Genomic DNA, 83,607 nt, shown 5'->3' with positions numbered 1-83,607 from the left:
GACAGGGGCTTGTTTCGATGCTGGACACCCAGCAACGCCTCCAGCGTTCTTGATGAACCGCCGTATGCGGAACCGCACGTACGGTGGTGTGGGAGGGCTGAGGGGGTGACCCCTCACCCTACCCGATTCCGGTGAGGCGGCTCGTTTTTATCCAATATATTTCTTGTGCGGCATGCTCGGTCAGAACGCCGCCGGCCTCGCTTGAGCCGGGATGCTTGACGAGCTGCAATGGGGCACACTATACCTTTCGCATAGCCTCGCCTGCTTGGGACAACCTGGGATTCAATCGTGAATCGGCGTGCGGCCATGAACTGTCGCTCGCTCATACAAACGTTTAAAACTCCAGCGGCTTTTCTTTACGGCAAAGTGTCTTGGCGAACACAGCCATGCGGATTTTTTCTCCGCATTCGACGCATCTTGCCTGGGGTGTCTAGATTTGGACCGGGAATATTCCACGCAGAGGAGACTGACATGGGTATTGAGAAAACCGAATCAAACGGGCAGATCCAGATTGGCGGATTGGGTGTTCGGTACCTGCATGACGGGACTGCGGCGGGCGGCATGGGTGTGTTCGAGTTGAGCGTACTCCCAGGCGCACGCGTGCCACCGCCCCATAGCCATACGCTCAACGAAGAGTATGTTTATGTGCTGCAGGGGGTACTTCGGTACTCCGTTGACGGCATGGCCCGTGATCTTGCGCCGGGGGAGTCGATGCATTCCCCGCGTGGCTCAGTCCATCACTTCAGCAACCCGCACGATGTCCCCGCGCTCGCGCTGATTGTCCTGACACCGGATATCGGGGCGCAGTACTTTCGCGATGTCGCCGCGATATTCAATGCCGGTGATCCGCCGGATCGCGCCATGCTCATGGATGTCATGTCCCGATACGGACTGGTGCCGGCGGCGCCGCCACAATGAACTCGAGCTGCAATAGGGCGTAGGGCGGCTGGGCGCAGCATGCCTGTGCGCCATCGTTCCGCGTTCCGTTACGTTACATGCGCTCGTAGCACGGCGCTGTTTCTCGACACATCGCGGCCACCGGGCATGGAGGCGGCGTGAATTAGAGTTTCAGGCCATTGTTTTATAAGGGTTTTTCGTCTCGAGAGCTTACATCCGACGAAAGGCACGGGCCTTGCAGTTAGCTCCCCCGATTATTCAATCACAGGGGAGCAAACATGAATAACAGTTTCAAGAAGACGACGATCGCTATGTGCGTTTCGTCGATGATCATCCTGACAGGATGCGGATCCACATTGACCACGCCGGGTCTCCCGAATGGAGCGGGAAGTGGTGCAGGAAGTGGTTCGGGCTCCGGCGCGGGGGGAAGCGGCTCGGGAGGCGGCACTCATACGCCTACACCGACTCCGACGCCTACGCCTACGCCTACGCCTACGCCTACGCCGACGCCGACGCCTACACCGACGCCGACGCCTACACCGACGCCGACGCCTACACCGACGCCTACACCGACGCCGACACCGACACCGACACCGACGCCGACACCCACGCCAACGCCGACGCCGACCACGGGCGCCAATGCCCTCGGTGTGGTCGTGCAGAACGCTGGCAACGTTGTCACCGCGACCGGCCAAACCGTATCGGCGCTCGGCAATCAAGTCGGCCTCACGCCGATCCCTGGCGGCAACTCCGCGACCGGCAGCGCGCTCGGCAACGTTCTGTCGAACCTCGGCAACGGCGTCACCGCAGTCGGCATGGGCGCTACCAATGGTCTCGGCCAATTGGGGAATTCGACCGATCCGCTCGGCGTCACGCTGTCGAGTACCGGTGGCCTCGTTTATTACGCGGGCCAGGCGGTCAACAGCGCGGGGCAGCTCGTGACCACTCTGGGCAGCGGCCCAACGGCGGCCCTCAGTCCGCTGACCACGCCGCTCGGCAACACCGTGTCGACGATCGGCACCGCCGTCAGCGGCCTCGGACTGCCGAACGGTCCGGTCCAGCAGATCACGCAGACCGTGAGCACCGCCATCACGCCGATTACGAACACGGTCTCGCAAACGACCCAAACCATCGGCGATGCCACGGGCCTTGGATCGCCTCTCAACGGCCTGCTGTCGACCCTCGGCCATGGTGTGAGTAGCGCCGGCAACACGATCAGCGTCGCGACCGGGAACCCGGTCGGCCAGAACCTGGGCAACGTCGTCACCAAACTGGGTGACACCGTCACGTCAGTCGGCGGTTTGCTGACTAGCGGCGCAGGCAGCGGCAACCCGCTGGGCGGCACGCCGCTCGCGCCGCTCACCGGCATCCTGACGTCGCTGCCGGGTACGCTCAGCGGCGGACTGACGGGCAGCAGTTCCGGCAATCCGCTCGCACCCATCACCACGATGGTGAACGGCCTGACATCGACGTTGACGGGCGGTCTTGGTGGCGCCACCGGCGGCGCCGGCAATCCGCTCGCGCCAGTCACCGGCTTGGTGAACGGCCTGACATCGACGTTGACCGGCGGTCTTGGCGGCGCCACCGGCGGCAGCGGCAATCCGCTCGCGCCGGTCACCGGCTTGGTGAACGGCGTGACATCGACGTTGACCGGCGGCCTTGGCGGTGCGACTGGCGGTTCCGGCAATCCGTTGGCGCCGGTTACTTCCATAGTCTCGTCGCTCACTGGCGCGCTGGGTTCGGTGGGAGGAGGGACCGGCTCGGGGACGGGATCCGGCTCCGCCGGTGGCAGTAACCCGCTCGCGCCGGTCACTGGCCTTGTCAGTTCGCTGACAAGCGGACTGACCGGCGCCACCGCGGGCAGCAGCACCACTGCGGGTAACTCTGGCGGTTTGCTTGGCGGGCTGAGTGGGTTGGCCGCGAAAAAGTAGCGAACCGGAGAAGTGCGAGAAAGGCGGACCGGGAAACCGGTCTGCCGTTTACCACCGCTGATCACCGTTGCGTGACCTGACACTCATCTATTTACAGTTGTCCTTATCCGCAAGCTCGAGAACAATCCCAATGAAAAGGCACTTCGACAGCGTTACAACGAGTTCATTATCGGCACGTGCAAGTCTCTTGATAATCTGACCTTCATCGACGTGAATACCGTCACCAGTATTGACTGGCTTTTTGATGACGGCTTTCATATGCGCCGCGAGGGCTACTATCAACTGGCTCAGGCAGTGACCGGAGTTTTGGTGCAGTCGAACGAGGAATGTGAAGCGGACGCTGATCTGGCTAGCGTCGGTTGAGCCTACTCCCTAGGTGGTTCGTTTCGTATCACCAGTTCCATGAACCCCGAACTTAGGTCGTACTCCCGGGAGAAGCGATGTTCGGGAAGAAGCGCCAGCAATATCTCCGCTGTTGTGCGGACCACGCAACCGCGCGCCACATGACCACCAAGCACTCGACCGCGCGAGTCGGCAACGGACATGTGCAGGTGCGCTCCATCAGACGATAAGGACCCGGCGAGCGACAGGATCTCCAGATCATCGCATAGCTCAGTCGGATGGTCGTTTCCGGCAAATCGCAATTGGGCAACGCTGAGGCTGCCAATGCCCTGGATCACGAAGGCCGCCTGCACCTTGAACTGGCGCAGCACGTCGTCGAGCGCGACACGCAGATCGTCGCCAGGAGAGAGTCGCAAAGGATGTGCTTGCATCGCGTGGTTTCGGGTTGGGGACGTGGTGATAGGTTACGGCGGATTGAGGTTGGCGACAATTGCGCGCTATCATCGACGCAGCCAATTCGTTTGGATCCTTGTCGCCGTGCGCTCTAAAGGCAGAGATTCGACAAGCACAAGAAGATGGGATGCGATTCAAGCGGGCCCTCTGGAACCACCAGACCACCTCCGAACCTCAAATGCCGTAACGGTGATCCGTACGTTGCAACAGCGTACCGGTGTCATTAAATGTGCCAATAGTTCACGACTTTCGGCCATGCCAGTTTGGGCACGTCGTCAATCGGCTAACCTCCCCACAGTACTACGCAGCTAGGAGTGTGCGGGAAGAGCCTGCGCAACCGTTCTGGCCAACGTGCACCGCAGGCGGTTGCCGCTCGTAACCAGCCGCCGTTGCCGGATACACCATTAGCGAGCAGGGAGTATTCCAATGAGCACACCGAAAGAAGTGCAGGGGCGAACTCGTCCGTATGAAGGCCCGCTATTCTCAGGACTGAAAGGGAACGCCCCGGTAAAAACGGGTAGCCAGGAATCGTCACATGCCGCAAGTGCGTCGATTTTCGGGAATAGGGCCGCGGCTATTCGAGCCCGCTTGCTTCATGGCGTGAAGCGCTTTCTCCCCGACTACGTGTTTCTGCTTCTATCGCATCGTCGAAGAGTGGGGCGCTTGCCCAATTTGAAACGACCGACGACATTCAACGAAATCATATTGGACCGTTGCCTGCATCCCGATCCGGTGTGGAGCACGCTGGCCGATAAACTGGCCGTCCGGGAATATGTGAAAAGCAGGGTGGGGGAGAAATACCTGGTTCCATTGCTGGCAACGCCTGATGCCCTTACACGGGAAGTCTTCGATGCGCTTCCTGCTTCATTCGTCATGAAGGCGAACCACGGTTGTGCATTCGTCAAAGTGGTTTGGGACAAGACTCGGGTGTCGTTTGAACAACTACGCCAGCTTGCCGACGAATGGCAGTCGACCAACTTCTATCTCGCTTCGCGCGAACGGCATTATCGAACCATCGAGCCGCGAATTTACTTCGAGAAGTTGTTGCTTGACCGAAGCGGAAAAGTGCCGCCCGACTTCAAGATCAATATTTTCGAGCGCGTCGGCGGGGATCCCGTCGTCATAACTGGCGTAGTGTCGGACCGCTTCGGCAGTCCAAGGCATGATTTCTACGACACGCAGTGGAATCGGATGGACATTGTCGTAGGTGACTATCCGCTAAGCGCCGTTCCGGCTCCGCGCTTGCCCAATTGGGACGAGGTCATCAGCATTGCCTCGCGGCTGGTTGAGGGGCTCGGTTATGTGCGCGTGGATCTTTATGTGTTCGACGAGGAGATTTTCTTTGGCGAACTGACCTTCACGCCCGGCGCAGGCGTGTCGCCGCTTTCACCCGAACGCTACGACTACGAGTGGGGGAAGCTGATCAACGAAATACCCTCGCCGCAAGAGGCGCGGGTGACCAGCCACGCTACCGAGTGAGGTTAAGCATGGCAATGCGCCCGACGCAGTCAGAGCCTCTGTCTTTTGAGGAAGCATCGGTCAGTAAAGACCTTGCCAAAGTCATAAGCTGGATTGAACATTTCCTCAGCAATCCCCACGCCGATCTCGGAAGGGCGGGTGATGTGTGCCCATTCGCAAGAACGGCAATGCTCAAGCAATCCTTCGAGTTCTACCTGAATCATTCGGAAAGTGTGCAAGACCTGTCGCGCGACATAGAGATGCACATGGAGCAATTTCATCGGAGCGACACAGACCATGACATCTACCGCTGCAGGATTGTTGTTCCGACCCATCTCGAGGAGGCGGCAAGCGCAGTAGAATACGTGCAGAAGCGGCTCAAACCAGGGTTTGTTGAACGGCGGCTAATGGTTGGTCAGTTTTACCGCGGGTGTGAGGAGCCCGGCCTGTGGAACAGGCACTTCAGGCCTCTGCAGTCTCCGGTACCGTTGATTGCCATTCGACATATGGTGCCCACGGATATCGCATTCCTGTACAACAACGAACGTTACACGCGTACATATCTCGAAGAATTCGGAAGGCGCGGACATATCGCGCTTCAGCAATTCGAAGCTGCGATGGAGACAAGCAAATGAGTTCAGCGAAAGTCGACGTTTATTCCGGTGGTATCTACAGACATAGTCTTTTTGTTGAAAAGCTGAACCTGAGCTTCTGCCAGTTTTTCATCAAGGCACCATCTGGCGCGGTTCTATGTATCGAAACCGGAATGAGAGGCGATTTTCCATCGCTGAAGTCGAACCTGTCGTCCGCGGGAATCGAGGTGGATGCTATTGGCAGTGTGATCGTGCCGCATTTTGAGGCCGATGAAATGGGCGCGCTTCCGGAGTTTGCCGCGCACAACAAGGCCGTTGTGGCTTACGCGCATCCGATCTGTTCGCATGCGCTCGCCGACGTGTTTTCCGTCAAGAGCAAACCGTTGAAGGACGAAGTGCCGGTCACGATCAACGAGGAAACGATCGTCCCTGTTTTTACGAAGCACGTGCATCAGTGGGATTCTCTGGTCGTTTACGTTCCGCGCCTCAAGGCTCTGTTCTCGTCCGACGTATTCATGAGATTTGGTCCCGTCGAAGGCGGCTCGGCAGACCCATTGCCTCAGATTATCGCCTCGATAGAAAAGTCCGGCTACCTTCCTTCCCTTGACCATCTGCAGGTTGCCTTGCAGAAAATCAGCAAATACGACGTCGAAACGATCTTCCCGATGCACGGTCCGGCGATCTCCGGTGATGCTGTTGCGGCGACGGTCAACGGACTCATTGAGTACTGCATGGAGAAAAGGACGACAGCTGACGGCAAGCTGGATAGCGAGGAATGGCGCACATCGAAAGTTTGATCTTTCGGGAAAGAGGCGCGTGTCATTGACGCTGTGGTGGGCCCGTGCACAGGCTTCAGGTTTCCTGTGCAACTCTATATTCGACGGATAAAAGAGAAAGCAAAAGAGCTGCTGTCTACTCCAGAGCCCTTATAGCGATGCCCCCTCCAGAAACGTCCTGATCTCGAGAGAGTAGGCGCCAGGGTGCGAGAACCTGAACATGTGACCAGTGCGCGGCATGATGACTTCCCGCGAACCCTTTATGCCTTTCAGGAGGATCGCCGCGGCTTCTTCGCCGATCAGCTTGTCTTCCTCGGGAGTCAGGATCAGCGTGGGGACGTCGATCTTCTTCAGCAGGGTCGTATAGTCCGTTTTCTCGATCGAGCGAATGCGGTTGATATAGGCCCTGTGCGGCGTACTCCTGATGAACAAGGCACGACTCTTTCCGGTTGACCAGGGTATCTCCCCTTCCTTGTCAAACGACGAAGCCAACTTTGCTGCGTGGAACGACAGGGTCAAATATCGGTAAAAGGGCCCTGGGAAGAACGGAGCAAGTGCCGCCAGAAACTTGAGCAAGGGCGAGGTGATCGGGCTTTTGGCAAAACCGCCTGAAAGCACCAGACCCTTGAGCCCCTTCGGCTGCCGCGTCGCAACCGCGATCGACGCGACCGCACCGTACGAGTCGCCAACTAGCACATAGCTGTCGAAGTCCTTCACCTGATCCGCGATGAAGTCGGCCAATGTTTCCAGGTCGCGGACGTCGTCCGGCAAACGAGGGGTATGCATGGGGCGATCTTGCAAGTGGGTCAACTGATTGAGCTGCCACGGAGCACCGGCGAAGCAAGGGATCATCACCAAGGTGGGCTCTTTATTCATGGGGGATTCCTGGCAGGTCGAATAAACAACTATCGCACTCTAGGAAACCCAAGGCATTCGATCCAATGGCATTTACACACCATGTCGATGCACGAAATTCATCACCCTTTGGTTGTCTCAGCTGCAACCGGCCCCTGCCGAGGTTTAACTAGCGACCATCATATTCGTAATCCACTGAACGGCAGGTTCATTGGCACGCCCTCGGGCTCGAATAACGAGCACCTCCCAAGCTGGTAACACCACGGGCAGCTCAAAAAGGCTCAGCTGCGCGGTCTCCTGCATCCGCAGTGCAACGCGCTCGGCGATAACTGCAATTGATTGCGAAGCGCCGACCATGAACGGAACAGCCAGAAAGCTGGGGCAGGTGACGGTCACCTTGCGGGTACGATCCAGGGTCTCAAGCGCATCGTCGACAGCACCCCGCGTATCACCGCGCGGCGAGACCAGAATGTGGGGAAGCCGGACGAAATCCTCCAATTCCATGTGCAGCTTCTTGCCTCGCTTGACTAGCGCTGGATGCCCCTTGCGCGCGATGCCGACGAAGCGCTCCTTGTGAACAAGCTGGCAATCAAAACGCTGCGGGGCCTGAGCGAATGAGCCAGATCCCAGCACGATGTCGAGATCGCCGTTGTCTAACATGCGCAGTGCGGATTCCGTATCGGCCGGCCTGAGCTTCAGTACGACACCCGGCGCAACGGCCTGGATCTTGGCCAGAACAGGGGCGACGACGGTCAATATGGCGTGATCGGTGGCCGCCACGGAGAGCGTCGCTTGCAGACGACCTGGATCGAACGGCCCACGTGGACTGGCGACGAGCCTGACAGACTCGAGCACCTCCGCCACTCGCGGCATTAACTCGATTGCCAGCGGTGTCGGTTCAATCCCGCGGGGGTGACGAATGAAAAGCTGATCGGCAAAAGCGGTACGCAGCCTCGATAGAGCGTGGCTGGTAGCCGACTGAGACAAATGCAATCTTTGGGCGGCGCGGCCGACATGCCTTTCGGTCCACAGCGCCTCGAGTACAACCAGAAGGTTGAGATCGAAACGCGTTAGATCCAGGGGCTTCATGGGGGATCGATCACCACACGATTCGCGTCTTTGGAAGCGCCGCTTTGAGATCGTCGACGTTCCTGGCCTGAGTGCCATACAGAACGAGCTCGCGCAGACCAGTGAGCCCTTTCAGCGCGTCGACGTTTTCGACGGGGGTGTTCGCAAGGTAGAGTTCCTGCAAACCGGTCAAACCGCGCAGTGGATCGATGTTTCGAACCCTGGTGCGAAAGAGATTGAGCATTCGCAGGCTTTTCAGGTCCGCCAGCGCCTCGACGTTCTCGACCCGGGTGTCGGCGAGATTGAGCCTTTGCAGACGGGTGAGCCCCTTCAATGCATCGATATTCGTCACTTGCGTGCGAGCGAGCACCAGCGTGTCCAGTTGGAGCATGCCCTGCACCGCGTCAATATCATCGACCTTTGATCCGTCCAGCACGAGCGTCCTGAGTGAGGACATTCCTTTTAGTGCGTCGATGTCTTGCAGCGGTGTGTTCGCCAAATAGAGCGCTTGCAGACCGCGGAGCTTGTTCAACTCACTGATGCTGCCGACCTGGGTTTCGTTGAGGTCGAGCGTCTGCAAGGAGGAGATCTGGCTGAGCGCGTCGACCTTCCGGACGTTCCTCGCTCCCCCGAGTTTGAGCGTTTCCAGATGCGGCAAATCTTCGAGCGGATTGAGATCGCGAACCTGTGTGTCCCGCAGGTCGAGATCTCGCAGATCGTGCAGGTTCTTGAGCGCGTCGAGATTCGAGACGCGGGTATCCCAGAGGTTCAGCGATTGCAGTCCGGTCAGCCCTTGCAGCGCGGCGATGTTTTCGACTTCGGTGCGATGGAGCACGAGCCTTTTTAGCGAGCGCATTTCCTTCAGGGCGTCAATGTTCCAGACGGGCGTGCCCGTAAGGTCAAGCGATTCCAGATCGTCCAGTTCCTTCAGCGAGTCAAGGTTATCGATCTGGGTGCCGCTCAGATTCAGTTCGATCTTGCGGTCGGAATTCTTTAGATGTGGCACAGCGGCCGCGACCTGAGATGCCGTCATTGTCGGTTTCGCTCGCAACGCCAGGCATGCCGAGTCAGGCGTGGCTGTCGACGCGTCGCTGTCGTTGCAGGTGCCTTTGAGGAATCCCAGTTCGCTCAGCGCCCGTTCATCCGGACTCTTGTGGAAAGGGTTGAAGATCAGCAGCAAAATGCCGAGCAACAGCACGAACGCGACGCCGATGGCCCACGGCTTGATGGTTCGCGGTGAGGACGGGGGCGGACTTTCAGCGGTTGAGTTCGCGTTTGACGGCGGGGTGTTGGGCACGGCGGGCTCCCTTAGTACAGGCCTCCTCCTTTATACACGAAGAGCGGAGTGCATTCCGCACAGGTAGCGTCGCTCTTCGCGCTAGGCGTGAGAGCCCGCAACACGTGCTGCCAGCCTGGCGTCGTAGCCCGAATGATGTGCACGTGATTCGTGTCCGGGAACATTTCGCTGTAGGCTTGGCGACTCATATCACGTTGTGTCGACTGCCTGTTTCAGACAATCTCGAACGACCCTCCGGGTCGACAGTACGCATTCGTTGAACTCAATAATCATCGACGTGACCGTAGCACTCCACAAAGGGAATGGCATGGCAACTGGACGTGAGCGAGCGTTGGTCCTCCATGGTGGTGGCTCAGCCGGCAATGCGTGGGAGATCGGCGTAATCGCCGGTCTTTTCGATGCGGGGCTGGATGTGACAGAGGCCGATCTGATCATCGGGACGTCGGCTGGATCGACGGCGGCGGCCCAGATCACCAGCGCGAGCGCGACCGAACTGCTTGCCGCCATCCTTTCCGCCGCACCCCAGCAACGGACTGGTCCAGACGGCCCCGAGGGTGGACGCGTTCCCATGGGGCCGGCGACGAACCACATGGAGATCACGAGCCGAATCATCGCCGCGGCTGCGGATGCGGCCGATATGCGCCGCAGAATGGGGGCGGCGGCGCTCGAGATGGACGCGGCGTCGGACGGCTCCGGGCAAGCGCGGTGGCGCGCTGTCGTCGCCGCCCGCTTGCCCAGTCAGCGCTGGCCGGAACGGCCGTTGTTCATCACGGCGGTCGATGCCCATACCGGTGAACCGGTCGTGTTCGACCGCCACAGCGGAGTCGACCTAGTGGACGCCGTCGCCGCCAGCACTTCCAACGGCTTCGGTGTCCCTCCCTACAGCATCGGCGAGAAGCGATACATCGACGGCGGCTACCGACGCAACGAGAATGCCGATCTGGCGGCTGGATATGCACGGGTGCTGGTGCTGTCACCGTTCGGTGGCAGATCGCGGCATCCGTTGGAATGGGGCATGCAGCTTGCCGCACAGGTCGACGAACTCCGCGCAGGTGGCAGCGAAGTCGAGACGATCTTCCCGGACAGCGACTCGCTCAACGCGTTCGGCGCCAACATGATGGATCTGTCGACGCGTCCGCCTGCCGCTCAAGCCGGTTACAACTAGGGCAAAGCCCTTGCCGGGCGGCTTATCGAGTTCTGGCGCTGATGCCAGGCATCAGCTAGCGACCCACAAGCGACGGTCGTCGCTCCCAACAACGGACCTTCGCCAAGGGCAATATGGGTTCCAGGCATAGCGTCCCAGGCCCACTCGCCTGGTGGCGAGGAAGCCTCAACCGCGGACCGCCGCAGTAACCACAATGAGAGCCGAGAAGATCAGCGCCGGGGCGATATGCCCGAACGGCTCCCGATTCCGTACCAACGTAAAGAGCGCGCCGATCATGATCGCACCGGCCAGCGTCAGACCTAAGACTCTGGTTTGTTGTCCAAGAAGAAGTGCCGCACTGAGCAGCTCGAGTGCGCCACAGAGCAATTGAAACCATGCCGGATAACCCCAGCGCGCGAAGTCGCGCTTCACCGCACTGGGTCTTGCGAGATTGACCACCCCAGCAACCGCGAACAGAACCGCTGCGATCATCGTGAGGATCGATTCGAAAGACGCACTGTTCCACGCCATCATCATGCTCCGTTGATCTGCTGAAAGTGTTTTTGTGCAGAGAGGTCCGCAATCAGGCCGGGGCCGTGAGGTTCCCACGCAAGAACTTGCCGGGCAAGCTGGCCGCTTACCGTCTGGTCGAGCGCCAGTGCGTCGGCAAATGGCCCAAGCGATTTGCGAGCGTCGTCGAGCGGCCAGAATTCGACGCGGTCGGCGCCGATCGAGGTGCGAATCGCTTCACCCATTTCGGCAACTGCAACGGCATCTTCCGCGATCACGTTGAACGTCTTTCCGGTGACTCGAACGTCCCCGCTTGCCAACCGCTCCACCGCGCTCAGATAGGCCGTGGCGAGATCATCGACGTGCACGGCAGGCCAGTGATTGCGACCATCGCCGACGACTCTCACACTGCCGGTCTGACGGGCCATGCCGGCAAGCATGCCGAAAACGCCGCCGCCGTAGCCGTGCACCATCGCCGGCCTGAGGATCACTGCAGCAATCGAGCGGCGTGCTGCTAGCGCCTGCACGTGTTGCTCCACCGCGGGCCGCCAGGCGACGAGCGGTGTCGGGTTCAGCGCCGATGCTTCTGTTGCGGGCTTCCCCTCCGTATTGCCGTAGACCCATGTGCCCGACGTATAGACGAACGCCGCGCCCGGATGCAAATGAGCAAGCATCGCCTCGACCGCGGCCTCGTCAGCACCGGGGGCGGAAGCATCGTTGGTCGACGCCATGTGCATCACGCCATTAGCGGCACCGGCAGCCGCAGCAAATGACTGCGGCTCACGCAAGTCGCCGCCATGCAGTTTCACGCCGAGACGTGCTAGTGCGCTCACGGCCGCCGACGTGTCTTCGCGCACCAGCGCCGTCACCTGATGGCCAAGGCTGATTGCCTTGCGCGCGACCGCTTGCCCGATATAGCCGGTACCACCTGTAATGAACAGTTCCATCGTGTTTCCCTCAATCTCAATGATTGCCCGCGAAGTTGACGGGGTGCGAAAACGAGACTGATCGGTCTCGTTTCGATGAATGTAAACGAGACTGGTCAGTCTTGTCAACTGCTTGGCGATCTGTTATTTATCGGGCATGAACACGTCTTCTCTCCCCGACCTGAGCCCGCTACAACGCCGTAAGCGGTCCGCCATCCTCGACGGTGCAAAAACCGTTTTTCTAAGCCAGGGTTTCGGCCTGGCAACAATGGACGACGTCGCCACGGCCGCCGGCGTCGGCAAACAGACGGTCTACCGCCACTTCAAGTCGAAGGAGGCGCTCTTCGTTGGTCTGGTGAGTTCGATGTGCGCTCAGGTGGGTGAATTTCTTGCCAGCGCTCAGGACGAGCAATCCGATGGATCACCCGAAGTCCAGTTGCGCGAGTTGGGATGGGCGTTGGCACACATCCTTACCACGCCGGATAATCTGCGGCTTTACCGGGCCATCGTTGCTGAGGCCGAGCGTCTTCCGGAGCTCGGCCAGGTGTTTTACGAAAATGGTGCAAAGGTCGTGCGTGCCTTCGCCGCAACATTTCTGCGAAAGCGATTTGACGAATCGACTGCTGCATTGCGGGCAGCGACATTCATTAATTTGGTGCTAGGCGACGCGTACCTGGAACTGTCAATTGGCTACACGGTGCCCAATGTTGAGGCGCGCTTTGCGCTGCAGATCGACGAGGCGGTGGCGGCTGCAACTCGATAAGGAGTACAGCATAAGATGCAGAGCCACTGAATTCAGCATGCGTTTTCACCCAGCCCCGGCCGCACTGAGACGAAGTGGCTCCATGCTCATGGAAGCGAGGGAGTTTATGGTGGTCGCCCGGTGGCGGTATTCAGCACGCCACGGAAACGGCGGTGTGGATTTGGGGCCAAGGTGACAATTTCCATCCGCGGCACTCTGTGCCACTTAGTATGGAGGACTTCACGAATTATCGAGTGGTTGTGGACCAGCTGTCTGCTGATTAGAACGTCTCGTGACGTTGACTGTCACGATTTCGTATCCGGGGTCGGCGTGCTCGTTCGCCACTTTATTCGCTTCTTCATACGAGAGAAAGGACGTCGCTTCCTTAATCTCCGGTGCCAAGCCGATATCGCCGTCCTCTGCGGTGCAGAGGAACTTCTCGCCGGTCTTCACGACGTAGACGGTTGTCATGTCTCCCTCCAAGGATTGCAGGGGAACTTCCAGTCTAGCAGGCCGGAAGGGTTGCACACGATTCGCTGTGCTGTTTCCGTAACACCCTCGCGGGAGGCGTTCTGCCCTCCGATTTTCTGCGGGTCATTCCATGATTCTGTTCGCAATGCAACCGGCCATTCCCGAGTAACGATGCGCGGCTCGTCCAGGAAGTGCTCCACATAGCCCTCGTCAACGTCCTTCTGCGGGTCGCCCGTCAGTGCTTTGTGGGCAGCCGGGTACGAAGCTCCACCTCGATCATCGCGTGAATGGACGACGCTTTAGAGGTTTGCATGACCACGTCTCTTTCGCGTCGAGCTCCCCATCATCGGTTGATTCAACGCAGAACCGACTGCCGGAACAACTGGTCAGCATCGAGCCAATCGTTCGGACGGCTGCGTCTTCCTGTCTGCTCCTTCGAACGCATTGCCGGGAACGCGTGATGCTGGTTCTCCAGTGCGGGATCTACTAAACCCTTCACGGGAGGACACACAATGCCTTACTTACTTGGTTGGCTACTTGGCGTACCACTGGTCGTTCTGGTCATTCTGTACCTCATTTTCCATTGATCAGCGATAGTACGGCTGCGCAACGTCGCGGCCGGCTTCGCGGTCGGCCGTTAAACCGTCAGAAGTACCAACATTGCCGCTACCGCTACACCCATCACACCGGTCGCAAGCCAGCCCACAATCCGGACACTACCTGCGATGGTGAATTCCCCCATAACGCCGGGATGCGCCGCCATCTTCATCACGAGTACCATGATCGGGACCGACGTCACGCCGTTGATGACGGCACTCCAGAACAGCGCCTTGATCGGGTCGATAGACGTGAAGCCGAGCGCAAGGCCTACGACGGTCGCCAGCACGATGATCCCGTAGAACCGCTTCGCGAGACGCGGTTCCAGTTCCAGACTGTTTTTCCATCTGAAGGCCCCGGCTATCGCATAGGCGGCCGAGCCGGCGAGAACTGGCAACGCAAGCAATCCCGTGCCGATGATGCCGAGGCTGAAAAGCAGGAATGCAAACTGTCCAGCGATCGGTTTGAGTGCCGTCGCGGCCTGTGCGGAGGTCTGAATATCGGTCACGTTGTGGGCGTGGAGGGTCGCGGCCGTCGTAAGTATGATGAAGAACGCAATCAGGTTCGAGAAGCCCATGCCGATCCAGGTATCGGAACCAATGCGTCTCAGGTTCCTCAGGGCCAGCCAGGGCGCCTTCTTCAGCGCGTGTTGCCCGGCGGCTGCTTCCAGGTCCTCTACCTCCTGGGAGGCCTGCCAGAAAAACAGATACGGGCTGATGGTTGTGCCGAACACCGCGACGATGGTTGTCAGATAGGCGCTACTCCATATCGGGTGGGGAATCGCGGTTCGAGCCGCCACAGTCATCCACGGAATCTTTACGGCAAACACGACGCCTACGTACGCAAACAGCGCGAGCGTGAGCCATTTGAGCACCTTTACGTAGCTTTTGTAGGGGACGAAAACCTGCAGGACAAGTGAAAACAGGGCGAGCCCGACCGTGTAAACGCGGGTGGGTCCGCCCACGACCAGATTGACGGCTGCGCCCATAGCGGTCAGGTCGGCGGCAATGTTGATCGTATTGGCGACAAGCAGAAGCACCACTGCGCCGTAGAGAAGCGAGACCGGGTAGTGGTGGCGAATATTTGTTGCCAGCCCATGGCCGCTGACCCGCCCGATACGCGCACTGATGATCTGGATGGCGACCATCAGCGGATACGTGAGCGGGATCGTCCACAGGATGTTATAGCCGAATGCCGCGCCAGCCTGCGAGTAGGTGGCAATGCCGCTCGGGTCGTCGTCGGCTGCACCGGTAATTACCCCTGGGCCGAGCTTCTCATGCCACGGGCTGGTCGGACGCTCCTGCGTTGATGAGGAGGTGACGTTGGATCGCATGCGAACTCCGTTACCCGGGCCGGGCGGCAATGTACATCAATCGGTGTACCATCCGCACCGTCGCTGGTGCCGGCTGATCGTCGCGACATTGACCCGCGGTTACGGCGTCCCTGTTGCCAATGGTAGTGCGCAACGCGCGTGCCCGACCCGGCGATTGATGAGTGCGGGGCCGGTTGTTCCTTCATGGCCAGACGGGCCTAAAATGTGGAGGGACGTGTCAAAATGCGCGTTTGCTTCTGAGCCGAGACCAGCTCCTGATGAAAACTGAAATGGCGGGAGAAGAGCCAGCTCTTCCAGCTTTTCCGATTGTAGGTATCGGCGCGTCTGCGGGTGGCCTTGAGGCAATTTTTGAGCTCATCGCAGCCGTCGCTCCCGCGAGCGGACTGGCGCTCCTCATCGTGCAGCACCTCGACCCGTCCCGACCGAGCATGCTGCCAGAAATCCTGGCCACGCGGACCCTCATGCCTGTTCTGGAAGGGGCCGAGGGGATGGTCATTGAGGCTGGCCACATCTATGTCATTCCGCCCAATACCCGGATGCTGGTTGACGGACTGCGCATCCGACTGCGCCCACGCACCGGAGTCCTCGGGCCGCCCATGCCGATCGATGATCTGCTGCAGTCGCTAGCTATTCACCAGGGCGCCAACGCGATCGGGGTCATTCTGTCGGGCAGTGGTTCCGATGGGGCACTTGGCCTGCAGGCGATCCAGGACGCAGGGGGCATCACGTTTGCACAGGACGAGGCGTCGGCCCGTTTTGGCAGCATGCCTCACGCGGCCATCAGCATCGGATGCGTTGACCGTGTGCTGTCACCGCGACAGATCGCCGAAGAAATCGCGCAAATCGCGACCCTGCCTCAGCCGCCACTCGATGAGACCATGGCGACTCAGGGCGAGCGGGGCCTGCGACCGGTATTCAGGCTGTTGCAAAAGGTCTGCAATATCGACTTTGCCCACTACAAGCGCGGAACGATCGAACGCAGGCTGTCCAGACGGATGGCGTTGCGTCAGCTCTCGTCGGTCGCGGACTATATTGCAGTCCTGGAATCCGATCAGGCTGAAGTCGTCGCGCTGGGACGGGATCTGCTGATCCGCGTTACCGAGTTTTTCCGCGACCCCGAGACCTTCGACGCGCTTCGCCAGACGGTCTTTCCGCGCCTGCTTGCCGATCGTGATATCGGTGTGCCGATCCGCATCTGGGTTCCCGGTTGCGCGACTGGCGAGGAGGTTTACTCGATCGCCATCTGCCTGATGGAGTATCTGGGCGAACGCGCAGCGGACACGTCGATCCAGATCTTTGGCACCGACGTGAGCGTCGATGCGCTGGACACGGCCCGTGCCGGACGCTATATCGAGAACATCGCGCGCAACGTTTCGTCCGAACGGCTGGAGCACTTCTTTACCCGGGACGGTGAGTACTATCGCGTCGGCAAGCGGATCCGCGATATCTGTACCTTCGCCCGCCACAACGTTGCCACCGATCCGCCGTTTTCGCGTATGGATCTCGTCAGTTGCCGCAATCTGCTGATTTACCTGGATCCGGTCCTGCAGCGCAGCGTCATGCCGCTTTTTCATTACGCGCTGAATCCCGACGGCGTGCTGATGCTCGGACCTTCGGAGACCGTCGGCGCCTTTTCCGAACTGTTCGGGGTGATTGAAAACCGGCGGACAAAGCTCTATAGCAAGAAACCCCGTCCCGGGCGATCGGGGAGCCGCCCCCTTGGCCTGACGTCCGCGCCCTCCCTGCCGGTTCGATCCCCTGGTTCATCGGAAAACCATGGCGAGCCGCCCAACGCCGAACGTCTGCGACGGGAGGCGGAACTCAAGGCGCTCGCGCGATATTCGCCGCCCTATGTGTTGTGCGACGACGAACTGAACATCATCGAGTTCCGCGGCGACACTGGCGCGTATCTGGTCAACCCGGACGGGCCGCCGAGCACCAACCTGCAGCGACTGGCGCGGCCGGAAGTTTATCTGGCAGTCAGTGATGCGGTCAGGCAGGCCCGCCGGGATGGCATTGCCGTGCGCCGGGAGGGCCTGCGTGTCGACACGGTTGAGGGGACCAGGGAGGCGGGTCTTGAGGTCCATCCGGTACACGTTGCCGGCATCGACGGCCGCTGGTTCATGGTGTTCTTTGAAGATCCGGCGCAACGTTCAGCCAGGCGCCAGACCGGCAATGGCGCGATCGGAACTCTCCTGCTCCGAACCATAGAGCGCAGCCGTGAGTGGCGCAGTTCGCAGGCCAATCGCGACAGTGCAGCCGAAATTGCCCGTCTGAACACCGAACTGGATGCCACGCGTGCGCAGCTTCGAGCGACGATCGAGGAGCATGCGAGCGCGCGTGAAGAGCTTAAGTCGAACGAGGAAGAGCTGCTTTCGAGCAACGAGGAATTCCAGAGTACCAACGAGGAACTCGAAACCGCGAAGGAGGAACTCCAGTCGATCAACGAAGAGCTCTCCACCACGAACGACGAGTTGCGCTATCGTGTCCGCGAATTGAAGGAGCTGCACGACGAGGTCGCGCAGGCGCGCGATTACGCCGAGGCTATCGTCGAGACAATCTCGGAGCCGCTCCTGGTGCTGGAGCCGGATCTGCGCATTACTCGCGCCAACCACGCCTTTTATGAGGTATTCGCGACCACTCCCGAGGCAACGCTCGGCATCCGGCTGTATGACGTTGGCAATCAGCAGTGGAACATTCCGGCACTGCGCGAGTTACTGGACGAGATCCTTCCCGAGAAGACCATCGTCCGGGACTACCAGATCACCCATGAATTCCCGGTTATCGGGTTGCGCACGATGCGGCTGAACGCGGCGCGCGTAGCATGGCCCAGTAAAGCGCTGATCCTGCTCACTATCGAGGATATGACGCGACAGCACGAGGCGGTCGAGCGCCTGCACGCGGCCGATCATCAGAAAGACGAGTTTCTCGCGATGCTGGCGCACGAGCTGCGCAATCCGCTGGCGGCGATCCGCAACGGCTTGCAGATCTGGCAGCGCGACGACGCGGACGCGGACTCGGTCAGGAACGCACAGGCCGCGGTTCAGCGACAGCTCGACCATGAGATTGGCCTGGTCGATGACCTGCTCGATGTCTCCCGTATCACGCGCGGCATCATCACGCTCAAGCCGAAACGCGTCGATCTAGTCACCGCGGTCCGCCATGCAGCCGAAACATTGCGCGAAGAGATTCGCATGCGGCGGCACGAGGTGACGCTCAATTTGCCCGAGCAAAGCGTGACGATGGATGGGGACGCAATGCGGCTTGAACAGGTCGTCACCAACCTGCTGGGTAACGCGGTGAAGTACACGCCAGACGGCGGCCACATACGGGTTTCACTTGAACGAAGCGGGGACGCCGCTGTACTGACTGTCACCGATGACGGTATCGGCATGACGGCGGACCTGCTGCCGGAGATCTTCAATGTGTTTGTACAGGCGGACCGGTCGCTCGATCGCAAGTCGGCGGGGCTTGGACTGGGTCTGGCGCTGGTGCGACGTCTGGTCGAACTCCATCATGGATCCGTGCGCGCCTTCAGCGGCGGCCTGGATCGCGGCAGCACGTTTGTCGTCGAGCTTCCGGTGCTGCCGCTGGGCACCGCACCGGAGCCTGCGGCTCGATCCGATGCACCTGCCGCGACCCGGGCTGGTCACTACCGGATTCTCGTCGTTGACGACAACGTCGACGCGGCCGAGAGCAGCGCCGCACTGTTGCGGCTCGACGGCCACGACGTGCAGGTTGCCAGCGATGGGGAGTCTGCATTACGGGGCGCCGAGGCTTTCCGCCCGGACGTGGTGCTGCTCGATATCGGCCTGCCGGGAATGAACGGCTATGAGGTCGCGCGCCGGTTGCGGGCAATGCAAGATCTTACCGGTGCATTGCTGATCGCGATCAGCGGATATTCAGGTGAGGAGCACCTGCAGCGTTGCCTCGAGGCCGGTTTCGATTGTCATCTGGTCAAACCTGCCGATCTTGGCCAGTTGGATGCGCTGATCGCGTCGCATCGCAGCAGGCGGACGGATGCAAACAACGCCTTGTAGATAGACAGACATCTCCCCGCGAGGCATAGCCCTTGCTGCGTAATTGGAGAACAGCGTCAACAGTAACGCCCGAGTAGTGGTGACCACTTCGTTCGGCAACACCGACGATAGAAGCCGAGGTCGTGCGCGCGTGATGCCGGCGCGGGTTCGCTTGACCGGCCAGGGAGGAGAGTGATGAAACAGCAATCCAGACAAAGCGCGGGCAAACAGGCGCTGATCGTGGCAGCGATAGTGTTATTGAGCGCGACTACGGGCTGCAAACGCTCCGCTAACGACAGCGGGGATACGTCCACCGCCGCCAGTTCCGTAATGGCCAGCAGCGGAGTGATGAATGGCAACGCGGCAACCGGCAGCACTGCGGATACGAGCTATGGCGCGGCGGCGGCCGCCGCCAGCATGGCAAGTATGTCTGGTGCGACCGCAGCGGCCTCCGGTGCTAGCCAATAAATCAGCTCGGCGATCCAGGTGATCGCGCGCGCATTTGCATTTCGCGTCGCGCGACACCGCCGAGCATCGGCAATCCACAGCACGATCTTATCCGGGCGGACACAAGAGACAACTGCGCCTCGTCGGCACTTGAACACGCACCTACGTTACCGCAGTGGGTCGCGGCGACGTAGGTCTGCAGCAACGGACTGGCCGTCCGCGTGGCATTGCTTACTTGTCGAGGTTCTCAGTGCTCGCTCGGCCCGGGTCGCTTTCCACCACGCCACGGGTCGCTGACCAGTACGGCTGCCGGTTGTAATAGCTATACGTCGACTCGCCCCACTTCGCGTCGGCCATCATCGGCCAGTGGTCCTTGTCAAATCCCGGGTCGTCCTTGAGGCGCTGTGCCGTGATGTCGACGACGAAGCACTTCTCGTCCGTATCGAGGGTCAGCGCACTCCACGGGATAGCATGAAGGTTAGAACCCATTCCGAGAAAACCTCCCGCTGAAAGTACTGCGTAGGCAATGCGTCCATTCCCGACGTCGAGCATGATGTCTGAGATCTTCCCCACGTGTTCGCCGTCAGAGGACATGACCTTGTCCCCATCGAGCGTTGCGCGGCCATGATGTCAGGCCCCGGTCCTTCACCCATACCACTGCCGACGATGCCGGCTCCGCGGCGGATGCCACCTTGCGGGTTGATTGAGCCCATGATTCACCTCCTTTAAAAAAGGTACTCCGCTGGCGCGCAAGCGGTGTTCCCGAGCCAGACGCGGGGGACGCGCGGCCGTTGTGGCTCACCTCACGCCGCGCGCTGATGAGACGCTATCGCAACAGCCGTCTGACGACAGTCGCGGCAGTAGCGGGTGCCGTCGCCGTGCTGATTCTGAACCTGATCCTGCTGCTACAGATCACGGGTGTTTCTAGTTAACCCGCTCGACGAGGCGCGCGAAGTTCTGCTGGCGCCGCCTCGCCGCCAATGCGCCGGAAACGCTTTAACGTGACAGCGCCGTGGAAAGTACTATGATCCGAAACAGGCGTCGGGCGCTCTTCGCGCGACACGCCTGCCTTGGCATCCGGGTAGAAGCACATGGCTGAGCTTATGAAGGCACTCCTCGGGACTCAACGCGGCCACCAACGCACTGAAGTCGCGTGGGTCTACGCGTTACTACTTACATTCAATATCGCTGCGTGGGCGGCAGCCTTCGTGGCGTTTCGCAACTACCCGCTGCTGATGGGTTCGTGCCTGCTTGCGTACTCGTTTGGCCTGAGACATGCAGTGGACGCGGACCACATCGCGGCCATCGACAACGTCACGCGCAAGATGATGCAGTCCGGCCAGCGTCCGGTGACAGTAGGGCTGATGTTCTCGCTCGGGCATTCCACTATCGTGGTACTGGCGACGCTCGGCATTGCCGCAACAGCCATGGCCCTGCAAAGCCGGATGGAGAGTATGAAAGAAGTCGGCGGAGTGATCGGCACGCTGGTATCGACCTTCTTCCTGTTTGCCATTGCGCTCCTGAACCTGATCGTGCTGCGCTCGGTGCTGTGCGCATTTCAGCGCGTGCGCCGGGGCGAAGCTTATGTCGATGAAGATCTCGACATGCTGCTCGCCAATCGCGGTTTTCTCGCGCGGATTTTCCGGCCGCTGTTTCGCCTCATCACTCGAAGCTGGCACATGTACCCGTTAGGCTTCCTTTTCGGGCTGGGTTTCGATACCGCAACGGAAGTCGGGCTGCTCGGCATATCCGCCGCCGGTGCCGCGCAAGGCATGTCGATCTGGTCGATTCTGGTGTTTCCGGTGCTGTTCACGGCCGGCATGACCCTGATCGACACCACCGACGGCATCCTGATGTTGGGCGCCTATGGCTGGGCCTTCGTGAGGCCGGTCCGCAAGCTCTATTACAACATCACGATCACCACGATCTCGGCACTGGTGGCGGTGATTGTCGGCGGTATTGAAGGCCTCGGCCTGCTTGGCGACCAACTGCATCTAAGCGGCGCATTCTGGCAGGCAATGGGAAAGCTGAACGACAATTTCGGCATGCTCGGCTACGTAATCATCGGCGTGTTTCTGGCGGGCTGGCTATTGTCGGTTGCGTTCTACAAATGGATGAGATTCGAGGAACTCGAGATTCGCTCGTGATCGTCGTAACAATTCAATGATTGCGATTTATGGCGCTTACGGGGGCAAGGGCGTAAACCCTTAAGAGCCATCTCGTCTGAGAATTACAAAAGGCATGCTTGCCGGATCGTTACGCCGGCAATGTTTAGTGAGTTATTTACCGAAATTGGGTTATTTCGCATCGCTGAACTATACTCGAAGACGTTTCTCGGGCTCATCACGGTGAGCACCCATACCCAGTAATACATGCAGCAAATCCGATCCAATTGACCGCATCATGCGGAGTTTTTGCCGATCGATTGCTGGACACGTGACTGCCGTGCGGCACTCGCCACGTATCTTTGCCTGGACTGAAAAGAACGTGGTTCGCAGTGGAGACACACATCATGGCAGAAGCAGATAACGTCCCCTATGGGCGCAAGACTCAGCACGCGCCGGCTCTCAAGGAAGTGCACATCATCTGGATTACCGCGGGCCTCGGCTGCGACGGTGATTCGGTATCGATTACCGCGGCGGCTCAGCCCAGCATCGAGGACGTTATTCTCGGTGCGATTCCCGGTCTGCCGAAAGTGCACTTGCATAACCCCGTACTAGCGTATGAAAACGGCGACGAGTTTCTCAAGCCGTTTCATCAGGCCGCGCGTGGCGAGCTCGAGAACTTCGTGCTGGTCATGGAAGGCTCTATTCCAAACGAGCGTATTAATCGCGAGGGATATTGGGCCGCGTTGGGCACCGACCCCGATACGCACGAACCGATCACGATTCCGCAATGGCTCGACCGTCTTGCGCCACGCGCACTGGCGGTGGTGGGCGCGGGCACCTGCGCGACTTATGGTGGTATCCATGCAATGGAAGGCAATCCGACCGGCTGCATGGGCCTCGCCGATTATCTCGGCTGGGACTGGAAGTCGAAAGCGGGACTGCCGATCGTCAATGTGCCTGGCTGTCCGGTGCAGCCGGATAACTTCATGGAGACGTTGCTCTACTTGCTCTATCAGTTGGCGGGTCTTGCGCCGATGATTCCGCTGGACGACGCGTTGCGGCCGAGGTGGCTGTTTACGCGCACGGTCCACGACGGTTGCGACCGCGCGGGCTCCTACGAACAGGCGATCTTCGCCACTGAATACGGCAGCCCGAACTGCATCGTCAAGCTGGGTTGCTGGGGGCCGGTCGTGCAGTGCAATGTGCCCAAGCGCGGCTGGATGGCGGGCATTGGCGGCTGTCCGAATGTGGGCGGCATCTGCATCGGCTGCACGATGCCGGGCTTTCCGGACAAGTTCATGCCGTTCATGGATCAGCCACCGGGATCGGTGCTGTCGTCGAATCTCATCAAGAGCTATGGGCCGCTGATTCGCAGCTTGCGAAAGCTGACCAAAAACACGCTCAACGACGAGCCGAAATGGCGTCACAACCGTTCGGAACTCACCACCGGTTACCGTCGCTGATCTGGCGGCGTAGTGAGTGGAATTCGACTTGTCAGCAGGGAGAAGGTCATGGCCGTTAGTACCGCACCTGAAGCGACTGCAAGCACCCAGGCAACGCCGGGCAAGCTGATCGAAATGAATTGGGATCCGATTACGCGGATCGTCGGCAGTCTGGGCATTTACACCAAGATTGATTTTGCGAACCGCCGCGTGGCGGAGTGCTATAGCACATCGTCGATCTTTCGTGGCTACAGCATTTTCATGAAGGGCAAGGATCCACGCGACGCGCACTTCATCACAAGCCGCATCTGCGGCATCTGCGGCGACAATCACGCGACCTGTTCCGTCTACGCGCAGAACATGGCGTACGGCGTGAAACCGCCGGCGATTGCCGAGTGGATCGTCAATTTGGGCGAAGCGGCCGAGTATATGTTCGACCACAACATCTTCCAGGACAACCTGGTGGGCGTGGATTTCTGCGAGCAGATGGTCAAGGAGACCAACCCTGGCGTATGGGCCAAGGCACAGAAAGCACCCGCACCGCACGCGGACAAGCACGGGTATAAAACGATCGCCGACATCATGACGGCGCTCAATCCGTTTACCGGCGAGTTCTATCGCGAGACCTTGATGGTCAGCCGCTACACGCGCGAAATGTTCTGTCTGATGGAAGGGCGCCACGTGCATCCATCGACGCTTTATCCCGGCGGCGTGGGCACCGTGCCGACTATCCAGTTGTTCACGGATTACATCACGCGTCTGATGAAGTACGTCGAGTTCATGAAGAAGGTCGTGCCGCTGCATGACGATCTGTTCGACTTCTTCTACGAAGCATTGCCCGGTTATGAAGAGGTCGGCCGGCGCCGCGTTCTGCTGGGCTGTTGGGGTTCGTTCCAGGACCCGAACGTGTGCGACTACAGCTACAACTCCATGACGCAATGGGGCCGTGGCATGTTCGTCACGCCGGGCGTGGTGGTCGACGGCGAACTGGTGACGACCGATCTGGTCGACATCAACCTGAACATTCGCATTCTGCTGGGCAGCTCCTATTACGACGACTGGGATCATGAAGAGACTTTCGTCAAGAACGATCCGCTCGGCAATCCCGTCGACCGCAAGCATCCGTGGAATCAGACCACGCTGCCGCATCCGCAAAAGCGCAAATTCGACGGTAACTACACGTGGGTAATGTCGCCGCGCTGGCTCGACAAGCGCACGGGCGACCACCTTGCTCTCGACACGGGCGGCGGCCCGATTGCACGGCTGTGGGCGACTGCGCTGGCAGGTCTCGTCGATATCGGCTACATCAAGGCGACCGGTCACAGTGTGAAGATCTATTTGCCGAAGACCGCGCTGAAGCCCGAAGTCGAATTCGAATGGAAGATTCCGAAATGGAGCAATGCGATTGAACGCGATCGCGCCCGCACCTATTTTCAGGCCTATTCGGCGGCGGCTGCCCTGTACTTCGCGGAACAGGCGCTGGCTGAATTGCATGCGGGCCGCACCCACACGTTCAGCGCATTCACGGTGCCGGAAGAGGCGATCGGTTGCGGCTTCCATGAAGCGGTGCGCGGCGTGCTCTCGCATCATCTGGTGATTCGTGAGGGCAAGATCGCCAACTATCACCCGTATCCGCCAACCCCGTGGAATGCCAATCCACGCGATATTTACGGCACGCCTGGACCGTATGAAGACGCGGTACAGAACACACCGATCTTCGAAGAGAACGGCCCGGACAAATTCAAGGGCATCGACATCATGCGCGCGGTGCGCAGTTTCGATCCGTGTCTGCCGTGCGGTGTGCATATGTACGTCGGCAATGGCAAGACGATCGATACATCGCACTCGCCGACCTTCGGCGTGATGCAGGGAGCGCACACGTGAGCAACGAGAGTGCGGTCGCCGCCCAGCAACACCGCATCGAGGAACTGATTGCCGCGCTGGAAGCGCTCGACGACCCGCGCGCGCGTGAGCCTGCCAAAGAACTACTTCAGGTCGTGCTCGATCTGCATACGAACGGACTCGCGCGTCTGATGGAAATCGTTTCGGCGGCGGGCGTGCTGGACGACGCCATGGTCGAGGCATTCGAGCGCGACGCCGGAGTATCGGCGTTGCTGCTTCTGCATGGTCTGCATCCACGCGATCTGTCGGCACGCGTGTCGCGCGCGGTCGAGAAAATGCGGCCGCTGCTCGGTGCGCAGGGCATTCAGATCGAACTGCTGGATGCGGCGCAAGACGCTGTGCGCGTGCAAGTGACCGGCCGCTTGCAGGGCAAGCACAACTCGGTCGGCGAATTGCAGCGGGAAATAGAGCGCGCGATTTTCGACGCGGCGCCCGAAGCGATGCGCGTCGAGATCGCTGGCCTGCCGGAAGTCAACGTGCATGAACTGCGCTTTGTGCCGAACCACACCGAGGTGACGAGCCGGACCGAGGCCGGCGCGCGATGACTGCCGCCGCCACCACGACACGCGGTTGGGTCGCGCGCGTGCGCCATTTCGTCCGCAAAGCCGACGATGTGCAATGCGAGTTGTGCGGCGCGCCGCTTCTATCCGATCATCCGCATCTGTTCGAAACCACCAAACGCCGGTTGTACTGCTGTTGCCGCGCCTGCGCGCTGCTCTTCGGCAATCAGCAGAATGCGCGTTACCGTCCTGTGCCGCGCGACGCGCATTATCTCGACGGCTTCCGCATGAGCGACGCGCAGTGGGACGCGTTGGCGATTCCCATCGATATCGCTTTCTTCTTTCACGACAGTCAGGCACAGCGCGTCGTCGCGCTCTATCCCGGGCCGGCCGGCGGCACCCAATCGCTACTGGAATTGTCCGCGTGGGACGAACTGGTTGCCGACAATCCGTTGCTCGCGCAACTGGAGCCCGACGTCGAAGCGCTGCTGGTCAACCGCAGCGAAGGCGTGCGCGATTACTACCGCGTGCCGATCGACCAATGCTACGCGCTGACCGGCGTGATCCGCGCGCGTTGGCGCGGCCTCTCGGGCGGCAGGGAGGCGTGGGACGCGATTCATCGTTTCTTTGCCGCGCTCAAGACCGACGGCCGTGTGCCGGAGGGCCTCCTCCGTGCCTGACCTCGCGTTCACTGTCGAGTCGGCCGAAGTCGTCCCATTCGCGACGGCGCCGCTCCTGACGTTCAGGCTGCGGGTCGTGAGCACGCCGCCGCAGGAAGACATCGCCAGCATTACCTTGCAATGCCAGATCCAGATCGAGGCAACCAGGCGCCGCTACACGCCCGTCGAGCAGTACGGGCTCAAGGACCTATTCGGCGTGCCGCCGCGTTGGGGCGAGACGCTGCGCACGCTGCTTTGGACGCATACGACGGTGATAGCACCGCCCTTCACCGGCGAGTGCACGCTCGATTTGCCGGTGCCATGCAGCTACGACTTCAACGTCGCCGCAACGAAATATTTTCATGGTCTGGAAAACGGCGAAATTCCGCTGATGCTGCAATTCAGCGGCACCGTGTTCTATCGCGAAGACAATGGCGCCCTGCAAGCCGCACCGATTCCGTGGCACAAGGAAGCGGCGTTCCGTCTGCCGGTCTCGCTATGGCGCGACATGATGAGCCGCTACTACCCGAACGGCGCCTGGCTGTGCCTGCACCGGGATGTGTTCGATCGCCTTTCGCGCTACAAGAGCCGGCGTGGTCTCACGAGTTGGGAGCAGGCCGTAGCGGGCCTGCTCGACGGTCTCGAGGAGGACATATCGTGAACGCGGTCGAGAGCGTGGTGCAGGCGGTGCTGTACGAAGGCTACATGCTGTATCCGTACCGGCCGACCTCGGTGAAGAACCGGCAACGCTGGACGTTCGGCGGCGTGTATCCCCGTGCCTACGCCGAGGCGTCCGGCAGCGATCCATGGGTGACGCAGACCGAGTGCCTGCTGCGCGGCGATGAGCGCACCCGGGTCGCGGTGCGGCCCGGCTTTCTGCAAGTGATCGAGAGGGTGGTGCTGGATGTGGATGACGCGCCGAACGCGCGGCCGGCGCAGGACCGGCCGGCCTGGCGCATGGTGCAGCGGCTCGATATCGACGAACGGCGCTACTCCCCCTGGCAGGAAGCGGCCGAGCGGCATATTGCCGTGCCGGCTCTCATGCTTGGGGAACTGCTGCACGAAGGGCGCGAGATCCCGTTTTTATTCGAAGCGGCCTGCGATCTCGAACCGCTTGCCGACCGGCACGGCACGCTGCGCGGGGCGCTGCGCCGCACGCGCGCATCGCTGGAAGGCCGCGTCGAAGTGAGTGCGGCGAGCGTGGCGGCCGACGCTTTTCGTTTGAGAGTGCGCATCATCAACGAGACGCCCCTTGCGGATGCCGGCACGTTGAAACGTGACGCGGCGTCGCTGTACGCACTGGTGTCGTGTCATACGGTGCTGACTATCATGGGCGGCGAATGGGTCTCGTCAATCGATCCGCCCACCGAGCTTGCCGCGGCGGCCGCCGCATGCCGCAATATCGGCGTGTGGCCGGTGCTGGTCGGCAATGAACAACAGCCCGACACGATGCTCGCATCGCCGATCATTCTCTACGATTTCCCGCAGATTGCGCCCGAAAGCACCGGCGATCTGTTCGACGCCACCGAGATCGACGAGATCCTCACGCTGCGCATTCTCACGATGACGGACGACGAAAAGCGCGAAATGATCGCCACTGACGAGCGCGCGCGTGAATTGCTCGCACGCACCGAGAGTCTTGGCGCCGAGCAGATGCAAAAGCTGCACGGCACCTTGCGACAACTGCGTACGATCGATGCGGCGAGCGTGGGTGCGGTCACTCCGCCGGAAGAACCTCACGTGCCGGTCTCGCCGTGGGCCGAGCTGGATGCGCGGCCGCATCTCGCTTGCGTGCGCGTGGCGGGCGTCGAGATCAGGGTGAGCGACCAGGTCCGGTTGCGTCCACACGGCCGTGCAGACATCTTCGATATTGCATTGAGCGGCATGGTGGCGACGATCGAATCGATCGAACGCGATTTCGACGGTCACGTGCACGTTGCCGTGACGATCGACGACGACCCCGGTAAAGATTTCGGCATGCAGCGCATGCCGGGTCATCGCTTCTTTTTCGCCCCGGACGAAATCGAGCCGCTCGTGGGGCGATCCGGCCGTGATGGGAACGGAAGCGGGAATGAACGCGGAAACGGGAGCCACGCATGAGCGCCATTCTGGTCGCCGGCATCGGCAACGTGTTTTTCGGCGACGACGGCTTCGGCGTCGAAGTGGCGCGCCGTCTTCAGGAAAAGCTTGCGGCGGGTGAACTGCCGGCGTTCGGTGCTGGTGTGAGCGTCGCCGACTTCGGCATTCGCGGCATCGACCTTTGCTATGCGCTGCTGGACGGCGTGGACAGTGCGATTTTGATCGACGCCACCCAGCGCGGTGGCGTGCCGGGCACGCTGTATGTGATTGAACCATCGCATGAGGAGGCGAGCGCTGAGGACAGCGATCCCTATGCGGTGCCGATGCTGATGTCGCCGCACGAAATGGATCCGGCCAAGGTGCTGCAATCGGTGAGGATGCTCGGCGGTGGCTGCGAGGACATCGTCGTGCTCGGCTGCGAGCCGAATGACTTCGGTTTCGAGCAGGGTGAAGAAGGACGGATGGGTTTGAGCACGGCGGTGGCGGCAGCGGTCGGGCAGGCGGTAGAACTGGTCGTGAAGCTGGTGACGGCAAGGATGGAACGGCTGTCCGCGCGCGCGGCTTGAGCGGCGGTCGGGCAGCGATACGGCGTGAAATATCCCTGAGGTGGGAGGGCGTGATGAAAGGATTCTTGAAGTACCTCGTATTACCGGCGCTGGTGGCCGGTCTGCTGGCGAATATGAAAGACATCAAGCGTTATTTGCGGATCCGCAACATGTAAGCGGCATCGGTCCGTGGAGTGGGCGATGAGCACTCAAGCGCAACCTTCTGGACACCGTCCGACCGTCACGCAGCCGGTCGGCGAGGAAATCCGTGTGCGCGGATTGGTGCAAGGCGTCGGCTTCAGACCGACGGTATGGCGGCTTGCGCATGCTTGCGGCGTTGTCGGCGACGTGCGCAACGATAGCGACGGCGTGCTGATTCATGCGTGGGGCGATGCATGGACGATCGAGCGATTTATCAGGAGCCTGAGCGCAGAATGCCCGCCGCTTGCGCGGATCGACGCGATCGAGCGGCATGAATTGACTGAGACGGCGGACGTCAGTGATTTCCGTATCGTCGCGAGCGTAGCCGGCCATGTGCAGACCGCCGTCACACCCGACGCGGTGATCTGCGCCGCATGCGCCGCGGAGATCGCCGACCCTGCGAACCGACGTTATCGCTATCCGTTTACGAATTGCACGCATTGCGGACCGCGTCTGTCGATCGTCGAGGCGATTCCCTACGATCGCGCCAACACGACGATGGCCGCCTTCGCGATGTGCGACGCCTGCCGCGCTGAGTACGACGATCCGGGTGACCGTCGTTTTCATGCGCAGCCGGTTGCCTGTCCGGTATGCGGGCCGCGCGTCTGGCTGGAAAGCAGGGACGGCGAGCGCGCCGATGCCGACGATCCCTGTCGCGCGGCTAGTCTGCTGTTGCGGCACGGCTCGATCGTCGCGATCACGGGGCTGGGTGGTTTCCAGCTCGCCTGCGACGCCTGCGATGAAACGGCGGTTGCGCGTTTGCGCCGGCTCAAACGGCGCGAGCGCAAGCCGTTCGCGCTGATGGCGCGCGATCTGCAAGCGGTGCGCCGCTACGGCACGGCCGGCGAGACGGAGTGCGCGTTGCTGCATAGCGCGGGCGGTCCCATCGTGATTCTGCGTGCGGACGGCGCCGAGCGTGTTGCGGCGAGCGTCGCGCCCGGTGTCGGCACGCTCGGTTTCATGCTGCCGTCCACGCCGTTGCATCGGTTGCTGATGGAGTCGATCGATACCGCCCTCGTGATGACGAGCGGCAACACCAGCGAAGAGCCGCCGTGCATCGACAACGCGGATGCGCGCGCGCGCCTCGGCCGCATCGCCGATGTTTTCCTGATGCACGATCGCGACATCGCGCGCCGCGTCGACGATTCGGTGACGCGCGTGGTGCTGGGCGAAACGCGCATGCTGCGGCGCGCGCGGGGCTACGCGCCGGCGCCGCTGCTGTTGCCCGACGGTTTCGCCGCTACGCCTGCGGTGCTGGCGATGGGCGGCGAGCTCAAGAACACCTTTTGTCTGACGCGCAACGCCCAGGCGATCGTTTCGCACCATATCGGCGATCTGGAAGACGCGCTGACTTACGCGGACTATCGCCGCTCCGTTATGCAATACCTGCGGCTCTTCGAACACGAACCGCATGCCATTGCGGTCGACTTTCATCCCGAGTATCTGTCGCGCAAAATCGGCTGCAACCTCGCGCAAGCGTGGCAAATACCGGTTGTCGAGGTGCAGCATCATCACGCGCATCTTGCCGCGTGCATGGCCGAAAACGGAGTCGCGCTCGATGCGCCGCCCATGCTCGGTGTTGCGCTCGACGGTCTTGGTCTGGGCGACGACGGCACGCTATGGGGCGGCGAATTCATGCTGGCGGACTACCGCGGCTTCACTCGGCTAGGTCTGTTCAAACCGGTGGCCATGCCCGGCGGAACGCGCGCCATCGACGAGCCATGGCGCAATGCTTACGCGCATCTGCACGCGGCATTCGATTGGGCCGGCTTTACGCGGCAATACGCCGGGCTCGACATCGAGCGGTTTCTGAGCAGTCGTCCGCGCGCCGTCCTCGATACGATGATTGCGCAGCGCGTCAACAGCCCGCTCGCGAGTTCCGCGGGCCGTTTGTTCGATGCGGTGGCCGCGACCCTCGGCGTGTGTCGCGAGCGCGTGCTTTACGAAGGACAGGCGGCCGTTGAACTGGAGGCGCTGGTCGATATGGGCGCGCTGCGCGACGAGCGCGACGCTTGCGCCTATCAGTTCGAAATCACCAGCACCGTACCGCACGGTTTGCGTTGCATCGAACCGTGGCCGATGTGGGAAGCCTTGCTCGACGACCTGCGCAGCGGCACGCCCGTGCCGGTCATCGCCGCGCGTTTTCATAAGGGGCTGGCGATCGCGATCGTGCGGATGGTCGAGGGCCTGGCCGACTTGTTGGCAGAACCGGTCGACGCCCGCAGTGTCGCGCTGTCGGGCGGCGTTTTCCAGAATCGCGTCCTGTTCGAACAGGTGGCCGGGCGATTGGGCGTGGCGGGTTTTCGCGTGCTGACGCATCGGCAGGTGCCCGCCAACGACGGCGGCCTGGCGCTCGGACAGGCGGTAGTGGCAGGAGCACAGCGGCGTCTGGCGTAGCCGTGCAGAAGCAGGTTAGCGGAGAGCGACATGTGTTTGGGCATCCCGGGGCAGATTGTTGAAGTGACCGATGCGGCGAACGACCTTGCGCTCGTCAATGTGGGCGGCGTGCGGCGCGTGATCAATATCGCCTTTGTCATCGACGAAGCGCGACCGGCAAGCGCCTGCGTCGGCGACTGGGTGTTGGTGCACGTCGGCTTCGCGATGAGCCGGCTCGACGAGCAGGAAGCGGCGCGCACGCTTGCTTTGCTGCACGAACTGGGCGTCGCGCAGGCCGAATTCGACGAGCTGCGCGGCGCGGCCTGAGCGCGACCGGAAGCAACGGAGACCCAGCATGCCCGAACATGAAACTTTGCAGACGCTTTATCCCTTCCTGCACGGCACCCGTCAGGATGCGGACAAGCTCGACGCGGCGCTGCTCGAGTCGGTGCGTCAGAAAGCGTGGGACAGCGTCGATACCAAACGGCGCTTTTTCGATGAAAACGGCCCGGCAGTGGTTCAGGTCGCCCATGCGATTGCCGAGATGTACCGGCGTGACGGCCGGCTCTTCGCGATGGGTAACGGTGGTTCGAGCTGCGATGCCGCCCATATTGCCGTCGAATTCCTGCATCCGATTACCACGGGCCGTCCGGCGCTGACCGCGATCAATCTGGTGGCGGACACGGCCATGATGACGGCGGTTGGTAACGACGTTGGCTTTAGCCATATTTTCGTGCGGCAACTGGTTGCGCAGGCCCGGCGCGGCGACGCGCTGATCGGCGTGTCGACCAGCGGCAATTCGGAGAACCTGCTCGCCGCATTTGCGAAAGCGAAAGAGATGGGGCTCCTGACCATCGGCCTGTCGGGGCACGACGGCGGACGGATGGCCACGAGTGCCGCCGTCGATCATTGCCTCGTGGTGCCAAGCGACAGCATTCATCGCGTGCAGGAGACCCACGTCGCGATTTATCACATTCTGTGGGACCTGGTGCATACGCTGCTCGCCGACGATCGCGGCGGCATGGCCGGCGTGGCGGAGGGAGGCGTGCGATGAAATACGTCGACGAGTTTCGCGATCCGCTCAAGGCGCGCGCGCTGGAGAAGGAAATCCGCGCGCTGCTGCCGCGCATCGAGCGTGCGAAGCAGCGGCCGCTGCAGATCATGGAAGTGTGCGGAGGTCATACCCATACCATTTTCCGCTACGGCATCCAGCAGTTGCTGCCCGATGCGGTGGAGTTCGTTCACGGCCCAGGTTGCCCGGTGTGCGTGCTGCCTATGGGCCGCGTCGACGATTGCGTCGCGCTGGCCGAGCGTCCGGAAGTGATTTTCACGACCTTTGGCGATGCGATGCGCGTGCCCGGCTCGAAGAAGAGTTTGCTGAAAGCGAAAGCTGATGGCGCCGACGTACGGATGGTTTACTCCCCGCTCGACGCGCTGAAGATCGCGCGGCTCAATCCCGACCGGGAAGTGATCTTCTTCGGCCTCGGCTTCGAAACGACCATGCCGAGCACCGCGATGACGGTCTTGCAAGCGCATGCGCAAAAGGTCAAGAATTTTTCGCTGTTCTGCAATCACATCACGATCATCCCGACCATCAAGGCGATTCTCGATTCGCCGGATCTGCATCTCGACGGCTTCCTCGGCCCGGGACACGTCAGCATGGTGATCGGCACGCGGCCCTATGAATTCATTGCGCGGCACTACGGCAAGCCGATTACGGTGGCGGGCTTCGAACCGCTCGACGTGCTGCAATCGATGTGGATGGTGCTGCGGCAGATCGCCGATGGCCGCTGCGAGGTCGAGAACCAGTACGGCCGGGTCGTGCCGGAGGACGGCAATGCGCAGGCCTTGTCGGCGCTTGCGCGGGTGTTCGAACCGCGCGAGTTCTTCGAATGGCGCGGACTCGGCTCAATCGATCATTCCGGCGTCAGGGTGCGTGAGGCGTTTGCAGGATTCGACGCGGAGCGCAAGTTCGCCGTGCCGAACCTGAAAATCGCCGACCCGAAGGCATGCCAATGCGGCGAGGTGCTGAAGGGCGTGATCAAGCCGCATCAATGCAAGGTATTCGGCACCGCCTGCACACCGGAGTCGCCACTAGGGTCGCTGATGGTGTCGAGCGAAGGCGCGTGCGCGGCGTACTACAACTACGGGCGCATCGATACGTCGCGGCTCGAACAGCGGCGCGGCGCACGGCAAGCGGTGCATTCAGGTGATACGGGCGATGCGGGCGCGTCTGGTGGTCTGGGAGCAAGCGGCGTTGCCGGCGAGACTCTGCTTTCACCGGCATTCACGGGCAGCGCCACCTCCGATACCGTTTCCAGGCCCGTCACGCCCGCCACGCGAGTTCCGTCATGAACGACCGTGCGTCCGCTCCAATTGATCCCGGGCCACCGCGCCGCGTCGCCAGTGTTCGCGACGTATCGGTCAATTTGGCGCATGGAAGCGGCGGCCGCGCGATGCGCGACCTGATCGAGGATGTGTTCGTCTCGACCTTCGACAATCCCACCTTGTCGGCGCTCGAAGACCAGGCCGTGTTCGCACTCGCCGGTCTCGCCACGCACGGCGACCGGCTCGCCTTTACGACCGATAGCTACGTGGTCGATCCGCTGTTCTTTCCCGGCGGCGACATCGGCACATTGGCCGTGTCCGGCACGGTTAACGATCTGGCGGTGTGCGGCGCGACGCCCCTGTATCTGTCGTGCGCGGTAGTGATCGAGGAGGGGCTCGCCGTCGACATCTTGCGGCGCGTCGCGGCCAGCATGCAGCGTGTCGCGCTTGAAGCGGGCGTCGCTATCGTGACGGGCGATACCAAGGTGGTCGAACGCGGTTGTGCGGACAAGCTCTTTATCAACACCGCGGGCATTGGCGTGGTACGCGGGGATGTGTCGATTTCGGCGCGCAACGCGCGTCCTGGCGACGTCGTGATCGTCAATGGCTATCTCGGCGACCACGGCGCGGCGATTCTGGTGGCGCGTCAGCAACTGGCGCTGGAAGCCGATGTGCAAAGCGATTGCTGTCCGCTCAACGGGCTGATTGCGGTAATGCTCGATATATGTCCGCAGATTCACTGCTTGCGCGACGCGACACGCGGTGGAGCGGCGACCGTGCTCAACGAGTTTGCGCAGAGTTCGAACGTGACGATACGGATTCGCGAAACCGATGTTCCGGTGCGCGAACCGGTGCAGGGCGCTTGCGAAATCCTCGGTCTCGATCCGCTGTATCTGGCCAACGAAGGAAAACTCGTAGCGGTCGTTCCAGCCGACGCGGCCGAACGGGTGCTTGCGGCCATGCGAGCGCATCCGGCAGGGCGTGAGGCGGCGGCGATCGGCGAGGTCGAGGCGGGCGAGGGTGGTCTCGTCGTCATGCAGACGACGTTCGGCGGACAGCGCATCGTCGATATGCTGGTGGGCGAGCAGTTGCCGCGCATCTGCTAACGCGCTGTCGAGGAACGCGCCATGCATGAGTTGAGTATTGCAAACAGCGTCGTCGAGATTTGCGTGGAGCAGGCCAACGGCGCGCGCGTGACGCGTGTGACGCTGGAGATCGGGCAATTGTCGGCGGTGATGCCGGACGCGATCCGTTTCTGCTTCGACGTCTGCGCGAAGGACACAGCGGCGGAAGGCGCGACGCTGGAAATCGTCGAGATGCCCGGGCAGGCGCGCTGCCTCGCGTGCGGAGCGACGCTCGCCATCGCGGTGCCGTACGGGCAGTGTGACTGCGGGAGTGAGAATCTCGAACTGATTTCCGGCCAGCAGTTGAAGATCAGGCAGATGGAGGTGGTGTGATGTGCACGACATGCGGCTGTTCGAATAAGCAGAGCGCGGCGGTGACCGATCTGGATGCGCAGGAAGCGGCGCAAGCACAGCCGCGGGAGGAGAGCGGTTCGCCACAACAGCCGCAAAGTGCTGCGGTTGCCGCGCACGAGCATCTCTATCGGCGCGTCGATGGGCATGGACATACGCATCCGCACCCGCATCCGCATCCGCATCCGCACGATCAAGCTCGTCCGCACAGTCACGAACACGAACACGAACATGAAAATGAACATGAGCACGATCAGGTACATGTTCACGCGCATGAGCATGGCACGTCGATCACGCTGGAACAGGAGATTCTGGCTAAGAACCAGTTGTTGGCCGAGCGTAATCGCGGCTGGCTGGCCGGACGTTCGATCCTCGCGGTGAATCTGATGAGTTCGCCGGGCGCGGGCAAGACGACGCTGCTCGAACGCACTATTCGCGAGACGGGAGGCACGATGCCGCTGACGGTGATCGAGGGGGATCAGGCGACACTGAACGATGCCGAGAGGATTCGAGCGACCGGTTGCCGCGTCGTCCAGATCAATACCGGTACCGGGTGTCACCTTGACGCGGAGATGATCTTCCGTGGTCTGAAGCAACTCGAGCCACCGCTGCGTTCGGTCGTAATGATCGAGAATGTCGGCAATCTGGTATGTCCGGCGTTATTCGATCTGGGTGAGCTGGCAAAGGTGCTGATACTGTCGGTAACGGAGGGAGAAGACAAGCCGATCAAGTATCCACATATGTTTCGGGCCAGTTCGCTGATGCTGTTGAACAAGATCGATTTGCTGCCGTATTTGCGTTTCGATGTGGCGCGCTGCATCGACTACGCGCGGCGCGTCAATCCCGCGATCGACATTCTGCAGATTTCCGCGGAGACCGGTGCAGGCATGGAGGCATGGTATGCGTGGTTGAGGGATCATCGGGACACTTTGTTACGGTAACGATGGATAGGGAAAGCGCTTAATCCAAAGACCTGCACATCGGCTCAGCCTTGGCGGCCTGTGGCGCGGTCACTCCTGGTCGCAGTGCACCTCGAAGTGGGTTAGTACGGCGGGCCCGAAAGCGTTGCTGATCGCGACATCGGCGGCGTCGCGACCGTACGCCATCAGTACGCGCCCGATGCGCGGCCGTACCGAGTGTCCTGTCAAAGGAACAATCGAAGAAGGCGCAATGGAAGCACGCGGCTCAAGCCAGATATCGCGCATAGAACGCTCACTCGTCCTTCTGAATGTGCGTGGCGAGGTAGTCGATCAGGAGCCGCACGGCCGGCAGCAGGCCTCTGCGTGAGGGAAAGACGGCATGAGCCAGTCCGCCCTTGGGCGCCCAGCCCGGCACCACATCAACCAGAGTGCCTTTTTTGAGCTCGTTTTCGACGACCATGTAGGGCAGCTGCACGACACCCACGCCTTTCAGGGCGGCCTGGCGAAGTACGGTCATGTCGTCGGTGATGTAGCGCGGCGCGTGAGGCAAGCGCGCCTCGGCTCCGTCTGGGCCCACCAAAGCCCAGGCGTGATCGCGCTGCGGTCCCCAATCGAGGCTGGGCATGCCGGCGAGATCCGCCGGATGCGCGATCTTGGTGTGCTGTTTCAGCAGCGCCGGAGCGGCAACGAGGCGCTGCGGACTTCCGGAGAGCACACGCATGACGAGCCCGCTGTCTTCGAGCGGGGGAAAGCGCACGCGCAGCGCAAGATCGAGCCCTTCGCTGAGGACATCGACCCGGCGATTGGTTGCATCGAGAAGGATCCGCACCTTCGGATATTGCATCATGAAGTCAGCCATGAGACCTCCGATGCGGTATTCGAGCAGCGTCGTAGGGCAACTCATGCGCACGACGCCCTGGGGTTCCGAAACCCTGCGCTCCATGACCTCGCGGGCCGCATCGGCTTCCACGAGCACCGCGACGCAGCGCTCGTAGAACTCTTGTCCTGTCTCCGTTACCGAGAAATGCCGCGTGGAGCGATTGAGCAGGCGAACGCCGTATTTGGCTTCGAGTTCGGCGACGCGGCGGCTCAGCTTGGACTTGGGCATGTTGAGCGCCCGGCCTGCCTGCGTGAAACCGTGGTTTTCGACCACTTTCACGAAGTAGAAGAGGTCGTTCAGGTCGTCCATTACTGTTCCTCTGGCAGAACAATCAAGACATCTTAAGGCACGATGCCAGCGATCGTCATTGTTCCTCCCATAGAACACAGTCGGCATTATTCGGGCCTTTAAGCCGGTGTGTCGCCGACATAGGATTGATGGTGCATGCAGATCCGATGCGCCACGCCTCGATCCTCAGGATCCCACTTCCCCTTCCTGCACTGTTTCTGGAGACAACCATGGCAAGCGAACCCATTCGCGACCCCGCGAACGATCATCTGCTCACCCCGCAGAACTCGGCATTCATCGTCATCGATTACCAGCCGGTCCAGGTGAATTCCATCGCGTCGATGGACCGCCAACTGCTGGTCAACAACATTGTGGGCGCCGCCAAGGCCGCAGTCGCCTACAAGCTGCCGATCATCCATTCGACGGTCAACGTGAAGACGGGACTGAACAAGCCGCCTATCCCGCAACTGCGCGCCGCGCTTGGCGACTATCCGACGTACGACCGCACCAGCATCAACTCGTGGGAAGACGTCGAATTCCGCAAGGCCGTCGAGGCAACCGGCCGCAAGAAGCTGATCATGACGGCGCTCTGGACGGAAGCCTGCCTGACGTTCCCGGCGCTCGACGCGCTGAAGGCCGGCTACGAGGTCTATGTGGTCGTCGATGCGGTCGGCGGCACGTCCGTCGCGGCGCACGAAGCCGCGTTGCGCCGTATCGAACAGGCAGGCGGCAAGATGATCAGTGTTGCCCAGCTGTTCTGCGAGTTGCAACGCGACTGGGCGCGCAGCGACACCGTCCCGGCATTCATCAGCCTGTTCATCGAAACCGGCGGCACGGCCGGCATCCAGTTCTCGTACGACAAAAACTGATGTTTCATGCGCGCGGCCGGTTGCGGCACCCGTCCGCGCGCATACGCGATGTCCGACGAATGTCGAGGCATCGCTTTGCAGACGAAATTCTGACCGGCGCGGTGTGGACGAGTGTGCCGGCTGTCAGTTCGTCACGCATCAACACAACCGTGAACGCGACCCATTGTTCTATCAATGAGACACAGAGGACCGCTCCCATCTCTACCGCCGTCATCGTCGCGCGACTACCCTGTATTCACACAACCACGGCCGCGGGCCGTTGAACAGGAACATACGATGATGAAAAAGATTCTCGGCGCATACAGTAACGCTAACGCGCATTGGGTCGGCGACGGTTTTCCCGTGCGCACGCTGTTCTCGCATCACACCATGGGCCGCCACTTGAGCCCGTTTCTGATGCTCGACTACGCTGGACCGAAAAGCTTCTCGCCGACAGGCCGCCGACTGGGCGTTGGGCAGCATCCGCATCGTGGCTTCGAAACCGTGACCATCGTGTACGAGGGTGAACTGGAGCACCTCGACTCAACGGGTAGCGGTGGCCAGATCGGCCCCGGCGACGTGCAGTGGATGACGGCGGGCGCCGGCATTCTGCATGAGGAGTTCCACTCGCGAGCGTTTGCGAAAACAGGCGGGACGCTCGAGATGGTCCAACTCTGGGTGAATCTTCCAGCGCGGCACAAGATGGCGGCCCCCGGTTATCAGAGCATCGTGGCCAGCCAGATTCCGTCGGTCGACTTGCCGGCAGGCGCAGGACATGTGCGGGTGATCGCAGGCAACTTCGCAGGCAAGGCGGGGCCAGCGCACACCTTCACGCCGATGGACGTCTGGGATGTGCGGCTCAACGCAGGACGCGGTGCAACGCTGACGCTGCCGGGGGGCCGGACGCTCGCGCTCGTTGTGCTGCGCGGTCAGGTCCGTGTCAACGGCGACGAGCGAGTCATCAGTGATGCGCAACTTGTTTTGCTTGCGCAAGAGGGCAACGACGTTCAGCTTGACGCCATCAGCGATGCAGTCGTCCTGGTGTTGAGTGGCGAGCCCATCGACGAACCCGTTGCGGCGCATGGCCCGTTTGTCATGAACACGTTCGAAGAAATTCGCGAGGCGGTAGAGGATTTCAACAGTGGGTGTTTTGGAAGTATGGCGGCGACGGAACAGCACACCATGGCGCAGTAAGCGTCGCCGAAGCATCGGAAGTGCTCCCATTTCCGACGCCGAACGGCGCATGAAGAAATTGGGCGGGCGGTGCAGTGTCGAGAGGCTGCCCGTTGTGAAAAACATACTTTTTTCGAGCGCCGAACCGTCAATTGCAATGATATGAGTCGCCCGGATGTCGGCCGAAGCGGGCTCCATCACGGAGCCCGCGTACTTCATAAATTGAGGAACCGGCTCAAGTCTGGTTACCCCACAGATCGTCAATCGCGCGGATCGCTAGCAGATATCCGTTTGCTCCTGCCCCGCAGATCACCGCCGTAGCCGCTACCGAGATCGTCGAGTGACGATATTCTTCCGAGCGCGCGTGTATGTTGGTGATATGCAATTCCACTACCGGCCGACGGACGAGCTTGACTGCGTCGAGCACCGGAATCCGACCAAACGAAAAGCCGGCCGGATTGATGATCAGCGCGGCGTCCTGCAGGAACGCTTCCTGGATCCAGTCGATCAGCTCGCTTTCGCTGTTGGTCTGACGGAATGCGCAGTCGAACTTGAGCGCATCGGCGAGTATCAGGCAATTCTGTTCGATGTCCTTCAGGGTGGTGCTGCCGTAAATGTGAGGCTCCCTTACGCCTAGCATGTTCAGGTTGGAGCCATTGAGGATGTAGAGTTTGCGAGTCATGGTTTCAATGTGTAGAGGAGCGTTCGAGGGCGGTGCCTCTGGTTTCCCGGGATACAGCAATCATGAGAAAGGAAAGCAGATTCAGCGAGGCGCACACAGCGACGATGGCCCAGGGGGAACCGTGAAAGACATTCAGCAGCGCCACAGCGACAATCGGCATCGGACCGCCGGTGAGCAGGTTGGCGCCCGAGTACGACAGTGCGGACCCCGTGTATCGTGCCTCGGTCGGAAAGGACTCGGCGAACCATACCGGCTGGATGCCACTCTGGAACTGTGTGAAGCCGAGGAAGGCGCCCATCACGGCCATTGTCATGGCGATCGAGTTCTGGTTGAGAATCGGAAAATAGATCAGGCAGCAGATTAGTGTGCAGAACGAGCCGATCATCAGTGCGCGTTTGCGTCCAATCCGATCGCTGAGATAGCCGCCTGCCAGCGCGCCCACGATGGCGCAGACATTTGCAATCATCAACAGCATGAAACCTGTCTGCTTGGGCACACCGAGGTGCTTTGTCAGATAGCTGAGAGAGAAAACCACGATTAGATAAAACAGCGCAGCCGGCCCGCAAAAGAACAGCGTCAGGCGAAGCGCGGTGCGCCAGTGGTACTTGAACACGATGCCGAGCGGATTGACGGCGCGTGTGGGAGCGCTGGCCTTCTTGAGCGCCTCGAAGGCGGGTGTCTCGCTAACCTTCCTGCGGATATAGATGCCCAGCAACACCAGGACAAAGCTTGCGAGGAACGGGACTCGCCATCCCCAGGAATCGAAGTCGTCCGATGAAAGCAGGGCGGCCAGCGTAAACAGCGAGAAGTTGGCGAGAATCTGGCTGAGTGGCGAGCAGATGCCAAGCAGGCCCGAATACCAACCGCGTCGGTTAGCAGACGCATGCTCCACCGCCATCAGTTGCGCGCCCGTCGATTCCCCGCCAAGCGCGAAGCCCTGGATGATCCGCAGCGAGACCAGCAACGTAGGCGCGAGAATGCCGACCTGGTGGTAAGTCGGCAGCAATCCCATCAGGAACGACGACGCGCCCATCACCGAGACAGTGACCAGCATCAGTTTGCGGCGTCCCCAACGGTCGCCGAGCATCCCACAGATCACTGCGCCCAGTGGGCGTGCGGCGAGCCCGGCCCAGAAACTCGCTAGCGACGCGAGCAGCGAGGCGGTCGGGTCGAGGGACGGGAAAAACAGCTTCGGAAAGATCGTGGCCGCGACCACGCCATACAACGCGAAGTCGAACCATTCGAGCGCTGTACCGACGGTTGCGCCGGCCACCGCGCGACGCGCCATCAAGTGGGCCTGCGCGGACTGTTCTTCCGCGGCGAGGTCTGAGTCCGCAAAAAATGACATGTTGTCTCCTGAATTCTCGGTACATGAAACGTTCGTTTCTGGCGACGAACAAGTGCTATTGTTTGCGCTGCAAAGGCGGGGCGTTCCGCACCGGAACTGTATTTCACATCGTGGTAAATGGCGAGAAATGTCGCTCAAGAACGGCCTAAGAATTCTCGATTTGCTGGCGTCGCAAGGCGAAGGCGCAGGCCTCGTGGCCATTGCCGACGCCTTGTCTCTGCCACGCAGCACGTGCCACCGCGTGCTCACCGAACTCGTTGAAGGCGGGTATGTCAGGCAACTGGTCGACCACAGCCGCTACATTCTGACAATGCGCATGACGTCGAACGGGCTCGAATTCCTCAGCCTGACGGGCATCGCAGATATCGCACAGCCAATCATCGAACGCGTCGCCGCGCAGACCGGCGAACTGGCGCGGCTGTCGCTGGTGGACGGCGAGGCAATTATTTGGGTGGGTAAGGCAGACGGACAGCGCATCGGCTTTCGCTACGATCCCGACATGGGGCAGGCAGCACGACTTTCATGCACGTCGACGGGACACGCATGGCTTATGACGATGACCGACGAACAGGCGATGGCACTCGTTTTGAAGCAGGGCTTCGGACAGCCTAATGAGTTCGGACCCAATGCGCCGACGACGCTCAAAGCACTGTTGGGTTACCTGCACGCTGCGCGCGTGCGCGGTTACGCGATGATCGACGAGGTGTTTGCTCCGCGCATGTCAGCGGTAGCCGTACCCGTGGTAAGCGGCTCGCGCTGCGTCGGCGTTATCAGTTTGGCCGGTCCGCGGGTGCGGCTGACCGCCGAGAAGATTCACGAGTACTCCGTACTGCTGCGCGAGGCGGCGAATGAGCTTGCCCAGTTGAGCAATATGGCGGGATTCCCCAGTCGGCCGCCACTCGGCAAGGGATGAGGAGGAACGGGACTAACGTCCTGCGGTCGGCGAACTTGGTCCACTTCGGCCGAACTGCTGCCGCCGATACTTTGGTGTGGATGACCGAACGTCTCTGTTAGCGGCCCCTGATTGGCCGACTGTGCGGCTGGCGCCAACGGGTCGTGAGTGTGAGTTCGCTAGTGCGGGACGCCGCCGCTCAACTTCAAGCGGCGCAGCGGTCAGCAATCCGCCGCATTGGTGACGTAGACCCGAGATCGTCCTAACGTCTGCAATGGCCGACGACTCGTCGTTGAGTTCCTCGCCGATCACTGGCTCTTGATCGGCCATTGATGACATTGAGCCGGGATGCGTCCTATGTCCGCAATGGGACGGACTGCCGACGGTGACGGCGTCGAGCAGCCGGGCTACAGCTTTCTGCGTCGCGAATTCACACTCCCGACCCTCCGCCTTCTTTCGAGCGAGCACGACCTCAACGACCGCTCTCCAGGGGGCAATAGTCATTTCCGCTCGCGAATCATCAAGTCGGTCACTAAGCACTTGGGGACGCCGACTTTCATGCCTTAGAGGCCGCTTCGTCCATTACTGACGGTCACAGGTCGAGTTTCCGCGTGGCCCGAAAGGGCTAGACGGCGCATCCCGGCTTGCCGGTTCGAGACAGGTCCCCGTCCCTGACTTCGCGACCAAATAACAACGGTTCGATATTGATGTTGCCAGCCGTCTCGCCGAGCGGGCAGACTTCGCTCACGGGGCAACCGTTGTTCGGCATCGGTACGCAGAGCAATAATGGCTTGGGCAACGCGCAGGTGATCGGGCTCAGTCCGTCCAGCGGCACGTTCACGACGGCACTAAATGGAACGAACTACTCGAGGAGTATCGTGGACAGTGGGTCGAATGGACTATTCTTTCAAACTAGAGTGCTCCCTGTCTGCGCGAGCAGAAACAACCTGTATTACTGCCCCGCATCAACTCAGCAGTTGAGCGCCATGATTGAGGGTGTGAACGGTACGAACAGTGCCGTCTCGATTGACGTCGGCAATGGCGCGGAACCCGAGCAGAACCGCGGCGGCAATTCAGTGGTGCCGCTGCTAGCCGGTCCGGCTTGCGTCTCCTCGGCGATCTTCGTCTGGGGCATGCCGTTCTTCTATGGGCGTAACGTCTATGCCGCCGTCGAGCAGCAATCGACGCCTGGCGGAGCCGGGCCCTATATTGCGTACTGAGGTACGTTGCATTAATCCGCCATCTTTGCGGCGGATGCTTTATCGAATACGGAAACTCGGCTGGCCTAATGAAATGGTGCTAGAGCTACAGAACCGTCCGCTAGCATGCTACCGTTCATCTGGAAAGATTGCCATGACGCACAAAAAGCATGAATGTGCGCAAGCGACTGCGCGCTGCCGAGTGGCTTCTGGAGGCAGATGTTCGCGCCGCCCTTCAGTCCTGCGGCAACCACTTGCTGCGACGTTCGCGACGTTACGCACAAGACAACGGGAATCACGGATCCATGACTGCACAGGCCGCGCAGCGTATCGTAGCGGAGTGGATCCGGCGCCACCCAATCGAGTAACACCAGATCGACGACCACCTGGTTGACCAGCGTGCGTAATGTTTGGTCGCAGAGTGCGCCAAAGCAGAGATGCCCAGCGGATGACAGGGTTTCGAGCGCGCGGTCAAGTGCCACGGCATCGGACTCAAGGATGGCGATTCTCATGTGAACAGTTGCGCTTGCGGAGTGCCGCGACGTGAGTGATCGGTGGCGAGCAGGTCGACGAATTGGTAGGCAACACCTGTATGGGTGCATGCACTTCGACGCGCGAGTCTACGCGAAAGTACACGAGAAAATTGTCAAGAAATGTCAACTGCGGGAAAGAGACTACGATGTGTCGTGCCGGTCGGGCGGTCGTCAATCGACATTATTCGGATTCTTTAAGTTTTCACTCGACCGTATTATCGACACACATCGCGCGCACTCCGCAGTCCTAGTCTGCAACACCCATGTCACGTAGCGCCCGGCCTGTTGGGGAAGTCTAGCTGACCAGGGAGATTCGCCGCGCAGATGACGAAGATCTCGACCACTGCCGAAGACCGTAAGTCGAGGCGCAAGCTGCCGAAAAACATGGGTACCACGGTTCTCGCGTCGTACTTTCTTTGGGAGGACCGTGCTATTTTCTCCGCCAGAGATTGCGCACGGCAGGCCAGCGTCGTGCGCTGCAGCCAGTCAGCCTGGTGACCGTTTAAACGCAGCCAGAGATGTGTGCACTCGACGAGGTGCTCGACCTTGAGCCATCGCCCGGTCCTCTGACGCATGACCAATTGTGAAACAACGAGATAGGTCAACAGTTCCGTGCGCGCAAGCAGGTCGAAATCTAGCAGCCGAGTCATGATGGATGGGCTGTGCAGGTGGAGGCAAGCAGCAATTGGTTATGGACGCGGCTTTGCCTAGCATGAGCGCAAAAGAAGGGTAGCCATCCTTATCGTGCAGGCGGCTGCATCCAGGTGACGCCACACGAGGCTAAGAACCCAAGACCGATAGTCTCCGGTCGGATCTAACCTGGTCCGCCGAAACATTGACAGATTCCGCCGAAACTCACTGGGCGGCGCTCCGTGCGTTGCGCGGTTCAGCGCCCACACCCCAAACCTATGTATTTGAATAGCATACCGTCAGAGTTTTCCTCTTATTTGGTCCCGTACAGCCAACGTTTTGGCATCTTCAGTCATTCTTGCCGGCAAAGCCTTAAATTGGCCTACTCTTTGCGTTGGCACTTCGAGGGGGGACCGAGCTGGTCCTCGCACCCTTCGGAGTTTCGGCCTGCCGCTCCCCGTGCGAGCAGGCTTTTTTTTGCGTGCCTTCGACACTCGCGCGAAGACCGGTGTCGCCAGTTTCATTCCGTCAACGCGGGCATTCATCGCTACATGGATCGGGACACGATAGAGCGCTGATTTATTTAGCACGAGGCGTTCTTCGATATCTGATCGAGATTATCCGGAAGCGCTTCAAATACCACTGGCAACGCTTCGTCACGTCGACCAGGGAAACCATTGATGCTGAACTCGCTGAACTGTTCGGCGGAGAGGCACAAGATTTCGCGTTGATTTCCCACGAACAGTTAAGTGTAGTAATCCGCCAACATGTTAGCTTTTTCCGTCAGCCGCCATTTTCGATGCGGTGGACTATGTATGATGCACCGCAACGAGAAGGTATTTATATACTCGGCTGTTGTTGAGAGCGCTCTTTAGCATGACTTGGTGTGCGGTTATTTCTGTTCATATATATAGGATATCTACTCAATTTTATATTTAAGGCCTCTCTATAGGTCGACTTACTTGAATGTCGCATTGCAGCCGTGAGTTGTGATGGTGATTGACAAGGGCTCCATTCAACGCCGTGCCTTTTTATACCTAAAACTATAGACATGAGCGGAAACTCGTTTGGACTGGAACCGATAGGAAGCCGTAGGACCTTGGCGTTGGCCGCTATCCTGACGTTTTCGACTTCGGCGCATGCCGTCGATCCGGCGTTGAACGCACTAGGCCAGGCTGGCGGTCTGGTTATTCCGTATGGATTTGCATTGCCTGAAGGTGTCGGTGAGGTGCAATACAACGATTTCATCGATCCTCGGTATGCGAAGACAGCGACTGGATCCCAGGTCTACTGGGGCGCTGTTGGCTTGTTTCCGTATGTTGAGCTGGCAGGTGGACTGGCAAATTATCCGGCGAACGTATCGGTCCCGCTTGCACATGAAGAGCATTTCGTCGTTCGTCACCTGATGGCGGATATCAAGCTCGAAGTGCCGAAGTTCTTCAAGTATCAGCCGGACATCGCCTTTGGTGTGACTGACATTGGCGGGCAGACGCATTTCTTCCGCTCGAAATACGGCGTTGTGTCGCAAGCATTTGGACCGGTGACGTTGACTGCTGGTTATGGACAAGGCGATCGCCTTGATGGTTTATTCGGCGGTGCGCAACTCTCGCTATGGAACACGGGGCTGTCGCTGCTCGCAGAAGACGATTCGAAAACACCTTATGCCGGCGTGCGCTATCAGTCCCCGCGGATAAGCTGGCTAGCCGATGCGAACGTGATTGGTACGTTCATGCGGTCGATCGGGTCGACGAACGGCGCTTCACCGCGCACCTCGTTCTCGGTGGGGATTCAGATTCCGCTGGGCAAACGCTTCAGCAGTGCGCGTTGTGCAAGCGGCTTGTGCGAGGGTCCACAGGTGCCGGTCGCCCACGCCGCCGATGCCGACAATGACGGTCCAATCCGTCTCGCCAGCCTGCAACCGGTGGACACGCACGCGACCACCAGTACCAACAACGCGCTGACCGCGGCGCCGATTACGTTTGTGCCACCGCTGCAGTCATATGCGTCCGTGATGCTGAGTGACGTGACGGCTGACAAATTGACAGATGCGCAGTCTCCCGCCATTCCGGAAGCGCTGGATACCTCCTCGCTCGATGAAATCGCTGCGCAACTTTTTGCCGCCGGCCTTGAGCGTGTGCGCGTCGGGATGAGCGGTCGCGATCTGGTGGTCGAGTACGAGAACCATCGTTACAACCAGAACGAAGCGGATGCGCTCGGCATCGTGCTCGGCGTGGCGAGCGTGAATGCGCCGCGCGGCACGGACAAGATTCACGTGGTCATCAAGAAGGCCAACGAGCCGTTGGGCGAGGTCATTGTCGATCGAGACGCATTTGCGCAGTTTGTTGAGGGTGGTGCGCCGACGGCTGCTGGCGCATCGATGACGATGCGCACGCGTCCGACTTACGACGCGGATTCGATCGCGTGGCATGGCAACGAGCACACGCATGGGCTCACGCGCATCCAGATCGAGCCGGTCCTCAGTTACCTGTACGGCACTGAGTACGGCAACTTCGACGTCTCCGTTGGCGCCAACATTGAAGGGTTCGTACCGCTGTGGCGGGGTGCGGAGTTGTATGCGAGCTATATCGCACCGCTCTACAACACGAAGAACATGGATGACGGCCGCGTATTCAGCAACTACCGCCTGCGTGGCGGCCTGAATTCGGTCGCGTTGGCGCAAAGCTTCTGGATCGTGCCGCAGGTGTTCAACGTGGCATCGGTCGGCAAGTTCGATTACTCGTATGTCGGCGTGCAAAACGAAACAACGGTGTTCGTGCCGGGGCGCCCCGACCTGATTCGCCTGCGACTTGCCTATTTGCACCATGAACCGGGCCATGACCAATTGCCGAGTGAGAAGAATGCCGAGTTGACTTACCGCTGGGTGCAGCCGTCCTGGAAGCTGTGGATTGAAGCGGGCGTAGCGCGCTTTGTCGGTGGAGACAAGGGACCGGTCGCAACGCTGACGCGCTGGTTCGACGACGTTTCGGTGAGCGTGCATGGCGAGCATAGCGGGCAGGGCACGTTCGTGGGCGCCGCAATCAGCTTCCCGCTGACGTTGCGCCAGGGCATGAAGCCCGGGATCAGTCAGGTATACGGATCGGAACAGTTCGGGCTCGACTTCCGCACCAAGGTTGGTTCGACGAATTACCTGACGACCAGTGCGGCAGAGAACATGACCTTTCCGTATAGCACGCAGCAGTTCCTGCTGAATCAGGGGCGCTTTAGCGGCGAGTACTTCTCGACCCAGCTTTACCGGATGCGTGATGCGTACCTGCGTTACGGGCGACCCGATAGCAACGAAACGAAGCCGAAGCCGCAGGCGAGTGTGCCTGCTATATCAACGGGTGCCGCACTTTCACATGGCGTCTGCGGAAAAGATTTGCAGGGCGTAAGCGACGGACAGGCGCTGGTGCCGGTCAATTGTTAATGACTTTCTTGGGAGATAGGCGATGAAGCTTCTAAACGGCGCCACGCTGCGCACGCTGCAGTTCGGATCGATAGTGCTGGCGACAAGTGCGCTGGTCGCATGCGGTGGCAGCGGCGATTCGCCGGGCGCGACGGTGAGCGGGACGGCCGCTGTGGGCGCGGCAATGGCAAACGCAAGCATTGTACTGACTTGCAAGAACGGTGCGGGGAGTGCGACGGCTAATGCAAACGGCGCGTATTCAGCAACCTTTAAGTTCGACGGACCGTGTTCGATCACTGCGTCGAGCGGCGCCACCGCGCTCCATTCGTTCGCTGCCGGCGCGGGCACTTACAACGTGACGCCGCTGACGGAATTGTTGCTGGACTATATCGCGGCGCAATTGGGCACGACCGTTAGCGGATTGCTCGCTGGCATCACTTCTAACGTGTCGTACCAGAACGCACTGTCGAATAGCACGGTGATTGCGAATGCCGAGGCGGCGGTGGCGGCGCTCATCAAGAAGACGTATGGGATCACGCTTTCTTCGTCGTCGTTCCTGACAGTTTCGTTTACCCCGGGGCAGCCCGGCGCGGATGCGGATCTGGACACTCTGCTGGCTGCTGGCGCGATTACCTCGAATGGTCAACCAGTCGCGTCGTTAACAGCCGCTGCCACTGCGGCCGGGGCGGCGGCGCCCAGCTCCTCCGGGGGAACCGGCGGTGGAGCAACCGGCGGAACGGGCGGCACTGGTGGCACAGGAACTACAGCGAAATAGCTTTCGCTTACGGAAGTAGGAAGTCGGGCCGCCGGACCAGGTTCAAATTCCCAACGGAGCTTGACTGGTGGCCCATTGAAGAATCGCTGTCCGATAGGAAATCACTCAAATGGGTTAAGAAGTATTTGAGCGTTGGCGTGGCAATGATCGGGATTTGGCGACAATGGTCTTCGCGATTTATTCGCGAGATCTACGAGCGGAACAACAACGGCTTGAGACGCTAAGCGCAACTATTCGTAGCCGAGCTTATGACTGAGAATAGGTGCCAAGAAGAGTGCAATCGCAGACCCCGCCGCCTTGCCCTCGAGTTCCGCGGCGGCAGCTGCGGCTCGCATTCCATACAAATGCACGAGCAGATCGAAAAGCTGGGGCAGGCAGTACAGTCCCGCTGTCGCTATGCAACAAGCTTGCGTGACGGATATGCGCCAGCCCTTCTCGAAGGCAACGGCAGCAGCGACAACGCGCAGAATGGCGAACAACACGAGCGCACCCACGGCTGCCTGTTCTCGAATCAGATACTCCGGAATAAACTCGCCCATAACTCCTTGCACACCCGCTACGTTAAATCGCCGGAAATTGAATGCGGTTTGATATTACCGAAGCCGTACTGGAGTAATGAAAGGGTGGCTGAATGAACCACAATCTTGGCTGATTTGGTTAAGCGAATCAGACCGTGATGCGTTCGACGCCCCTCAATCGTCTGTTGTCCATATCTACGACGACCAGACAGTCAGCCCCCGAGTACTGGCGAGCGTGTAAGTAGGTACTCTCCAAAGTTGGCAGCCACCTCGGGGTGACGTAGCGCGAACTCGACCGTCGCCTTCAGGTATCCCAGCTTGCTGCCGCAGTCGAATCGCGTGCCGTGGTACTTGTACGCCAGCACCTGCTCGTCTGCGAGCAGCGACTGAATCGCGTCGGTGAGTTGCAATTCGCCGCCGGCACCTGGCTTCAGTGCTCGAAGATGTTCGAAAATCCGGGGCTTCAACACATAGCGGCCCACCACGCCGAGATTCGACGGGGCGACATCCGGCTCAGGCTTTTCGATGATGGCGGACATCTTGATGATCGCGTCTTCCCACTTCTTGCCGTCCACAATGCCGTACGACTTGGTGTCCTGCGGCGGAATCTCTTCGACCCCGATTACCGAGCTGTGATAGTGATCGAATACCTCGATCATCTGCGTCATGACGGGCGGCGTGCCGTACAGCAAGTCGTCCGCGAGAATCACAGCGAATGGCTTGTCGCCCACCAGCTTCTCAGCGCACAGCACCGCGTGGCCGAGACCGAGCGCTTCCGGCTGACGTACGTAGAAGCAGTCCACATGGCTCGGCTTGATGCTGCGCACCAGCTCCAGCAGCTTGTCCTTGCCGCGCGCTTCGAGTTCGACCTCGACTTCATAGGACTTGTCGAAATGATCCTCGATGGCGCGCTTGCTGCGGCCCGTGACAAAAATCATTTCCGTGATTCCCGCCGCCATTGCCTCTTCAACCGCGTATTGAATCAACGGCTTGTCGACGATCGGCAGCATCTCCTTCGGGCTGGCCTTCGTGGCCGGGAGGAACCGGGTACCAAGACCCGCAACCGGAAATACTGCCTTGGTAACTTTAAGCATGAGTTGTTCGGCTGTATGTGATGGCTAGACAAAAAAGAGCCTGCGCTCTGGAAGAGGCAGGCTTAATTCCGAGGCGGCAGGCCACGCTCGCGCGAGCCTGTCAGATCATCTTGCGGATGACCCGGGTTAAGCATAGGTGTGGCGAATCGTGCGAGGAACGCGCTGGCGGAAGAAGCCCCAATTTTGGCTAATGCGAGTAAAAGCTGACTCATCGTAGGCGATGAGGCGTGTAAGGTCCCCCGCTCGTTATAAGTGCAGCCTCCCTCGACGCAGAGGCTATAGTGGTTCGGAGGGCAGACTTTGCGATATACGGAAATTATGTTGGCGAAATCCGCCAGATAAATCAACCCAGCGAATGGTTCGTGAAGAATGGGTGCCGATCGAGTATTAACCATCGTGGCGCATACAGCCGTACTTGTCGATGCCATGCCGCCTATTCTCACTCCTGCTACCCGGATCAATGAAAGTCACCATTATCGGAACCGGATACGTCGGCCTCGTTACGGGCGCGTGTCTGGCAGAACTGGGCAATGACGTGCTCTGCCTTGACGTCGATGAAGCAAAAATTGCAATGCTTAACAATGGTCGGATCCCGATTTACGAGCCGGGGTTGGCGAACGTGATCGACCGCAATCGCGAAGCAGGGCGCCTTGCGTTCTCGACCGATGTGGCGCAAGCAGCCACGCACGGCGATATACAGTTCATCGCCGTGGGTACACCGCCGGACGAGGACGGATCTGCCGATCTGCAATATGTGATCGCTGCCGCGAAGAACATCGGCAAATACATGAACGGGTTCAAGATCATCGTCGACAAATCGACGGTGCCCGTCGGTACCGCCGGCAAGGTGCAAGCGGCAATTGCAGAAGAGCTGGCGTTGCGCAAGGTGGACTTGCCGTTTGCGGTCGTATCGAACCCCGAGTTCCTCAAGGAAGGGGCAGCGATCGAGGATTTTATGCGGCCTGATCGCATCGTGATCGGATGCGACGATGACGTGTCGGGACTTCGCGCCCGAAGTTTGCTCGAGCAGCTCTACGCACCGTTCAATCGCAACCACCAGCGCACGCTGTTCATGGATGTGCGTTCGGCCGAATTCACCAAGTATGCCGCGAACGCCATGCTGGCCACGCGCATCTCGTTCATGAACGAGATGGCCAACCTGGCCGACTGCGTCGGGGCCGACATCGAGAATGTTCGCCGCGGCATTGGCTCCGATCCGCGCATCGGCTACAGCTTCCTGTATGCGGGCTGCGGGTACGGTGGCTCGTGTTTTCCAAAGGACGTACAGGCGCTAATGCGAACCGCTGGAGAATACGACATGGAGTTGAACATCCTCGCCTCTGCCGAATTCGTCAATGAGCGCCAGAAGACCGTGCTGTTCAACAAAATCCGCAGGCATTTCGGCGACGCACTGCGCGGCGCACGCCTCGCCGTGTGGGGGTTGTCGTTCAAACCAAACACGGACGATATGCGGGAGGCGACAAGCCGCCGTCTGATCGCGGATCTGCTGCGCCACGGCGCCACGTTGTGCGTCTACGACCCTGTTGCCCTCGAGGAGGCTAGGCGTTGCCTGAGGGATGACCTCGACGCTAACAGTTTCGCGCGCATCGAATTCTCGCAAGACCGCGATCAGGCGCTTCTCGGCGCGGACGCTCTCGTCATCCTCACGGAATGGAAGGAATTCCGCAGCCCCGACTTCGAACAGATGAAGGTGGCGCTCAAAGACACATTGATTTTCGATGGACGCAATCTGTATGACCCGCACGCTATGAAATCGGCAGGCTGGGTCTATTACACGATCGGCCGCGATGCTGCTCGTGCCGCGGCCTGAGCACGAAGAGCAAGGTGTCTAACGTGCGCGCTGGTCACTTCAGGTTGCCGGCGCGCAATTTTGTATGGCGACGCGATGTTGAAAGAGATTGTCAACCGGGTACTGATGCGTGTTCGGCCCGGTAAGCAGATCGCCGGTGAAGTGGGCGGCCTTGATCTGATGCTCTATCTCGCGGAACAGAGTTGGAATGGGCTGCGAGGCACGGTGCTGTCGTTACGCTCCAAACGCACCGAGCTGTGCTTTGTGGGGCGGAATGTGCGGATGCGTTTCGCGAGGAATATCGAACTCGGACGCTACACCACTATTGGCGACGGTGCAATTCTTAGCGGCCTGGGTCTAAACGGCTTGCGGCTCGGTACACGGGTCAACGTCGGTGCGTATTCGAGGCTTATCGTCGGCACGGACGTCGCCCGTCCCGGCAGCCACATTCATATCGGTGACGGTTGTGGCATTGGCGAGTACTCGAGTATAGGTGGCTCGGGGGGTGTTTCTATCGGAAGGAACACGATCATTGGTCAGTACTTCAGCGCGCATCCGGAGAATCACAACTTCAAGGATCTGTCACGGCCGATTCGGGAGCAGGGCACAACACGCATGGCGATCTACATTGAAGAAGACTGCTGGCTGGGCGCGCGCGTCACGGTACTCGGCGGCGTGAGGATCGGTAAGGGCAGTGTGATCGCCGCGGGTTCAGTGGTCACCCGCGATGTGCCGCCGTACTCCATTGTCGCTGGCGTTCCAGGACGTGTCGTGGGTAGCCGGCGCGGAGGCGACGATGGCGGAGCTTGATATCTTCGTTGTACTGTACCGGCGCGATCCCGAAGCGGCCGAAACGCTCGTGACGTTGAGCCGTATAGATTTCGCGGCGCTCGGCATCGATGTCGAGGTGCACATCTGGGACAACGGGCGAGCGATCCCCACACCACCGAATCCGCATTTTTTGCCGTTCCGTTGGCGCTATCTGGCCTCTCCGGAAAATGAACCACTCTCCAAGGTGTACAACGTGCTGGTGAACGAATCGACGCGCCAGCACGTGATCATCTTCGATCAGGACTCGAGCGTCGATGCGGCGTTCTTTGAAAAGCTGGCGGACAGTCTCGGCAAGGCCGAACTCGGGGCCGATGTATTCGTCCCCGTCATCCGCCACGACGGGCATCTGATTAGTCCCGGACGCCTGCGATGGATCAAGGGCCAGGCACTGCGCAGTGTCACCACGAATGCCATGTTGCCGACTGACTTTACCGCGATGATGAGCGGGATGTGCATCAGCCGGAGCCTCCTCTCGCAACTGGCACCACAGCCATTCGACGAGCGGCTGCGCTTCTACGGCGTCGACACCCGCTTCTGCCGCGATCTTGGGCGGCATGGCGCGCGGGCTTATCTCCATGGGGCGGTGCTCGGCCACGATTCGGCGCTGCGCAGCACGATCGACCCGCGAGCGGCACTGCAGCGCCAGATATGGCTTTGGCAGTCGTGGTTGCGCGTATTCGACCGCAATCTGTTCGAGGCCTTGGCAATCCGCTGCTATGTGTTGTGGAAAGCCTTGAGCGTGTCAATCGGCGCGCGCGCGCGGGGAAATTTCTTTGACGTGCTTGCGGAGGTGTTTCGTTGAGTACATCGCTTGCAATCGTGATGGTCCATCAGGGCGCGGAACTCTATGGGTCCGATCGCAGCTTCGTGTCAGCACTGTGTGCTTTGCGCGAGCGACATCCGCACGCGACGATCGACGTTGTGTTGCCGGAGCCGGGTCCAATTGTCGATCACGTCGCGCGCTACGCGAGCCGAATTCTTTACAACGGCTATGGTGTGCTGCGCAAGAAGGAACTAAAGGCACGGCCCTGGCAAACATGCCGGCGCATGATCGCGGCGTGGCTGGACTATCGGCGCATGTTTCGCTCGTACCAGATCTGCTATGTGAATACGGTTGTGTGCGTGGCCGCGATAGCGGCGCTGCGCGGACAGCGTGCGGGCACCTACGTGCATGTGCGGGAGATTCCGTCCTCGTTCGCCCTTGGATGTTTCAGGACCTTGCTGAAGGTCTCGCGTGCCTCGCTAATCTATAACTCGCGTGCGACGGCGGAGGCATTCGCGTTGCCGGGTGTCGTGATCCACAACGGGGTCGACGTCGCCGGCCCTGTTGCCCGTATCGACGCGATGCAGAACCGTACGCTGAGGCTCGCGATCATCGGCCGTATCAATCCATGGAAAGGACAGCAATTCGTACTCGATGCGCTGTCCACGCTTGGGCGACGGTTGCCGGTGCAGGTGCGCATTGTGGGGGATGTCTTCCCGGGGTACGAGGCCTTGCTGGATACGCTTCATGAGACCGCGAAAAAGTGCGCGCAGACAGTGGAAATCGAAGGCTTTACGAGCGATCCCGCTGCGCATTTCGCTTGGGCCGACTTCGTCGTGGTGCCTTCGGTTCTGCCCGAACCTTTCGGACGGGTGGCGATCGAAAGTTTCGCGTCGGGGCGGCCGGTGATCGCCGCGGCCGCTGGCGGCTTGCAGGAGATCGTGACCGACGGTGTCGACGGTTTTCTGTTCGTACCTGGCGATATGACGGATTTTATAAGAGTGGTGGAACGGGCGCTGGCGACAACGCATGAGGCGTTTGCCGAGATGGCGGAAGCCGCGCAGCAGAAGTATCTCGGCGCATTCACTGTCCAGACATACATGCGCTCGGTTGCCGACACGGTGCAGCCATTGCCCGATAACGCAAGGCGGTCGGGCCTGGCTGCTGTATTTCAGCGCAGAACACGCTAAAGACGATAGTCGTAAATCGATGAAAATTACGTTTATTCTTCCGAAGCTCACACGGCATCCGACTGGTGGCGGCAAGATCGTGTATCAGTATGCAAATGCCATGGCGAATGCTGGTCATTCGGTTGAAGTCCTGCATCCTGAGACGCTCTTTCTCTGGAACCTGCGCAAGAACCCGTTCCTCATGTTGCTCTCGCTTGCGGCCGACTGTGCGAGGCTGCTGAGAGGGTGGATGGGGCGGAGCGCATCGATCGTATCGTGGATGACTATTGATCCAGCGGTGAAGATCCGCGTCGTGCCCGCGCTGTTCCCCCGATACATCCCACACGCGGATGTGGTCGTTGCTTCGCTCTGGCGTACCGCAGAGTATGTCGAGAACTACCCTGCAAGCAAGGGCGCCAAGTTCTATTTCATTCAGCACCATGAGACGTGGTCGGGGCCCGAGCGGCGGGTCAACCAGACGCTCATGTCGAGCATGAACAAGATCGTCATTTCCGGGTGGCTCAGGGACGTCGTGAAAGATCTGTCCGGCGACGACGCTTATCAGGTTCCCAATCCCGTCGACCATGACGAGTTCTTTCCGACTGCGCCGATCGCGAATCGACGCCACTTGGTCAGCATGCTGTACTCGCCGCATATCTGGAAAGGGGCTGCCGACGGCCTTGCGGCACTTGCTCTCGCGAAGCGCAAGTTTCCCGACATGGAAGCGATTTTGTTTGGTATTTCGCCCCGACCGGACGCGTTGCCCAGCTGGATAAAGTACGTCCAGAATCCGGCAAAGCGCGTGCTGCGCGAGGAGATTTATAACGCGTCGTCGATTTATATGTGTCCAAGCTGGACGGAAGGATGGGGGCTTCCGGTGCTGGAGGCAATGGCATGCGGTTGTGCAATCGTCACATCGGACAACGGCGGCACGCGAGATTTCGTCGTGAATGAGGAGAACGGCCTCGTGGTCGCGCCTAAGTCACCAGACGCGTTGGGTCAGGCGCTGATGTCCTTGCTCGCCGACGCTGAGCGGTGCACGATCTTTGCCGTGCGCTCGGTCGAGATGGCGAAGGAGTTTACCTTGCAGGCGTCGGTCTCGAAGCTCGTCGCTGCTTTAGAAGACAGGCCCGTTGCGGAAATGCGATGCTGAGCCGCGTCTCGCGGAGTCCTCGCCTGCACAAAGTCTGGTCAACCTATGTGCCCTACGCGCTTGGCATTGCCAGCAACGCGGGACTTAACATCGTGTTGATTTCGCTGTTGACGCATCGACTTGCGCCGTCCGAGTACGGGACATACTCGGTGGCGGTCACGGTGATCGTTCTGGCGAGCTCGATTGTGGGACAGTGGCTGCAGCAGGCAACCGGGCGCTATCTGGCCGGCTCGTCGGCGGTCGCGTCGAACTACACCAAGGCCGCGGTATTGCTGGGTGCGGGTGGTATCACATTGGTGCTTCTAGTTCTCTATGCGTTGGTCGCGCTATTCCTTCTGTTCGATAGCAGGCAAGGCGTCGGCCTCTGGCTTGCCTGTCTGTTCGGCATTGCGGCGCAAACCCTCTTCACGTTGGTGGGAACCTCGCTGCAGTCTGAACAGCGAGCCTGGCCTTATTCGGTCCAGCAGTCTTGCTCAGGCGGTCTGAAAATCGGCTTTTCCGTGTTGGTGTGCCGCGCATCGCAGCAGAACGTCGACGGATTACTGTATGCCGGAGCTACGGCGCAACTGATCGGCATTGCATTTGGCGCATGGCGAGCCCGCTTTTTCGACGCTAGCGTGCTAAGCAAGCTCGGATCACCGCGTACGCGACTCATCTTGCACAAGCTGCGTGTCTATGGCGGCGCGATGACACTCTGGTTCATCTTCATGAATCTGGCCATGTATTGCGACCGGTTGCTGGTACGCGCATTGGTGGGCCCGGCGCAAGCCGGTCTCTACGGTGCGGCGTCTACGCTGGTGGTCGGTTCGGTCAGCCTGGTGATGGCGCCGATCCTCGCGGCAACGTGGCCACAGCTCATGGCGACCTGGAACATGAAGAACGAGCGCGCGGCTTCGCGTCTGCTGGGCGATCTCTTGACCTATCTGTTGTGCGCGGGCGTTGCGCTGGTCGCGGTTGTCAATGCGGTTGCGGAGCCGGCTACGCGACTGTTCCTGGGCGCGAAATTTAGCGGCGCATCCACGCTGCTTCCTCTATTGACGGCGTCCGCCTTCAGTTTTTCGCTTGGACCGTTTTTCCACAAGCCGCTCGAGTTCAAGGAGATGAAGGTCACGATGTGTGTCTTTGCCGCGATCGTGCTGCTGGTGAACGGTCTTCTTAGCGCGGTGCTTACCCCGCGTCTGGGCGGTATCGGAGCAGGCGCGGCGGCGTTGGCTTCGGGCGCGCTCTATTGCCTGTTAAGCACTGTGCGCGGCCGGAAGATCGTGAAGTGGCGGATCCGCCTCGACCGGCTGGCTACGGTGTCGGTACTCGCCATCGCTGCGTCTATTTTGTCCAGACGCGTTTCTTCCTCGTGGCATTTCGACGGCAATTTTTGGGGGTTTATGGCGGCGAGCGCCACGTTCTCCGTGTTGTTCGGAGTGGCAATCGGTGGGGCCTGGGTCATGAGTTCGACCTGTCGGCGGTTGAAGATAATGGGTGGTTAGGTGAACATGAAGAATCAGACGAAGAAAGAACTTAGCGCGACAGGGGAGAAGGTTTATCTGTTCGACAAGATCCTGTTCTGTATCTGGCTGCTTGTGCCTGCCTATCAGTACTCCGATCTCCATGTGGAGAATTCCCGCATCGGATTCTGGGGTATAGCGGCAGTGCTGATTTTTCGTATGTTCATGCGAGATCTTCAGCGCAGGAGATTCGTCATCCCGTCGAGAGGCTTGATGGGACCGTTCTTGCTCGTGTTCGGTTGGAAATTTGTCGAATTGATGAGAGCGCCAGGTCAGATCGGTACAGCCACGCTCTTCTTTGTGGATTTTTTGATCACTTACACCTGTTGCCTCGCCATTGCGCCGCGCATTTTCTCCGTGCGATCGTGGCTCATCGACTTTCGCCGCGTTATGGTATTTGCGCTCGCACTTTCTATGGTCGCTCACCCATTCATTCCCCCCCGAACGGACATGGCTGGCTGGGATAAAGGAGCCAGTTGGGCGTTCGCGCATCCGAACATTGCTGCGATGTACCCGCTTGCGATCTATATGCTTACTATTGTCATGTTCGGCACAGGGGTGAAGCGTGGCTTCAGGTGGTTCGATGTGTTCTGCGTCGTGTTCAGCCTCGTCGCGCTCGCTATGACCAACTCTCGCACTACGTTGGCCGTGGCGGTTGTCACGACTGTACTCGCGCTGTCCAATGTCTTTGCGCTGACCTATTTGAAAGACGACGTTAACCGCGAATCAGGTGCCGTCAAGGGTGCCCTCAAGCTTTGCACAATAATTGCCGTTTGCGGGTGTACCTACGCCATCTATTCCGATCTGGGTCGTCAAGCGGTCGATGCATTGTTTAGCGGTCGCCTCTCTTTCGCCGCGGACGTTCTGTTCTCGGCGAAAGATCTGATCCTGGGAGTCGGCTTGATGCCGCCAGGCGCCAATCTCCTTGCCGATACCACCACGCGGGGCGCCGGAATTGATGGTCTCTACATCAACCTGATATATGGCGAAGGCTATGTCGGGTTTCTGATCTTCGTCATCGCTATGCTCGGCATGCGGCGCATGGCCAGCGTTAATCAACGTTGCCGCGGATTCTTCAGCGTGACGCTGATCAGCTGCCTTTTATTTGGTGTGACGGAAACGCATTTCTGGCTGTTGGCCAGTCCTTTGACCGCATTGGTAGCGGTACTGGCTGCTACACTCGGCACGCAGGCAGGGAGCTATATGACGATTTACATCACGAAGCCGTTGCCACAACTCGTGAGCCGGTAATTGGCTACGGTTTAAGGGCGTAAGGAAAGGCCGGCACTTTCTGACATAGCGCCGGTCGCTGTCGTGGTGTTGCGCGCAACGTGTACGTTGTCCCCCGGTGTGGTCGATCATCGGCCGCGTCGGTAATCACGCACATCTCCATTCGAAAGGACTACCGCTCTAACGTGATCTCGTAGTTTGCTGCCCAAGGCTGTCCTTCGCGATTGATGTCGAAAGTGATGCGCTGACCATCGGTTTTGGACGTGACAGGCTGAACCCTGCGTCCCTGGATGTCAAGAGCGAATACGGAAGCTCGGGCGGTCGAAAGCTGAAGGGCGACGGTGGCAGGAATGCGTTCCATCTGTGCGGGCCCTGCGACCTTGTAAAGACTGGCGGAAGGCTGATCGCCTTCTCTGGGCAGTATTGTTCGCCATTGTCCCCGCAAGTCGGCTGCTGCGAGTTGCTGCGTTTCACGGTTGTCAGTCCCCATGGTGAACCCGGGTATTGAAAGCAGCAGGCGGTGCGAGGTGGAGAGCGGCTTGCCATCCAGACTAGTGAGGAATGCCGTTGCAAATCCACGGCTTCCCGGAGCTAGCGTCAATTCGAGCAATGAGGAGGCCACGCGATGACCGACCGGAATAAAGCCAGAGATTCCGGCAGCGTACGCGGATCCGAATATGAATTGACGCGCTGCCTTGTCATAGGAGAAATAAGACGACGTCTCCATGGTAGCGGCCGAGCGCACACCGAAGTTGGGTGCATTTTCGAGCGCAATCTGGCGCGTCATTGCGACACTTGGAGGAATGCCGAAGTGCTTCGAGAGATAAGATGCGAGGTTGCCCGTTATGCCCTTACCATCGGCCACCGCACGATCGTCGGGTGAGAGGGCAATAAATGACTGCGCTAACGCAGTGCCGGGATACAGGGCACGAAAGTAAGCCGCGCATTGCGCGAATTGAGCGAGTTTTGTGAGATCCCCACGCAAGCTGAAATCGGAAGGCGTAAAGGCGTTCCATTCGCGATCGTGCGCGTAATCGTAAAGGATCAGTCCATCCCAATCTTGCGCGACGGCAAACTGCGTCACAACCGGAAGCAGGTCGGAGGCCTGCTGGTTTGGCCACGCCTGATTGAACTCGCTGATCACAAATGGGCGACCAGCAGCGCGCGCAAAGGCGGTGTTGAGCAAGGTCTGTTCAGGGGCGTCACCTAACCAGCCATTCGAAATGCGCCAGTCAGTCCAGTCCCATTGCCGATGCGGGAAAAGATAGTGGTCGACGTAGAAATGTGCGTCCGTGAAGCTCGCGGCGCTATTTACGTCGAAGTTCGCAAAGCCTCCATGATTCCAGCGCCCGGAATGAATGATTTGAGTGCCGGATATCGGTACGTCGTCGCCAAGCTCGTCCCTGACTGTGCCAACCATTCGCCTGATGTAGCTTGCGTCCAGGTCAATGAAGAAGCTGGCGGCAACGCGCGCATCGTCAGTAGATAACCCCGAGCGCTCAAGCGGTAGAGGCGTGGCATTCAACTGCCGATTTTTGCGATAGACAAGCCATTTCTCACGCAATGCATCGAGGAACCCGCCAGTAACAAGTGAAGCCAGGTTCCCTTCCTGCCATGTATCAACAAGACTGGCTTCATTGTTGATCTCGACCATCGCAAGGTTTGGGCGGTCGCGCAGTTGAAGTGCCGAAAGCAGGTTCTTTGTATAAGTTGCCTGCCAGACCATCATATCCGCGTCGATAATGGACAAGGGCTTGCTTTGCGGAGGAATGCGATCGCCGGTCTGTTTGACCGGAAAGGTGTGATTCGCGTGAAGATTCAGATCAACGTAGATGCCATGGCGTCCCAGCTGGGTAATGAATCTCGATAGCACGGCGACGGCTTGCGGATCGAGTTGCGGACTCGCAGCATCTCGTAACATGCCGACGGGGCCGTCGGCAGAATTTTGTGCGGGTTGATCGATTGCATGGAGCCTGACGATATTGACGCCGAGCGCTGCGAGACGTTGTGCGAGTACTTCGCCGTCATTTTCAGAAGGAAAATTCGCCGCGAGCGCTAGCGATACACCGAAAAATCGCACGCGCCTGCTACTGCCTGGCGTGCCCGGTGTGCCGACTGTGAAGAAATGACCGTTGCGTATGACAACGCGATCTGCACTTCCGAGCGGCGCGCGCTGCTGTTTCGCATCAAGCACGAGACCCGGTGATGTCCCCGCGATGCTGACCGGCTCGTATCGCAAGACGTCGGAACCTTGAGATTCGCAGCAGCAGAGAATCGACGCGATTGCCGTAACAGAGATTTTCTTGCCGGCACTGGTAAGAAAACGTCGAGACATGAAGAGCGATGAGCCTTGGTTTGATGGGACATTAAGTATAGACAAAGCATTCAAAGAGCGATGCTGCCGAGTGCGTACTCTCAGGTCTTTCGAGAGTGAATGACGCCACACGTCTATTCCACCTCGCTCCCAAGATGCTCCACACGTACCGCATTCGCGACTCCCGAACCTGCATTGGGAATTCGAGCGAGCGTGTCGATTGCTGGTTTGCGATCCGGGACACGATGTGCCGGACGTGAAGCGGGCACCACATTGCGTTTGCCCCCGCCCGTATGACGATGCAGCAACGCCTCATACTGCGCTAGCACGCTGTCCCAGCGAAACGCGCTCTCGAAGCGTTGAAGGCTCGCATCGCCCATGGCTCGCGCGGTAGCAGGATCGCCGAGCAGCGCCGAGATGTGCATATCGCAGTCGACTTCCGTCGCGAAGAATCGCGCCTCCGGTCCCGCTACCCATCGATTGAACACATTGTCGTGCGCGATCACTGCGCTGCCAGCACCGAGTGCTTCGACGAGTGACGGGTTGGTGCCACCCACTCGATGACCATGCAGATAGAAATGTGCATGGCGTCGTAGTGCACGCACGGCCGATTGATCGTAGATGGCGCCGGGAAAAACGACTTCGTCGCTTGCCGCCTCGATCACTTCGCGGTGGTATGTGTGAGCCTCGGCGTCGTATTTGCCCAGCACGACGAGCTTCGCGCCGCGCGGCCGGCGCGAGAATGCGGTCACAATCTCCAGCACCGAATTCTCCGGCTCCGGGCGTGCGATCACGAGCCCATAGAACGTGTCCTCGATTCCAAGCTCCTTGAGCGGCTCGAGGCTTGCGGCGCCGACGGGGTCCGCCCCGTAAGGAATCGTTGTGATCTTGCGGCGATTGACGCGTGTGGCGAGGTGTGATGCGATCTCCGGGTGATCGGCGATCAGGTGATTGCCCGTCCAGCAACCAACTCGCTCGTTGAGCCAGAGCCACACGCGCTCATGGAACTTCCACTTCTCGCGACGCCACTCGAGTCCGTCCATGTTGATCAGATTCGTAATGCCGTGCCAGCGCAAATACGTGCAGAAAACAGCCGTGTTGTAGCCGAGCGTCAGGACCAGCGCAGGCTTGCGCGCAACCGTGTCGCGCACCGACTTCCAGTCGAACTCCATCGTACCCAGAGCACCGTCGCGCGCGACGGGAATGGTGATCCGGTGTACGCCACGCCACGTGTCTTCGACGGTCTCCGTTTCACCGGTCTCGCCCTGGCAATACACCGTGACTTTCCAGTCGCGTTGGGTGAGATAAAGCGCAAGTCTCTCCGCAAACGTCTCGAAACCACCGTGGCGCGCAGGGATCCCTCGCGTGCCCAAAATGAAAAGTTGACCGACTGGCATATCGCTTGATTCCGTCGTTGATTCGCGCACCGATGTTGCGCTGAACAAAAGCTACCCAGACGTTAGGGTAGGGCAAAGAGCGTGGCGAATTCGGTCACTGTTGTTATCGATTCCGCCAAACTAACCGGTGGACCCGCATCGCCCGCAGATTTCGCACCGACGTTATTAAGGCATGCAGACTCGTTTGCCGACGATGTCGGAATGCGCCAACGAATTGGCCGAATCGGCTACTTCGCCACTCCTAACATAGCCATCCTCCAGCCGTGAAATTCGTGCGGTGCGTCACGGTTGCATTTGATTCAATGAGCGTGGCGGATTAGGACCAGGTGGTCGAGATATTTCCAACAATATAACGAGGGCTCAACATGATCCTTGTGACTGGCGGGGCCGGTTTCATCGGAGCGAATTTCGTCATCGACTGGCTGGCCTGCAATGCCGAACCCGTCCTCAACGTCGATAAGCTCACTTACGCGGGTAACTACACGACATTGCATGAGTTGCAAGGTGACGCCCGGCACACATTTGCGCACGTGGATATCGTCGACCGCGAATCGCTGGACACGCTTTTCAGGCGCTACCAGCCGCGTGCCGTCGTGCATTTTGCTGCGGAGAGCCACGTAGACCGCTCGATCGATCAGCCGCACGAGTTCATCGAAACCAACGTGGTCGGCACGGCGACGTTGCTGGATGCTGCGCGCGCCTATTGGGGCACGTTGCCGCTGCCGCAGCAGAGCGCATTCCGGTTTCTGCACGTGTCCACCGATGAAGTGTACGGCTCCCTCGAGCCAGACGATCATCCGTTTTCAGAAATGACGCCTTATGCGCCGAATAGCCCGTACGCAGCTTCGAAGGCCTCCTCCGATCATCTGGTGCGTGCCTATCACCACACCTACGGTCTGCCAACGCTGACAACGAACTGTTCGAACAACTACGGTCCTTACCAGTTTCCCGAGAAGCTCATTCCACTGATGATCCAGCGCGCGCTGCATGGTCAGCCGATGCCGGTATACGGCGACGGGCGCAATGTGCGCGACTGGCTCTACGCTGGCGACCACTGCGATGCGATCCGCACAGTACTGGCAAAGGGGCGGCCCGGCGAGACGTACAACATCGGCGGGCGCAACGAACACACCAACGTCGATGTGGTGAACCGCATCTGCTCCCTGCTCGATGAAGTGCGTCCGCGCCGAAACGGCAGCTATCGCGATCAGATCGCTTACGTGGCTGATCGCAAAGGTCACGACCGTCGGTACGCAATCGACGCGAGCAAGATCGAGAGGGAACTCGACTGGAAGCCGAGCCAGACTTTCGACAGCGGTCTTGCACGGACCGTGCAATGGTACGTCGACAACGAGGCGTGGACGGACGCCATTCACTCCGGCGCTTATCGCCGGGCATTCCTTTCCAATGAACTGACAGGAACCTGAGCGATGAGATCGACACGGAAGGGCATCATTCTGGCGGGCGGGTCCGGCACCCGTCTTTACCCGATCACGCGCGTGATCTCGAAGCAGCTCCTGCCGGTGTACGACAAGCCGATGATCTACTACGCGCTATCGACCTTGATGATGGCGGGCATCAGCGAGATCCTCCTTATCTCGACACCTGACGACACGCCGCGCTTCACTTCTATGCTGGGTGACGGAAGCCAGTGGGGCATGAGTATCAGCTACGCGGTCCAGCCTTCGCCGGACGGCCTTGCACAAGCGTTCCTGCTCGGCCGCGATTTCATCGGCAACAAGCCTTCTGCCCTGGTTCTCGGAGACAACATCTTCTATGGCGCGGATCTTGGCACGCACCTGCGCGAAGCGGATGCTCGTACAGTGGGCGCGACGGTGTTCGGGTATCACGTGCATGATCCGCAGCGCTACGGCGTAGTGGAGTTCGACGCTCAGGGCAAGGTTGTCTCGATCGAGGAGAAACCGATCAAACCGCGCTCGAACTATGCGGTGACCGGCCTGTACTTCTATGACAACGACGTGTGCGATATCGCCGCCGATATCGCTCCGTCCGTGCGCGGCGAACTTGAGATCACCGACGTCAATCGTCGCTATCTCGAGCGTGACGACCTGCATCTGGAAAAGCTCGGCCGCGGGTTTGCCTGGTTCGATACAGGCACGCATCAATCGCTGATCGAGGCCGCAACCTTCATTTCAACCGTGCAGCAGCGGCAAGCGCTACTCGTTTCGAGTCCGGAAGAGGTGGCGTTCCGCAACCGCTGGATCAATGCGGAGCAACTCGACATATTGGCCGAACCGCTTCGCAAGACTGACTACGGCCGTTACCTGTCTTCCCTTCTGCATGCTGTCGCGCCATGACTATTAATGTAAAACATACGGCCATTCACGACGTGAAGCTGATTGAGCCAAAAATTTTCAGCGACGCCCGCGGCGCGTTCTTCGAGAGCTTCAACCAGAACGAGTTCGAAGAGAAGGTTGCGCGTGGCTTCCGGTTCGTGCAGGACAACCACTCGGTGTCGACACGTCATGTGCTGCGCGGACTGCACTACCAGATCGAACGTCCGCAAGGCAAGCTGGTGCGTGTCGTGGTGGGCGAGGTGTTCGATGTCGCCGTCGATCTGCGCCGCTGGTCGCCTACGTTCGGCCGCTGGGTCGGTGCACGTCTGTCGGCTGCGAATGGCCATCAGCTATGGATTCCGCCGGGTTTCGCGCATGGCTTCGTGGTGTTGTCCGATGTTGCCGAGTTTCTCTATAAGGCAACCGACTTCTGGTTCCCCGAGCACGAACGCACGCTGCTGTGGAACGACCCGGATATCGGCATCGACTGGGGCATCGACGGGTTGCCGTTGATCGCAGCGAAGGACGCCGCGGGTGCCAGTTTCAGCTCAGCGGAAATTTATTGACGCACGCCGATGCCGGACGGGCGCGCGCCTGGCATCGGGACTCGTGGTGCGCTCACCGGCCGTCATTGCAACGGCTCAAGCAGTCAAGGATCGACAATTGATTAAAGACCTCTTCATTCACGGACCCTTCAGAGTTCGCCTGCCGCAACAGGCCATGGTCGTGCGCGGTTTGTCACTGGCGTTACTGACTGCGCTCAGCGGGTGTGTGTTGGCCCCTGGTCCCTATATGGGGGTGCCGCCCTCGCAGGACACGCGCGCGCAGACCGGCGGTGAACCGCAGCCGACGGAACTGGTCCAGGACGGCATTACGTTTCGTCTGCATCCGGTAAACGGCGACCTGGTCGCGCACCTGTCGTCGCGGCCGGGTTCTGCCGAACAGGTATCGTCACGCCTGCCTCCGAGCGTTGCTTCGGCCTACCGGGTGCGCAATGGCGATACGCTGCGTGTGATCGTATGGGATCGGCCAGAACTGAATAATCCTGGGTTCTCCGCATTGACCACGTCGATCGTTTCGATCGGCGGGACGGAGAGCAGCAGCGTGCCTTCGGCTACTGCGGGCGGCAACCTGGACCCCGTGGGACGCGTCGTGCAGCCCGATGGTTCGATCTACTTTCCATATGTCGGCAAGGTGAAGGTGGCCGGCCAGACGACGGACGCGATTCGCATCGATCTCACGAATCGCCTCAACAAGTTCGTGAAGGATCCGCAACTCGACGTCACGATCTCGTCCTATCGCAGCCAGAAGGTCTACGTGTCGGGCGCGGTCAAGGCGCCGGGCTCGCTTGCCGTGACCGATACGCCGGAAACGGTGGCGGATGTCATTTCCGGGGCGGGTGGCTATAGCGAAGGTGCGGACCTGGCGGCGGCGACGCTCAATCGGGGTGGTCAAGTGTTCCCGCTCGACCTGTACGCGTTTTTCTATAACGGCGACCTCTCGCAGAATGTGCTGCTCAAGGACGGCGACGTGATCAACGTGCCGGAGCGCCGTCTGAAGAAAGTGTTTGTACTCGGGGAAGTGACCAAGCCCGTATCGCAGGTGATGCCGGTGGGTCCGTTCAGCCTGTCAGAAGCGATAGCCGATGCAGGTGGCCTCAATCCGTTGTCGGCGAATGCATCGCAGGTCTACGTATTCCGCCAGGGGCCTAATCGCACTGTCGACGTGTTTCAACTCGATGCGACTTCGCCGGGCATGCTGGTGCTGGCGGATCAGTTTCCGTTGCAACCCCGTGATGTGGTCTTCGTCGACGCGGCGCACGTGACCCGTTTCTATCGCGTGGTCTCGCAGATCTTACCGTTCGCTAGCTCCCTGTACCTCGGCGCCTCGGCATTCAAATAAGGCGCGCGATGACTTTTATCGACACACGGAGCTAACTTTGAATTTGCTGCTGATCTGCCGTGCGAACGTGTTTCGCAGCCGTATCGCCGAATGCGTGTTTCGGCATGTCCTGTCCGACGCGGCGAACGTCTCCGTGTTGTCAGCGGGTCTCGAGGCGTTGAGCGGGGTGCCGGTTCCGCCGATCGTGCACAACCTGCTCGTCGCGAAGGGCTATGCGGTCCCAGCCGACTCGTCGGCGATGCGCCTGACGATGCCGATGTTGCATTGGGCGGACCTTGTCCTCGTCATGGAGATGGCCCAACGCGGGGAAGTGCTCAGACGCTATCCGTTCGCAACCGGCAAGGTATGGACGCTGGGGCACTGGCTTGGAAGGGAAATCGACGACCCGGTTGGCGGTGACCAGGCCCTGTTCGAGGCGTCGCTGGCGCTGATCGAGCGCAGCGCAGACAGCTGGTTGCCCACACTCAATATGCATCCTGCCCTATGAAGGCGACACTCAACATGAAGTCAGAATCGACGTTGCATAAGATGCCGATCCCTAACCTGGCGTCAGCCGGTGCCGAAGAAGACATTAGTCTTCTGACTCTCTGGCACAACGTTCAGAGCCATGCCCGTCTGTTTGCAGGCGTAGCCGCAGGAATTGCCACCTTGGCGCTGCTCTATGTGCTGGTCGCATCGCCTGTGTACAAGGCCGAGGCGCTGATCCAGGTGGACGAGCAGCAAGGCTCCGCGCTCGGGGCATTGTCGGACGTAGCCAGTGCGCTTAGCCTCAACAAGCCGATCGATGGCGAGCTCGACATCGTTGCTTCACGCGCTGTACTCGAGCAGGCTATCAACGCCACCCAGGCGCGCACGGCGATATCCGTGGCGAACCGTATTCCTGTATTGGGGCGGCTCTATGGCCGCTACGCCACGCCGCCGGGCGGCCTCGCCGACCCGCCGCTTGGACTCTCGGGATTCGCCTGGGGCGGTGAGCGGCTTGAGTTGGCTGCCTTCGACGTACCCAGAGCACTCTTTGGCGAGAAATTCCGACTGCACGTGCAGCCCGGCAATCGCTGGACACTCGTCGATCGCGACGACATGACGGTGGCGTCGGGAGGCGTTGGCCAGCGCGTGGACTTTACTGTGCAGACGGACTACGGCCCGGGCAAAGGTTCGATTGAGGTGCGTATGCTGCGCGGACGTCCGGGCACATCGTTCAAGCTCGTCGAAGCGTCGTTGCAAGACACGATTGAGGGGATCAGCAAGCGCCTGAAAGTCGAGGAGACGACAAAGGATTCGTCGATGATCGCACTGTCTTTTAAAAATACGGACCCGGAACTGGCCGCCAGCTTTACCAACGAGGTTGCACGCGCCTATGTGGCGCTGAACATTCGCCATCGCGCCGAACAATCGCGCCTGAGCCTGCAATTCCTCAGTCGCAAGCTGCCCGCGTTTCGCCAGGAGCTCGAGCAGTCCGAAGACCGCTTGAACGCGTATCGCATCCGCACGAAAACGATCGATGTGGAAGCACAAACAGAGGCGCTGCTCACGCGCGCCGTGGATCTGACGAAACAGAAGACGCTAGTCGATCTGAATCTGCAGGCGACGCGCGAGCAGTTCCGAGCCGGGCACCCGGCCGTGCAGACCCTGCAGGCGCAGGATGCGGCGCTCGACCAGGCGCTGCACGGGATCGACAAGGAGGTACAGGCACTCCCTTCGACACAGCAGGACTACCTGCGCCTTGCGCGTGACGTAGCGGTGGACACTCAGCTCTATACGGCGCTGGTGGCCAATGCGCAGCAACTCGAGGTCGCTGAGGCGGGGACGACGGGTAACGTATCCATCATCGATTTCGCGGTCCCGCCGGAGTCGGCTGACTGGCCAAAGGTCCCGATCGTGATCGCCGGCGGCGTGCTTGGCGGATTGTTGATCGCATTCGTCGTGGTGCAGGCGTTGGCAGCGATGAAAGATGCACTGAGTGATCCTCTGGAGGTGGAGCGCGTGGCGCAGGTGCCGATCTATGCGGTCGTGCCGTCCAGCCCTGCCGAGCTGGAGATCGCGAGAGACAGGAGCAAGACTGGCAAACGTGTGATGGCGCTTTTGGCCGGTACGGATGCGTCCGACCCTAGCGTCGAAGCCTTACGCTCGTTGAGAACCACACTCAAATTCGCTTTGCTTGGCAAGGAAGGCGGCTCGATCCTGTTCACTGGTCCGACGCAGGGTGTCGGCAAGACCTTCGTCGCCGCGAACTTCGCTTATCTCCTCGCGATGAAAGGGCTGCGCGTGCTCCTGATCGACGCCGACATGCGGCGTTCGGGACTCAAACGGTATTTCTCGCTGGCACCGGCACATCTCGGGCTCGCGAACGTCCTTGCTGATAACACGGCACTCGACAAGGCAGTCATCAAGACTGGATTCGACGGGCTTGAATTTTTACCTGCCGGTGGCAATTTGCCGCCGAATCCAGGTGAGTTGCTGGAGAGGCCTGCGTTCGCAGCGTTGCTAAAGGACGCGGAAGCCCACTACGACTATGTGATTGTCGACTCGCCTCCGGTTCTGCCGGTTAGCGACGCGGTGACTGTCTCGCAGGTCTGCAGCGCCGTCTTCGTGGTCTCGCGAGCCGAAGTGACGAGCCGGCACCAGTTGATTGAAACCATGAATCGTTTCAATCAATTTGGCATCAAGGTCGCGGGGCAGGTGTTCAACGGCTTCCACGCGACGCGCTATGACTACGGCTATGGCTACCGGTACGCCCGTCAAGGCTGATTGAATATGGCACCGTGACAGGATGTGGGGCCGCGGGGTGTTCTCTTTAAAGCACCCCGGGCATTGACGGTGAGGACGGAGCACACGGACCTTGGTCTGAGCGACGTTCATGGTAGCTGCTAAAAGTCAAGAAACCCGCAAGTCTTATCAAGCCTTACTTGCATTGAATATGTATCGGATACCTAATTTAAGATCCATGTCCGCGAACGGTCAAGATGTGGCCTGATTCGGCCAGCCCGGTCGTTTCGAACGGAGTGTTTCGTAACATGGGCTCGTTTGAAGGACGGCGTGGTTGGCGAGCATCGCGGTGTTCGTGCCTCTAAATTGCCGCAGCGGATATGGCCGGCGCACCTTACACAGCAATGACACAGTGAAAACAATAGGCATCGCATTATTCGATGGCTTTGCGCTTCCTGAGATCGCTTGCATTATGGAAGCTTTCCAATGCGCGAACGAAATCACCAGGTCGGGTGAGAGCAGTTCGGCACGCTTTAACGTTTGTCTGCTATCGACAATCGGCGGCCGTATCGCAAGTTCGTCATCGGTCTTCGTCTGGACGGAAAGCATCGAGACACGACGGCATCCGGACCGTTTTCATGCGCTCTTTATCGCGGGAGGGGCGGATGTCAATCATGCATTGCGGGACGAAGAACTGCTCGCGTGGCTGCGCCGCACGTGCCCCATGACCGAGAACGTATATCCGGTTGGTGAAGGACGGTTGCTGCTTGAAGCCGCGGGCTACCGGCGTTATTTCGAGGCCGAGTCGGCAGGCGAAAAAACAACCTATCGCGCCGCTGGAGAGCGGGACGCGTGGGATATGACTCGCGGCAGCGTGTCAAGTCCGCTGCGTTCGGCTCTGACGTTGATCCACGATGAGCTGGGGCCGCAGGCAGTCCGCCATATCACGGATGTCGTGTCGCCTCCCGCCGCGACCCAGTTCACCGATATCGTGCGCCGGAATGCGACGCACGGCGTTAGCGAAAAAATCCGGGCATCGGCACGTTGGCTCGAGGAGAACGGCCATCGTCAGGTGGGTATTGACGAAGCAGCGGTGGTCGCCGCGATGAGCGAGCGCAATTTTCTGCGGCGCTTCAAGGCAGAGCTCGGCGTGACGCCTTCCGACTACCTGCTTTATGTCCGGCTCGACATGTCTTGCCGGTTATTGGCGGAGACCACGTTGCCGGTCGATAAGATCGCGCGACGCTGCGGCATCGGGAGCGGTGGTCGGCTCGCGAAGCTGTTCCGCAAGCATCTAGGCAAGACACCGACCGACTATCGTGCCAACCTTCGGCAGGTCTTTCGATCCAGTTAGGACAATGTTTTTGGGGGCTTATTCATGTTCTCCGCTATGCTCAACCTGACCTATCTCGTGCTCGCTGTGATCGGAGCGTCGCTGGTGGCCAAGGCCGCACTCAGTCAAGTGGCCAGGTTCGGCGGACGTGCGCCGCGCGATAGTTCGCCGGTCGCGATCGCGATTGGCCCGGCGTCGGGTGCCTTGCTCGACCACGTCCTCGCTTCTACCTCCGGACCGTTCTCACCGGAGCTCGTGTTCGATGAGCATGCGCAGGAAGCGGGCAACGTCGCGGGCCTGCCGCTTGTCAACTCGCTGGAAACACTGGGTGCCTTGGTGCGCCTGCGTGGAATCAGGGAGCTCTGGCTTCTCGGCTATCCCATGCGCCAACCATCGATCGAGCATTACGTTCGCGAGTTCCGGCACGACTTCGTCAATATCCGGCTGATACCGGATTTACGCGACTTTGCACTTGCGAAGCCGGCTTTCGTCAATGTGCATGGATTGCCCGCAATCAATCTTGTGGCCTCGCCGTTGACGCCGAACGTCGAGTGGCCCAAGCGCCTTTTCGATTGTCTGTTCGCAGCGTTCGTGCTGTTGTCGATCTCGCCGCTTCTCGTGATGATTGCGATTGCCGTGCGGTTCTCCTCGCCAGGGCCGATTCTGTTCAGGCAGATGCGCAAAGGCGTCGACGGACGAGAGTTTGCGATCTACAAGTTTCGCACGATGCACCAGCATGTCGAGGAGGCGGGCCGGTTGACCCAGGCCCGTCGCGGCGACAAGCGCATTACCCGAGTCGGTGCATTCCTGCGCAAGTCGAGTCTCGACGAATTGCCGCAGTTCTTCAATGTGCTCAAAGGGCAGATGTCAGTGGTTGGGCCTCGCCCCCACGCAGTCGAACATGATGAGTTGTACAAGGACCTGGTCGACGACTATATGTACCGGTATCGCATCAAGCCAGGTATCACGGGTTGGGCGCAGATCAACGGATTGCGTGGTGAAACGGACCGCGTCGAGAAGATGGCGGCTCGCGTGATGTTCGATCTCTACTACATTCAGAACTGGAGTTTCTGGTTGGATATCAAGATTATCGGGATGACGTTTTTCAAAGGCTTCATCGCCAAAGCCGCGTATTGATCCCACGGTTGCGCATACCGTTTGCCGTTTCTATTCCAGGTTCACATGAAATCTTTCGCGAAGTATCTTGCCCACGGTCTGGTTGCCTCCGCAATGATTTCTGCGCTCGGTTTTCCAGTCGCACAGGCACAGATGGTAGGCGACTCCGGCCTGCGATCAGCGTTGACTTCGTCGCTTCTGCAAACGACTCAGCAAAAGCATCGTCGGCGGATATCGAACGATCCGTATATGGCGCTCATTGCACAGAGCGATCCGGACCGGCGTTTGCGGGAACTCACGTCCAACACCGATCCGCTGTCGCCGACAGCGCAGATCACAACGTCCCGGACCTTGCTGGCGGGCCAGATGGCTCTTGCGAGTGGCATGGGTGGTGCGGGTGCGCTGGCCGGCGCGATGTCGATGAAGAACAGTGCGTTGCTGAGTCTGCCTGGCATGCGCAAAGCGGGCGGCGGGGTGGTCCTGCCATCGATGGTGCCAGGAATGAATGCGGCTTCGTTACCGCCCGCATCGATGTTGAACATGTCTGGCATTGCCTGTTCGATGCCGCTATCAGGCATGACGACCGAGCTCCATGGAGCGAGCTCGTGCCGTTGAACTGGAGCCTGTTCGAGCCGTCTACGGTGCTACCTGGTTGCGCACGCGATAGTCCGTCGGTGTCGTCGCCAGATATTTTCTGAACAGCTTCGACAACTGCCCGCCACTGCCGATACCGCAGCGGCGCGCGATCTTGTCGACCGGCAGACGTGAATCAACGAGCATCCGGCAACTCATCTTTAGACGCGCACGGAGCAGATAGTCAGAAGGCGTCATGCCGATCTCGCTCTTGAAGCGGCGCAGGAAGTTGCGCTCGCTCATTGCCGCGACCTGAGCGGCATCGTCGATCGAGATGGGGCGATCGACGTTCGCTTCCAGCCACCGTGCCGACGCCAAGATTTTCTCGCTGACCTGCGGCGTGATGCCAATCGTAACCGATGAGCAGAACGAAGGCGTGGGTTGCGGCGCGATCGACTCAGCAACCTGTTGCGCCAGATCGGCCCCGAGATCCTCTTCGACGATGCGCAGCGCCGTCATTACGGCGCCTGGCGCTTCTGTCAGCGAGCGCGCCGGTTGCAGGCCGTTTGCTTCGTTGCCTCCTGAAACAAGCGGGTAATAGCGACTAGGTAGCCCGGCTGCCTAGAGCAGCAGTTGGCCTTCCGCGATAGGGTGCACGATCTCGCTGAACGGATGCCTGCGTCGAATCCAGGTGCTCAACCGCTCGTCGCGGCATGCTTGCTGTACGCCCGCACCACCGGCAATAAACAAGAGGTGTGTCTCGTTCGTGCCTCGATGCGACTGCACGTCATCCGTCCAGACAAATACTGACGACGAACTGGCAATGCGTCCACCCGCAGCCGAAAGCAATGAGACATCGTAGCGGGCACGGCCCGGTCGCTGCGCCGCGACAAGCGAGTTTGCCTTCTGAAATATCTCGATGATTGCTGCGACTGTAGGTAGTGCGAATCCGTTAAACAGCGCAATATCAACGCGAGTCAACGCGTTCATTTGTATCGGCGCGGCACTTTGCCGCGAGCTGCGCGGCAGAGTTTCTACCAAGTCCATTTATTTTTCCCCGGAATGTTTGGTCTGCAAAGTCTTCTCTCCAAGACCCTGTATTTTTCTTATTTGAGCATGCTATACGTTTGATTCCCTTAGCAATATTTCATGTCGGAATTAGCCAACACATTGGCCGTTGACGACACTGGGTCGCGAGGTCGCCAACAGCCCTGCTGGGCTTGTGATTCGGCCTCTGCATCCGGTATCCCGGCGTCAAGAGAACGTAAGATTAGCAAAATTCAAATGAATTTACGAGCCCACTTAGTGCATATCGCATACAAAAATGAGACAGAATGTCTAGTGCATATATTTATTACTTATATAGGGAATCGAATTATTGTTGCCCAATATTGGTGATTTAAGCAACGCAGGGAAATATATCGTAAGGCATTCATTTTGCGTTACGTTGACTTACTTTGATGCGTTCGCTAAGCAGCGTGGTACGTTGTCACGAATGTCGCGCGCTGGCGCCGGGAAAGCGGGTGCCTCGGGTGATTCGGAAGGCGGTGTTCACGAGTTTGGTCTTCTAAGACAGAAGCTTTCCGAAAACCGCCGCAAAGTGGTGCGGCGCACCGCAACAGTTAGAATTACGTTCGGTTACTCAGGATGGGCGCTTGCAGACACATACCACGCGTATCGTTGCCCGCCTATGCCGTAATCCGGTGGCCTCGACTCTATTTCGAGGACTCGGCAACGAGATAGGTCTGCGGACACGGCTCTTCCACATTCATTCACTGTGACACTTCGTACGTCGACTCTCCTTTCATAGCGGAATCGGGCGATCACGCTTCGGAGACCCGGAGTCGTTCCGGGCGGCAAGCTTTAAACGTGTCGAGCACCCTCCGGATTATCCAGTGCTATGGAGCCGCGCCAGCCGCTGAATGGTGGCTTTTCCGGCGTGTGCCCGCTGCTGTGATCTACAGGTGTTTGCGTGCGACTCGCCCCGGGTTTTCAAGTAAGGAGTTTACTGCGTGCTTGCGCACAGCGCAGGCTTGTATCATAGGAAGCGCTATGTTCAGCTCGTCCACCGCACAGCCGGGGGAGAGGTGGATAAAAATTTTGGCAAACGATTGCGCGTGGGGCTAAAAAAGTTTCGCGCGCGACCGTTAACGGGTTCATGCACAAACAAGACATTCAGACAATTGTTTCCGCAGCTCGCGAAACGGCCGATTCTATCGTCGGTGCGCGCGAGTGGAAGACGACCGAAGATGCATGCGCGATGCACGCTGTGATCTTCTGGGACATGCTTGCCAAGCGGCTGCCTAACACGGACATTGCCGATTTGCTCTCAATGTTCGAATAGCTGGCGCCGCATGGTTCACGTGCGGCGTGGGCCTGAACTTGCAAGCATCACGTGACTTCCCTGTGCGCCGGTATCTCTGGAATTGCGCGAAGCTCCATGCAAGTAGTCTGCGGCGTCATCCATACCGCTTGGTATTAAATAGATCGACGAAAAAGAACCTGCCGCCCGAGGGAGCGGCAGGCTAAAAATCGAGGGGTGGGGTTTGCTTGAGAGAAGCTCCCCTCGAAAGACCGGAGCTGAGTTTAGTCGTTCAAAGCAGGCAAGCGAGTCAAGCGGCGGATGGGGTCCCGTTCTTGACCGAACACGACATGAAAAAGGACTCCCCAAGCTGGTTTGCCACTGCTGACCTGACCTTGCGAGTCAATCGCGGTGCTGGGTTTCAGGTCATTGCATCGACACGTGAATGTCTCGAGCGCGGTGTCGTGGGGATTGATGAAGGCCACGCAGGCGTAGCCTTCTTTCTTCGTTTGACCTTCTTCAGTCAAAACATTGGCGCAAATCGCCGCTAGCACTCGCCGCGAAAATTGCAGGACTACACTGCGCGCTGGTCGTTCGAGGTAGTCGGCTAGACGAACTCCACCCCTCGAATTTTCAGACTGCCATATCAAGACTGCATGCTTATCTTTGATACATTGCAGACGCTCAGCAGCTTGAGTGGGGAGCCCCTTGTCCGAAATATGAACACTACATTGCCCACTCCCGTTGCATGCTTTGAGGAGACGCTTGACCGCGAGCTTGGTCGAGAGAGCTCGAGCGTGCAAAGCAAGCCGCTTACCTTTCTGCCACGGCATGGTGAAACGAAACACCATCATGCTCTGATGGGCACGCCAGACACAAAGGTAACGCGGAAGGTACCCCGCATCCTCGTAACGGGCAAGGACGGTCAGCTCGGCTTCGAACTGTCGCGCAGTTTGCAAACGGTGGGGCAGGTCATCGCCGTCGGCCGCGATGCGCTCGATATGACGGACGGTCAGAAAATCCGCAACCTGATCGCGCAGGAGTGCCCGGACTTCATCGTTAACGCAGCAGCATATACCGCTGTGGACAAGGCTGAGTCGGACAGAGAGACCTGCCGGCTCGTGAACGCTGTCGCACCGCAGATGATGGCCGAAGCGGCGCTTGCATGCGGTGCGACGCTGCTCCATTACTCCACCGACTATGTCTTCGATGGCAGATCGCTCGCGCCGTACAAGGAAACCGACGCTTGCGCGCCAGAGTCCGTTTACGGTGCGACGAAGTACGCCGGCGAAGAAGGGATCGCCGCAAGTGGCGCTGCCCACTTCATCTTCCGTACCAGTTGGGTAGTCGGCGCATATGGCAGCAACTTCGCGAAGACGGTGCTTCGATTGGCACGCGAACGCGAGGAGATCCGCATCGTGGCCGATCAGAAAGGTGCCCCCACACCGGCTTGGCTGCTCGCGGACCTTGCGGCTTTCATGATCCGCTCGGCACAATTCGACCGCGATTTTGTCGACCGTCACGCGGGGGTGTATCACGTCAGCCCGCAGGGCGAGACTACGTGGCACGGCTATGCGCAGCACGTGGTACGCCGGCTCACCGCGCTCGGCGTGAAGCTGCGTGCCGATGAGCTGCGCGTCGTGCCGATCTCGACTTCCGAGTACCCTGTTTTGGCTAAGCGTCCTGCCAACTCGATGCTCGACACGACGAAGCTGCGTGCGATTCCAGGTGTCGTGCTACCCGACTGGCAGTCGACGTTAGAGCCTGTGCTGCGGCTGATTGCGCAAGATGCACGGTTGGTTTCGTGAATGGGGTTTGTACGCGAGAAGGCCGGACTCGGTACGGGCGGTACCGGCCAACATATTCGCAAGCGTCGGGCGTGACATTCTTGATGTTGAAACACTCGTCTTTCGCAGTGACCTCGGACACGCATATGAGCTGGATCGCGCAATGCTCGCTCGTCCTGCTGAATGTCTGAAGCGTCGACGGACTTTGGCATCGACACGGGTTTCGGGTAAAAGTCGTTCGCCTCACGGTACATGTCAGCTTTCGGGCGACGAACGTTGACATGACATACATGCATGATTTCAGTATGTGTGCCGTGTCGCTAAATCGCGGCTGGAGAAATTCAGCTTCACCTTCTCGGTTCCGTGTCGAGAGGTCATCCAGAGATAGAAGGATCGTTATACAGTGGCGCGTATGTAGCCGCACTTACTGCACCCGAGCGGTCCGTGGATCAGCGTTGCGGGCGATATCATCGGGGCTCGATTTGGCCAAGCCGCTCCGTCAGCGATTGCGGGTGGCCATCAAACAGCGCCGCGTAGTAAACCGTGTTCGACAATACATTCTTGACGTAGTCGCGGGTTTCGTTAAACGGAATTGTCTCCGCGAAAATCGCGCCTTCCACCGGTCGCGGCAGGTTGGCCTGCCACTTACGCGGGCGCCCAGGGCCGGCGTTGTAGCCGGCGGTCGCGAGCACAGCAGAACGGTCAAGCTGGTTGTAAATCATCGATAGATAGTACGTGCCAAGCAGGATGTTCGTGTCAATGTCGTTCATCTTAGCCCGCGAGATCGTACCGAGCCCGATCTTCCTCGCGACCATCTCAGCGGTGTTCGGCATCACCTGCATCAGGCCGCCCGCGCCAACCTCCGAGCGCGCATTGATTATGAAGCGCGACTCCTGGCGAATGAGGCCATACGCCCACCCGACGTCGAACCCGGTGGACCGCGTATCGCGCTCGACAATCGTGCGGAATGGCGCCAGGTAGCGCAGCGAAAAATCATGTTCCGTTTGCGTCCTGTCGGCAGTGCTCACAGCCCGGTCATAAAGCTCGATGCGACGCGCGTACTCGGCGACTGCGAGCAGTTGTCGGTCAGTCATGCCGCGCAGCTGCCAGTTCCACTCACGGTTGCCTTCCGTGCGCAGGTGCAGCGCATAAAAACGTTTTGCCAGCTCGAAGCCCGGTGTCTGGCCGGCCCTCTCAACTTCCTCGTCGGTCACTTTTGTCTGTGGCGGAATTACGATCTGCTGCCCGAGCGCTTCGGAGGCCAACTGGCCATAGAAGGTGTAGGTTCCCGCGATCTTTCCGAATTCCTGGTCGGCTGCCGCCACCTCGCCGCTCTGCTTCAAGGCGCGCGCGTACCAGTAGACCCATGCTGGCTGTGCGCGCAGCGCGGCCGGCATCTGCTCGATCGACCAGCGCACCATTGTCCAATCCCCGGTCAGCAGCGCGCTGCGCGTGCGCCACTCGTAGGCCTGACTCGACAGGGGCGCGTTCGCCGACAGCCGGTACCAGTTCACCGCGCCCGGTAGCTGCCTGATCACCGCCTGATAGGCTATTGTGCCCCAACCGATAGCCCGTTCTGCCAGGGTGAGCGACGGTGCGATTACGGTGAAGGTGGCCTGGGCGGCCTCCGGATCGCCGACCGCCAACTGTGTGATGGCGAGCAGCGCGAGTTGATGGGACGCCGCATCCATCTGGACGCCTTTCGAGAGCAGCAGACGCGGCTGGTTCGTCGCCTGATCGAGGAGCAGCGGATCCGGGCGCGCCGCGCCCAGCGCATCGACCAGTCTGCCGCCCGTCGTCGTCGCACCCTGTTCGTAGGCCTGGCGAATCTGCTGCCAGACATCCTCCGAAGTGAACTGCTGGTTACGGTCGAGCGCGGTGATCAGATCGACGCAGCCGTCGCCGTACCACTTCGGCTCGACGAGCAGCGCGCGCGCCGCGTCGGCCACGTTCTCACCCCGCGCGGCGCGCGACTCGAGCGCATAGCACTTCACCTGCGTGTCGTCGTCCAGGACGAACTGTGAATATTGCAAATCGAAATCGTGCCAGTCGTGGCGCGCCCCCAGCACGCGCAGGTAGTCGTTGCGTAGACGGTCGGCAATCGCCTGTCCGTCATAGCGTTGCAGAAACGACAGCACCGGTGCGTCCGGCGCGTCGAGATTCGCATGCCCCGCGCCGTTGAACAGACGCGGCTTGATCTGGAAATAGCTGAGATAAGCCGGCGCCGGATAATTCGGGATCAGGCTCGCCAGTTGCGCGGCACGCGCGGGATCGTTGTCGCGGGCAGCGTCATGCAACTTGATGAAAATTTGATCGTCGGCGGATAACGAGGTGAGCGGGGTGGGATGTCTGGCTAGCACCGTGCCAGGCATGACCAATGTCACGGCGGCAAGGGCAAGGCCGACCGTGCGACACACCCGGTGAAGTCGTGTGGACATCGCTGTTTTCTCGTTGTTTCGGTGCAGAACGTTGAACCAAAGCTTAGGCCTCTACCCGGCGAAGCGAAGCTTCGAAAAACACAGGACTCACCCCGCAATTCAGCTCTTTGCGAGCCGGATGCCTGGGCCACATCGACACTTGCGTGTCCGCTGTTTCGTGGCGTGGGCCGGGGGCTGGATTCGGCAATGCGATCCAGAAGGTCTTGAACGCGGTGTTGGTCGTTCTGGCCGGGATGCTGCCTTCTGGGTGGTTTGGGAGCGGAGGGTCGTCAAAGTGCAGCGAGGACTAACAGGCAGTGAGCGCGGGGTGCGCTGCCGAGACCTTGGCTAGTCGGATGGAAGTCGAGATCGACGAACGCAGCCTAGTTTGTGATCTACATCGTCAAAGGTCGTGACGTTCGAAGCAAGTCTTTATACGACCGCTTTGCGCGCTGCATCAGTATTTAACGGAACACGGTAGTCTGCGACGATAGACGGCCAAGTGCAGCAGTTCGTAATCGTCGGCGCGTGGTCATTCGACGGGCGTTTGAGCTTTGGTAAGAGACATTGAGACGGCCGAGCGTCGAGCGGCAGAGAAGGGTCGACGTCGGAAGTTGACGGCTAGCGCAGTGACGGCCGCTCATCTGCGAGCGTCGAATTTCCGAGGTCGGCCACTTTCCGTCATTCGTCACATGTGTCAAGATCATCGACAATCGTCGCTTCGACCAACAGTTGCAAGCTCGAAAAGAAAATGAAAACGGCTCTTTGCCTCTGAGCCGTCGGACCTGCTCTACGGTGAAGCCGACGGATCGATCCGGGTGACAAAAAGGGGTAAGAATTGGATCTCGCGGACTTCAATCGAATCTGGTCTCCGGTATACGGACATCCCGCCTGGTCTGTGAAGAAGGGGTGGGGGAGCTTTCTTACGCTGGAGTTTGGACAGCCCGCGCTTCGGATAAGGGAGCCGCGACTCGCTTCGCCCGATGCGTCCGAACAGGTCCGGGAACTTCATGGCCGCAGACAGGTGACGGTGACTGGTAGCTGGCACTTGTGGATCTATTGCTGCAATTGGTCGATTGTGCTGAGCGGCAAAGAGGTCGCCCACAGCGAATCACCGGCCGACGATATTACGTTTGCAACGCAGCGACTCGACGGCCAAAAGATACTGTCTGTCGTGCGGGACACGACGCCCGGTTCATGGGTGTTCGCTTTCGACTTGGACGGTGAGTTGAAAACGTGGCCGTATGGCGATGATCCGTCAGATGAGCAATGGCTTCTCTATGAACGGGATTCGGGCAACGTTCTTACTGTGCGAGCGGATGGCCTGATTTCATATGGTTCGGCTAGCCGAACCTTGGAAGACGAAGAGTGGAATCCGATGTAGAAGTGCGGAGCCGGAAGCAATTCATCAAGGAAATTCAAGCCATAAGTGGCTGCTTTCGGAAACCGTGTCCGTCCGGTTAGGGTCGGCAACTGTCTCTCGTGGAGCTACCGGATCGGCGTTCACAATCACCGGTCTCTTTGATCACGTTGCCGAACCGGCTGATCACATTGACCGAGATCCGCGCCCGTTGGGTGCGAGCGCGAGTCCAGGACCTTCAACATCGACTGGTGCTCAAGGCGAGCGTAGTGTCGACGTGAGGCGAGGCCTCAGTAGGCTTTTGCTGCACACAAACGCCAGGCCCCCGGTGTCGTGTGCGGCCAACCGGGGGGCGGGACTTGCTGCATGGGGATTGTGGCGCCTGGTGCGGAGCGCCGAAGTGGACTTACGCGGCGGCGGCGATCACCTCGCGTGCGCTCGCGAGCGCGGTGCTCACTGCATCCGGGCCCATGTTCAGGCCTTCGGCGTAGATGAAGCTCACGTCGGTCATGCCGAGGAAGCCGAGGAACGACCTCAGGTACGGCGTCTGAGTGTCATTCGGGGTGCCTTGATACATGCCGCCGCGCGCCGAGACCACGAACACCTTCTTGCCCTTCACGAGGCCTTCGGGGCCGTTCTCGGTGTACTGGAAGGTGACGCCCGCACGCGCGATCCAGTCGAAGTAGGTCTTGAGTTGCGACGAGACACCGAAGTTGTACATCGGTGCGCCGATCACGATAACGTCCGCGGCCTGCAGTTCTGCGATCAGGGCTTCGCTGCGTGCTGCGATGGCCTGCTGTTCCGACGTGCGCTGCTCGGCCGGCGTGAAGAACGCGCCGAGCACGGCGTCGTCGAGGTGCGGCAGCGGCTCGGCCTGGAGGTTGCGCGTGACAACCTTCGCGTTGGGCTTCGATCGGCGCAGCTTGTCGGTCAATTCGTTGGCGAGCAGCGTCGACTGGGCGCCTTGCGAGCGGGCTGCGGAATTGATTTGCAGGATCGTGGTCACTGCGGTTTTTTCGGGTCTTGGGCGCACAATGTCGCGCAAGAGTTGCAGGATATTGGTCATGGCGGCTTCGGGTCTCAGGCGCGCAATATTGCGCAGGTGGAAGCATTGTGTTTTTTTACCGCGCCGCGAAAAAGTCATCCGCCGACAACGAATCGTTGCTGCAATAGGACAATAGATGGCGCTAAAAAAAGTGGTGAGTCGCGCCGCTTTCATCTGAGCATTGGTCTGACGCTCGGGCTCAGGCTGCCAGCCAGCGCTCGCGCAGGCCATTGTCGGCCAGGAAGGGACACCCAACCCTGACACAAGGATCGCTGACGATTTGCCTGTCTGCTGCCGATTAGCCGAGCCGAATTGGAGGTCGGAGGCTTCGTTAAACTACACTATCCGCGTCTCCCATGCGCGCAGGGGATAAATTCTGTGGCAACAGACGAAGCGGTGACCCTTTACGGAGCGGCATGGAGCGTCTATGTGCGCATCGTGCGGCTTGCGCTGGCAGAGAAACAGGTCAAATATGGGTTGGTCGAGGTTGATGTATTCGCGGACACAGGCGTTCCGCATGAGCGTCTGACTCGTCACCCATTTGGCCGAATTCCGACTTTCGAGCATGGCGATTTCCATCGTTACGAGACAGGCGCGATTGTTCGCTACATTGACGACGCTTTCCCCAGATGCATGCTGCAGCCAACAGATCCGAAAGCTCGCGCCAAGGTAAATCAGATCATTCGAATACTGGACGCCTATGCATACCAAACGCTTGTTTGGGGCATATACGTTGAGCGCGTGGTATCAGCTCGCGAAGGCCGGCTAGCAAATGGGCAGAAGATCGCCGCCGCGTCGCCGCGTGCCGCTGTATGTTTGTCTGAGTTAGCCCGCCTTATCGCTCACCCTTCCCTGATAATCGACGCGTTCGTGTTCGTGGTGATAAAAGACGTGCTGCCCTTCGTGTTGATTTATCTTTTTTCGCAAAAAACGAACGGCTGGTTCACGCCCACTGATGAACGTCTGGCAGATTATGCAAACGCTGCTTAAGAAGAGATTCGCTAATGGAATCAAAAACTGATTATTCGTTCATCGATTTTGCCAAGTTGGGCCGGACCGATTGGCGGGCTACTGCATTGACGATCCTGATTCTCGTATGTGTCAACATTGTAAGTACGTTTGGCGTGCTGCTTTTTGCGGGATGGTCGGCTTACATCGATCATTTCAACGCTGCTTCGGCGGCGGGCTTGATTACCGGATTGGGTAGTCCCCTTTGCGTGGTTGGTTTTTGGATCGCATGCAAGACGGCGTTGCGACGTCCTTTCCGTTCGCTGATTTCTGCCGACTTGACGTTCAGTGTTCGGCGCTGTCTGTTCGGCGCGGCGCTATTTCTGCCCGTCAACGTACTCGCAATCATTGCCATGACGCTGTACGCGTCGATGCGATATGACGAGTGGATGAATCCCTTTGGGCAATTTCGAGTGCCCAATGGTGGGGAGATTTTCGCCGCGGCTTCTGCGATCCTCGCCATTCCGTTCCTCGCGTTTGCAGAAGAACTGTTCTTCCGTGGATGGTTGACGCAGACGCTTCGGCAATACGTACGCATCCGCTTCGTCATCGTGGCAATTGTTGCCCTTGCGTTTGCTGCCTACCACACACAATATAGTTTTCACATGAAAGCGCTGCTATTCGCTTCCTCGTTTTGGTTCTCGGCCTTGAGCCTTCGCGATCAACGGTTGGAACTAGCGGTCGGCGCGCACTCGATGCTGAATATCTGTGTGGCGTTGGAATTGCTGTTCTTCACCGGGGTACCACATGCGCAGTCCTCGGCAGCGGTAACGACGTTCGACTGGATGTTCCTCGTCGCGCTGAAAGGCATGCTGCCCTTCGCGTTGATGTACTGGCTCCTGCAAAAAACGAACGGCTGGTTCACGCCGAACCGGGTAGCGAGAGTTTCCGACATTCAACGCGTGTGAATAGCCGCGGCTACCGAGAGAAAA

At 59.8% G+C, this 83,607-nt stretch carries 72 protein-coding genes and 4 pseudogenes; 54 read left to right on the top strand and 22 right to left on the bottom strand.

Translation table 11 applies throughout. The features are described 5' to 3' along the window. The first annotated feature begins 471 nt into the window (after nt 1-471). The 3 genes from A6V37_RS11665 to A6V37_RS40625 all read left to right on the top strand — a co-directional run bounded on the left by A6V37_RS11665 (nt 472) and on the right by A6V37_RS40625 (nt 3,191). Entirely contained in the window at nt 472-918 is a 447-nt protein-coding gene (locus A6V37_RS11665; RefSeq protein WP_064271779.1) for a cupin domain-containing protein, read from the top strand. A 257-nt stretch (nt 919-1,175) separates the two neighbouring features. After that, nucleotides 1,176-2,828 carry a collagen-like triple helix repeat-containing protein gene (locus A6V37_RS11655; protein ID WP_244174031.1) on the top strand — a complete coding sequence of 551 codons (1,653 nt, stop codon included), beginning with the start codon at nt 1,176-1,178 and terminating at the stop codon, nt 2,826-2,828. 210 nt (nt 2,829-3,038) lie between these two features. After that, nucleotides 3,039-3,191 (top strand): hypothetical protein, encoded by a 153-nt coding sequence (locus A6V37_RS40625; RefSeq protein ID WP_157447866.1) that lies wholly within the window; start codon nt 3,039-3,041, stop codon nt 3,189-3,191. 2 nt (nt 3,192-3,193) lie between these two features. On the opposite strand, the gene A6V37_RS11650 is transcribed toward A6V37_RS40625, so the two are convergent. After that, nucleotides 3,194-3,601: a PPC domain-containing DNA-binding protein gene (locus A6V37_RS11650; protein ID WP_064267769.1), complete on the bottom strand. Its 408-nt coding sequence runs from the start codon at nt 3,599-3,601 to the stop codon at nt 3,194-3,196. Between the two features lie 448 nt (nt 3,602-4,049). Between A6V37_RS11650 and A6V37_RS11645 the strand changes: the two genes are divergently transcribed. The 3 genes from A6V37_RS11645 to A6V37_RS11635 are packed head-to-tail and all read left to right on the top strand — an operon-like array spanning nt 4,050 to nt 6,471. After that, nucleotides 4,050-5,102 (top strand): ATP-grasp fold amidoligase family protein, encoded by a 1,053-nt coding sequence (locus A6V37_RS11645; RefSeq protein WP_082902693.1) that lies wholly within the window; start codon nt 4,050-4,052, stop codon nt 5,100-5,102. Nucleotides 5,103-5,110: 8 nt separating this feature from the next. Continuing rightward, nucleotides 5,111-5,716 carry a DUF6875 domain-containing protein gene (locus A6V37_RS11640; RefSeq protein WP_064267768.1) on the top strand — a complete coding sequence of 202 codons (606 nt, stop codon included), beginning with the start codon at nt 5,111-5,113 and terminating at the stop codon, nt 5,714-5,716. Beyond that, nucleotides 5,713-6,471: an oxygen-binding di-iron domain-containing protein gene (locus A6V37_RS11635; protein WP_064267767.1), complete on the top strand. Its 759-nt coding sequence runs from the start codon at nt 5,713-5,715 to the stop codon at nt 6,469-6,471. The genes A6V37_RS11640 and A6V37_RS11635 overlap by 4 nt, the downstream gene beginning before the upstream one ends. A 129-nt stretch (nt 6,472-6,600) precedes the next feature. On the opposite strand, the gene A6V37_RS11630 is transcribed toward A6V37_RS11635, so the two are convergent. The 3 genes from A6V37_RS11630 to A6V37_RS11620 form a co-directional block, all read right to left on the bottom strand. Further along, on the bottom strand, nt 6,601-7,326 hold the full coding sequence (locus tag A6V37_RS11630) for an alpha/beta fold hydrolase (protein ID WP_064267766.1): 726 nt from the start codon (nt 7,324-7,326) through the stop codon (nt 6,601-6,603). 144 nt (nt 7,327-7,470) lie between these two features. Continuing rightward, nucleotides 7,471-8,394 (bottom strand): LysR family transcriptional regulator, encoded by a 924-nt coding sequence (locus tag A6V37_RS11625; protein WP_064267765.1) that lies wholly within the window; start codon nt 8,392-8,394, stop codon nt 7,471-7,473. Between the two features lie 10 nt (nt 8,395-8,404). Continuing rightward, nucleotides 8,405-9,670, bottom strand: coding sequence for a leucine-rich repeat domain-containing protein (locus A6V37_RS11620; protein WP_064267764.1), 1,266 nt, complete (start codon nt 9,668-9,670; stop codon nt 8,405-8,407). Nucleotides 9,671-9,977: 307 nt separating this feature from the next. Here A6V37_RS11620 and A6V37_RS11615 point away from each other — a divergent pair, with 307 nt between their 5' ends. Further along, complete coding sequence (locus A6V37_RS11615) at nt 9,978-10,835, top strand: patatin-like phospholipase family protein (protein ID WP_064267763.1); 858 nt, start codon at nt 9,978-9,980, stop codon at nt 10,833-10,835. Nucleotides 10,836-11,000: 165 nt separating this feature from the next. Here A6V37_RS11615 and A6V37_RS11610 read toward each other — a convergent pair whose 3' ends face one another. Together A6V37_RS11610 and A6V37_RS11605 are read right to left on the bottom strand one after the other, a co-directional pair. Beyond that, the gene (locus A6V37_RS11610; protein WP_242665793.1) at nt 11,001-11,351 is read right to left on the bottom strand and encodes a DoxX family protein; all 351 of its coding nucleotides are present in this window, start codon (nt 11,349-11,351) and stop codon (nt 11,001-11,003) included. Continuing rightward, nucleotides 11,348-12,271, bottom strand: a complete 924-nt coding sequence (locus A6V37_RS11605) for an NAD-dependent epimerase/dehydratase family protein (RefSeq protein ID WP_064267761.1) — start codon at nt 12,269-12,271, stop codon at nt 11,348-11,350. The genes A6V37_RS11610 and A6V37_RS11605 overlap by 4 nt, the downstream gene beginning before the upstream one ends. A gap of 136 nt (nt 12,272-12,407) precedes the next feature. Between A6V37_RS11605 and A6V37_RS11600 the strand changes: the two genes are divergently transcribed. After that, nucleotides 12,408-13,013: a TetR/AcrR family transcriptional regulator gene (locus A6V37_RS11600; protein ID WP_064267760.1), complete on the top strand. Its 606-nt coding sequence runs from the start codon at nt 12,408-12,410 to the stop codon at nt 13,011-13,013. A gap of 219 nt (nt 13,014-13,232) precedes the next feature. Here A6V37_RS11600 and A6V37_RS11595 read toward each other — a convergent pair whose 3' ends face one another. Together A6V37_RS11595 and A6V37_RS11590 are read right to left on the bottom strand one after the other, a co-directional pair. Then, nucleotides 13,233-13,463, bottom strand: a complete 231-nt coding sequence (locus A6V37_RS11595; protein ID WP_064267759.1) for a hypothetical protein — start codon at nt 13,461-13,463, stop codon at nt 13,233-13,235. Between the two features lie 637 nt (nt 13,464-14,100). Next, nucleotides 14,101-15,393, bottom strand: a complete 1,293-nt coding sequence (locus A6V37_RS11590) for an NRAMP family divalent metal transporter (protein ID WP_064267758.1) — start codon at nt 15,391-15,393, stop codon at nt 14,101-14,103. Between the two features lie 257 nt (nt 15,394-15,650). Here A6V37_RS11590 and A6V37_RS11580 point away from each other — a divergent pair, with 257 nt between their 5' ends. Next, nucleotides 15,651-19,433: a chemotaxis protein CheB gene (locus A6V37_RS11580; protein WP_082902692.1), complete on the top strand. Its 3,783-nt coding sequence runs from the start codon at nt 15,651-15,653 to the stop codon at nt 19,431-19,433. Nucleotides 19,434-19,607: 174 nt separating this feature from the next. After that, nucleotides 19,608-19,880: a hypothetical protein gene (locus A6V37_RS11575; RefSeq protein ID WP_064267753.1), complete on the top strand. Its 273-nt coding sequence runs from the start codon at nt 19,608-19,610 to the stop codon at nt 19,878-19,880. A gap of 210 nt (nt 19,881-20,090) precedes the next feature. Here A6V37_RS11575 and A6V37_RS11570 read toward each other — a convergent pair. Beyond that, nucleotides 20,091-20,572, bottom strand: a pseudogene (locus A6V37_RS11570) (PRC-barrel domain-containing protein). A gap of 378 nt (nt 20,573-20,950) precedes the next feature. On the opposite strand from A6V37_RS11570, the gene A6V37_RS11565 reads away from it, so the two are divergent. The 16 genes from A6V37_RS11565 (at nt 20,951) to hypB (ending at nt 36,415) form a co-directional block, all read left to right on the top strand. Next, on the top strand, nt 20,951-22,006 hold the full coding sequence (locus tag A6V37_RS11565; protein WP_064267751.1) for a HoxN/HupN/NixA family nickel/cobalt transporter: 1,056 nt from the start codon (nt 20,951-20,953) through the stop codon (nt 22,004-22,006). Nucleotides 22,007-22,371: 365 nt separating this feature from the next. Further along, on the top strand, nt 22,372-23,430 hold the full coding sequence (locus A6V37_RS11560) for an NADH-quinone oxidoreductase subunit B family protein (protein ID WP_064267749.1): 1,059 nt from the start codon (nt 22,372-22,374) through the stop codon (nt 23,428-23,430). Between the two features lie 48 nt (nt 23,431-23,478). After that, nucleotides 23,479-25,293: a nickel-dependent hydrogenase large subunit gene (locus A6V37_RS11555; RefSeq protein ID WP_064267747.1), complete on the top strand. Its 1,815-nt coding sequence runs from the start codon at nt 23,479-23,481 to the stop codon at nt 25,291-25,293. Then, complete coding sequence (locus A6V37_RS11550) at nt 25,290-25,856, top strand: NifU family protein (protein WP_064267745.1); 567 nt, start codon at nt 25,290-25,292, stop codon at nt 25,854-25,856. Before A6V37_RS11555 ends, A6V37_RS11550 begins: the two co-directional genes overlap by 4 nt. Then, the gene (locus A6V37_RS11545; RefSeq protein ID WP_064267743.1) at nt 25,853-26,491 is read left to right on the top strand and encodes a DUF5947 family protein; all 639 of its coding nucleotides are present in this window, start codon (nt 25,853-25,855) and stop codon (nt 26,489-26,491) included. Before A6V37_RS11550 ends, A6V37_RS11545 begins: the two co-directional genes overlap by 4 nt. Continuing rightward, nucleotides 26,484-27,131 carry a DUF6084 family protein gene (locus A6V37_RS11540; protein WP_064267741.1) on the top strand — a complete coding sequence of 216 codons (648 nt, stop codon included), beginning with the start codon at nt 26,484-26,486 and terminating at the stop codon, nt 27,129-27,131. The genes A6V37_RS11545 and A6V37_RS11540 overlap by 8 nt, the downstream gene beginning before the upstream one ends. Beyond that, the gene (locus A6V37_RS11535; protein WP_064267739.1) at nt 27,128-28,570 is read left to right on the top strand and encodes a hypothetical protein; all 1,443 of its coding nucleotides are present in this window, start codon (nt 27,128-27,130) and stop codon (nt 28,568-28,570) included. The genes A6V37_RS11540 and A6V37_RS11535 overlap by 4 nt, the downstream gene beginning before the upstream one ends. Beyond that, nucleotides 28,567-29,115, top strand: a complete 549-nt coding sequence (locus A6V37_RS11530) for a hydrogenase maturation protease (protein ID WP_064267737.1) — start codon at nt 28,567-28,569, stop codon at nt 29,113-29,115. Before A6V37_RS11535 ends, A6V37_RS11530 begins: the two co-directional genes overlap by 4 nt. Before the next feature lie 53 nt (nt 29,116-29,168). Beyond that, a complete protein-coding gene (locus A6V37_RS43125; protein ID WP_423213115.1) occupies nt 29,169-29,270 on the top strand; it encodes a DUF6893 family small protein in 102 nt (33 codons plus the stop codon). A gap of 25 nt (nt 29,271-29,295) precedes the next feature. Continuing rightward, a complete protein-coding gene (hypF, locus tag A6V37_RS11525; protein WP_064285999.1) occupies nt 29,296-31,692 on the top strand; it encodes a carbamoyltransferase HypF in 2,397 nt (798 codons plus the stop codon). 30 nt (nt 31,693-31,722) lie between these two features. Then, entirely contained in the window at nt 31,723-31,998 is a 276-nt protein-coding gene (locus A6V37_RS11520) for a HypC/HybG/HupF family hydrogenase formation chaperone (protein WP_064267733.1), read from the top strand. A gap of 28 nt (nt 31,999-32,026) precedes the next feature. Then, nucleotides 32,027-32,725: a D-sedoheptulose-7-phosphate isomerase gene (locus tag A6V37_RS11515; protein ID WP_064267731.1), complete on the top strand. Its 699-nt coding sequence runs from the start codon at nt 32,027-32,029 to the stop codon at nt 32,723-32,725. Then, nucleotides 32,722-34,026 (top strand): hydrogenase formation protein HypD, encoded by a 1,305-nt coding sequence (hypD, locus tag A6V37_RS11510; protein ID WP_082902691.1) that lies wholly within the window; start codon nt 32,722-32,724, stop codon nt 34,024-34,026. Before A6V37_RS11515 ends, hypD begins: the two co-directional genes overlap by 4 nt. Continuing rightward, the gene (hypE, locus tag A6V37_RS11505; protein WP_064267729.1) at nt 34,023-35,105 is read left to right on the top strand and encodes a hydrogenase expression/formation protein HypE; all 1,083 of its coding nucleotides are present in this window, start codon (nt 34,023-34,025) and stop codon (nt 35,103-35,105) included. The genes hypD and hypE overlap by 4 nt, the downstream gene beginning before the upstream one ends. A gap of 21 nt (nt 35,106-35,126) precedes the next feature. Further along, entirely contained in the window at nt 35,127-35,456 is a 330-nt protein-coding gene (hypA, locus tag A6V37_RS11500) for a hydrogenase maturation nickel metallochaperone HypA (protein WP_064267727.1), read from the top strand. Beyond that, complete coding sequence (gene hypB, locus A6V37_RS11495) at nt 35,456-36,415, top strand: hydrogenase nickel incorporation protein HypB (RefSeq protein ID WP_064267725.1); 960 nt, start codon at nt 35,456-35,458, stop codon at nt 36,413-36,415. Before hypA ends, hypB begins: the two co-directional genes overlap by 1 nt. Before the next feature lie 69 nt (nt 36,416-36,484). Here the strand turns inward: hypB and A6V37_RS42220 are convergent. Both A6V37_RS42220 and A6V37_RS11490 read right to left on the bottom strand, forming a co-directional pair. Further along, a pseudogene (locus tag A6V37_RS42220) lies at nt 36,485-36,601 on the bottom strand (transglutaminase family protein); the annotation flags it as partial. Nucleotides 36,602-36,686: 85 nt separating this feature from the next. Then, nucleotides 36,687-37,583, bottom strand: a complete 897-nt coding sequence (locus tag A6V37_RS11490; protein WP_064267724.1) for a LysR substrate-binding domain-containing protein — start codon at nt 37,581-37,583, stop codon at nt 36,687-36,689. A gap of 209 nt (nt 37,584-37,792) precedes the next feature. Between A6V37_RS11490 and A6V37_RS11485 the strand changes: the two genes are divergently transcribed. Both A6V37_RS11485 and A6V37_RS11480 read left to right on the top strand, forming a co-directional pair. Further along, complete coding sequence (locus A6V37_RS11485; RefSeq protein WP_064267722.1) at nt 37,793-38,431, top strand: hydrolase; 639 nt, start codon at nt 37,793-37,795, stop codon at nt 38,429-38,431. Nucleotides 38,432-38,710: 279 nt separating this feature from the next. Beyond that, a complete protein-coding gene (locus tag A6V37_RS11480) occupies nt 38,711-39,604 on the top strand; it encodes a pirin family protein (RefSeq protein WP_064267779.1) in 894 nt (297 codons plus the stop codon). Nucleotides 39,605-39,818: 214 nt separating this feature from the next. Here the strand turns inward: A6V37_RS11480 and A6V37_RS11475 are convergent, their stop codons facing one another. After that, the gene (locus tag A6V37_RS11475) at nt 39,819-40,265 is read right to left on the bottom strand and encodes a type II 3-dehydroquinate dehydratase (RefSeq protein ID WP_064267720.1); all 447 of its coding nucleotides are present in this window, start codon (nt 40,263-40,265) and stop codon (nt 39,819-39,821) included. 4 nt (nt 40,266-40,269) lie between these two features. Further along, on the bottom strand, nt 40,270-41,613 hold the full coding sequence (locus tag A6V37_RS11470; RefSeq protein WP_423213114.1) for an MFS transporter: 1,344 nt from the start codon (nt 41,611-41,613) through the stop codon (nt 40,270-40,272). Nucleotides 41,614-41,740: 127 nt separating this feature from the next. Here A6V37_RS11470 and A6V37_RS11465 point away from each other — a divergent pair, with 127 nt between their 5' ends. Both A6V37_RS11465 and A6V37_RS39030 read left to right on the top strand, forming a co-directional pair. Beyond that, entirely contained in the window at nt 41,741-42,526 is a 786-nt protein-coding gene (locus tag A6V37_RS11465; RefSeq protein WP_064267718.1) for an IclR family transcriptional regulator, read from the top strand. A 622-nt stretch (nt 42,527-43,148) separates the two neighbouring features. Further along, a pseudogene (locus A6V37_RS39030) lies at nt 43,149-43,725 on the top strand (DUF3443 family protein); the annotation flags it as partial. Between the two features lie 65 nt (nt 43,726-43,790). On the opposite strand, the gene A6V37_RS11450 reads toward A6V37_RS39030, so the two are convergent. Next, on the bottom strand, nt 43,791-44,216 hold the full coding sequence (locus tag A6V37_RS11450; protein ID WP_064267712.1) for a response regulator transcription factor: 426 nt from the start codon (nt 44,214-44,216) through the stop codon (nt 43,791-43,793). 287 nt (nt 44,217-44,503) lie between these two features. After that, nucleotides 44,504-44,887, bottom strand: a complete 384-nt coding sequence (locus A6V37_RS11445) for a hypothetical protein (RefSeq protein WP_064267710.1) — start codon at nt 44,885-44,887, stop codon at nt 44,504-44,506. 1,031 nt (nt 44,888-45,918) lie between these two features. On the opposite strand from A6V37_RS11445, the gene A6V37_RS11440 reads away from it, so the two are divergent. Both A6V37_RS11440 and A6V37_RS11435 read left to right on the top strand, forming a co-directional pair. Beyond that, nucleotides 45,919-48,294, top strand: coding sequence for a YjbH domain-containing protein (locus A6V37_RS11440; RefSeq protein WP_064267708.1), 2,376 nt, complete (start codon nt 45,919-45,921; stop codon nt 48,292-48,294). A gap of 22 nt (nt 48,295-48,316) precedes the next feature. Then, nucleotides 48,317-49,048, top strand: coding sequence for a hypothetical protein (locus A6V37_RS11435; RefSeq protein WP_064285998.1), 732 nt, complete (start codon nt 48,317-48,319; stop codon nt 49,046-49,048). A gap of 230 nt (nt 49,049-49,278) precedes the next feature. On the opposite strand, the gene A6V37_RS11430 is transcribed toward A6V37_RS11435, so the two are convergent. Both A6V37_RS11430 and galU read right to left on the bottom strand, forming a co-directional pair. Further along, a complete protein-coding gene (locus tag A6V37_RS11430; protein WP_064267704.1) occupies nt 49,279-49,587 on the bottom strand; it encodes a hypothetical protein in 309 nt (102 codons plus the stop codon). Nucleotides 49,588-49,778: 191 nt separating this feature from the next. Next, nucleotides 49,779-50,660: a UTP--glucose-1-phosphate uridylyltransferase GalU gene (galU, locus tag A6V37_RS11425; protein WP_064267702.1), complete on the bottom strand. Its 882-nt coding sequence runs from the start codon at nt 50,658-50,660 to the stop codon at nt 49,779-49,781. 460 nt (nt 50,661-51,120) lie between these two features. Here galU and A6V37_RS11420 point away from each other — a divergent pair, with 460 nt between their 5' ends. From A6V37_RS11420 to A6V37_RS11390, 7 genes are all read left to right on the top strand, one after another. After that, a complete protein-coding gene (locus tag A6V37_RS11420; RefSeq protein WP_064267700.1) occupies nt 51,121-52,491 on the top strand; it encodes a UDP-glucose dehydrogenase family protein in 1,371 nt (456 codons plus the stop codon). Between the two features lie 75 nt (nt 52,492-52,566). Then, the gene (locus A6V37_RS42785; RefSeq protein ID WP_131799861.1) at nt 52,567-53,280 is read left to right on the top strand and encodes an acyltransferase; all 714 of its coding nucleotides are present in this window, start codon (nt 52,567-52,569) and stop codon (nt 53,278-53,280) included. Then, a complete protein-coding gene (locus A6V37_RS11410) occupies nt 53,267-54,103 on the top strand; it encodes a glycosyltransferase family protein (protein ID WP_064267698.1) in 837 nt (278 codons plus the stop codon). Before A6V37_RS42785 ends, A6V37_RS11410 begins: the two co-directional genes overlap by 14 nt. Next, nucleotides 54,100-55,254, top strand: a complete 1,155-nt coding sequence (locus tag A6V37_RS11405; protein WP_131799860.1) for a glycosyltransferase — start codon at nt 54,100-54,102, stop codon at nt 55,252-55,254. Before A6V37_RS11410 ends, A6V37_RS11405 begins: the two co-directional genes overlap by 4 nt. Nucleotides 55,255-55,273: 19 nt before the next feature. Next, on the top strand, nt 55,274-56,386 hold the full coding sequence (locus tag A6V37_RS11400) for a glycosyltransferase family 4 protein (RefSeq protein WP_064267694.1): 1,113 nt from the start codon (nt 55,274-55,276) through the stop codon (nt 56,384-56,386). Continuing rightward, nucleotides 56,380-57,870 carry a lipopolysaccharide biosynthesis protein gene (locus tag A6V37_RS11395; protein WP_064267692.1) on the top strand — a complete coding sequence of 497 codons (1,491 nt, stop codon included), beginning with the start codon at nt 56,380-56,382 and terminating at the stop codon, nt 57,868-57,870. The genes A6V37_RS11400 and A6V37_RS11395 overlap by 7 nt, the downstream gene beginning before the upstream one ends. A gap of 6 nt (nt 57,871-57,876) precedes the next feature. Next, nucleotides 57,877-59,139, top strand: a complete 1,263-nt coding sequence (locus tag A6V37_RS11390; RefSeq protein ID WP_064267690.1) for a hypothetical protein — start codon at nt 57,877-57,879, stop codon at nt 59,137-59,139. Nucleotides 59,140-59,290: 151 nt separating this feature from the next. Here the strand turns inward: A6V37_RS11390 and A6V37_RS11385 are convergent, their stop codons facing one another. After that, nucleotides 59,291-61,453 carry a hypothetical protein gene (locus A6V37_RS11385; RefSeq protein ID WP_131799859.1) on the bottom strand — a complete coding sequence of 721 codons (2,163 nt, stop codon included), beginning with the start codon at nt 61,451-61,453 and terminating at the stop codon, nt 59,291-59,293. Between the two features lie 113 nt (nt 61,454-61,566). Then, nucleotides 61,567-62,829, bottom strand: a complete 1,263-nt coding sequence (locus A6V37_RS11380) for a DUF1972 domain-containing protein (protein WP_064267686.1) — start codon at nt 62,827-62,829, stop codon at nt 61,567-61,569. A 365-nt stretch (nt 62,830-63,194) separates the two neighbouring features. On the opposite strand from A6V37_RS11380, the gene rfbB reads away from it, so the two are divergent. From rfbB to A6V37_RS11335, 9 genes are all read left to right on the top strand, one after another. After that, nucleotides 63,195-64,256 carry a dTDP-glucose 4,6-dehydratase gene (rfbB, locus tag A6V37_RS11375; RefSeq protein ID WP_064267684.1) on the top strand — a complete coding sequence of 354 codons (1,062 nt, stop codon included), beginning with the start codon at nt 63,195-63,197 and terminating at the stop codon, nt 64,254-64,256. Between the two features lie 3 nt (nt 64,257-64,259). Beyond that, complete coding sequence (rfbA, locus tag A6V37_RS11370; RefSeq protein ID WP_064267683.1) at nt 64,260-65,147, top strand: glucose-1-phosphate thymidylyltransferase RfbA; 888 nt, start codon at nt 64,260-64,262, stop codon at nt 65,145-65,147. Continuing rightward, nucleotides 65,144-65,692, top strand: coding sequence for a dTDP-4-dehydrorhamnose 3,5-epimerase (gene rfbC, locus A6V37_RS11365; RefSeq protein WP_064267681.1), 549 nt, complete (start codon nt 65,144-65,146; stop codon nt 65,690-65,692). The genes rfbA and rfbC overlap by 4 nt, the downstream gene beginning before the upstream one ends. Before the next feature lie 97 nt (nt 65,693-65,789). Beyond that, a complete protein-coding gene (locus A6V37_RS11360) occupies nt 65,790-67,028 on the top strand; it encodes a polysaccharide biosynthesis/export family protein (RefSeq protein WP_131799858.1) in 1,239 nt (412 codons plus the stop codon). A 37-nt stretch (nt 67,029-67,065) separates the two neighbouring features. Then, the gene (locus A6V37_RS11355) at nt 67,066-67,515 is read left to right on the top strand and encodes an arsenate reductase/protein-tyrosine-phosphatase family protein (protein ID WP_064267677.1); all 450 of its coding nucleotides are present in this window, start codon (nt 67,066-67,068) and stop codon (nt 67,513-67,515) included. Nucleotides 67,516-67,529: 14 nt separating this feature from the next. Continuing rightward, nucleotides 67,530-69,776 (top strand): polysaccharide biosynthesis tyrosine autokinase, encoded by a 2,247-nt coding sequence (locus A6V37_RS11350; protein ID WP_165614431.1) that lies wholly within the window; start codon nt 67,530-67,532, stop codon nt 69,774-69,776. A 292-nt stretch (nt 69,777-70,068) separates the two neighbouring features. Then, nucleotides 70,069-71,088, top strand: coding sequence for a helix-turn-helix domain-containing protein (locus A6V37_RS11345; RefSeq protein ID WP_242665791.1), 1,020 nt, complete (start codon nt 70,069-70,071; stop codon nt 71,086-71,088). Nucleotides 71,089-71,112: 24 nt separating this feature from the next. Then, nucleotides 71,113-72,204 (top strand): undecaprenyl-phosphate glucose phosphotransferase, encoded by a 1,092-nt coding sequence (locus A6V37_RS11340; protein ID WP_082902683.1) that lies wholly within the window; start codon nt 71,113-71,115, stop codon nt 72,202-72,204. Nucleotides 72,205-72,432: 228 nt separating this feature from the next. Continuing rightward, complete coding sequence (locus A6V37_RS11335) at nt 72,433-72,798, top strand: hypothetical protein (protein WP_064267670.1); 366 nt, start codon at nt 72,433-72,435, stop codon at nt 72,796-72,798. Between the two features lie 21 nt (nt 72,799-72,819). On the opposite strand, the pseudogene A6V37_RS11330 reads toward A6V37_RS11335, so the two are convergent. After that, nucleotides 72,820-73,803 (bottom strand): annotated as a pseudogene (locus A6V37_RS11330) (GlxA family transcriptional regulator). Nucleotides 73,804-74,914: 1,111 nt separating this feature from the next. On the opposite strand from A6V37_RS11330, the gene A6V37_RS11325 reads away from it, so the two are divergent. The 3 genes from A6V37_RS11325 to rfbD all read left to right on the top strand — a co-directional run bounded on the left by A6V37_RS11325 (nt 74,915) and on the right by rfbD (nt 76,866). After that, on the top strand, nt 74,915-75,100 hold the full coding sequence (locus A6V37_RS11325) for a hypothetical protein (RefSeq protein ID WP_064267667.1): 186 nt from the start codon (nt 74,915-74,917) through the stop codon (nt 75,098-75,100). 308 nt (nt 75,101-75,408) lie between these two features. Continuing rightward, nucleotides 75,409-75,609 (top strand): hypothetical protein, encoded by a 201-nt coding sequence (locus A6V37_RS40615; RefSeq protein ID WP_131799857.1) that lies wholly within the window; start codon nt 75,409-75,411, stop codon nt 75,607-75,609. Between the two features lie 309 nt (nt 75,610-75,918). Then, complete coding sequence (gene rfbD / locus A6V37_RS11315) at nt 75,919-76,866, top strand: dTDP-4-dehydrorhamnose reductase (RefSeq protein ID WP_064267662.1); 948 nt, start codon at nt 75,919-75,921, stop codon at nt 76,864-76,866. A gap of 446 nt (nt 76,867-77,312) precedes the next feature. Here the strand turns inward: rfbD and A6V37_RS11310 are convergent, their stop codons facing one another. Then, entirely contained in the window at nt 77,313-79,283 is a 1,971-nt protein-coding gene (locus tag A6V37_RS11310; protein WP_064267660.1) for a lytic transglycosylase domain-containing protein, read from the bottom strand. Nucleotides 79,284-80,100: 817 nt separating this feature from the next. Here A6V37_RS11310 and A6V37_RS40610 point away from each other — a divergent pair. After that, nucleotides 80,101-80,646, top strand: coding sequence for a hypothetical protein (locus A6V37_RS40610; protein ID WP_064267658.1), 546 nt, complete (start codon nt 80,101-80,103; stop codon nt 80,644-80,646). Nucleotides 80,647-81,028: 382 nt separating this feature from the next. Here the strand turns inward: A6V37_RS40610 and A6V37_RS11300 are convergent, their stop codons facing one another. After that, complete coding sequence (locus A6V37_RS11300; protein WP_064267775.1) at nt 81,029-81,628, bottom strand: FMN-dependent NADH-azoreductase; 600 nt, start codon at nt 81,626-81,628, stop codon at nt 81,029-81,031. A gap of 417 nt (nt 81,629-82,045) precedes the next feature. Here A6V37_RS11300 and A6V37_RS11295 point away from each other — a divergent pair, with 417 nt between their 5' ends. Together A6V37_RS11295 and A6V37_RS11290 are read left to right on the top strand one after the other, a co-directional pair. Beyond that, nucleotides 82,046-82,657 carry a glutathione S-transferase family protein gene (locus A6V37_RS11295; protein WP_242665790.1) on the top strand — a complete coding sequence of 204 codons (612 nt, stop codon included), beginning with the start codon at nt 82,046-82,048 and terminating at the stop codon, nt 82,655-82,657. A gap of 14 nt (nt 82,658-82,671) precedes the next feature. Continuing rightward, complete coding sequence (locus tag A6V37_RS11290) at nt 82,672-83,583, top strand: CPBP family intramembrane glutamic endopeptidase (RefSeq protein WP_064267656.1); 912 nt, start codon at nt 82,672-82,674, stop codon at nt 83,581-83,583. Nucleotides 83,584-83,607: the final 24 nt, after the last annotated feature.

The organism is Paraburkholderia ginsengiterrae, from assembly GCF_001645125.1.
GTDB classification, from domain to species: Bacteria; Pseudomonadota; Gammaproteobacteria; order Burkholderiales; family Burkholderiaceae; genus Paraburkholderia; species Paraburkholderia ginsengiterrae.
This window is presented reverse-complemented; position numbering and strand designations above follow the sequence as displayed.

Bases quoted from the DNA above. Each gene is read 5' to 3' on its own strand.
- A6V37_RS11665 (WP_064271779.1), top strand. From the start codon at position 472: ATGGGTATTGAGAAAACCGAATCAAACGGGCAGATCCAGATTGGCGGA.
- A6V37_RS11655 (WP_244174031.1), top strand. From the start codon at position 1,176: ATGAATAACAGTTTCAAGAAGACGACGATCGCTATGTGCGTTTCGTCG.
- A6V37_RS11650 (WP_064267769.1), bottom strand. From the start codon at position 3,601: ATGCAAGCACATCCTTTGCGACTCTCTCCTGGCGACGATCTGCGTGTC.
- A6V37_RS11645 (WP_082902693.1), top strand. From the start codon at position 4,050: ATGAGCACACCGAAAGAAGTGCAGGGGCGAACTCGTCCGTATGAAGGC.
- A6V37_RS11640 (WP_064267768.1), top strand. From the start codon at position 5,111: ATGGCAATGCGCCCGACGCAGTCAGAGCCTCTGTCTTTTGAGGAAGCA.
- A6V37_RS11635 (WP_064267767.1), top strand. From the start codon at position 5,713: ATGAGTTCAGCGAAAGTCGACGTTTATTCCGGTGGTATCTACAGACAT.
- A6V37_RS11630 (WP_064267766.1), bottom strand. From the start codon at position 7,326: ATGAATAAAGAGCCCACCTTGGTGATGATCCCTTGCTTCGCCGGTGCT.
- A6V37_RS11625 (WP_064267765.1), bottom strand. From the start codon at position 8,394: ATGAAGCCCCTGGATCTAACGCGTTTCGATCTCAACCTTCTGGTTGTA.
- A6V37_RS11615 (WP_064267763.1), top strand. From the start codon at position 9,978: ATGGCAACTGGACGTGAGCGAGCGTTGGTCCTCCATGGTGGTGGCTCA.
- A6V37_RS11610 (WP_242665793.1), bottom strand. From the start codon at position 11,351: ATGATGATGGCGTGGAACAGTGCGTCTTTCGAATCGATCCTCACGATG.
- A6V37_RS11605 (WP_064267761.1), bottom strand. From the start codon at position 12,271: ATGGAACTGTTCATTACAGGTGGTACCGGCTATATCGGGCAAGCGGTC.
- A6V37_RS11600 (WP_064267760.1), top strand. From the start codon at position 12,408: ATGAACACGTCTTCTCTCCCCGACCTGAGCCCGCTACAACGCCGTAAG.
- A6V37_RS11595 (WP_064267759.1), bottom strand. From the start codon at position 13,463: ATGACAACCGTCTACGTCGTGAAGACCGGCGAGAAGTTCCTCTGCACC.
- A6V37_RS11590 (WP_064267758.1), bottom strand. From the start codon at position 15,393: ATGCGATCCAACGTCACCTCCTCATCAACGCAGGAGCGTCCGACCAGC.
- A6V37_RS11580 (WP_082902692.1), top strand. From the start codon at position 15,651: ATGAAAACTGAAATGGCGGGAGAAGAGCCAGCTCTTCCAGCTTTTCCG.
- A6V37_RS11575 (WP_064267753.1), top strand. From the start codon at position 19,608: ATGAAACAGCAATCCAGACAAAGCGCGGGCAAACAGGCGCTGATCGTG.
- A6V37_RS11565 (WP_064267751.1), top strand. From the start codon at position 20,951: ATGGCTGAGCTTATGAAGGCACTCCTCGGGACTCAACGCGGCCACCAA.
- A6V37_RS11560 (WP_064267749.1), top strand. From the start codon at position 22,372: ATGGCAGAAGCAGATAACGTCCCCTATGGGCGCAAGACTCAGCACGCG.
- A6V37_RS11555 (WP_064267747.1), top strand. From the start codon at position 23,479: ATGGCCGTTAGTACCGCACCTGAAGCGACTGCAAGCACCCAGGCAACG.
- A6V37_RS11545 (WP_064267743.1), top strand. From the start codon at position 25,853: ATGACTGCCGCCGCCACCACGACACGCGGTTGGGTCGCGCGCGTGCGC.
- A6V37_RS11530 (WP_064267737.1), top strand. From the start codon at position 28,567: ATGAGCGCCATTCTGGTCGCCGGCATCGGCAACGTGTTTTTCGGCGAC.
- A6V37_RS43125 (WP_423213115.1), top strand. From the start codon at position 29,169: ATGAAAGGATTCTTGAAGTACCTCGTATTACCGGCGCTGGTGGCCGGT.
- hypF (WP_064285999.1), top strand. From the start codon at position 29,296: ATGAGCACTCAAGCGCAACCTTCTGGACACCGTCCGACCGTCACGCAG.
- A6V37_RS11520 (WP_064267733.1), top strand. From the start codon at position 31,723: ATGTGTTTGGGCATCCCGGGGCAGATTGTTGAAGTGACCGATGCGGCG.
- A6V37_RS11515 (WP_064267731.1), top strand. From the start codon at position 32,027: ATGCCCGAACATGAAACTTTGCAGACGCTTTATCCCTTCCTGCACGGC.
- hypD (WP_082902691.1), top strand. From the start codon at position 32,722: ATGAAATACGTCGACGAGTTTCGCGATCCGCTCAAGGCGCGCGCGCTG.
- hypE (WP_064267729.1), top strand. From the start codon at position 34,023: ATGAACGACCGTGCGTCCGCTCCAATTGATCCCGGGCCACCGCGCCGC.
- hypA (WP_064267727.1), top strand. From the start codon at position 35,127: ATGCATGAGTTGAGTATTGCAAACAGCGTCGTCGAGATTTGCGTGGAG.
- hypB (WP_064267725.1), top strand. From the start codon at position 35,456: ATGTGCACGACATGCGGCTGTTCGAATAAGCAGAGCGCGGCGGTGACC.
- A6V37_RS11490 (WP_064267724.1), bottom strand. From the start codon at position 37,583: ATGGACGACCTGAACGACCTCTTCTACTTCGTGAAAGTGGTCGAAAAC.
- A6V37_RS11485 (WP_064267722.1), top strand. From the start codon at position 37,793: ATGGCAAGCGAACCCATTCGCGACCCCGCGAACGATCATCTGCTCACC.
- A6V37_RS11480 (WP_064267779.1), top strand. From the start codon at position 38,711: ATGAAAAAGATTCTCGGCGCATACAGTAACGCTAACGCGCATTGGGTC.
- A6V37_RS11475 (WP_064267720.1), bottom strand. From the start codon at position 40,265: ATGACTCGCAAACTCTACATCCTCAATGGCTCCAACCTGAACATGCTA.
- A6V37_RS11470 (WP_423213114.1), bottom strand. From the start codon at position 41,613: ATGTCATTTTTTGCGGACTCAGACCTCGCCGCGGAAGAACAGTCCGCG.
- A6V37_RS11465 (WP_064267718.1), top strand. From the start codon at position 41,741: ATGTCGCTCAAGAACGGCCTAAGAATTCTCGATTTGCTGGCGTCGCAA.
- A6V37_RS11450 (WP_064267712.1), bottom strand. From the start codon at position 44,216: ATGAGAATCGCCATCCTTGAGTCCGATGCCGTGGCACTTGACCGCGCG.
- A6V37_RS11445 (WP_064267710.1), bottom strand. From the start codon at position 44,887: ATGACTCGGCTGCTAGATTTCGACCTGCTTGCGCGCACGGAACTGTTG.
- A6V37_RS11440 (WP_064267708.1), top strand. From the start codon at position 45,919: ATGAGCGGAAACTCGTTTGGACTGGAACCGATAGGAAGCCGTAGGACC.
- A6V37_RS11435 (WP_064285998.1), top strand. From the start codon at position 48,317: ATGAAGCTTCTAAACGGCGCCACGCTGCGCACGCTGCAGTTCGGATCG.
- A6V37_RS11430 (WP_064267704.1), bottom strand. From the start codon at position 49,587: ATGGGCGAGTTTATTCCGGAGTATCTGATTCGAGAACAGGCAGCCGTG.
- galU (WP_064267702.1), bottom strand. From the start codon at position 50,660: ATGCTTAAAGTTACCAAGGCAGTATTTCCGGTTGCGGGTCTTGGTACC.
- A6V37_RS11420 (WP_064267700.1), top strand. From the start codon at position 51,121: ATGAAAGTCACCATTATCGGAACCGGATACGTCGGCCTCGTTACGGGC.
- A6V37_RS42785 (WP_131799861.1), top strand. From the start codon at position 52,567: ATGTTGAAAGAGATTGTCAACCGGGTACTGATGCGTGTTCGGCCCGGT.
- A6V37_RS11410 (WP_064267698.1), top strand. From the start codon at position 53,267: ATGGCGGAGCTTGATATCTTCGTTGTACTGTACCGGCGCGATCCCGAA.
- A6V37_RS11400 (WP_064267694.1), top strand. From the start codon at position 55,274: ATGAAAATTACGTTTATTCTTCCGAAGCTCACACGGCATCCGACTGGT.
- A6V37_RS11395 (WP_064267692.1), top strand. From the start codon at position 56,380: ATGCTGAGCCGCGTCTCGCGGAGTCCTCGCCTGCACAAAGTCTGGTCA.
- A6V37_RS11390 (WP_064267690.1), top strand. From the start codon at position 57,877: ATGAAGAATCAGACGAAGAAAGAACTTAGCGCGACAGGGGAGAAGGTT.
- A6V37_RS11385 (WP_131799859.1), bottom strand. From the start codon at position 61,453: ATGTCTCGACGTTTTCTTACCAGTGCCGGCAAGAAAATCTCTGTTACG.
- A6V37_RS11380 (WP_064267686.1), bottom strand. From the start codon at position 62,829: ATGCCAGTCGGTCAACTTTTCATTTTGGGCACGCGAGGGATCCCTGCG.
- rfbB (WP_064267684.1), top strand. From the start codon at position 63,195: ATGATCCTTGTGACTGGCGGGGCCGGTTTCATCGGAGCGAATTTCGTC.
- rfbA (WP_064267683.1), top strand. From the start codon at position 64,260: ATGAGATCGACACGGAAGGGCATCATTCTGGCGGGCGGGTCCGGCACC.
- rfbC (WP_064267681.1), top strand. From the start codon at position 65,144: ATGACTATTAATGTAAAACATACGGCCATTCACGACGTGAAGCTGATT.
- A6V37_RS11350 (WP_165614431.1), top strand. From the start codon at position 67,530: ATGAAGTCAGAATCGACGTTGCATAAGATGCCGATCCCTAACCTGGCG.
- A6V37_RS11340 (WP_082902683.1), top strand. From the start codon at position 71,113: ATGTTCTCCGCTATGCTCAACCTGACCTATCTCGTGCTCGCTGTGATC.
- A6V37_RS11335 (WP_064267670.1), top strand. From the start codon at position 72,433: ATGGCGCTCATTGCACAGAGCGATCCGGACCGGCGTTTGCGGGAACTC.
- A6V37_RS11325 (WP_064267667.1), top strand. From the start codon at position 74,915: ATGCACAAACAAGACATTCAGACAATTGTTTCCGCAGCTCGCGAAACG.
- A6V37_RS40615 (WP_131799857.1), top strand. From the start codon at position 75,409: ATGAAAAAGGACTCCCCAAGCTGGTTTGCCACTGCTGACCTGACCTTG.
- rfbD (WP_064267662.1), top strand. From the start codon at position 75,919: ATGGGCACGCCAGACACAAAGGTAACGCGGAAGGTACCCCGCATCCTC.
- A6V37_RS11310 (WP_064267660.1), bottom strand. From the start codon at position 79,283: ATGTCCACACGACTTCACCGGGTGTGTCGCACGGTCGGCCTTGCCCTT.
- A6V37_RS11290 (WP_064267656.1), top strand. From the start codon at position 82,672: ATGGAATCAAAAACTGATTATTCGTTCATCGATTTTGCCAAGTTGGGC.